Origin of the sequence: Streptomyces sp. NPDC002054 (assembly GCF_040296685.1) — a bacterium.
GTDB lineage: Bacteria > Actinomycetota > Actinomycetes > Streptomycetales > Streptomycetaceae > Streptomyces.
On record NZ_JBEOXT010000003.1, the window covers coordinates 230,686 to 332,071 of the forward strand.

The 101,386-nt window shown below is 71.7% G+C and carries 88 protein-coding genes (1 of these 88 cut by a window edge); 45 read left to right on the forward strand and 43 right to left on the reverse strand.

What is annotated here, in order from left to right; translation table 11 throughout:
• Both ABT123_RS04175 and argF read left to right on the forward strand, forming a co-directional pair.
• A protein-coding gene (locus tag ABT123_RS04175; RefSeq protein WP_351309520.1) for an arginine deiminase crosses the window boundary here: on the forward strand, positions 1-510 show its final stretch. 717 nt of this gene lie to the left of the window's left edge; the window shows 510 of its 1,227 coding nt (coding positions 718-1,227); the start codon falls outside the window, past its left edge; the stop codon is at positions 508-510.
• A gap of 150 nt (positions 511-660) precedes the next feature.
• Positions 661-1,671 (forward strand): ornithine carbamoyltransferase, encoded by a 1,011-nt coding sequence (argF, locus tag ABT123_RS04180; RefSeq protein ID WP_351309523.1) that lies wholly within the window; start codon positions 661-663, stop codon positions 1,669-1,671.
• On the opposite strand, the gene ABT123_RS04185 is transcribed toward argF, so the two are convergent.
• Entirely contained in the window at positions 1,672-2,079 is a 408-nt protein-coding gene (locus ABT123_RS04185; protein WP_351309526.1) for an ATP-binding protein, read from the reverse strand. It abuts the gene before it with no gap.
• Positions 2,080-2,242: 163 nt separating this feature from the next.
• On the opposite strand from ABT123_RS04185, the gene ABT123_RS04190 reads away from it, so the two are divergent.
• The gene (locus ABT123_RS04190) at positions 2,243-3,070 is read left to right on the forward strand and encodes an enoyl-CoA hydratase family protein (protein WP_351309529.1); all 828 of its coding nucleotides are present in this window, start codon (positions 2,243-2,245) and stop codon (positions 3,068-3,070) included.
• Between the two features lie 4 nt (positions 3,071-3,074).
• On the forward strand, positions 3,075-5,378 hold the full coding sequence (locus tag ABT123_RS04195) for a bifunctional salicylyl-CoA 5-hydroxylase/oxidoreductase (RefSeq protein WP_351309532.1): 2,304 nt from the start codon (positions 3,075-3,077) through the stop codon (positions 5,376-5,378).
• 12 nt (positions 5,379-5,390) lie between these two features.
• On the opposite strand, the gene ABT123_RS04200 is transcribed toward ABT123_RS04195, so the two are convergent.
• The 3 genes from ABT123_RS04200 to ABT123_RS04210 are packed head-to-tail and all read right to left on the reverse strand — an operon-like array spanning position 5,391 to position 8,697.
• Positions 5,391-6,233 (reverse strand): GNAT family N-acetyltransferase, encoded by an 843-nt coding sequence (locus ABT123_RS04200; RefSeq protein WP_351309535.1) that lies wholly within the window; start codon positions 6,231-6,233, stop codon positions 5,391-5,393.
• 51 nt (positions 6,234-6,284) lie between these two features.
• The gene (locus tag ABT123_RS04205) at positions 6,285-7,094 is read right to left on the reverse strand and encodes a PaaX family transcriptional regulator (protein ID WP_351309538.1); all 810 of its coding nucleotides are present in this window, start codon (positions 7,092-7,094) and stop codon (positions 6,285-6,287) included.
• Between the two features lie 4 nt (positions 7,095-7,098).
• Complete coding sequence (locus ABT123_RS04210; RefSeq protein WP_351309749.1) at positions 7,099-8,697, reverse strand: AMP-binding protein; 1,599 nt, start codon at positions 8,695-8,697, stop codon at positions 7,099-7,101.
• 128 nt (positions 8,698-8,825) lie between these two features.
• Between ABT123_RS04210 and ABT123_RS04215 the strand changes: the two genes are divergently transcribed.
• The 3 genes from ABT123_RS04215 to ABT123_RS04225 all read left to right on the forward strand — a co-directional run bounded on the left by ABT123_RS04215 (position 8,826) and on the right by ABT123_RS04225 (position 10,887).
• Entirely contained in the window at positions 8,826-9,974 is a 1,149-nt protein-coding gene (locus ABT123_RS04215; protein ID WP_351309541.1) for an acyl-CoA dehydrogenase family protein, read from the forward strand.
• Positions 9,971-10,372 (forward strand): RidA family protein, encoded by a 402-nt coding sequence (locus ABT123_RS04220; protein WP_351309544.1) that lies wholly within the window; start codon positions 9,971-9,973, stop codon positions 10,370-10,372. The genes ABT123_RS04215 and ABT123_RS04220 overlap by 4 nt, the downstream gene beginning before the upstream one ends.
• Before the next feature lie 155 nt (positions 10,373-10,527).
• On the forward strand, positions 10,528-10,887 hold the full coding sequence (locus ABT123_RS04225; protein WP_351309547.1) for a hypothetical protein: 360 nt from the start codon (positions 10,528-10,530) through the stop codon (positions 10,885-10,887).
• Between the two features lie 69 nt (positions 10,888-10,956).
• Here the strand turns inward: ABT123_RS04225 and ABT123_RS04230 are convergent, their stop codons facing one another.
• Positions 10,957-12,324 (reverse strand): aminopeptidase P family protein, encoded by a 1,368-nt coding sequence (locus ABT123_RS04230; protein WP_351309550.1) that lies wholly within the window; start codon positions 12,322-12,324, stop codon positions 10,957-10,959.
• Between the two features lie 178 nt (positions 12,325-12,502).
• Between ABT123_RS04230 and ABT123_RS04235 the strand changes: the two genes are divergently transcribed.
• The 10 genes from ABT123_RS04235 to ABT123_RS04280 all read left to right on the forward strand — a co-directional run bounded on the left by ABT123_RS04235 (position 12,503) and on the right by ABT123_RS04280 (position 23,739).
• Positions 12,503-14,857: a collagenase gene (locus ABT123_RS04235; RefSeq protein ID WP_351309553.1), complete on the forward strand. Its 2,355-nt coding sequence runs from the start codon at positions 12,503-12,505 to the stop codon at positions 14,855-14,857.
• 66 nt (positions 14,858-14,923) lie between these two features.
• Entirely contained in the window at positions 14,924-16,096 is a 1,173-nt protein-coding gene (locus tag ABT123_RS04240) for an NAD(P)/FAD-dependent oxidoreductase (RefSeq protein ID WP_351309556.1), read from the forward strand.
• Positions 16,093-16,407 carry a (2Fe-2S)-binding protein gene (locus ABT123_RS04245; RefSeq protein ID WP_351309559.1) on the forward strand — a complete coding sequence of 105 codons (315 nt, stop codon included), beginning with the start codon at positions 16,093-16,095 and terminating at the stop codon, positions 16,405-16,407. Before ABT123_RS04240 ends, ABT123_RS04245 begins: the two co-directional genes overlap by 4 nt.
• Entirely contained in the window at positions 16,388-18,115 is a 1,728-nt protein-coding gene (locus ABT123_RS04250; protein ID WP_351309561.1) for an FAD/NAD(P)-dependent oxidoreductase, read from the forward strand. The genes ABT123_RS04245 and ABT123_RS04250 overlap by 20 nt, the downstream gene beginning before the upstream one ends.
• Positions 18,116-18,191: 76 nt before the next feature.
• Positions 18,192-19,115 carry a dihydrodipicolinate synthase family protein gene (locus tag ABT123_RS04255; RefSeq protein ID WP_351309564.1) on the forward strand — a complete coding sequence of 308 codons (924 nt, stop codon included), beginning with the start codon at positions 18,192-18,194 and terminating at the stop codon, positions 19,113-19,115.
• A 17-nt stretch (positions 19,116-19,132) separates the two neighbouring features.
• Positions 19,133-20,137, forward strand: coding sequence for a proline racemase family protein (locus ABT123_RS04260; RefSeq protein WP_351309567.1), 1,005 nt, complete (start codon positions 19,133-19,135; stop codon positions 20,135-20,137).
• The gene (locus ABT123_RS04265) at positions 20,134-21,192 is read left to right on the forward strand and encodes a proline racemase family protein (protein WP_351309570.1); all 1,059 of its coding nucleotides are present in this window, start codon (positions 20,134-20,136) and stop codon (positions 21,190-21,192) included. The genes ABT123_RS04260 and ABT123_RS04265 overlap by 4 nt, the downstream gene beginning before the upstream one ends.
• A gap of 10 nt (positions 21,193-21,202) precedes the next feature.
• Positions 21,203-22,171, forward strand: a complete 969-nt coding sequence (locus ABT123_RS04270; RefSeq protein ID WP_351309573.1) for an ornithine cyclodeaminase family protein — start codon at positions 21,203-21,205, stop codon at positions 22,169-22,171.
• Between the two features lie 40 nt (positions 22,172-22,211).
• Positions 22,212-22,880: a GntR family transcriptional regulator gene (locus ABT123_RS04275; protein WP_351309576.1), complete on the forward strand. Its 669-nt coding sequence runs from the start codon at positions 22,212-22,214 to the stop codon at positions 22,878-22,880.
• 478 nt (positions 22,881-23,358) lie between these two features.
• Positions 23,359-23,739 carry a hypothetical protein gene (locus ABT123_RS04280; protein WP_351309579.1) on the forward strand — a complete coding sequence of 127 codons (381 nt, stop codon included), beginning with the start codon at positions 23,359-23,361 and terminating at the stop codon, positions 23,737-23,739.
• 29 nt (positions 23,740-23,768) lie between these two features.
• Here ABT123_RS04280 and ABT123_RS04285 read toward each other — a convergent pair whose 3' ends face one another.
• Positions 23,769-25,823: a S9 family peptidase gene (locus ABT123_RS04285; RefSeq protein WP_351309581.1), complete on the reverse strand. Its 2,055-nt coding sequence runs from the start codon at positions 25,821-25,823 to the stop codon at positions 23,769-23,771.
• Between the two features lie 84 nt (positions 25,824-25,907).
• Between ABT123_RS04285 and ABT123_RS04290 the strand changes: the two genes are divergently transcribed.
• Positions 25,908-27,443, forward strand: coding sequence for an MFS transporter (locus ABT123_RS04290; protein WP_351309584.1), 1,536 nt, complete (start codon positions 25,908-25,910; stop codon positions 27,441-27,443).
• A 2-nt stretch (positions 27,444-27,445) separates the two neighbouring features.
• On the opposite strand, the gene ABT123_RS04295 is transcribed toward ABT123_RS04290, so the two are convergent.
• The 4 genes from ABT123_RS04295 to ABT123_RS04310 form a co-directional block, all read right to left on the reverse strand.
• Positions 27,446-28,846, reverse strand: coding sequence for a cytochrome P450 (locus ABT123_RS04295; protein ID WP_351309751.1), 1,401 nt, complete (start codon positions 28,844-28,846; stop codon positions 27,446-27,448).
• A gap of 90 nt (positions 28,847-28,936) precedes the next feature.
• Positions 28,937-29,554 carry an excalibur calcium-binding domain-containing protein gene (locus ABT123_RS04300; protein WP_351309587.1) on the reverse strand — a complete coding sequence of 206 codons (618 nt, stop codon included), beginning with the start codon at positions 29,552-29,554 and terminating at the stop codon, positions 28,937-28,939.
• Between the two features lie 149 nt (positions 29,555-29,703).
• Complete coding sequence (locus ABT123_RS04305; protein WP_351309590.1) at positions 29,704-30,210, reverse strand: NUDIX domain-containing protein; 507 nt, start codon at positions 30,208-30,210, stop codon at positions 29,704-29,706.
• The gene (locus tag ABT123_RS04310; protein WP_351309593.1) at positions 30,207-30,854 is read right to left on the reverse strand and encodes a class I SAM-dependent methyltransferase; all 648 of its coding nucleotides are present in this window, start codon (positions 30,852-30,854) and stop codon (positions 30,207-30,209) included. The genes ABT123_RS04305 and ABT123_RS04310 overlap by 4 nt, the downstream gene beginning before the upstream one ends.
• A 199-nt stretch (positions 30,855-31,053) precedes the next feature.
• Here ABT123_RS04310 and ABT123_RS04315 point away from each other — a divergent pair, with 199 nt between their 5' ends.
• Entirely contained in the window at positions 31,054-31,266 is a 213-nt protein-coding gene (locus tag ABT123_RS04315) for a cold-shock protein (RefSeq protein WP_351309596.1), read from the forward strand.
• Between the two features lie 47 nt (positions 31,267-31,313).
• Entirely contained in the window at positions 31,314-31,793 is a 480-nt protein-coding gene (locus ABT123_RS04320; RefSeq protein WP_351309599.1) for an HIT family protein, read from the forward strand.
• 12 nt (positions 31,794-31,805) lie between these two features.
• On the opposite strand, the gene ABT123_RS04325 is transcribed toward ABT123_RS04320, so the two are convergent.
• The 4 genes from ABT123_RS04325 to ABT123_RS04340 form a co-directional block, all read right to left on the reverse strand.
• Complete coding sequence (locus ABT123_RS04325) at positions 31,806-33,272, reverse strand: carotenoid oxygenase family protein (RefSeq protein WP_351309601.1); 1,467 nt, start codon at positions 33,270-33,272, stop codon at positions 31,806-31,808.
• Positions 33,273-33,417: 145 nt separating this feature from the next.
• On the reverse strand, positions 33,418-33,834 hold the full coding sequence (locus ABT123_RS04330; RefSeq protein ID WP_351309604.1) for a hypothetical protein: 417 nt from the start codon (positions 33,832-33,834) through the stop codon (positions 33,418-33,420).
• Complete coding sequence (locus ABT123_RS04335) at positions 33,834-35,363, reverse strand: helix-turn-helix domain-containing protein (RefSeq protein WP_351309607.1); 1,530 nt, start codon at positions 35,361-35,363, stop codon at positions 33,834-33,836. Before ABT123_RS04335 ends, ABT123_RS04330 begins: the two co-directional genes overlap by 1 nt.
• A gap of 193 nt (positions 35,364-35,556) precedes the next feature.
• Positions 35,557-37,494, reverse strand: a complete 1,938-nt coding sequence (locus ABT123_RS04340; protein ID WP_351309610.1) for an amidohydrolase — start codon at positions 37,492-37,494, stop codon at positions 35,557-35,559.
• A gap of 105 nt (positions 37,495-37,599) precedes the next feature.
• Here ABT123_RS04340 and ABT123_RS04345 point away from each other — a divergent pair, with 105 nt between their 5' ends.
• The 5 genes from ABT123_RS04345 (at position 37,600) to ABT123_RS04365 (ending at position 45,110) form a co-directional block, all read left to right on the forward strand.
• On the forward strand, positions 37,600-38,622 hold the full coding sequence (locus ABT123_RS04345; RefSeq protein WP_351309613.1) for a LacI family DNA-binding transcriptional regulator: 1,023 nt from the start codon (positions 37,600-37,602) through the stop codon (positions 38,620-38,622).
• A 207-nt stretch (positions 38,623-38,829) separates the two neighbouring features.
• Positions 38,830-41,544, forward strand: a complete 2,715-nt coding sequence (gene acnA / locus ABT123_RS04350) for an aconitate hydratase AcnA (RefSeq protein WP_351309616.1) — start codon at positions 38,830-38,832, stop codon at positions 41,542-41,544.
• Positions 41,545-41,742: 198 nt separating this feature from the next.
• The gene (gene ngcE / locus ABT123_RS04355; RefSeq protein WP_351309619.1) at positions 41,743-43,176 is read left to right on the forward strand and encodes an N-acetylglucosamine/diacetylchitobiose ABC transporter substrate-binding protein; all 1,434 of its coding nucleotides are present in this window, start codon (positions 41,743-41,745) and stop codon (positions 43,174-43,176) included.
• 37 nt (positions 43,177-43,213) lie between these two features.
• Entirely contained in the window at positions 43,214-44,158 is a 945-nt protein-coding gene (locus ABT123_RS04360; protein ID WP_351309622.1) for a carbohydrate ABC transporter permease, read from the forward strand.
• Between the two features lie 19 nt (positions 44,159-44,177).
• Positions 44,178-45,110, forward strand: coding sequence for a carbohydrate ABC transporter permease (locus ABT123_RS04365; protein ID WP_351309624.1), 933 nt, complete (start codon positions 44,178-44,180; stop codon positions 45,108-45,110).
• A gap of 15 nt (positions 45,111-45,125) precedes the next feature.
• On the opposite strand, the gene mgtA is transcribed toward ABT123_RS04365, so the two are convergent.
• Entirely contained in the window at positions 45,126-47,846 is a 2,721-nt protein-coding gene (gene mgtA / locus ABT123_RS04370) for a magnesium-translocating P-type ATPase (RefSeq protein WP_351309627.1), read from the reverse strand.
• 456 nt (positions 47,847-48,302) lie between these two features.
• Here mgtA and ABT123_RS04375 point away from each other — a divergent pair, with 456 nt between their 5' ends.
• From ABT123_RS04375 to dxs, 5 genes are all read left to right on the forward strand, one after another.
• On the forward strand, positions 48,303-49,517 hold the full coding sequence (locus ABT123_RS04375) for an ROK family transcriptional regulator (RefSeq protein ID WP_351309630.1): 1,215 nt from the start codon (positions 48,303-48,305) through the stop codon (positions 49,515-49,517).
• Positions 49,518-49,646: 129 nt separating this feature from the next.
• The gene (locus tag ABT123_RS04380) at positions 49,647-50,747 is read left to right on the forward strand and encodes a sugar ABC transporter substrate-binding protein (protein ID WP_351309753.1); all 1,101 of its coding nucleotides are present in this window, start codon (positions 49,647-49,649) and stop codon (positions 50,745-50,747) included.
• A gap of 133 nt (positions 50,748-50,880) precedes the next feature.
• Positions 50,881-51,678, forward strand: coding sequence for an ATP-binding cassette domain-containing protein (locus tag ABT123_RS04385; RefSeq protein WP_351309633.1), 798 nt, complete (start codon positions 50,881-50,883; stop codon positions 51,676-51,678).
• Positions 51,679-51,682: 4 nt separating this feature from the next.
• Positions 51,683-52,957 (forward strand): sugar ABC transporter permease, encoded by a 1,275-nt coding sequence (locus ABT123_RS04390; RefSeq protein ID WP_351309635.1) that lies wholly within the window; start codon positions 51,683-51,685, stop codon positions 52,955-52,957.
• 153 nt (positions 52,958-53,110) lie between these two features.
• Positions 53,111-55,027 carry a 1-deoxy-D-xylulose-5-phosphate synthase gene (gene dxs, locus ABT123_RS04395; protein ID WP_351309638.1) on the forward strand — a complete coding sequence of 639 codons (1,917 nt, stop codon included), beginning with the start codon at positions 53,111-53,113 and terminating at the stop codon, positions 55,025-55,027.
• A 75-nt stretch (positions 55,028-55,102) separates the two neighbouring features.
• Here the strand turns inward: dxs and ABT123_RS04400 are convergent, their stop codons facing one another.
• A complete protein-coding gene (locus tag ABT123_RS04400; protein WP_351309641.1) occupies positions 55,103-55,465 on the reverse strand; it encodes a hypothetical protein in 363 nt (120 codons plus the stop codon).
• Between the two features lie 220 nt (positions 55,466-55,685).
• Here ABT123_RS04400 and ABT123_RS04405 point away from each other — a divergent pair, with 220 nt between their 5' ends.
• Complete coding sequence (locus ABT123_RS04405; RefSeq protein ID WP_351309644.1) at positions 55,686-57,206, forward strand: amino acid permease; 1,521 nt, start codon at positions 55,686-55,688, stop codon at positions 57,204-57,206.
• Between the two features lie 92 nt (positions 57,207-57,298).
• On the opposite strand, the gene ABT123_RS04410 is transcribed toward ABT123_RS04405, so the two are convergent.
• A complete protein-coding gene (locus tag ABT123_RS04410; RefSeq protein ID WP_351309647.1) occupies positions 57,299-58,396 on the reverse strand; it encodes an LCP family protein in 1,098 nt (365 codons plus the stop codon).
• A gap of 134 nt (positions 58,397-58,530) precedes the next feature.
• Between ABT123_RS04410 and ABT123_RS04415 the strand changes: the two genes are divergently transcribed.
• On the forward strand, positions 58,531-59,652 hold the full coding sequence (locus tag ABT123_RS04415) for a PLL family lectin (protein WP_351309650.1): 1,122 nt from the start codon (positions 58,531-58,533) through the stop codon (positions 59,650-59,652).
• A 26-nt stretch (positions 59,653-59,678) separates the two neighbouring features.
• Here the strand turns inward: ABT123_RS04415 and ABT123_RS04420 are convergent, their stop codons facing one another.
• From ABT123_RS04420 to ABT123_RS04435, 4 genes are read right to left on the reverse strand one after another with little or no spacing between them, the layout of a single operon-like run.
• Complete coding sequence (locus tag ABT123_RS04420; RefSeq protein WP_351309653.1) at positions 59,679-60,809, reverse strand: hypothetical protein; 1,131 nt, start codon at positions 60,807-60,809, stop codon at positions 59,679-59,681.
• Between the two features lie 10 nt (positions 60,810-60,819).
• Positions 60,820-61,722, reverse strand: coding sequence for an N-acetylneuraminate synthase family protein (locus ABT123_RS04425; protein ID WP_351309655.1), 903 nt, complete (start codon positions 61,720-61,722; stop codon positions 60,820-60,822).
• Between the two features lie 3 nt (positions 61,723-61,725).
• Entirely contained in the window at positions 61,726-62,931 is a 1,206-nt protein-coding gene (locus tag ABT123_RS04430; RefSeq protein ID WP_351309658.1) for a cytidylyltransferase domain-containing protein, read from the reverse strand.
• A gap of 60 nt (positions 62,932-62,991) precedes the next feature.
• Positions 62,992-64,266 (reverse strand): DUF6716 putative glycosyltransferase, encoded by a 1,275-nt coding sequence (locus ABT123_RS04435; protein ID WP_351309661.1) that lies wholly within the window; start codon positions 64,264-64,266, stop codon positions 62,992-62,994.
• 340 nt (positions 64,267-64,606) lie between these two features.
• Here ABT123_RS04435 and ABT123_RS04440 point away from each other — a divergent pair, with 340 nt between their 5' ends.
• Together ABT123_RS04440 and ABT123_RS04445 are read left to right on the forward strand one after the other, a co-directional pair.
• Complete coding sequence (locus tag ABT123_RS04440) at positions 64,607-65,581, forward strand: glycosyltransferase family 2 protein (RefSeq protein WP_351309664.1); 975 nt, start codon at positions 64,607-64,609, stop codon at positions 65,579-65,581.
• The gene (locus ABT123_RS04445) at positions 65,581-67,317 is read left to right on the forward strand and encodes a polysialyltransferase family glycosyltransferase (RefSeq protein WP_351309667.1); all 1,737 of its coding nucleotides are present in this window, start codon (positions 65,581-65,583) and stop codon (positions 67,315-67,317) included. Before ABT123_RS04440 ends, ABT123_RS04445 begins: the two co-directional genes overlap by 1 nt.
• A gap of 72 nt (positions 67,318-67,389) precedes the next feature.
• Here ABT123_RS04445 and ABT123_RS04450 read toward each other — a convergent pair whose 3' ends face one another.
• The 5 genes from ABT123_RS04450 to ABT123_RS04470 form a co-directional block, all read right to left on the reverse strand.
• A complete protein-coding gene (locus ABT123_RS04450) occupies positions 67,390-69,528 on the reverse strand; it encodes a 3-hydroxyacyl-CoA dehydrogenase NAD-binding domain-containing protein (protein ID WP_351309670.1) in 2,139 nt (712 codons plus the stop codon).
• Positions 69,525-70,751 (reverse strand): acetyl-CoA C-acyltransferase, encoded by a 1,227-nt coding sequence (locus ABT123_RS04455; protein WP_351309673.1) that lies wholly within the window; start codon positions 70,749-70,751, stop codon positions 69,525-69,527. Before ABT123_RS04455 ends, ABT123_RS04450 begins: the two co-directional genes overlap by 4 nt.
• Positions 70,752-70,967: 216 nt before the next feature.
• Positions 70,968-72,254, reverse strand: a complete 1,287-nt coding sequence (locus ABT123_RS04460; RefSeq protein WP_351309675.1) for an HRDC domain-containing protein — start codon at positions 72,252-72,254, stop codon at positions 70,968-70,970.
• Between the two features lie 196 nt (positions 72,255-72,450).
• The gene (locus ABT123_RS04465; RefSeq protein ID WP_150206749.1) at positions 72,451-73,113 is read right to left on the reverse strand and encodes a response regulator transcription factor; all 663 of its coding nucleotides are present in this window, start codon (positions 73,111-73,113) and stop codon (positions 72,451-72,453) included.
• A gap of 222 nt (positions 73,114-73,335) precedes the next feature.
• Complete coding sequence (locus ABT123_RS04470; RefSeq protein ID WP_351309678.1) at positions 73,336-73,986, reverse strand: DUF3000 domain-containing protein; 651 nt, start codon at positions 73,984-73,986, stop codon at positions 73,336-73,338.
• 91 nt (positions 73,987-74,077) lie between these two features.
• Between ABT123_RS04470 and hemE the strand changes: the two genes are divergently transcribed.
• On the forward strand, positions 74,078-75,142 hold the full coding sequence (gene hemE, locus ABT123_RS04475) for a uroporphyrinogen decarboxylase (protein ID WP_351309681.1): 1,065 nt from the start codon (positions 74,078-74,080) through the stop codon (positions 75,140-75,142).
• A gap of 7 nt (positions 75,143-75,149) precedes the next feature.
• On the forward strand, positions 75,150-76,055 hold the full coding sequence (locus ABT123_RS04480) for an aminoglycoside phosphotransferase family protein (protein ID WP_351309683.1): 906 nt from the start codon (positions 75,150-75,152) through the stop codon (positions 76,053-76,055).
• A gap of 64 nt (positions 76,056-76,119) precedes the next feature.
• On the opposite strand, the gene ABT123_RS04485 is transcribed toward ABT123_RS04480, so the two are convergent.
• The 3 genes from ABT123_RS04485 to ABT123_RS04495 all read right to left on the reverse strand — a co-directional run bounded on the left by ABT123_RS04485 (position 76,120) and on the right by ABT123_RS04495 (position 79,078).
• Complete coding sequence (locus ABT123_RS04485; protein WP_351309685.1) at positions 76,120-76,491, reverse strand: hypothetical protein; 372 nt, start codon at positions 76,489-76,491, stop codon at positions 76,120-76,122.
• A 78-nt stretch (positions 76,492-76,569) separates the two neighbouring features.
• The gene (locus tag ABT123_RS04490; RefSeq protein ID WP_351309687.1) at positions 76,570-77,952 is read right to left on the reverse strand and encodes an FAD-dependent oxidoreductase; all 1,383 of its coding nucleotides are present in this window, start codon (positions 77,950-77,952) and stop codon (positions 76,570-76,572) included.
• 58 nt (positions 77,953-78,010) lie between these two features.
• Positions 78,011-79,078, reverse strand: coding sequence for a DUF4349 domain-containing protein (locus tag ABT123_RS04495; protein ID WP_351309690.1), 1,068 nt, complete (start codon positions 79,076-79,078; stop codon positions 78,011-78,013).
• Between the two features lie 173 nt (positions 79,079-79,251).
• Between ABT123_RS04495 and hemG the strand changes: the two genes are divergently transcribed.
• Both hemG and hemQ read left to right on the forward strand, forming a co-directional pair.
• Positions 79,252-80,745: a protoporphyrinogen oxidase gene (gene hemG, locus ABT123_RS04500; RefSeq protein WP_351309693.1), complete on the forward strand. Its 1,494-nt coding sequence runs from the start codon at positions 79,252-79,254 to the stop codon at positions 80,743-80,745.
• Between the two features lie 22 nt (positions 80,746-80,767).
• Positions 80,768-81,481, forward strand: coding sequence for a hydrogen peroxide-dependent heme synthase (hemQ, locus tag ABT123_RS04505; protein WP_351309695.1), 714 nt, complete (start codon positions 80,768-80,770; stop codon positions 81,479-81,481).
• Between the two features lie 109 nt (positions 81,482-81,590).
• Here the strand turns inward: hemQ and ABT123_RS04510 are convergent, their stop codons facing one another.
• The 6 genes from ABT123_RS04510 to ABT123_RS04535 all read right to left on the reverse strand — a co-directional run bounded on the left by ABT123_RS04510 (position 81,591) and on the right by ABT123_RS04535 (position 88,559).
• Positions 81,591-83,237: an alpha/beta hydrolase gene (locus ABT123_RS04510; RefSeq protein ID WP_351309755.1), complete on the reverse strand. Its 1,647-nt coding sequence runs from the start codon at positions 83,235-83,237 to the stop codon at positions 81,591-81,593.
• Positions 83,238-83,329: 92 nt separating this feature from the next.
• Positions 83,330-84,103: a TIGR04222 domain-containing membrane protein gene (locus tag ABT123_RS04515; RefSeq protein ID WP_351309697.1), complete on the reverse strand. Its 774-nt coding sequence runs from the start codon at positions 84,101-84,103 to the stop codon at positions 83,330-83,332.
• A 90-nt stretch (positions 84,104-84,193) separates the two neighbouring features.
• Entirely contained in the window at positions 84,194-85,114 is a 921-nt protein-coding gene (locus tag ABT123_RS04520) for a TIGR04222 domain-containing membrane protein (protein WP_351309699.1), read from the reverse strand.
• Entirely contained in the window at positions 85,111-86,433 is a 1,323-nt protein-coding gene (locus ABT123_RS04525; RefSeq protein ID WP_351309757.1) for an MbnB/TglH/ChrH family RiPP precursor modification enzyme, read from the reverse strand. Before ABT123_RS04525 ends, ABT123_RS04520 begins: the two co-directional genes overlap by 4 nt.
• Before the next feature lie 85 nt (positions 86,434-86,518).
• Positions 86,519-87,709, reverse strand: a complete 1,191-nt coding sequence (locus tag ABT123_RS04530; protein ID WP_351309701.1) for an MFS transporter — start codon at positions 87,707-87,709, stop codon at positions 86,519-86,521.
• 49 nt (positions 87,710-87,758) lie between these two features.
• A complete protein-coding gene (locus ABT123_RS04535; protein WP_351309703.1) occupies positions 87,759-88,559 on the reverse strand; it encodes an aminoacyl-tRNA hydrolase in 801 nt (266 codons plus the stop codon).
• Positions 88,560-88,642: 83 nt separating this feature from the next.
• Between ABT123_RS04535 and ABT123_RS04540 the strand changes: the two genes are divergently transcribed.
• Entirely contained in the window at positions 88,643-89,314 is a 672-nt protein-coding gene (locus ABT123_RS04540) for an AIM24 family protein (RefSeq protein WP_351309705.1), read from the forward strand.
• Positions 89,315-89,355: 41 nt separating this feature from the next.
• Positions 89,356-89,538, forward strand: a complete 183-nt coding sequence (locus ABT123_RS04545; protein ID WP_351309706.1) for a hypothetical protein — start codon at positions 89,356-89,358, stop codon at positions 89,536-89,538.
• 36 nt (positions 89,539-89,574) lie between these two features.
• Here the strand turns inward: ABT123_RS04545 and ABT123_RS04550 are convergent, their stop codons facing one another.
• The 4 genes from ABT123_RS04550 to zapE all read right to left on the reverse strand — a co-directional run bounded on the left by ABT123_RS04550 (position 89,575) and on the right by zapE (position 93,559).
• Entirely contained in the window at positions 89,575-90,483 is a 909-nt protein-coding gene (locus ABT123_RS04550) for a polysaccharide deacetylase family protein (protein WP_351309708.1), read from the reverse strand.
• Between the two features lie 71 nt (positions 90,484-90,554).
• A complete protein-coding gene (locus ABT123_RS04555) occupies positions 90,555-91,916 on the reverse strand; it encodes an alkaline phosphatase PhoX (RefSeq protein ID WP_351309710.1) in 1,362 nt (453 codons plus the stop codon).
• A gap of 62 nt (positions 91,917-91,978) precedes the next feature.
• Positions 91,979-92,404, reverse strand: coding sequence for an OsmC family protein (locus ABT123_RS04560; RefSeq protein ID WP_351309712.1), 426 nt, complete (start codon positions 92,402-92,404; stop codon positions 91,979-91,981).
• A 69-nt stretch (positions 92,405-92,473) separates the two neighbouring features.
• Complete coding sequence (gene zapE / locus ABT123_RS04565; protein WP_351309758.1) at positions 92,474-93,559, reverse strand: cell division protein ZapE; 1,086 nt, start codon at positions 93,557-93,559, stop codon at positions 92,474-92,476.
• 83 nt (positions 93,560-93,642) lie between these two features.
• Between zapE and ABT123_RS04570 the strand changes: the two genes are divergently transcribed.
• The 5 genes from ABT123_RS04570 (at position 93,643) to ABT123_RS04590 (ending at position 97,914) form a co-directional block, all read left to right on the forward strand.
• Positions 93,643-94,413, forward strand: a complete 771-nt coding sequence (locus ABT123_RS04570) for a pyrimidine reductase family protein (RefSeq protein ID WP_351309713.1) — start codon at positions 93,643-93,645, stop codon at positions 94,411-94,413.
• A 129-nt stretch (positions 94,414-94,542) separates the two neighbouring features.
• Positions 94,543-95,010: an indole-3-glycerol phosphate synthase gene (locus tag ABT123_RS04575; protein WP_351309715.1), complete on the forward strand. Its 468-nt coding sequence runs from the start codon at positions 94,543-94,545 to the stop codon at positions 95,008-95,010.
• Positions 95,011-95,110: 100 nt separating this feature from the next.
• Complete coding sequence (murC, locus tag ABT123_RS04580; protein WP_351309717.1) at positions 95,111-96,508, forward strand: UDP-N-acetylmuramate--L-alanine ligase; 1,398 nt, start codon at positions 95,111-95,113, stop codon at positions 96,506-96,508.
• A 22-nt stretch (positions 96,509-96,530) separates the two neighbouring features.
• On the forward strand, positions 96,531-96,938 hold the full coding sequence (gene msrB, locus ABT123_RS04585; RefSeq protein ID WP_351309719.1) for a peptide-methionine (R)-S-oxide reductase MsrB: 408 nt from the start codon (positions 96,531-96,533) through the stop codon (positions 96,936-96,938).
• Between the two features lie 118 nt (positions 96,939-97,056).
• On the forward strand, positions 97,057-97,914 hold the full coding sequence (locus tag ABT123_RS04590) for a hypothetical protein (RefSeq protein WP_351309721.1): 858 nt from the start codon (positions 97,057-97,059) through the stop codon (positions 97,912-97,914).
• Here ABT123_RS04590 and ABT123_RS04595 read toward each other — a convergent pair.
• Genes ABT123_RS04595 through ABT123_RS04610 form a run of 4 tightly spaced genes read right to left on the reverse strand, consistent with a single transcriptional unit; the run spans position 97,905 to position 101,286 of the window.
• The gene (locus tag ABT123_RS04595) at positions 97,905-98,324 is read right to left on the reverse strand and encodes an aldo-keto reductase family protein (RefSeq protein WP_351309723.1); all 420 of its coding nucleotides are present in this window, start codon (positions 98,322-98,324) and stop codon (positions 97,905-97,907) included. The two genes, ABT123_RS04590 and ABT123_RS04595, sit on opposite strands and share 10 nt — an antisense overlap.
• Positions 98,325-98,373: 49 nt before the next feature.
• Positions 98,374-99,231, reverse strand: a complete 858-nt coding sequence (locus ABT123_RS04600) for a hypothetical protein (RefSeq protein ID WP_351309725.1) — start codon at positions 99,229-99,231, stop codon at positions 98,374-98,376.
• Entirely contained in the window at positions 99,212-100,105 is an 894-nt protein-coding gene (locus ABT123_RS04605; protein ID WP_351309727.1) for an aldo/keto reductase, read from the reverse strand. Before ABT123_RS04605 ends, ABT123_RS04600 begins: the two co-directional genes overlap by 20 nt.
• Complete coding sequence (locus ABT123_RS04610) at positions 100,102-101,286, reverse strand: cupin domain-containing protein (RefSeq protein ID WP_351309729.1); 1,185 nt, start codon at positions 101,284-101,286, stop codon at positions 100,102-100,104. The genes ABT123_RS04605 and ABT123_RS04610 overlap by 4 nt, the downstream gene beginning before the upstream one ends.
• Positions 101,287-101,386 lie beyond the last annotated feature (100 nt).

Here is a 101,386-nt window from a genome sequence, read left to right on the forward strand (position 1 = left end):
CAGGCGGTGGAGATGCTGGCCCGCGGACTGTTCGCGGCCGGTTCGGCGCGCACCATCGTGGCGCTGGACATGCCGAAGAGCCGGGCCTTCATGCACCTCGACACGGTGATGACGATGGTCGACGCCGACACCTTCACCCAGTACGCGGGCCTGGGCATGCTGCGCTCCTACACGATCGAGCCGGGCAGCGCGGACCAGGAGCTGAAGGTCACCGACCATCCGCCGGAGCACATGCACCGGGCCATCGCAGCGGCCCTCGGGCTGGATGCCATCCGGGTGCTGACGGCCACCCAGGACGTGCATTCCGCGGAGCGGGAGCAGTGGGACGACGGGTGCAATGTGCTCGCCGTGGAGCCGGGCGTGGTGATCGCGTACGAGCGGAACGTCACCACCAACACCCATCTGCGCAAGGAGGGGATCGAGGTGATCGAGATCCCGGGGAGCGAGCTGGGGCGGGGCCGGGGCGGGCCGCGGTGCATGAGCTGCCCGGTGGAACGCGATCCGGTCTGAGCCGCAGCCGGGCTGCAGCCGGGGTACAGGGGGGGCAGGCGGGCAGTGGTGCGCGCCGCAGTGTGAGACTGCACACCAGTACTGAATAGCGATGCAGTGGATCGTATAGACTTCCAGCATCCCCTGTTCGTGTGATCCAGGAGCGCCCCCATGGCCATCGACCTCGCCGGCCGCAGTTTCCTCAAGGAGCTCGACTTCACCGCCGCCGAGTTCCGCGGCCTGATCGAGCTGGCCGCGGAACTCAAGGCGGCCAAGCGGGCGGGTGCCGAGGTGCGCCGGCTCCAGGGCCGCAATATCGCGCTGATCTTCGAGAAGACCTCGACCCGCACCCGCTGCGCGTTCGAGGTGGCCGCCGCCGACCAGGGCGCCCACACCACCTATCTGGACCCCTCCGGTTCCCAGATCGGGCACAAGGAGTCGGTCCGGGACACCGCCCGGGTGCTCGGCCGGATGTTCGACGCCATCCAGTACCGGGGCGACAGCCAGGAGGCCGTAGAGGCCCTCGCCGCGTCCGCGGGCGTGCCGGTCTACAACGGGCTGACCGACGACTGGCACCCCACCCAGATGCTGGCCGACGTGCTCACCATGGCCGAGCACACGGCCAAGCCGCTGGAGCGGATCTCCTTCGCCTACCTCGGCGACGCCCGGTTCAACATGGGCAACTCCTACCTGGTGACCGGGGCGCTGCTCGGCATGGACGTACGGATCGTCGCGCCGAAGGCCTACTGGCCCGCCGGGCAGGTGGTGGCCCGGGCCCGGGCCGTCGCCGAGTCCTCCGGGGCCCGGATCACCCTCACCGAGAACGTGGCGGAGGGGGTCGCGCAGGCCGACTTCGTCGCCACCGACGTGTGGGTGTCCATGGGGGAGCCCAAGGAGGTCTGGGACGAGCGGATCCGGGCGCTGGCCGGCTATGCCGTCACCATGGACGTGCTGCGCGCCACCGGAAATCCCGGGGTGAAGTTCCTGCACTGCCTGCCGGCCTTCCACGACCTGGACACCAAGGTCGGGCGGGAGATCTACGACCGGCACGGGCTGGACTCCCTGGAGGTCACCGACGAGGTGTTCGAGTCGGCGCACTCGGTGGTCTTCGACGAGGCCGAGAACCGGCTGCACACCATCAAGGCCGTGCTGGTCGCCACCCTCGACCGCACCCGCGCATAGTCATACGCCGGGCCGCGCGGGCAGGGTGAACCACACCGCCTTGCCCCGCGCGGTCGGCCGGTGGCCGCAGGCGGAGCTGAGCGCGCGGATCAGCAGCAGCCCGCGGCCGTGCTCCTGCCAGGGGTCGGGGCAGGCATCGCCCGGCTGCGCCGCCAGATCGCCGGGCGGGCGCGGATCGCCGTCGTGCACCTCGACCTGACACCCGTTCGGCAGCAGCTCCACCACCAGCTCGACGGGCCCGCCGGCGTGCTCCACCGCGTTCGCGACCAGCTCCGCGGTCAGCAGCTCGGCAGTGCCGCGGTCGGCCGGCGCCTCGACGTCGGCGAGCGCGGTACGCACCAGGGCGCGGGCCATCGGCACGGCCGCGGTGGTGTGCGGCAGGGCGATCCGCCAGGAGGCGTCGGGCAAGGCGGGACCGTCCGTTCCGTTGTTCCGTCGTCGGGGGCCGGCTCGTGAAGAAGCCGTGGAGAAATCCTACTTTCAACGATGCAGTCCGCGCGTGGCTGTCCTTGCGTGCTCCCGTGTCGCGCTTCTGTGACGGCAGTCACCAAACAGTGTTACCGTCGGAGACGTGAGCCCCTTCACTGGTTCTGCAGCCGGCACCGAACGGTGGCGCCACCTCCGGGTCACCCGGCAGGACGGCGTGGCCACCGTCACCCTCGACCGTCCAGAAAAGCTGAACGCGCTCACCTTCGGCGCCTACGCCGACCTGCGCGATCTGCTCGCCGAACTCTCCCGCGAACGCTCCGTCCGGGCCCTCGTCCTCGGCGGCGAAGGCCGCGGCTTCTGCTCCGGCGGAGACGTGGACGAGATCATCGGCGCCACCCTCGCCATGGACACCGCCCAACTCCTCGACTTCAACCGGATGACCGGCCAGGTGGTCCGGGCCGTCCGCGAATGCCCTTTTCCCGTCATCGCCGCCGTGCACGGGGTGGCGGCCGGCGCCGGGGCGGTCCTCGCCCTCGCCGCCGACTTCCGCATCGCCGACCCCACCGCCCGGTTCGCCTTCCTCTTCACCCGGGTCGGCCTCTCCGGCGGCGACATGGGCGCCGCCTACCTGCTGCCCCGCGTGGTGGGACTCGGCCACGCCACCCGGCTGCTGATGCTCGGCGAGCCCGTCCACGCCGCCGAGGCCGAGCGGATCGGGCTGCTCAGCGAGGTCACCGAGGAGGGCAAGGCCGCCACCCGCGCCGCCGAACTCGCCGCCCGGCTGGCCGCCGGACCGGCCCTCGCCTACGCCCAGACCAAGGCCCTGCTCACCGCCGAGCTCGACATGCCGCTCGCCGCCTCGGTGGAACTGGACGCCGCCACCCAGGCCCTGCTGATGAACGGTGAGGACTACGCCGAGTTCCATGCGGCCTTCACCGGGAAACGGCCGCCCGACTGGCGGGGACGGTAGCGCCATGCGCGGCGCTCTGCGGGTCGCGGTAGCCGGCGGCGGGCCCGGCGGCCTCTACGCGGCAGCCCTGCTGGCCCGCCAGGGCCACCGGGTGGACGTATGGGAACGCAACGCTCCTGACGACACCTTCGGTTTCGGCGTCGTCCTCTCCGACGAGACCCTCGGCGGCATCGAAAGCGCCGACCCGGAGGTGTACCGGGCGCTGTGCGCCGAGTTCGTCCGCTGGGACGACGTCGACATCGTGCACCGCGGCCGGCTCCTCACCTCCGGCGGCCACGGCTTCGCGGCACTCGGCCGGCGCCGGCTGCTGGAGATCCTGCACGAGCGCTGCACCGGCCTCGGCGTCACCCTCCGGTTCCGCGCCGAGGCACCGGAGGCAGCAGTACTCAGCTCCTCGTACGACCTGGTGGTGGCCGCGGATGGGGTGCACAGCGCCCTCCGCACCGCCGGGGCCGAACACTTCCGCCCCACCCTCACCCCCGGCCGCTGCCGCTACATCTGGCTGTCCGCCGACTTCGCCTTCGAAGCCTTCCGCTTCGAGATCGCCGAGACCGAACACGGCGTCATGCAACTGCACGCCTACCCCTATGCCCGCCCGTCGCCCGACCACCACCCCTCAACGAGGCCCTCCGGGCCGCAGAACGATTCCGGCGCCTCCACCGTCATCGTCGAGATGCGCGAGGAAGTGTGGCGGGCCGCCGGATTCGACCTCTGCGACGAGACCGAATCGGCCGCCCGCTGCGCCAAGATCTTCAGCGAGGCGCTGCGCGGTCGCGGGCTCACCGGCAACCGCTCGGCCTGGACCGCCTTCCGTACGGTGACCAACGAGCGGTGGTCGCACGGCAACATCACCCTGCTCGGCGATGCCGCCCACACCGCGCACTTCTCCATCGGCTCGGGCACCAAGCTCGCCGTCGAGGACGCCCTGGCCCTCGCCGAGGCGGTGACCGCCGTACCCGACGACGTGCCCGCCGCCCTCGCCGCGTACGAGGAGACCCGGCGCCCCGCGGTGGCCTCCACCCAGCGCGCCGCAGCCGCCAGCATGCGCTGGTTCGAGAACCTCGCCGGATACACCGGCCAGCCCGCCCGGCAGTTCGCCTTCAACCTGCTCACCCGCAGCCGCCGGGTCACCCACGACAACCTGCGGCTGCGCGACGCCCGCTTCACCCGCACCGTCGAACGCGACTTCGGCTGCCCGGACGAGGCCACCCCGCCCATGTTCACCCCGTACCGGCTGCGCGGGCTGACCCTGCGCAACCGGGTGGTGGTCTCCCCGATGGACCTCTACTCCGCCCGCGACGGACTGCCCGGGGACCTGCACCTGGTCCACCTCGGCGCGCGGGCCCTCGGCGGAGCGGGCCTGGTGATGACCGAGATGGTCTGCGTCTCGCCCGAGGGCCGGATCACCCCCGGCTGCGCCGGCCTGTACACGGACGAGCAGGCCGCCGCCTGGAGGCGGATCGCGGAGTTCGTGCACACCTCCGCACCCGGCACCGCCCTCGGCGTCCAGCTCGGCCACTCCGGTCGCAAGGGCTCCACCCGGCTGATGTGGGAGGGCATCGACGAGCCCCTGCCGGCCGGCAACTGGCCGGTGGCAGCCGCCTCCCCACTGCCCTACCGGCCCGGAGTCAACCAGACACCCCGCGCCCTGACGGCGGAGGAACTCTCGGGCATCCGCGAGGAGTTCACCGCAGCCGCGGTCCGGGCCGCCCGCTGCGGCTTCGACCTCCTCGAACTGCACTGCGCCCACGGCTACCTGCTGTCCGGCTTCCTCTCCCCCCTCACCAACCGGCGGACCGACACCTACGGCGGCACCCTGGAGAACCGCCTCCGCTTCCCGCTGGAGGTCTTCGACGCGGTCCGCACGGTCTGGCCGCCGGAGCGGCCGATGACGGTCCGGATCTCGGCCACCGACTGGGCGCCCGGCGGCACCACCGAGGAGGACGCGGTGGCCATCGCCGCCGCCTTCGCCGCCCACGGCGCCGACGCGATCGACGTCTCCACCGGCCAGGTGGTGGCGGACGAAACCCCCGAGTACGGCCGCTCGTACCAGACCCCATACGCCGACCGGATCCGCAACGCCCTCGGGGTCCCGGTGATCGCGGTCGGGGCCATCTCCTCCTGGGACGACGTCAACTCCCTGCTGCTGGCGGGCCGCGCCGACCTCTGCGCACTGGCCCGCCCCCACCTGTACGACCCGCACTGGACCCTGCACGCGGCGGCCGACCAGGACTATCAGGGCCCCGGCGCCCCCTGGCCGGCCCCCTACCGGGCCGGCAGCCGCAAGCCCCCGACGGGCAAGGGGTGAAGCCGGTGAAGCTCAGCCGGCCGACGCGAGGATGACCCGGTCCTCCACCGGCCGGTACCCCAGCCGCCCGTAGATGCCGTTGCTGGTGGGGTTGGCGAGGTCGGTGAAGAGCAGCACCTCCGCGGCCCCCAGGGCCTGGGCCGCCACGGTGGCCGCATGGGTCACCCCGGCGGCGTACCCGCGGCCCCGGAGCTCGGGCGGGGTGTACACCGGGCCCACCCGGGCGGCGCCGCCCAGCACGGGGGAGAAGGAGGCCAGCGACACGGGCACACCGGCGTCCTCCCACAGCCGGATGCCCTGGTAGCCCATCCGGTCGCGCAGGGCGGCCTCGGTGGGAGGGGCCGGCTCCCCGAGTTCGGTGGTGTAGGCGGTCAGCCAGTCCAGCAGCAGCGGCAGATCGGCCTCCACCGCCGGGCGGGCGCGGCCCGCCGGTGCCGGATCCGGCGGCAGCAGCTCCTCCAGCCGGTGCAGCCGGAGCTCCTCCTCGACCTTCGCCGGCCGCCCCCAGGCCGCGGCCAGCAGCTCGGCGTCCGCCCGCCGCGCGTTGAAGCCGCTCAGCCCGGCCAGCAGCGGCTCGGAGTCCAGGGCCGCGCCCAGCTCCCGTACCGCCTGCTCCGGCAGCGCGCCCAGCACCAGCGGGTACGGCGGGGTGCAGACCAGCCCGCCCGCCACCGACCCGTCGGGGCCGGTCCACCAGCCGAAGCGGGGACTGCCGTCGCCGAAGGTGCCGGGGCCGCGCCGCTCCAGGGCGTCCGCCACGGTCAGCAGCAGGGTGTTGACCACGGGCTGCGCGGCCACGGCGGGCCCGGCGGTGGTCAGGTACGCGGTCAGGTCACGTGTAAAGGTCCAGGTCATAGTCCATGGTTGCGGACCCGCCCGTCCCGCCGCACGCAGGTTTTTCAGAGCTCAGAGCTCCGTGAACTTCGCCCCGGTGTCCCGCAGCCGGGTGTGCAGCTCCCGGAACACCGCCGCCGAGCGGTCGCCCGGCCAGCCCGACGGCAGCAGGGTGCGGGGCAGGCCGGGGTCCGCGTACGGCAGCCGCCGCCAGCTGTCCAGGGCCAGGAGATAGTCGCGGTAGGCGGCCTCCGGTTCCGGTGCCGGGCCCGACTGGAGGGCCCGGAGCACCGGTTCGTGCAGGTCCAGGAACTCCTCGTGCTGCTTGGCCAGCGCGGTCAGGTCCCACCAGCGGGCCACCGCCTCCGCCGTCGGGGCGAAACCGAGATGGCCGCCGCGGAACAGTTCCACGTACGAGGTGAGCTGGAGCCGGTCCAGGGTGTGCCGGGTCTCGCCCTCCAGATGGGCCGGGGCGATCCAGACACCCGGAGCGACCGTCCCGAAGCCGAGCCGGGCCAGCCGGGAGCGCAGCAGGTGGCGCTTGTGCCGTTCCTGCTCCGGCACCGAGAAGGTGGCCAGCAGCCAGGCCGGCTCCTGCCCGCCGTCCGGCGGCTGCGCGTAGATCCGCCGGTCCCCGTCCTCCAGCAGCTCGCGGGCCTCGTCCGACAGGGCGTACCCGGCCGAGCCGTCCGCCGCCCGGGCGGGCAGCAGGAATCCGCGCCGCTTGAGCCGGGACACCGAGGAGCGGACCGAGGGGGCGTCCACCCCGGCCGCGCCCAGCAGGCGGATCAGCGCGGACACGGGGACGGGCCCCTCGGCGGACCTTCCGTAGGCGCCGTAGAAGGTGACGATCAGGGAACGCGGGGTGTGCTGCTCGGCCACGGGTTCACTCTAGATCGCGCAGCCGGAACCGTTGCAGTTTGCCGGTGGCGGTCCGGGGCAGGGCGGGCAGGAAGACGAAGGACCGCGGGCACTTGTGCGGGGCGAGTTCGGCCTTCATGAAGGCCCGCAGGATGTCCTCCGAGACGCCCGCCCCCTCCCGGGTCACCGTGTACGCCACCACGATCTGGCCCCGGTCCGGATCCGGGCGGCCCACCACGGCCGCCTCCACCACGTCCGGGTGACGCAGCAGCGCCTCCTCGACCTCCGGTCCGGCGATGTTGTACCCGGACGAGACGATCATGTCGTCGGCGCGGGCGACATAGGTGAAGTAGCCGTCGGGGTCGCGGATGTAGGTGTCACCCGTGAGGTTCCAGCCGTCCCGGACGTATTCGCCCTGCCGGGGGTCGGCCAGATACCGGCAGCCCACCGGACCGCGCACCGCCAGCAGCCCCGGCTGGTTGTCCGCCACCGGCCGGCCCTCCCGGTCCACCACCCGGGCCTGCCAGCCCGGCACCGCCCGGCCGGTGGTGCCGGGGCGGATGTCCTCGTCGGCGGCGGAGATGAAGATGTGCAGCAGCTCGGTGGCGCCGATGCCGTTGATGATCCGCAGACCGGTCCGGCCGTACCAGGCCTCCCAGGTCGCGGCGGGCAGGTTCTCGCCCGCCGAGACACAGCGGCGCAGGGCGGACAGGTCGTGCCCGTCGAGCTCCCCGAGCATGGCCCGGTAGGCGGTGGGGGCGGTGAACAGGACGGTCACCCGGTGCTCGGCCAGGGCCGGCAGCAGCTGCTTGGGGCCGGCCTGCTCCAGCAGCAGCGCCGAGGCCCCGGCCCGCAGCGGGAAGACCACCAGTCCGCCCAGGCCGAAGGTGAAGCCGAGCGGCGGACTGCCCGCGAACACGTCGTCGGGGCGGGGGCGCAGCACCTCGCGGGAGAAGGTGTCGGCGACGGCCAGCACGTCCCGGTGGAAGTGCATGCAGCCCTTGGGGCGCCCGGTGGTCCCGGAGGTGAAGGCGATCAGCGCCACATCGTCGGCGGAGGTGTCCACGGCCGGGAAGGGGCGGCTGCGGTGTTTGTCGGCCAGCCGCAGCAGGTCCTCGGGGCCGTCCCCGCCGTACGGGGTGATCCGCAGGTCCGGCACCCCGGCCCGCTCCAGGTCGTCCAGGGCGGAGGCGTGGCAGAGGGCGTGTTTGACCCGGGCCATCGCGCAGACCGTGGCGAGTTCCTGGGCGCGCTGTCGGTCCAGCACGGTGACGGCCACCGCGCCCGCCTTCATCACCGCCAGCCAGCAGGCGGCCAGCCAGGGGCCGGTCGGCCCGCGCAGCAGCACCCGGTTGCCGGGTACCACCCCCAGGTCGGCGGTGAGTACATGGGCGATGCGGTCCACCCGCTCCCGGAGTTCGCCGTAGTTCCACACCTCCCCGTCGGCGGTACGGAAGGCCGGGCGGTCGGTGCCGAACCGCGCGACCGTGCCGTCCAGCAGCTCGGAGCCGCAGTTCAGCCGGTCCGGATAGGCCAGTCCGGGCAACTGGAAGAGCAGTTCCGGCCATGCGTGGGCGGGTGGCAGGTGGTCGCGCGCGAAAGTGTCGGTGTGGGCGGAAGGCATGAGCTCCAAGGCGGGATCGCCCCCTTGCAACGGTCCGGAATGTGGGGTGGAGCCGGCCGTGCGGTCGCGGAACGAGCGTATCGTGTTGGTTACGACAGTCAACTGAACGCGATAAAACAGGGGACCGGATGCCCGTATTCGCGCTTGAGACCGAACAAGAGGAATGGGCCGGGCGGCTGCGCGCCCTGGCGGTCGACCGGCTGCGGCCCCTCGCCGAGAAGGGTGAGCCCGGCCGCGTCAACCGGCCGCTGCTGGCCGCCCTGGGGGAACTGGGCCTGCTGGAGCGGCTCTTCGGCTCCGGGGCGCTGGAGCTGTGCCTGCTGCGCGAGTCGCTGGCCTACGGGTGCACCGAGGCGGAGACCGCACTGGCCCTGCAGGGCTTGGGCGCACACCCGGTGCTGACCGCCGGCAACGCTGCCCAGCAGGAGCGCTGGCTGCCGGCCGTACGGCAGGGCACGGCGGTGGCCGCGTTCGCGCTGAGCGAGCCGGGTGCCGGGTCCGATGCGGCGGCGCTGGCCCTGCGGGCGGAGCCGGACGGCGGGGGCTGGCGGCTGTCCGGCGAGAAGCGGTGGATCTCCAATGCGCCGGAGGCCGATTTCTACACCGTGTTCGCCCGGACGGGGGAGGCGGCGGGCGCCCGCGGGGTCACCGCCTTCCTGGTGCCGGCCGACCGCCCCGGGCTGACCGGCGAGCCGCTGGACATGCTCTCGCCGCATCCGATCGGCTCGCTGGCCTTCGACCGGGTGCCGGTCGGCCCCGAGGACCTGCTGGGGGAGCCCGGCCGCGGCTTTGCGGTGGCCATGAACACCCTCAACCTGTTCCGGCCGAGCGTGGGCGCCTTCGCCGTCGGCATGGCCCGGGCGGCCCTGGACGCGGCCCTGGCGCACACCGCCCGGCGGGAGGCCTTCGGCGGGGTGCTGGGCGACCTCCAGGCGGTGGCCCACCGGATCGCCGAGATGGCCACCCGCACCGAGGCGGCCCGGCTGCTGGTGTACGCGGCGGCCGGAGCGTACGACCGCGGCTCGCCGGAGGTGCCGCGGCGGGCGGCGATGGCGAAGCTGCTGGCCACCGAGACCGCGCAGTACGTGGTGGACCACGCGGTCCAGCTGCACGGGGCGCACGCCCTGCAGCGCGGCCATCTGCTCGAGCACCTGTACAGGGAGGTGCGGGCGCCGCGCATCTACGAGGGGGCGAGCGAGGTGCAGCGCACGGTCATCGCCCGGGAGCTGTACCGCGACGCGGCGGGCGCGGCCGGGGTGGCGGGGGTGGCCCGGTGAGCCTGGAACGCGTCAATCCGGCCGAACTGTCCCCGCCGGCCGGTTTTTCGCACGCCGTGGTGGCGGCGGCCGGCTCGCGTCTGGTGCTGCTGGCCGGGCAGACCGCGCTGGACGGGGCGGGCGCGGTGGTGGGGTCGACCCTGCCCGAGCAGTTCGAGCGTGCACTGGCCAATCTGCTCGGCGCCCTGGCGGCGGCGGGCGGCACGCCGGACCGGCTCGCCCGGGTCACCGTGTACGCCGTCGACGTCGCCGACTACCGCGCGCACGCGGCCGAACTGGGGCGGATCTGGCGGCGGTTGGCGGGCCGGGACTATCCGGCCATGGCGGTGATCGGTGTGGTCCGGCTGTGGGACGAACAGGCATTGGTGGAGCTCGACGGAATCGCCGTACTCGACTGAATGTTCGACTGCTTTTGACAGTGGGCGGGGACGGGGGGACGGTGGAAATGCCCCCTAGGCACACATCCGTCAACTATGTTCGGAGGTGCATGAACATGCGCCCTAGGATCGGTGCGGCAATCCTGGCAGGGGCCGCCGGGGTCACCCTTGGCCTCATGCCCATGAGCGGCGCTTCCGCCGCCACTGCCCCGCAGACCCTCCCGTTGGTTCAGACCGGCGATGGCTGCGGCGACGGCTACCGAGGCTACGGCGGCGATGGCTGTGGTGACGGCGACCATGGTGGCTGGTACAACGACCGGACCGGGTACGGCGGTTATAACGCGTACTGGAACGGCGACGGCCACGACGACGACTGGGACGACGACGGCTACGGTGGCAACGGCCACTGGAAGGACTGGGGTCGCGGCGGTCACGGCGGCGACAACGATGACGACTGGGGCGGTTATGGCGGCCACGGCGGCTATGACGACGACGATGACTGGGGCGGCGGCTATGGCGGCCACGGCCACCACTAGCCACCACTAGTCACTTAGTCCCCACCAGTCCGCCGGGCCACCGGTCCGGCCAGTTACCGCGGAGGGCGGTCAGCCCTCCAGCAGGTTCCCCATCCACTCCTCGATTCCCGCCACTGTGCGAGGCAGGGCGCCCGACATCAGTCGGGCGCCCTGGGCCGTGATGACCAGGTCGTCCTCGATGCGGACACCGATGCCGCGCAGTTCGGCCGGGAGCGTGAGGTCGTCGGGCTGGAGGTAGAGCCCGGGCTCGACCGTGAGCACCTGGCCCTCCTCCAGCACCCCGTCCAGGTAGGTCTCGGCGCGCGCCTTGGCGCAGTCGTGGACGTCCAGGCCGAGCATGTGCCCGCTGCTGCACAGGGTGTAGCGCCGGTGCAGATCGCCCTCGGCGTCCTTCAGTACGCCCCACTCGGCCAGGCCCTCGGCGATCACCCGCATGCCGGCCTGGTGGAAGTCCCGGAAGCTGGCCCCCGGCCGCAGTGCCGCCATGCCCGCCTCCTGGGCGGCCAGCACCAGTTCGTACACCTGGCGCTGGACGGGGGAGAAGCGCCCGGAGAGTGGCAGGGTGCGGGTGATGTCGGCGGTGTAGAGGGTGTCCGTCTCCACCCCGGCGTCCAGCAGGAGCAGTTCGTCCCGGTCCAGCCGGCCGTCGTTGCGGATCCAGTGCAGTACGCAGGCGTGGGCGCCGGAGGCCGCGATGGTCTCGTACCCGGTGCCGTTGCCCTCGGCGCGGGCGCGCAGGCCGAACACCCCCTCGATCCAGCGCTCGCCGCGCGGGTGTGCGAGGGCGCGCGGCAGGGCCCGTACGACGTCCTCGAACCCGGCGGTGGTGTGGTCCACGGCCAGTTGCAGCTGTGCCACCTCCCAGGCGTCCTTGACCAGCCGCAACTCGGAGAGCACGGTGGCGAGTTCGGTGTCGGTGGCGGCGTTCCGGCCGGTCGGGGCGAGTGTTTCCAGGTCCGCGCAGCGGATGCCGGTGAGGCGTTCGGCCTCGGCGAGGTCGGGGCGGCGGCCGACCCAGAACTCGCCGTAGCGGCGGTCCCGGAAGAACTCTTCACTGCCGTCCGCCCGGGAGGAGCGGGGCCGCAGGTGGAGGACGGCCTCGTGGCCGTGCGGGCCGGCGGGCTCCATCACCAGGACGTGGCCGGCCTGGTCCTCTCCGGTGAGGCCGGTGAGCCAGGCGTAGGCGCTGTGCGGGCGGAACCGGTAGTCGCAGTCGTTGGACCGGACCCTGAGCTCGCCGGCCGGGATGATCAGCCGCTCGCCGGGGAAGCGGGCGGAGAGCCGGGCCCGTCGCGCCGGGGTGACGGCGTGGGCGGCGGCGCGGGCCGAGTCCGGGAGGGGGGAGGCGGCCCACCCTTCGCTCATGAAGCGGGACAACTCGGCTGATACAGGCAGATCGTGGCTGCCGATATTGAGGCGCGCGGAGGCGTCGGACACGGGGGCTCCCCAAGGTGATGCGAACTGGTGGGCGCACAGGTCTTGTCAGTGCAATTTCACATTACTATGTTACAGCTCACACCGCGGAGCGTTAACGGCCGTCAAATGCCGTGCAACGCAAGGCAGTTCAGGCACTACATCCCCCACCTCCCACCCCCACCAGGAGTTCTCGGTGTCCATGAGCAGAGTTGTGCGCTCCTCCCTCCTCGCCACCGCCGTGGCGGTCACCCTCGTCGCCTCCGCCGGGCAGAGCGTGACCCAGGCCGCGGAACAGGCCGCCCCGGTGCCCGCCACCTTCGCCGGTGCCCAGGCCGCGCCGGCCCACGGCGAGAACCCGTTCGACGAGGTCCAGCGCCTGGCCACGGCTCCCGAGGTGACCCCGGCCCCGGCGCCCGCCCCCGGCGGCACCAAGGCCGAGGGCAAGATCCCCGGCCCGGCCGAGGACACCCGGTCCGAGAAGGCCCGGATGCGGGCGCAGCAGGCGGCCCCCGCTGCCCGCGCCGCCGGCGTCCCCTGCACGCTCGAGGGAGTCGCGAACCTCGGCCCCGAGCAGTTCGCCGACTTCCTCGCCGACCCGGCGGTGACCGCCGACGGCTGTCTGAGGAACATCATCTGGACCTGGGACGCCCGTCTCGCGCCCCTGATGTCCGACGCCCACGTCCAGGCCGTCTCCCGCCGGATATCCAGCCTGGCCGCCTCGCACGACGGCAGTAACTCCTCCCATCTGGAGGAGATGTTCACCTACCTGCACGCGGTCGTGTACCACGACTTCTCCCGCGGGGAGATCGACGTCACCGACGCGCCGACCGTCGAGGCCATGCGGAAGGCCGTCGCCGACTTCGGCAGCGCCGCCCGCACCTTCGACGTCACCCCGTCCAACGCCCGCACCCTGCGCGAGGCCCTGTACGCCGCCTCCGGCCCCGGGCTGCGGCAGCACCAGCTCGGCCTGATCAAGAAGGTGCTGGCCACCATGGGCCCGGACCACCCGGCCACCCACCACGACACGGCCTGGGCCGGAGCCGCGCTGGCCGCGCTCTCCGTCAACTACCTGGGCGTGTACCCGGGCAACCAGGACACCGCTTTCCACACCGCGGCGGCCGGCGACGCCTCGTACCGGGCGGCCTTCAAGGCCCTCGCCGGATACACCCACCTCAAGGGCACCTCCAACGCCTGGGTGGTGCGGGACGGGCTCAGCGAGTACGGCCGCTTCGGCCAGATCCAGGGCCTCAAGGAGCCGGTGGCCGCCGACCTCGGCGGGCTGCTCGGCCAGGTGAAGAGCGACTGGGGCGGCGGCAGCCAGCAGTGGGCCGCCCTGGTCTCCTGGCTCAACTTCTACGAGGCCTGCAAGCCGTACGGGGTGTGCAAGGAGGACATCGAGCGCGAGATCTTCCCGTACACCTACACGTACGACAACGGCGCCATCAAGGTCCGCACCGGTCTCCCGCAGGCCACCGTCGACAAGCTGTACTACGCGAGCAAGCAGGTCAAGGCGCAGTACCACCGCGTGCTGGGCACCGAGCAGCCGCTGGCCGGCGACCCCAACACCTCGCTGAACATCGTGCTCTACGCCTCGCGCGCGGACTACGAGAACTACCACCCCATCCTGACCGGGATGGACACCAACAACGGCGGCATCTACATCGAGCGCGGCGCCACCTTCTACACCTACGAGCGGCGCGTCCCGCAGGACTCCTCCCTCACCCTGGAGGAGCTGTTCCGCCACGAGTACACGCACTACCTCAACGGGCGGTACGCGGTCCCGGGCTTCTTCGGCGAGGGCCCCTGGTACGAGGGCGACCGGACGACCGCCATGGACGAGGGCACCGCCGAGTTCTTCGACGGCGCCACCCGCGACAACGGCATCGCCGTCCGCAAGTCCCTGGTGAAGAGCATCATCGCCGACACCTCCGGCGGCGGCCCGCGGATGAACGTCGAGCAGATCCTCAACGCCACCTACGAGGGCGACGGATTCCGCTTCTACAGTTACGCGGGCACGTTCTTCGAGTTCCTGTGGGCCGAGAAGCCCTCGCTGCTCCGCGAGATGTACACCCACCTGCGCAACAACGACGTCGCGCAGTACGACGCGTGGCGCCACCGGCTGGGCGCGGACACCTACCTTCAGCGCGACTACGACCGCTTCCTCGACGCGCAGATCGCCAAGGTCGACCAGCTGTTCGTGCCGGACACCACCTTCACGCCCAACGCGCAGCTCCGCGACGCGGCGCTGGACACGGTGAAGTCCTCCTTCGTCACGGCCACGTACAGCACCCCGGACTGTGTGGAGAACGGGGAGCCGGGCAAGCGCCGGTTCACCTGTACCGGCCGGATCACCGCGAACCTGAAGAACTGGCGCAGTGACGACCAGAACTTCAAGGACATGTCCGAGACGGTGGACTACTTCATCCTGGACCGGGCCGGCGCGGCCTCGAACAACCTGGCCGACATGAACTGCTCCTTCGGCCCGGTGGAGATCTGGACGAACAAGGTGGCCGGCACCTCCTCCTACAGCTGTGAGGGCCCGCTCCGCGGCTGAGGGCGGCGCTCTGTGCTGACGTGGAGTCCTCTAGGAATCGGCCAGGCCATGTGACATATTACTGGTGTGCCCAAGAGACTCCACCAGGACACCGCCGCCTCCCCCGACGTCGTGATCATCGGCGCCGGAGTGGTCGGAGCCGCCTGCGCGTACTACGCGGGCCGCGCCGGCCTCTCCGTCGCCGTGGTCGACCGCGGTCCCGTCGCGGGCGGCACGACCGGCGCCGGGGAGGGGAATCTGCTCGTCTCCGACAAGGAGGCGGGCCCCGAGCTCGATCTCGCGCTGCTGTCCACGAAACTCTGGCGCGAACTGGCCTCCGTCCTACCGCCGGAGACCGAGTACGAGCCCAAGGGTGGTCTCGTCGTGGCGCCCGACGAGACCACCCTGAAGGCCCTGCGGTCCTTCGCCGAGGGCCAGCGGGCGGCCGGCGTGACGGCACTGGAGATCGCCGCCGGCTCCCTCCACGACCTCGAACCCCACCTCGCACCGGGCCTGGCCGGCGGGTTCCACTACCCGCAGGACGCCCAGGTGCAGCCCGCCCAGGCGGCGGCCCGGCTGCTCGCGGCCTCGGGCGCCGCGCGGTACCTGGGCGAGGAGGTCACCGAGATCCTCCGCGCGCCTGACGGGTCCGTCCGGGGCCTCCGCACCCCGCGGCGCGAACTGCTCGCCCCCGCCGTGGTGAACGCGGCCGGCACCTGGGGCGGCGCGGTCGCCGCCCTCGCCGGCACCGAGCTGCCCGTGCTGCCGCGCCGCGGCTTCGTCCTGGTGACCGAACCCCTGCCGAGGGTGGTCCGGCACAAGGTCTACGCCGCCGACTACATCGCCGACGTGGCCAGCGGCTCCGCCGCACTCCAGTCCTCGGCCGTGGTCGAGGGCACTCCGGCCGGCCCGGTCCTGATCGGCGCCACCCGCGAACGGGTCGGCTTCGACCGCAGCCTGTCGGTGGAAGCCCTGCGCCGGCTGGCCGCGCAGGCCGCCGCCCTGTTCCCGGTCCTCGCGGACGTCCGGGTGCTGCGCACCTACCACGGCTTCCGGCCCTACCTGCCGGACCACCTTCCGGCGATCGGCCCCGACCCGCGGGTCCCGGGCCTGCTGCATGCCTGCGGCCACGAGGGCGCCGGGATCGGCCTGGCCCCGGGCACCGGCCTGCTGATCGCCGCCGCCCTGACCGGTGCGGAACCGGCCATGGACCCGGCTCCATTCCGCCCGGACCGCTTCCCGAAGGAGACCGCCCGATGAACGCGAACCCGCGCCGCCTGGTGGGCGGGGCGCCCGAAGCGGCGTACACCATCGAGTTCGACGGCCGCGCCGTCCCGGCCGAGGCCGGGCAGACCATCGCCGCGGCCCTGTGGGGAGCCGGCATTCTGGCCTGGCGCACCACCCGTGAAGGGGGCGCGCCGCGGGGGGCGTTCTGCGGGATCGGCAGCTGCTACGACTGCCTGATCACCGTCAACGGGCGGCCCAACCAGCGGGCCTGCCTGGTCCCGGCCCGGGCCGGGGACACCGTCACCACCCAGGAGGGAACCGGCCATGCCGACCTCGCCGTCTGACCCCTCCGGCTCCCCGGCCGGGCCCGCAGCCGGCCCGACGGCCGTGCCGGGCGGCCCCGGGCCGGTGGCCGACCTCGCGGTTGTCGGGGCCGGGCCGGCCGGGCTCGCCGCCGCCGTCACCGCGGCCGACCTAGGGCTGCGGGTCGTACTGCTCGACGCGGGGGACCGCCCGGGCGGCCAGTACTACCGCCACCCGGCACCCGCCCTCGGCGCGGCCCGCCCGGAAGCCCTGCACCACGGCTGGTCCGCCTTCGCGACCCGCGCGGCCAGGCTGCGCGCGCACGAGGCCGCGGGCCGGGTGACGTACCTGCCGGGCCACCACGTCTGGACCGTGGTCCGGGCGGACCCGGCCCCGGCGCCCGGTGGGGCGGGAACGGCCGACCGGCCTGATGCCGGCCCGGAGCGGCCCGCCTCCGGCGGCGGCCCGGACCGTTCCGGGTCCGTGGGGTCCGGACCCGCGGGGCCCGCGGGCGGCGGCTTGGCCCGTTCCGGGTCCGTGGGGTCCGGACCCGCGGGGCCCGCGGGCGGCGGCTTGGCCCGTTCCGGGTCCGTGGCGGCCGGGCCCGGGCCCGCGGCCGGCCCGGGCCCGGACCGTACCGACGGCGGCGAGCCCGGGGTGGCATGGCGGCTGCATGCCGTTGTCGGGCCCGAGGAGCGGGCCGCCGCCGTTACCGCCGGTGCCGTGCTGCTCGCCACCGGTGCGTACGAGCGGCAACTGCCCTTCCCCGGCTGGACGCTGCCCGGGGTGGTCGGCGCGGGTGGTGCCCAGGCCATGCTCAAGGCCGGGCTCGTGCTGCCCGGGAAGCGGGTGGTGGTGGCCGGCAGTGGGCCGCTGCTGCTCGCCGTCGCCGGATCCCTCGCCGCCGCCGGCGCCCGGGTGCCGGCCGTGGTCGAGGCCGGGTCCTATCTCGGTTACGCCGACCGGCTGCCCGCCCTGCTGCGCAACCCCGGCAAGCTCGCCGAAGGCGCGGTCTTCGGCGGGGCGTTGCTGCGCCACGGGGTGCGGCTGCTCCGTCGGCACGCCGTCGTCGAGGCGCATGGCACCGACCGGGTCGAGGCCGTCACGGTGGCCCGGCTGGACGCCGACTGGCGGCCCGTGCCCGGCACCGGGCGCCGCATCCCCTGCGACGCCCTCGCCGTGGGCCACGGCCTGGTCCCGCAGCTGGAGCTGGCCACCGGGCTCGGCTGTGTCACCCGGCTTGCCGCCGACGGCACCCCCGCCCTGGTCCTGGACGCCGAACAGCGCACGTCGGTGCCCGGCATCTGGTCGGCGGGGGAGACGGGCGGCATCGGAGGCGCCCAGCTCGCCCTCGTCGAGGGCGAACTGGCCGCCCACTCGGTGGCCGGCCGGCCCGCGGCAGCGGCCCTGCACCGCCGCCGCGCCCGGCTGCGTGCCTTCGCCGAGGCCATGGGCGCCGCGCACCGGCCCGGGTCCGGCTGGACCGGCTGGCTGACCGGGGACACCGACGTCTGCCGCTGCGAAGAGGTGCCCGCCGGGCGGATCCGGGAGGCCGTCGAGGAGCTCGGCGCCCGGGACGCCCGTACCGTCAAACTGCTCACCCGGGCCGGCATGGGCTGGTGCCAGGGCCGAATGTGCGGCCCGGCCGTGGCCGCCCTGGCCGGTACCGACCCCGGCCCCGACCGCCGCCCGCTGTCCTGCCCGGTCCCCCTCCGCCACCTGGCCGAACTTCCCCCGGACGGCAGCTGATCCGACCCCGTTCCAGGGGTTGTGGCCGCCACATGGCAACCAATAAAATGTCACACACCACACAAGGGAGTCCCTCATGAGCCTTGCGCCCGCCCCCGCCCCGCTTCCGGACCGCCGGCGCCCCTGGCACGGCATCATGGTCGCCACCACCCTGCCGATGCGCCCCGACCTCACCGTCGACTACGACGCCTACGCCGAGCACGTGGCCTGGCTGATCGCCAACGGCTGCGACGGCGTGGTCCCCAACGGCTCCCTCGGCGAGTACCAGACCCTCACCGACGAAGAGCGCGCCCGGGTGGTCCGTACCGCCGTCGAGGCGGCCGGCGACGGCTCCCGCGTCATGCCCGGCGTCGCCGCCTACGGCAGTGCCGAAGCCCGCCGCTGGGCCGTGCAGGCCGCCGAGGCCGGAGCCGGTTCCGTGCTGCTGCTCCCGCCGAACGCCTACCGCGCCGACGAGCAGGCGGTGCGCGCCCACTACGCCGAGGTCGCCGGAGCCGGGCTGCCCGTGGTCGCGTACAACAACCCCATCGACACCAAGGTCGACCTCACCCCGGCCCTGCTCGCCCGGCTGCACACCGACGGCAGCATCGTCGCCGTCAAGGAGTTCAGCGGGGACGTCCGCCGCGCCTACGAGATCGCCGAGCTCGCCCCCGGCCTCGACCTGCTGATCGGCGCCGACGACGTCCTGCTGGAGCTCGCCCTGGCCGGTGCGGTCGGCTGGATCGCCGGCTACCCCAACGCCCTGCCCGCCTCCTGCGCCACCCTGTACCGGGCCGCCGTCGCCGGCGACCTCGACACCGCCCTCCCGCTCTACAAGGCCCTGCACGGTTTGCTGCGCTGGGACTCCAAGACCGAGTTCGTCCAGGCCATCAAGCTGTCCATGGACCTGGCCGGCCGGCCGGGCGGGGCCGCCCGCCCGCCGCGCTTCCCGCTCACCGGGGAGGTCGAGGCCGCCGTCCGCGCCGCAACCGAGAAGGCCCTCGCCGAGGGCCACCACTAGAACTCAGGGGTACCTCCATGCGCACCCGTCACATCTACCACGCGGTGGATTCGCACACCGAGGGCATGCCGACCCGGGTCGTCACCGGGGGAGTCGGGGTGATCCCCGGCGCCACCATGGCCGAGAAGCGGCTCCACTTCATCGAGCACCTGGACCACGTCCGCACCCTGCTCATGTACGAGCCGCGCGGGCACGCGGCGATGAGCGGCGCCATCCTGCAGCCGCCCACCCGGCCCGACGCCGACTTCGGCGTGCTCTACATCGAGGTGTCCGGGCTGCTGCCGATGTGCGGGCACGGGACCATCGGGGTCGCCACCGTCCTCGTCGAGACGGGCATGGTGCCGGTGGTCGAACCGGTCACCACGGTCCGCCTCGACACCCCCGCCGGACTGGTGAGCGTGGACGTCCACGTCGAGGACGGCGCGGCGAAGGCCGTCACGCTCACCAATGTCCCCGCCTTCAGCGTGGGCCTCGGCCTCAAGGCCGAGGTCCCCGGCTTCGGCACGGTCGGCTACGACCTCGCCTATGGCGGCAACTTCTACGCCTTCGTCGAACTCGACGACCTCGGCCTGCCCTTCGACCGGGCCCGCAAGGAGGACCTGCTCACCGCCGGACTCGCCGTCATGGACGCGATCAACGCCGGCCCGGACCGGCCCGTGCACCCCGAGAACCCGGACATCGCCGGCGTCAAACACGTCTACCTGGCCGCCCCCGGCTCCGACGCCGTCCGCTCCCGGCACGCCATGGCCATCCACCCCGGCTGGTTCGACCGCTCCCCGTGCGGGACCGGCACCAGCGCGCGGATGGCCCAGCTGCACGCCCGCGGCCTGCTGCCGCTGCACACGGACTTCGTCAACGAGTCCTTCATCGGCACCGAGTTCACCGGCCGGCTGGTCGAGGAGACGGAGGTCGGCGGGCGGCCCGCGGTCGTGCCGACCGTCACCGGACGGGCCTGGATCACCGGCACCGCCCAGTACTTCCTCGACCCCACCGACCCCTTCCCCGGAGGGTTCCTGCTGTGAGCCCTGACCCCAACCACGAGGCGGGCGCCGACGCCGCCTTCACGGTGCACACCGTCCGCACCACCGACTACCACACCGCCGGCGAGCCCTTCCGGATCGTCACCGACGGCCTGCCGCCCGTCCCCGGCGACACCGTCGCCGAGCGCTGCACCACCGCCCTCGGCCCCGGCGGCTCCGGCACCGCCCCCCGGCGCAGCGCCCTGGACGACGTACGGCGCCTGCTGGTGCAGGAACCGCGCGGGCACGCCGGCATGTACGGCGGGTTCCTCGTCCCGCCCGACGACAACGGCGCCCACCTCGGCGTGCTGTTCTGGCACAAGGACGGCTACTCCACGGCCTGCGGGCACGGCACGATGGCGCTCGGCGCCTGGGCGGTGGACAGCGGGCTGGTCGCCGCCCCGGCGTACGGGGACGCCGAGGTGCGGATCGACGTACCGTCCGGACGCGTCACCGCAACCGTCCACCGGGACGCCGGCCGCACCACCGGCATCACCTTCCGCAACGTCCCCGCCCGGGTCACGGCCCGCAAGGTGCCGGTGGCCACCACCCTCGGCGTCGCCGAGGTGGACATCGCCCACGCCGGCGCCTGCTACGCGGCCGTCCCCGCCCGCGAGTTCGGCCTCGGCGTCACCCGCGCCGAGCTGCCCGCCCTGGTCCGCGCCGGGCAGGAGATCCGGGCCGCACTCGCCACCCACCCCGCCACCTGGCACCCGGACGGCCCCCTGCTGTCCGGGGTCTACGGAGTGGTCCTCTACGAGGAACTGCCCGACACCCCCTTCGGCCCGCACCAGCGCAACGTCACGGTCTTTGCCGACGGCCAGATCGACCGCTCGCCCTGCGGATCCGGCACCTCCGCCCGGCTGGCGCTGCTCGGCGAGGACGGCCGGCTCGGCGCGGGCGAGGACCTGCTCCACGAGTCCGTGACCGGCACGGTTTTCACCGGCCGGCTCCTCGCGGACGGCGTCACCGAGGTCACCGGCACCGCCTACCGGACCGGCGAGCACCGCTTCCTGCTGGACTCCCGGGACACCCTCGGCACCGGATTCCTGCTGTGAAGGACCTGCTGTGAAGGGGACCGTTGTGAAGGACCTCGTCAGGATCGGGGCCGAGGAGATCGGGGGGCTCCTCGGCCCGGTGGCCGCGGCCGATGCCCTGGCCGCGGAGCTGCGGGCGGGCCTCGACCCCGAGACCTGCCCGCAGCGCAGCCAGATCCACGTCCCCGCCGGTGAGCTGCTGCTGATGCCCGCCGCCGCCGGGTCCTGGGCCGGGGTGAAGATCGCCGGGGTGGCGCCGGCCAACCCGGCCCGCGGACTGCCCCGGATCACCGGCGCCTACCTGCTGCTGGACGGGCCCACCCTGGAGCCCGTCGCCCTGCTGGACGGCGCGGCCCTGACCGCCTTGCGCACCCCCGCGGTGTCCGCGCTGGCCGTACGGCATCTGGCCCCCGCCGGCCGGCCGCTGCGGCTGGTGCTGTTCGGCTCCGGACCGCAGGCGTACGGCCATCTCGACGCCCTGCTCGCGGAGCGGGACCTGGCCGAGGCCGTGGTGGTGGCCCGCAACCCCGCGGGGGCCGGCCGGCTCGCCGAGTACGCCGCGGCCCGCGGGGTCCCCCTCGCCCGTACGGGAACCGCGGCCGATGTGGCCGGCGCCGATCTGGTGGTCTGCTGTACGACGGCCCGCGAACCCCTCTTCGACGGGCGGCTGGTGGCCGACGGGGCCACCGTGGTCGCGGTCGGCTCGCACGAGCCGGAGGCCCGCGAGACCGACACCGCCCTGGTGCGCCGCGCCGCGGTGTGGGTGGAGTCGCGCGCGGCGGCCCTGCGCGAGGCCGGGGACCTGCTCGTGCCGGAGGCGGAAGGGGCCATCGGGCCGGGCCACATCACCGGGACCCTCGCGGACCTGGTGAACGGAAGACACCCCGGTCCCGGAGCGGCGAGCTGTCCACAGCTCTTCAAGAGTGTGGGCATGGCCTGGGAAGATCTGGCCGTGGCGGTGGCCTTGTACCGCGCCACCGGGGCGGACAGCGAAACGTGACATTGTACGCTGTTCCTCTGCGATATCTCGGAGGAATGCGATGGGTGACCTGAAGCAGCACAGTCTCATCAAGGCCCAGGAGCGGCTCCGCGATCAGGTAGGCCATGCCCTCCGAGCGGCGCTGATAGCGGGACAGCTGGAGCCCGGCCGGGTCTACTCGGCGCCCACGCTGGCCGCGGACCTCGGCGTGTCGGCCACCCCGGTCCGCGAAGCCATGCTCGACCTGGCCCGGGAGGGACTGGTCGAGCCGGTCCGCAACAAGGGCTTCCGGGTCACCGAGATGAGCGAGCGCGACCTGGACCAGTACACCGAACTGCGCACCCTGATCGAGGTGCCGACCATCGGCATCGTCACCCAGATCGCGCCCAAGGAGCAGCTGGAGGAACTCCGGCCCATCGCCGAGGAGATCGTCGCCAGCGCCCGCGAGCACGACCTCATCGGATACCTGGAGGCCGACCGGCGGTTCCACCTGACCCTGCTGGGCCTGGCGGGCAACGAGCGGCTGGTGGAGACGGTCGGCGATCTGCGCAAACGCTCCCGGCTGTACGGCCTGACCAGCCTGGACCGGGCCGGCCTGCTGGTGTCCTCGGCCGAGGAGCACCTGGAACTGCTGGACCTGATGCTGTCGGGCGACGCCCCCGCCGCCGAGGCGTGCATGCGCCGCCACCTCGGCCACGTCCGCTCCCTCTGGGCCGACCAGGTCGAGTAGCCGGCGAGGTTGAGCAGCCCCGGCCGACACCGCCTCGGCCGGGGCTGTTTGCTGTGCTTGGTGCAGGGTTCTGACACAGCTGACCTTTGATGAGGCAAGAATGACCACACATTTGTCGTTCGACGGTGGCTGGGGCGCAACGGTGACGGAGGAGCCGCTGCACCTCACTCCCCGCTTCGCAGGCGACTCTGTGAGCGTCATGCGCTATGCAGACGCGACGGAACGTGATCGGCTCCTCTTGGGTACCTTTGGCAGTGAGCATTGGCTGTGGGACACCCCTGACATTCTTCGGTTCGATCAAGACAGCGGGAAGCTGGTCGGGGTTGAATTCCAGATGCCCTACATGTCCGCGTATCACGAGACATCCGCTCGTCTTCCCGCCGGCCCCGAGGTACGCCTGGGGGGGCTTCGCGCCGATGAAGTCCGGGACTTCCGGCATGAGATGTGCACGGTGCTGTGTCGCTCTCCGGGGGACGCCATGCTCGTCTGCCTGCGTGACCTCGACGTCCTGGACGAACCGCTGGAGGCCTGTATCGGCATTGCCCCCGACGTGGCGCTCCTCGTCCAGCGCGGTGCCGTCGTCGGCTGGAGCCTCACAGACCCTGCGCAGTATCTGACCACTGCCTACGCCGACCCTGACCCCAACCCGGCCTCCCCCGCCACCCGCCGCCTGCTCACCGAGTGCCTGGACCTGGTCACCACGCCGGTGGTCGACGACCTGGTCGACGCTGAGCCGGCGGCCCTGGCTCGCCTGCGGGCCGCCGACGAGGCCCTGCGCGCCCAGCGCGAGGACCGGAACCGAGCCGATGCCCTGCTCCAGCTGATCGCCACCTATGTGGAGGACTACGGGAACGGGTGACGACGGGCGGGCGGGGCACCGCCCTTCGGCTAGTGCAAGGCCGCCTTCAGGAAGGCGAGTTCCTGAGCGGCGAGCTTCTCGTACGTGCCGTTCGGGGTCATGTGGGTGACGCCCGGCAGGGCCAGGACCTGGTGCGGGCGGCTCGCGTCGGTCAGGGCCTGGGAGAGGCGCAGGGTGTGTGAGGGGTGCACGTTGTCGTCGGCGAGGCCGTGGATCAGCAGCAGCGGCCGGGTCAGGGCGGGTGCGTCCCCGATGAGCGACTCCCGTTCGTACACCTCCGGGTTTTCCTGGGGCAGGCCCAGGTAGCGCTCGGTGTACGCGGTGTCGTAGTGCCGGAAGTCGGTGGGCGGGGCCCCGGCCACGGCCGCGTGGAATACGTCGGGGCGGCGCAGCACGGCCGCCGCGGCCAGGTAGCCGCCGTAGGACCAGCCCTTCACGCCGACCCGGTCCAGATCGAGGTCCGGGTGCTGTTCGCCGAGCGCGCGCAGGGCCGCCACCTGGTCCTCGAGGGTGACCTCGGAGAAGTTCCGGTACATGGCGTGGGTGAAGGCGGGGGAGACGTACGGGGTGCCGCGGTTGTCGACGGTGACCACGGCGAAGCCCTGGTCGGCCCACCACTGGCGGTGCTGCCAGCGGCGCGGCTCCAGGCTCACGTCCTGGAAGCCGGGCCCGCCGTACACCTGGAGCAGGACCGGCAGCCGGTGGCCGGGCACATGGTTGCGGGGCAGTACCAGCGCGGTGGGCAGGGCGTGTTCGGTGACCCGGGCCAGGACCGGGGTCACCCGGTAGGGCAGCGGCTCGGACAGGTCGGCCGGGGTGAAGCTGCGCCCGTCGGCGGTGGTGACGGTCCGCCGGATGCCGTCCGGGCCGGCCGAGGTCAGCAGCAGGGCGCCGGCGGAGGCCATGGCGCTGTGCACCCCGGGCCCGTCGGCGACGGGGGTGAGCTTGCCGGTGTCCGGGTCGAGCAGCAGCACCTGCTGTTCGGCCGGGTCCCGCAGTCCGGCCTCGATCAGCAGACCCCCTTGGTGCTCGCCGGCCAGCGCGCGCACCTGGACCTCGTCGCCGGTGAGCAGGACCCCGTCCAGGGCGAGGGAGCAGGCGGCGCCACCGGAGGTCTCGGCCGCGGTGACCATCCGCCCGTCGGCGAGCCGGGCGGGGGTGCCGGGGAGCATGGTGTCCACGAACCGGGGGTGGCTGGTGCGGGAGAGTTCGCGGGTGGCGCCGGTGGCCGGATCGGCGGAGAGCAGCAGTACGTTCTGCTGGAGCCGGTCCTGGACGGTCAGCAGGATCTCCCCCTCGCCCTCCCAGCCCGCGTCGGAGACATACGGGTAGGTCTCGGCGTCCCAGTCCAGCCGGACCCGCCGGCCGTCCGGGCCGAGCACCCACAGCTGGACGTCGGCGTTGGGGCCGCCAGCCTCGGGGTAGGCGAAGTCCTCGGCCGGCCGGTCGGGGTGCGCGGGGTCGGCGAAGTATCGGCGCTGCAGCCCGGTTTCATCCACCCGGGCGGCCAGCAGGGTGACCCCGTCGGGGGACCACCAGTGGCCGCGGGAGCGGTCCAGCTCCTCGGCGGCGGCGAACTCGGCGAGGCCCCAGCGGGCGCCGTCGTCCGGGCTGATCCGGCCGCCGGGGGAGACGTACAGGGCGTCGTCGGCGACATAGGCGATCTTGCTGCCGTCCGCGTTGGGGCGGGGGTCCAGGGCGGGTCCGGCGGCCGGTATCTCCCGGGCCCCGGCGCCGTCGAAGGCGACCTGGTGGAGGCGGCCGTAGAGGGCGAACACGGCGTGCCGGCCGTTGCCGGAGAGGGCGTAGGAGCCGATGCCCGCCGCCACCAGGCGGGTCCGCTCCCGGAGCCGGCGTTCGGCGACGGGGAGTTCGCCGGGCTCGGGGGAGAGCACGCGCGGGTCGGCGAGCAGGGTCTCGGTGCCGGTCGCGGTGTCGAGGACGTGGAGGCTGTCGAAGGGGTCGGTGGGGCCCGAGGAGCGGAGGAAGTACAGCAGGCGTCCGCCGTCGCCGAAGGCGAAGGCGCGGGGGGCGCCGTAGGAGAACCGGGCCGTGCGGGCCGAGAGAGCGAGAAAGGCATCCATGAGTCAGAAGTGTGACATGTGAAATGTCACAGCTCTAGGCCATCCGGGTGGTGACGCCTTCGGGGCGGGCATAGCGTCGGAAGGGTGGACCGGACCGCCCGGAACACCCGGAACCCCCTGCACACAAACGGCAGGACCGCACTCTTCGTCATCGCCTCCTGCCAGCTCATGGTGGTCCTCGACATCACCATCGTGAACATCGCCCTGCCGCACATCCAGACCGCACTCGATTTCTCCACCGAGAGCCTTGCCTGGGTGGTCAACGCCTACACCCTCACCTTCGGCGGACTGCTGCTGCTCGGCGGCCGGGCGGGCGACATCCTCGGCCGCAAACGGGTGTTCATCTCCGGCGTCCTGCTCTTCGGCCTGGCCTCACTGCTCGGCGGATTCGCCCAGAGCTCCGGCCAGCTGCTGGCCGCCCGCGCCCTGCAGGGCGTCGGCGCCGCCATCGCCTCACCGACCGCACTGGCCCTGATCACCACCACCTTCCGGGAAGGCCCGGCCCGCAACCGGGCCTTCGGCGTCTTCGCCGCCGTATCGGCGGGCGGCGGCGCGATCGGCCTGCTGGCGGGCGGCATGCTCGTCGAATGGCTCGACTGGCGCTGGGTCCTCTTCGTCAACGTGCCCATCGCCCTGCTGATCGCCCTGCTCGCATCGAGGGTGATCCGCGAATCCGAACGCCATCCCGGACACTTCGACCTGGCCGGCGCACTGACCAGCACCCTCGGCATGGTGTCCCTGGTCTACGGGTTCATCCGCGCGGCCCAGGACGGCTGGCGGGACCCGCTCACCCTGACCTCGTTCGCCGCCGCCATCGTGCTGCTCACCGCATTCGTCCTCATCGAGCGCCGCTCCCGGCAGCCGATCACCCCGCTGCACATGTTCGCCGACCGCAACCGGGCCGGAACGTACGGCATCATGCTCTTCCTGGCCTGCGCGATCTTCGGGATGTTCTTCTTCCTCACCCTGTTCGTGCAGAACGTGCTCGGCTTCAGCCCCATCCAGGCCGGCCTCGCCTTCCTCCCGGTCAGCGTGGTCATCGCGATCGCGGCCGGCATCACCGCACGGCTGCTGCCGAAGTTCGGCCCCAAGCCCTTCATGGTGATCGGCGCCCTGTGCGCCGCCTGCGGGCTGGCCTGGCTCACCCTCACCGACATCCACTCCACCTACCTGGGCAGCATCCTCGGCCCGATGCTGCTCTTCGCCCTCGGCATGGGCATGCAGTTCGTGTCCCTGACCCTGATGGCCCTGTCCAACGTCCCCGAGCGGGAGTCGGGCGCGGCCTCCGGACTGCTGAACACCACCCAGCAGGTGGGCGGTTCGCTGGGCCTGTCCATCCTGGTCACGGTGTACGGCACGGCCAGCCGCCACGAGGCGGTGCAGCAGGTGCCGGAGTTCCTGGCCACGGCCGGCCCGGCGCAGCTCGCCCTGTTCCGGCGGACCGGGCAGCTCCCCGATCCCTGGGGCGACGAGGTGCTCACCGCGGGGGTGTCGGCGGCGTTTGTCGTGGCGGCCCTGTTCGCCCTGGTCGCGGCGGCGATCGCGCTGTTCGTCATCCAGGTCCGGCCCTCGGACCTCGAGCGCCTGCAGGGCAACCATGTACCGGCGGGCAGCCGGTAGCCTCAGCCGTCCGTACGGACGGGCCGGACGGGGCGGAGGCGGCAGCGGGCGGGGCCGTTGGCGCGCAGGGTGATGCCCGTGCTGACCGGGATCTCCCGGTCCACCGGCTCGACCGCGTACTCCCGCAGGATCATCGCCAGCGCGATCACCGACTCCAGCATCGAGAAGTGCTGCCCGATGCAGGCCCGCGGGCCGCCGCCGAACGGGAACCAGGCGTACCGCGGCCGGTCCGCCTCCGCCTCCGGGGTGAACCGCTCCGGATCGAACCGGTCCGGGTCCGGCCAGTAGCGCGGGTTCCGGTGGGTGACCCACGGGGCGAGGATCACGTCCGCCCCCGCCGGGACGGTGTGCCCGTCGATCTCGGCGGCGGCCACCGACCGGCGCCCGATGACCGGAGCAGCCGGATACAGCCGCATGGCCTCCTTCAGGACCTGCGTCAGGTACGGCAGCCGGTCCAGGTCGGCGGCCTCCGGCAGCCGGTCGCCCAGCACCCGGGACACCTCCTCCCGGGCCCGGTCCTGCTGCTCGGGGTGGAGCGCGAGCAGATGCAGGGCGAAGGCCAGCGAGGTCGCCGTGGTCTCGTGTCCGGCGAGCAGGAACACCAGGACCTGGTCACGGAGTTCGGCGGCATCGAAGCCCGCGTCGCCGGCGCTCTCCGCAGCCGCCAGCAGGGTCAGCAGATCCTCGCCGGCCGCGCCGCCCGCCGCGTCCCCCGAGGCTGCGCCCGGCTTTCCGGCCCGCCGACGGGCGATGATCCCGTCGCAGGCCCCGTACAGCTCCTCCATCGCGGCTGCCGCCCGCTGGTTCTGCGGAGTGGGCCAGCTCCGCGGGATGTTCACGGGGGAGTAGCCGCGCCGCAGCACGTACTCGGTGATGACCGGAAAGCATCGGTCCACGACCTCGACGGTGGCATCGACGTCCGTTCCGAACAGGATCCGGGCCACCGCGCGCAGCGCCAGCGCCATCATCTCCTCGGCCACGTCCACCACACCGCCGGGTGCGGTCCGCCAGGCGTCGATGCTCGTCTGCGTCTCGGCGGCGACCGCGCCCGCGTACGTGTCCACCCGGCGGCGGGTGAACAGCGGCTGGACCAGCCGGCGCTGGCGCAGATAGTCCTCGTCCTGGCTGGTCAGCAGGCCGTTGCCGAAGGAGTCCCGTACCTCCTGGTAGAAGGCGTTGTCCTTGCGGAAGTTGGCCGACTCCGAGGCGAGCACCTGCTGGGCGCCCTCGGCGGAGAACACGCAGTGCAGTTCGACCCGCAGCCCGGGCGGGCCGGCGGTGATCCGTACCACGTCACCGTGCCGGTGCCGGGCCCGGAGATAGGTGCCCAGCGAATCGCTCTTGAGGTCGAAGAGCGAGCCGAGCAACGGCACCCCGGCGAGCTCCGGAATCCCCGTACCCATGTTTTCCGCGACTGCCACAGCTGCCCCTTCGCCCGGAACGGTCGCCCCCGATTCTGCCGCCCCGTCCCCGCCGGGGGCGAGCGGAATCACCTAACTGTCGCAACCGATACCGTCGTTGTCCCGGTCCAGGTGCTTGCCGTAGCCGGGCTCACCGCGCCGGATCGGGGCGGCGCCGGCGGCGCGGGCGGCGGCGCAGTTCTTGTAGTACACGCTGCCGGAGCCCGGCGGTTTCGTGCTCGCCTTGGGCGTCACCCGCACCGTCGGCTTCGCGCTCGGCAGCGCACCCGGCTTGGCCGTCACCGTCGGCTTCGTAGTGGGCTTCGTGGTGGGCTTCGGGCCGAGCTTGGCACCGGCCTGCTCCGGGCAGGCGGTGCCGGGGGCCACCAGGGAGAGCTCCGCGGCGGACCCCGCCGTGACGGCCGTTCCGGCGGCCGGGGTCTGGAAGCACACCTGCCACTCCGCGTGGTCCTGCGGCAGCACCACATTCGCGTATGCGCTGCGCGCCTCGACGGCCCCGCCCCCGGTCACCTCCCGGACGGCGGCCTCCGCCTCCGTGAACTTCCGCCCGACGACGTCCGGCATCCGCGCCGCCGCCCGGGACGCGGTGGCGGCGGCCGACGGCTTGCCGGACGCGGGCTTCGGCTTCGGCTTCGCTTCCTCGCATCCGGTGAGCAGCAGAACGACGGCGCTGGCGGCGGCAACCGCCATGGCGCGTCTCCGGCGGTCAAACATGGTGGACCCCCCACGATCAAGACTTCATGAAATCCGCCGAAGCCTATGGGGCCGCCCGGCCGCCCGGTGACGCTGTTTCACGCCATGTCCGGCGGTGGCCCGCGGGGTCCCGCCATGTCCCGTGGTCAGTCGTCGCCCCAGTCCCACGCGTCGAAGTACGCCGTGGTCGCCGTCCGCCGCGCCCGCATCACCGCCTCCAGCCGGGCGAAGTCCCGCGGGGGCATCAGGGGCCGCCAGTCCTCCAGGGGCAGGGCGCGGACGTCGTCGTGTTCGGCCGGGTCCAGGGTGATGGCCCCGACCTGTTCGGGGGTGAGCCGGCCGCCGTCGAAGACGAACCCGACGGTGGCGAGGGGCCATTTCTTCCCCGGCAGGCCGAACACGGTGGCCAGCAGCCGCTGCGGGCCGTCGTACTCGAGACCGGTCTCCTCCCGGCACTCCCGCAACGCCGTCTCCCAGGGCCGCTCCCCGGCGTCCATGCAGCCGCCCGGCCACTGCCACGGATGACTCTGCGAGTACACCGCCCGCAGCTGGACCGGCCGGTCCAGCTCGTCGGTGAAGAACAGGCTGCCGAAGGCGGCAGCCTTCGGCAGCAGCTCGGCAAACTGCTCGGGCGGCAGCCAGGCCCCACTCACGCGACCCCTCCCCCCACCCAGGCCCGCACCATCAGCGTCCCCAGATCCAGCGGATCGGGCGCCGGATACACCTGCGCCTCCACCCGCCCGAAGCCGGCCTCCAGCAGCATCTCCTCGTACATCCCAGGTGTGTAGCACCACCGCCGGACCGCGACCGGCCGCCCGCGCAGGGCGCCGGGGTACATGCCCTGCGGGCCGTAGCAGCCGTCCACCGCCGGTCCGTGGGTGAAGAGCAGCAGGCCGTCCGGGTTGAGCCGGGCGCGGATCAGGGGGAGGAGGGTGCGGGGGTCGTTGAACCACACCGCGCCGAAGCGGGAGAGCACCGCGTCATAGGTCTCCTCGCTGCTCGTCAGGAACTCGATCGCGTCCTGCCGTACGAAGCGGACCGGCAGGCCGGCGCACCGCTTGCGGGCCCGCTCCAGGTGTGCGGGGGCCAGGTCGATGCCGGTGGCCCGGACGCCCCGCCGGGCGAGCAGCACCAGTTCCGTCGCGTCCCCGCAGCCCAGCTCCAGTACGGCCTCGGGGGCGCCGAGGAACTCGAGGCCGGGCCCGTGTTCCTCGTACTGCGTCCAGCCGCGGAACCTCGTGTCGTCCCATTCGACGACCCCCCAGCCTTCGGCATAGGTGTCCCAGTACTTGCTCACCGCGCACGCTCCTCTCCGCCCAGCTCCTGCGGCCCTAACGCGGAGGTTCTGCCCGGGGTCACACCCCTTCCGACGCTGGTCGGGCGACGAATACCGGCCAGATGTCCTGGACTCCGTAACCTGCGTCCCGCCGACAGCGATGATCAGCTCATCGGGCGCCCTGCCCGCCCGACCGAAGCGCGTGATCCGAAGGAGTGGCATGTCCGAGCGCCAGAACGGCACCGTGAAGTGGTTCAACGACGAGAAGGGCTACGGCTTCATCACCCCCGAGAGCGGAGCCGACCTGTTCGTCCACTTCAGGGCGATCCAGGGCAACGGCTTCAAGAGCCTGAAGGAGGGCCAGAAGGTGACCTTCGTCGCGGTGCAGGGCCAGAAGGGCCTGCAGGCGGACGAGGTCGTCCCGCAGGGCTGACCTCACCACCGGAAGGCGGGGCGTTGCCGTCGCGGTAGGTTCCGGCCATGGGTGAAATGTGGCGGACGGACCGGATCGGCAGCGCTCTGCGCGGCGAAAACCCCACTGTGCTGCGGCGCTTGACCGCGGGGTTCGCTGTGATCGGCGATGTGCAGTTCCTCCCGGGCTACTCGGTGCTCCTGGCGGACGATCCCGCGGTGGAGAGACTCTCGGACCTGCCGAGGGACAGGCGGCTGGCCTTCCTGTCCGACATGGACCACCTCGGAGAAGCAGTCGAGCGGGCATCCCGTCGCCTGGACGCGGCCTTCCGCCGGGTCAATCTGGAGATCCTCGGCAACACCGACGGGTTCCTGCACGCACACGTATGGCCACGGTTCGAGTGGGAGCCGATGGACCTGGTGGGCAGGCCGGTGTGGCTCTATCCCCGCGACAACTGGACCGACGAGCGGTTCGCCCTCGGTCCGCAGCACGCCCCGCTGCGCAAGGCGATCGAGGACGAGCTGGACTGCGACTGCCACCGGCAGTGAATGCCGAAAGCTTCACGGCTCGGTGGGCAGCCAGCAGCCGTGGAGGCCGAGGGGGACCCGGACGGGGATGCGGGCGCGGGCCACTGGCCCGGAGGCGGGGTCTTCTGCGGGGATGACCAGGAACCAGCTCGATCCGTCGGTGCGGTCGGTGGCGAAGGTCAGCCAGTAGCCCTGCTCCTCGGAGTCCCGGCCGGGCTCGGGGGCGAACACGGGCTCGCCGACGGAGAGGTTCCCGGCCGGCCAGACGCTGGCGCTGCCGGTCTCGGTGTCGTACCAGCGCACCGCGTCGTACTCGCCCGGCAGCAGGTCCGTCCGCCCGGTCCCGGTGGCCAGCGCCGTATGGCGGTGGCGCCGGCCGATGCGCCGGTCGTCGACCCGCGGAAACTCCACCCGGGAGTCGTCCAGCACGGTACGGGTCATGCTGCCCGCGGCCGGATCGATGCGCGCGCGTACCAGGCCGCCGCCCACCGGGCCCGCCGCGCCATCGGGGCCCCCGCCGACGGTCAGCCTGCTCCACTGCACGTAGTCGAGGACCACCGGGGCATCGGCATCGGCATCCCCGCCCGCGCCGTCGTCCCCGCCCGCGCCGTCGTCGTCGTACGCGTTCACGGTGTGCCACAGCCAGAACGCCTCGTCGGCCGCCCAGCGCAGCCGCCCGCCGTCGCGCGGGATCAGCGCCACGCGGGTGCCGCGCTCGGGCCGCCAGGCCAGGAACGAGCCGCCCGCCATCGCCGCGTCCAGGTCGAAGAAGGCCGGGGCGAGGACGAGGACCGCGTAGCGGTCGGTCAGGGCCATGTCGTGGATCATCATCGGCTCGTCCACCCCGTCGACGGGCGTGGGCCCGCGGGTGACGGCGCCGTCGCGGCCGATGACCGACCAGGTCAGGTAGGGCGGTTCGAAGGCGTAGCAGAACACGACCATCTCGCCCGTGACCGGGTCGGTCTTGGGATGGGCGGTGATGCCCGCGGGCAGGGACCCGCCGAAGTCCTCGCGGCCCACGGTCCCCAGGCCAGCGTCGATCCGGAAGGGGCAGGCCGACTCGGCGAGAGCCAGCATGCGCCCGGCGTGCCGGACGACATTGACGTCGGGAAGGTCCCGGAAGGTGCCGGCGAGATCCGGGCCGACCTGCGCGGCGTCCGGCACGAGCAGTGATTCGAGGCCGCCCCACAGGGCGTGTCCGACCTGTTCCTCGGCCTCCAGCGCCGGGGTGCGGACGAAGCGGTTGCGGTAGCGGGCACGGCCCCCGTCGAGCCAGACCCCGTGCAGCATGCCGTCGCCGTCGATGGGGTACAGGTACGAGCCGATCGGGGTGAAACGGGGATTGGGGCCGTTGCGCAGGTACAGGCCCTCCAGGGCGGCCGGGAGCTCACCCGTCACCTCCAGATCGGCGACGTCGACCTCTTCGGTCACCGGTGCGAACGATCCCAGCAGGTGGGGGACCCGGGTGGGGTCGAAGCGGGCTGGCGTGTGCGTGTTCACGGGACCTCCCGGCCCGCGCCCGGCGGGGTCCGCCCCGGAGGGAGCGGTCCCCGCGCGGGCGCGCGGTTGCGGCACTCTTTCCAGTGAAGCGCGGCAGCCGGGTGGCTGCCAGATGTTGCTGTCACCAGGAGCGCGGCACGGGAGGTCAGACGGAGGTGAAGACGTCCTCGGGTGTGCCGTCGAGGACGAATCCGTTGTCGAGGCGGACGCGGACCGTCACGCGGGGCTTCTGCTCCCGGTGGGCGATCCAGTCCGGTTCCAGGGTGGCGATCTGCTCTTCGAGCTGCTTCCGGCTCGCCGGGGGCATCTGGTGGCCGAAGTCCTCGAGGAGCGACGTGAGCCGCACGTACTCGCGGACCTCGTGGCTCGGCTGCTGCGGCTGCGGCTCGTCCACCCGCTCGACGGTGCCCTCGGTACCCGATGCCAGGAGGAGGGAGCCGAGGGAGCCGACGATGGCATCCGCGGCTGCCGGGTCCTCCGCGGCCGGAACGGCCGGAACAACCGACCCGGCCAGCCTGAGGTCGGCCGCCAGCTTCACCCGCAGGCCTGCTGTGAGCGCCATCAGATGTCGCGGAAGATTTCGATCTGGGCGCCCACCGAGTTGAGGCGTTCCGCCAGTTCCTCGTAGCCCCGGTTGATGACATACACGTTGCGCAGCACCGAAGTGCCCTCCGCCGCCATCATCGCGAGCAGGACCACCACGGCCGGCCGCAGCGCCGGCGGGCACATCATCTCGGCGGCGCGCCAGCGGACCGGGCCCTCCACCAGGACGCGGTGGGGGTCCAGGAGCTGGAGGCGACCGCCGAGGCGGTTGAGGTCCGTGAGGTAGATCGCGCGGTTGTCGTACACCCAGTCGTGGATCAGGGTCTGGCCCTGGGCCACCGCCGCGATGGCCGCGAAGAACGGGACGTTGTCGATGTTCAGCCCGGGGAACGGCATGGGGTGGATCTTGTCGATCGGGGCTTCGAGTTTGGAGGGGCGCACCGTGAGGTCGACCAGGCGGGTGCGGCCGTTGTCGGCCGTGTACTCCGCCGAGCGGTCGTGGTCCAGGCCCATCTCCTCCAGGACCGCGAGCTCGATCTCCATGAACTCGATCGGGACCCGGCGGATGGTCAGTTCGGACTCGGTGACCACGGCCGCGGCCAGCAGGCTCATCGCCTCGACCGGGTCCTCGGAGGGGGAGTAGTCCACATCCACGTCGATGGTCGGGACACCGTGGACGGTGAGGGTGGTGCTGCCGATGCCCTCCACCTTCACGCCGAGGGCCTCCAGGAAGAAGCACAGGTCCTGGACCATGTAGTTGGAGGAGGCGTTGCGGATGACGGTGACACCGTCGTGCCGGGCCGCGGCGAGCAGCGCGTTCTCGGTGACCGTGTCCCCGCGTTCGGTCAGGACGATCGGCCGGTCGGGGGAGACGCCGGCGGCGACCTTGGCGTGGTAGATGCCCTCGGTGGCGGTGATGTCCAGGCCGAACCGGCGCAGCGCGATCATATGCGGCTCGATGGTGCGGGTCCCGAGGTCGCAGCCGCCCGCGTAGGGCAGCCGGAACTGGTCCGTCCGGTGCAGCAGCGGGCCCAGGAACATGATGATGCTCCGGGTGCGGCGGGCGGCGTCGGCGTCCATGGCGTCCATGTCGAGCCGGGCCGGCGGGACCAGTTCCAGGTCCACGCCGCCGTTGATCCAGCGGGTGCGTACGCCGATGGAGTTCAGGACCTCCAGCAGCCGGTAGACCTCTTCGATCCGGGCGACCCGGCGCAGGACCGTGCGGCCCTTGTTGAGGAGCGAGGCGCAGAGCAGGGCCACGCAGGCGTTCTTGCTCGTCTTGACGTCGATGGCGCCGGACAGGCGACGGCCGCCGACGACGCGCAGGTGCATGGGGCCGGCGTAACCCAGCGAGACGATTTCGCTGTCGAGCGCTTCACCGATTCGGGCGATCATCTCAAGGCTGATGTTCTGGTTGCCGCGTTCGATCCGGTTCACTGCGCTCTGGCTGGTGCCGAGCGCATCCGCAAGCTGACTCTGTGTCCAGCCCCGGTGCTGCCGGGCGTCACGGATGAGCTTGCCGATGCGTACGAGGTAGTCGTCTGCCATGGATGCACCGTATCTCAGATATGAGATGGTGCTCGCGGTGGGTGTGGCAGACGGGTGTTACACCCCGTCAGTTCCCCTGTCGGCTCCCCTGGCTGCTCCGCGTGTCACTTGTTTCTATTTGCGGGCATCTGCCCGGTTCGGCACCTTGCACCGGCCCCCAGGGACTGCTCGGTCTCCCGGGGGCCGGTGGTCGTCAGTGGCCGCAGGCGTGGTGGCGGTCCCGGTGGACCGCGGCGTACGAGGCCGGGCGCGGGCCGGCTGCCGTGCCGGCCGCCGGGCCGCCCGCCGCGCGGGCGAGCCGGGCCGCGGCTGCCCGGCCGGTGGCCGAGTGCACGTCGTGCACCGCCCGCCCGTCCACCAGCGTCAGCTCCACCTTCGTCTCGCTGATGTCCGCCACCGGGCAGCGCGTCACATCCCGGTCCAGCAGCACCAGGTCCGCCGCCTTCCCCTGCTCCACCGTTCCGGTCAGCGCGTCCTGGCGGAGCTGCCAGGCCGTGCCCAGCGTGTGCATCCGCAGCACCGAGGAGCGGCCCAGCCCCTCCAGTTCGCGGTAGAGCTCGCCCTGCCCGTGCGCGCCCTGCCGGTCGATGGCCGTACGCAGCTGGTTCCACACCTGGAGCGCGTCCACCGGCCAGTCGGAACCGCCGCTCAGCCGGGCCCCGGCCCGCTCCAGGCTGCGTGCCGGGTACATCCAGCGGTGCCGCTTCGGCCCGATGTACGGCAGCAGCGCCTCCATGGTCCAGGTGTCCTTCGCCGCCCACTGCAACTGCATACAGGCCGCGACGTTCAGCTCGGCGAACCGCCGCAGGTCCGCCGGGTCCACGATCTGCAGGTGGGCGATCGCGTTCCGCGGGTCGCGCAGGCCGGTGGCCCGGCGGGCGTACGCGTACCCGTCCAGGGCCGTCCGGACCGCCCGGTCGCCCAGCCCGTGGGCGTGCATCTGCCAGCCGGCCCGGTTGAACGCGGCGGTCAGCCGGCCGTACTCGGCGGCCGAGGTGTACAGCTCGCCCCGGTTGTCCGTCGGCTTCCCGGTGGTCCCGTCCAGATACGGCTCCAGCAGCGCCGCCGTCTGGGCCGGGTACTCGATGACCCCGTCCAGGAAGACCTTGATCATCCCGAGCCGGAGCCCCTGCACCCCGCTGAACTCCCGGCGCAGGCCCTGCGCGTACGCAAGGGAGCCCGCCGGGTCCTTGGTCTGCTCCACCTCCAGCCGCAGCGCGGGCACGATCCGCTGCGGCAGCTTCCCGGCCGCCGACAGCGCCCGGTACAACTCGAGCTCGTGCCGGCCGACCAGCGCGTCCATCATCGTGGTGATCCCGGCGGCGGCGGCCTGCTCCAGCACCTTCGCGCAGGCCGCGACCAGCTGCTCCTGGGTGGGCGCCGGGATGTGGCGCCGCACCAGCTCCTGGGCGTCATCCTTCAGCACGCCCGTCGGCTGCCCGTCCGCCCCCTTGACGATCTTCCCGCCCGCCGGGTCCGGGGTGGCGGCCGTAATGCCCGCGATGTCCAGAGCGCGGCGGTTCGCCCACAGATTGTGGCCGTCGCCGCCGACCAGCGCGATCGGTCGGCGGGTGGGCAGGGCGTCCAGCATGGAGTGGTGCGGTGCCGTGCCGATGGGCAGCAGGCCGACCGGGTTCCAGTCCTCCACCACCAGCCAGCCGTCCGGTTCGGCACCCGCGCCGCCGGTGTCGGCGAGGAAGCCGCGCAGGATCTCCTGGAGTTCGGCGAGGGTGGTCTCGGCGCCCTCCAGCGAGGGCCGCAGCGAGCGGTCGCCCGCCCCCAGCGGATGGACGTGTCCGTCGTGGATCCCGCTCATCACCGTGTTGCCGCGGGCGTTGACCACCTCGGTGTCCCGGCCGATCAGCCGCCGCAGGGCCGAACCGGAGCCGGTGGCGAGGATCTTCCCGTCCCGGCCGACCGCCACCGCCTCCACCGGCGCCCGGCCGGAGACCCCGGTGAACACCCGGGCGTTGTGGATCACCAGCGAGGCGGAGCCGCGGCCACCGGACCCGTTCGCCGCGGCGGGTGCGGCATGGGCCGTACCGGCCGCCGCCGAACCGAGCAGGCCGGCCGCGCCCGCGGCCCCGGCCGCGGTGAGAAGTCCCCGCCGGGACAGTGAAGAAGACGTCATGACCACTCCCAACGTTGGCTGTGGCCAGGACACTGTTTGATTAACCTCTTAACCAGAACCCGTCCAAGACGACGGAATCCGCACCCGCGTCCGTACGATGACCGCGTGCCCGGACCCGGACCGACCATCGCCGACATCGCGCGCGCCGCCGAGGTGTCCACCGCGACGGTCTCGCACGCGCTCAACGGCACCGGCCGGCTCGCCGAGGCCACCCGCCGCCGGGTCCGCGAGGTCGCGACCGGTCTCGGCTACGGCGCCCCGCGCGCCCCGCACACCCGCACCCTCGGCCTGGCCGTCACCACCTTCGCCGGCTCCGCCTGGAACTATGTGGCGGTCACCTACTTCTCCCGCTGGCTCACCGCCGCCACCTCCGCCGCCCACGCCCGCGGTTACGCGCTGACCACCCTGCCCGCGGACCGCGGCGCCGAGGCGCTCTGGCACACCCTCGCGGTGGACGGGATGCTGCTGCTGGACAGCCCGGAAGGCGATCCGGTGCTGTCCGCGCTGCGGGCCCGCGACATCCCGGTGGTCTTCGACGGCCGGCCCGCCGTCCCGCGCCCCGGGGACATCTGGGTGGACAACGACCATGCGGCGACCACCCGCGAGGTCCTCGACCACCTTGCCGCAGCCGGTGCCCGGCGGATCGCGCTGCACGGCGGGTTCGGCCGGGACCACTACACCCGGGCGGTGGCCGAGGCGTACGAACGGTGGTGCGCGGAGCGGAACCAGCCCGTCCTGCCGGTCCGGTTCGACCCTCACGACGCCGCCGGCCATGCCTTCGACCCGCTATTCCATGAGGGCGCAGGCGCGGTGGACGCCGTGTACTCCCTCTACGATCCCGGCGGCCGGCAGGCGCTGGCCGCAGCGGCCCGGCACGGCCTGGCGGTTCCGCGGGACCTGCTGGTGGTGTGCGCCAGCGAGGACCCCGGGTACGCGGCCACCGAGGTGCCGGTGACCACGGTGACCCTGCATCCCGAACTGACGGCCGAGGCGGCGGTCGCCGCGCTGGTCGGGCGCATCGAGTCCGGCGACGGCCCGGCTCCGGCGGGCGCTTCGGCGGGCTCTTTGGCGGGCGAGGTGACGGTCCCGGCGGGTCTGACCGTGCGCGCGTCCTCCCGCCGGGTGTGATCTGACCCATGCCGGACCACGCCGTGCATGACCTCGGCGCGCCCATGCACTAGAGTTATCTCGACATCGAGATATCTGCCGAAGGCGAACCGCAGCCGCCCCGCTGGTAAGGGTTACCTAACTTAGCCCTACCTTAGCGGATTGGCCAGAGTGCCACGCGGCAGGATTGCGGTAGAACGCGCGAATTCATGCATGAAGGAGACTGTCGTGTCGGCGAACAGCTTCGACGCCCGCAGCACGCTGCAGGTGGGCGACGAGTCGTACGAGATCTTCCGGCTGGACAAGGTGGAGGGCTCCGCCCGGCTGCCGTACAGCCTGAAGGTCCTTCTGGAGAACCTGCTCCGCACCGAGGACGGCGCGAACATCACCGCCGACCACATCCGGTCGCTCGGCAACTGGGACTCGCAGGCCCAGCCCAGCGAGGAGATCCAGTTCACGCCGGCCCGCGTGATCATGCAGGACTTCACCGGTGTGCCCTGTGTCGTGGACCTCGCCACCATGCGTGAGGCCGTGAAGGCCCTCGGTGGCGACCCGGCGAAGATCAACCCGCTCTCGCCCGCCGAGATGGTCATCGACCACTCGGTCATCGCCGACAAGTTCGGCACGAAGGACGCCTTCGCGCAGAACGTCGAGCTGGAGTACGGCCGCAACAAGGAGCGCTACCAGTTCCTGCGCTGGGGCCAGACCGCCTTCGACGACTTCAAGGTCGTCCCCCCGGGCACCGGCATCGTCCACCAGGTCAACATCGAGCACCTGGCCCGCACGGTCATGGTCCGTAACGGCCAGGCGTACCCCGACACCCTCGTCGGCACCGACTCGCACACCACCATGGTCAATGGCCTCGGCGTGCTGGGCTGGGGCGTCGGCGGCATCGAGGCCGAGGCCGCGATGCTCGGCCAGCCGGTCTCCATGCTGATCCCGCGGGTCGTCGGCTTCAAGCTGACCGGCGAGCTGCCCACCGGCACCACCGCCACCGACCTGGTGCTGACCATCACCGAGATGCTGCGCAAGCACGGTGTCGTCGGCAAGTTCGTCGAGTTCTACGGTGAGGGCGTCGCCGCCACCTCCCTCGCGAACCGCGCCACCATCGGCAACATGTCGCCGGAGTTCGGCTCCACCGCTGCGATCTTCCCGATCGACGGCGAGACGCTGAAGTACCTCAAGCTCACCGGCCGCTCCGAGCAGCAGGTCGCGCTCGTCGAGGCGTACGCCAAGGAGCAGGGCCTCTGGCTGGACCCGGCCGCCGAGCCGGACTTCTCCGAGAAGCTGGAGCTCGACCTCTCCACGGTCGTCCCCTCCATCGCCGGCCCGAAGCGCCCGCAGGACCGCATCGTCCTGGCCAACGCCGCCGAGCAGTTCGCCCAGGACGTGCGCAACTACGTCGAGGACGACGACGAGGCGGGCAAGGAGTCCTTCCCGGCCTCCGACGCCCCGGCCGCCGTCAACGGCGTGCCGACCCGTCCGACCCTGGTCACCCTGGCCGACGGCACCTCCTTCGAGATCGACCACGGCGCCGTCACCGTCGCCGCGATCACCTCCTGCACCAACACCTCGAACCCCTACGTCATGGTGGCCGCGGCCCTCGTGGCCAAGAAGGCGGTCGAGAAGGGCCTGTCCCGCAAGCCGTGGGTCAAGACCACCCTGGCCCCGGGCTCGAAGGTCGTCACCGACTACTTCGACAAGGCCGGCCTGACCCCGTACCTCGACAAGATGGGCTTCAACCTCGTCGGGTACGGCTGCACCACCTGCATCGGCAACTCCGGTCCGCTGGACGAGGAGATCTCGAAGGCGATCAACGAGCACGACCTCGCGGTCACCTCGGTGCTCTCCGGCAACCGCAACTTCGAGGGCCGGATCAACCCCGACGTCAAGATGAACTACCTGGCCTCCCCGCCGCTGGTCGTCGCGTACGCCATCGCGGGCTCCATGAAGGTGGACATCACCACCGAGGCCATCGGCATCGACACCGAGGGCAACCCGGTCTTCCTCAAGGACATCTGGCCCTCCGAGGCCGAGGTCAACGACGTCGTCGCCAACGCCATCGGCGAGGACATGTTCAGCAAGTCCTACCAGGACGTCTTCGCGGGCGACGCCCAGTGGCAGGCGCTGTCGATCCCGACCGGCAACACCTTCGAGTGGGACCCGCAGTCCACCTACGTGCGCAAGCCCCCTTACTTCGAGGGCATGACGATGGAGACCACCCCGGTCTCCGACATCGCCGGCGCCCGCGTGCTGGCGAAGCTGGGCGACTCGGTCACCACCGACCACATCTCCCCGGCCGGTGCGATCAAGGCCGACACCCCGGCCGGCAAGTACCTCACGGAGCACGGCGTCGAGCGCCGCGACTTCAACTCGTACGGTTCCCGCCGCGGCAACCACGAGGTCATGATCCGCGGTACGTTCGCCAACATCCGCCTGCGCAACCAGATCGCGCCGGGCACCGAGGGCGGCTTCACCCGCGACTTCACCGTCGAGGGCGCGCCGGTCTCCTTCATTTACGATGCCTCCCAGAACTACCAGGCCGCCGGCATTCCGCTGGTCATCCTGGCGGGCAAGGAGTACGGCTCCGGCTCCTCCCGCGACTGGGCGGCCAAGGGCACCGCGCTGCTCGGCGTCAAGGCCGTCATCGCCGAGTCCTACGAGCGCATCCACCGCTCGAACCTGATCGGCATGGGTGTCCTCCCGCTCCAGTTCCCGGAGGGCGCCACGGCTGCCTCCCTGGGCCTGACCGGCGAGGAGACCTTCGCCTTCACCGGTGTGGAGGAGCTGAACAACGGCACCACCCCGCGCACGGTCAAGGTGACCACCGACACCGGTGTCTCCTTCGACGCGGTCGTCCGCATCGACACCCCCGGTGAGGCGGACTACTACCGCAACGGCGGCATCATGCAGTACGTGCTCCGGAACCTCATCCGTGGATAAGCACAGCCGCGGCTAAGCACACCCGCCGCCGGTCGCACATCGGCACCAAAGGGCCGTATCCCCGTTATGGGGGTACGGCCCTTCCGCATTGTGCGACGGTGGTCTTCTCAGCCGGGCGGAAGTGGACTATACCTGTGCGCGTCCGGGCCACCGCGGTACCAGCGGCACGGACCGCGGACTTCCGACGAAGGCGAGGACATGAGCATGGCATCCACTGGTGAGGGCCTCGGCCGCCGTGACCTGATCAAGCGCTCCGCGGCACTCGGACTGATCACCGTGCCGACGATGAGCTTCCTGTCCGCCTGCGCCTCCGGCGGTGAGGAGGGCACCACGAAGGGGCCGGACCAGGCGCCGGTCACCAAGGACAACCCGTTCGGCGTCGCCAAGGGCGGCAAGCTGGACGTGGTGATCTTCAAGGGCGGATTCGGTGACGACTACGCCAAGGCCTGGGAAGCCGCGTTCGACAAGAAGTGGGGCACCACCAGCACCCACCTCGGCACCCAGGAGATCACCTCCAAACTCCAGCCCCGCTTCAACAACAACACCCCGCCGGATGTGGTCGACGACTCCGGCGCCCAGAAGATCAAGCTGGACGTGCTGTTCAAGGCCAATCAGCTCGCCGACCTCACCCCGGTGCTGGACGCCCCCAGCCTGGACGACCCGACCAAGAAGGTCCGCGATGTCCTGATCGCCGGAACTGTCGAACAGGGCACCCAGGGCGGCAAGTTCGTCGCGCTCAACTACGTCTACACCGTCTTCGGCTTCTGGTACTCGGGCAAGCTCTTCAAGGAGAAGGGCTGGACCGCGCCGAAGACCTGGGAGGAGTTCCTCGCGGTCTGTACCAAGGCCAAGGAAGCGGGCATCGGCGGCCTGGCCCACCAGGGCAAGCACCCGTACTACATCAATGTCGTCATCATGGACCTGATCGCCAAGAAGGGCGGTCTGGAGGCCATGAAGGCCATCGACAACCTGGAGCCGAACGCCTTCGACGGCAGCCCCGCCGCCCTCGAAGCGGTGGAGGCGGTCTACGAGGTGGTCGAGAAGGGCCTGCTCATGCCGGGCACCAACGGCCTGAGCCACACGGAGTCGCAGACCGCCTGGAACCAGTACAAGGCGGCCTTCATCCCCTCCGGCTCCTGGCTGGAGAACGAGCAGCTCAAGCAGACCCCGGACGACTTCGACATGCAGTTCCTCCCGGTGCCCGTGCTGGCCGGCAGCAAGCTGCCCTTCGAGGCCATCCGGGCCGGCGCCGGCGAGCCCTTCATCGTCCCGGAGAAGGCCGCCAACAAGTCCGGCGGCCTGGAATTCATCCGTTCGATGCTGTCCCGCGAATGGTCGACCCTCTTTGCCCAGCAGGCGAACTCGCTCACCGTGGTCAAGGACGGCGTGGACCCGAACGTGAAGCTGCGGCCGGGCACCCAGTCGGCGGTCGCCGCCCTGAAGTCGGCCGGCGACAACACCTTCAACTACCTGTACCCCGACTGGTACAGCGAAATGGACACCGCCATCCAGGACGCGTCCAATGAACTGATGGCCAAGCGGATCCAGCCAAAGGAGTGGATCAAGCGGGCCCAGGCTGCGGTAAACAAGGCGGCGCAGGACCCGAACGCCAAGAACAACCGCCGCAGCTGACCCGCCCGCATCGCAGGGACTCGCAGGGACGGACACCATGAGCCATGTAGCCCAGGGCAAGGGGCGGGCCGGCTTCATCGTCGGCTTCCTCTTCGCGCCCATCGCGCTGTATCTGACCTTCGTGATCTGGCCGTACGTACAGACGTTCGGCTACTCCTTCACCAACTGGAGCGGCCAGTCCCCGGTCTTCGACTTCGTCGGCCTGGACAACTATCTGGAACTGGCGAAGGACGAGGTCTTCCGGGGCGCGCTCTGGAACAACCTGCTGCTCCTGGTGTTCGTCCCGGTGATCACCATCCTGCTCGCCCTCTTCTTCGCCTTCATGCTGAACGCCGGCGGGCGCAGCGGAGCCGGCGGGGTCCAGGGCGTGCGGGGCTCCGGCTTCTACAAGATCGTCTACTTCTTCCCCCAGGTCCTCTCCCTCGCCATCCTCGCGGTCCTCTTCGGCGCCGTGTACCGCAGCGACGAGGGCGGCCTGCTGAACGGGTTCCTCGTCAAACTGGGCCTGGTCGACCGGATGCAGCCGATCGAATGGCTCAACGAGCCCGACCTGGTCCTGTGGTGCCTGCTGCTGGTGGTCGTCTGGCACGGGGTGGGCTTCTACCTCGTCCTCTTCTCGGCCGCCATGCAGTCGGTGCCCAAGGACATCTACGAGGCCGCGCTCCTCGACGGAGCCGGACGCGCGCAGACCTTCTTCAAGGTCACCCTGCCCCTGCTGTGGGACTCTGTGCAGACCTCCGCGGTCTACCTCGGCATCGCCGCGATGGACATGTTCGTCCTGGTGTCGACCATGACCTCGGGCCAGTTCGGCGGCGGACCCGACCACCACAGCGAGGTCATGGCAACGGTGCTGATGCGCAACTTCCTGTACTTCGGCAAGAGCGGCTACGCCTGCGCCATGGGCGTGGTGCTGCTCGTCCTCACCCTGGTCCTGTCCGTCATCACGCTGCGCGCCACCCGCCGCGAGCGCATCGAGTTCTAGAGCGGACGGGAGTTCCACGATGACTACACAGTCCACAGTGATCAAGGCCCCCGGTGAGTCGGCGGCCGAACGGTCCGGCGCCGGCCGCGCCGGCGGGCGGGGGAGCAGCCGCTCCGAGGGGCTGGCCCTCAACGTCTTCTCGCACGGCTTCCTCGCCCTCTGGGCGGTACTGATCGTCCTGCCGCTGATCTGGCTGGCGCTCGGCTCCTTCAAGACCGATGTCCAGATCGGCGGATCGGCCCTCAGCTGGCCCTCCAACTGGCACTTCGACGCCTTCGGCCGGGCCTGGAGCAAGGGCATCGGCAGCTACTTCGCCAACACCCTGATCGTGATGGTCTTCTCGGTCCCGCTGACCATGCTGTTCGGGTCGATGGCCGCGTACGTGCTGGCCCGCTACCCCTTCCCGGGGAACCGGTTCATCTACTACTTCTTCGTCAGCGGGGCGATGTTCCCGGTGTTCCTGGCGCTGGTCCCGCTGTTCTTCATGGTGCGGCGACTGGACATGCTGAACACCTACCAGGGACTGATCCTGGTCTATGTCGCCTACTCGATGCCCTTCACCGTCTTTTTCATGCACTCCTTCTTCCGCACCCTGCCGACGGCGGTGCACGAGGCGGCGGTGATCGACGGGGCCTCGCACACCCGGATCTTCTTCCAGGTGATGCTGCCGATGGCCCGGCCCGGCCTGATCAGCGTCGGGATATTCAACATCCTGGGCCAGTGGAACCAGTACATCCTGCCCTCGGTGCTGATGCAGCCGCAGACCGGAGGAGACCCCGAGCGCTTCATGCTCACCCAGGGTCTCATCCAGTTGCAGTACCAGATGGGCTACGAGACCGACCTGCCGGTGCTGTTCGCGGGCGTGACCATCGCGATGATCCCGATGCTGGTGGTCTACCTCTCCTTCCAGCGCCAGATCCAGGCCGGCCTCACCTCGGCCACCCTCAAGTAGCGCGGCCGGGCACCCCTACAGCCAGGTGTTGAACCGGCGGATGTACCAGGTCTTCACCAGCTGCGTGAGGGTGCAGTAGGCCAGCAGGACGCCGATCAGCCAGGGGAAGTACGACGCCGGGAGGGCGACGAAGCCCAGCGAGGGGGCCAGCGGGGAGAACGGCAGCCACAGGCCGGTCAGCACCGCGAGGACGGTCATCACCATCACCGGCCAGGAGGCGCGGGACTGGATGAAGGGGATCTTCCGGGTCCGGATCATATGGACGACCAGGGTCTGCGACAGCAGGCCCTCGATGAACCAGCCGGACTGGAAGAGGGACTGGGCGCTCTCGTTGTTGGCGCCGAAGACGTTCCACATGATCAGGAACATCGCGATGTCGAAGATCGAGCTGACGGGGCCGATGGTGACCATGAAGCGGAAGATGCCCTTGGCGTCCCAGTTGCGGGGCTTGCGCAGGTACTCCTCGTCCATCCGGTCCCACGGGGTCGCCAGCTGCGCGATGTCGTAGACCAGGTTCTGCAGCAGCAGCATGATCGCCAGCATCGGCTGGAAGGGGATGAACGCGCTCGCCACCAGCACAGAGAAGACATTGCCGAAGTTCGACGACGCGGTCATCTTGATGTACTTGATGGTGTTGCCGAAGGTGGTCCGGCCCTGGACGACGCCCTGCTCCAGGACGGTCAGGTCCTTCTCCAGCAGGATGATGTCCGCCGACTCCTTGGCGATGTCCACGGCGGTGTCCACCGAGATGCCGACATCGGCGTCGCGCAGCGCGGCAGCGTCGTTGATGCCGTCCCCGAGGAACCCGACCGTGTGCCCGTCGGCCTGCAGGGCCCGGACGATCCTGGCCTTCTGGACAGGGTTGACCTTGGCGAAGACCGTCGTACGGGCGGCCAGCGCGCGCAGCTCCGTGTCGTCGAGGGTGTCGATCTCGGCGCCGAGCGCCACATGCCCGACCTGGATGCCGACGTCGGCGCAGACCCGGGCGGCCACCAGGTCGTTGTCACCGGTGACCACCTTCACCGCGATGCCCTTGTCGGCCAGGCCTTGGAGGGCCCGGGCGGCGTCGGCCTTCGGCGGGTCGAGGAAGGCGAGGAAGCCGACCAGGGTCAGCCGGTCCTCGTCGGCGACCGTGTAGGTGTCGCGCGGGGTGCGGATCGTGCGGGTGGCGACGGCGAGGACCCGCAGGCCCTGCCGGTTGTTGTCCTCGGCGATCCGGGTGACGTGCCAGCGCAGCTGCTCGGTCAGCTGGACCGTCTCGCCGCGGTCCACCATGTGCGTGCAGAGGTCCAGGACCTCCTCGACCGCACCCTTGGTGATCATGACGTGTTCGGAGCGGCCGACGTCGCCCAGGACGGAGTTGCGGTTCAGGACCACGGACATGCGGCGCCGGGCGAAGTCGAAGGGGATCTCGTCGACCATCGAGAACCGTGCGTCGACGACAACCTCCTCGGCCTCGTTGACGCGGTCGATGACCGCCTGGTCCATCAGGTTCTTCAGACCGGTCTGGAAGTGCGAGTTGAGGTAGCCGTACTCCAGGACCTCGTTGTCCTCGTTGCCGTGCACGTCCAGATAGCGGTCCAGGACGATCCGGTCCTCGGTGAGGGTGCCGGTCTTGTCCGTGCACAGGACGTCCATCGCGCCCAGGTTCTGGATCGCGTTGAGCCGCTTGACGACCACCTTGCGCTTGGACATGGCCACCGCGCCGCGCGCCAGGTTGGCGGAGACGACCATCGGCAGCATCTCGGGGGTCAGACCGACGGCGACGGCGATGCCGAAGAGGAAGGCCTCGTCCCAGTCGCCCTTGGTGATGCCGTTGATCATGAAGACCACCGGGACCATGACCAGCATGAAGCGGATCAGCAGGAAGCTGACCTTGCGCACGCCGGTGTCGAAGTTGGTCTGCGGGCGCTCGCCGACCAGCGAGCCGGCCATCGAGCCGAAGTAGGTGTCGGCGCCGGTGGCGACCACCAGACCGGTGGCGGTGCCGGAGGTGACCGAGGTCCCCATCAGGCAGAGGTTGTCGGCCTCGACCGGGTCGTCGGTCACCCGCTGGCCCAGGTCCTCGGAGCGAGTATCGGCCTTGGCGACGGGCAGGGACTCCCCGGACAGCGCGGCCTGGCTGACCATCAGGTCCTTGGAGGTGATGAGCCGCAGATCGGCCGGGATCAGGTCGCCGGCGGCCAGCTTCACCACATCACCCGGGACCACCTGGTCCATGGGTATTTCGACGGTGGTGGGCACGGATCCGGTGCCGGCCCGGCGCTGCACCGCGCAGGTGGTGGTCACCAGCTTCTTCAGCGCGTCCGCGGCACGGCCCGAGCGGTACTCCTGCCAGAACCGCAGCAGTCCGCTGACCGCCACCATCACGGAGAGGATGATGACGCCTTCGTCCGCGGGGTCCTGCCAGAACATGATCGCGGCCAGGAAGACCAGCACGCCGATGAAGGGGTTCCAGAAGGCCTTCCCCAGCTGGACGAACCAGCGGGGCGTGCGCTCCTGGGCGACGACGTTGCGGCCGTGGCGCTCCAGGCGCAGCGCGGCCTCGGCCCGGGTGAGGCCGTTGTGCGAGGCGTCGACGGACTGCAAGGCCTGGACGCCCGAGCGGCGGCTGGTCTCGACGAGGTGCTCGCCGACGAGCCGGGTACGGGCCTCCAGCTCGGCGGCCTTGCGTTCGCGGCGGGTCCGGCCCGGCGGTGCAAGCTTGGTGGGGGTACGGGGGGTGAGCATGGTCATGACGGAACCTCCCTCTGCACGCAAGCGGGCAGCACGGAGCCGCACCGTTACGCAGAGTGGTCATGGATGAGTGCCGCAGGCCCGCTGGGCGCGTCGGAGCGCATCAGGGCACGCGGAAGGCAAGGGGTGGAACTGAATGAAACCTGTGAACGGACGGCCGGCCGGATCGGAAGGGGATCAGGCGGCGAGCGCGCGGCAGGAACTTCGGTCGGGACTCATCCCGAACACCTCCTTGCCTCGTGCGGTCACCGAAGGGCGGGCGATCCGGCCGGAAAAGGCCGCAGACGATCGGCGCCTCAGCGACCGTAACACGATCTCTGCCGTCCTTCTCTCGTACTTATGGCCCACACTGTCCTCTAGTGGCCGATTCGTGCTCTCGCGACCTCTTGACCTTTGGATGGCCAAAGGCTCGACTTAGGGTTCACAAGTTGGAGAGATGGCAGGAGTGGATCAGTCGTGGAGACTCCGGGTTCGCAGTCGTCCTTGCACCGCGCGAATCTCGAACGGGTGGTGCGGGCGGTCCGGCTCGCCGGTTCGCTGACCCAGGCGGAGATCGCCCGTACCACCGGACTGTCGGCGGCCACGGTCTCCAACATCGTCCGGGAGCTGAAGGACGGCGGGACCGTGGAGGTCACCCCGACCTCGGCCGGCGGCCGGCGGGCGCGCAGCGTCTCGCTCAGCGGCGACGCGGGCATCGTGATCGGCGTCGACTTCGGCCACACCCATCTGCGGGTGGCCGTCGGCAACCTCGCGCACCAGGTGCTGGCCGAGGAGGCCGAGCCGCTGGACGTGGACGCCTCCTGGGTGGACGGGTTCGACCGGGCGGAGCACCTGGTCGGACGGCTGATCGAGAGCGTCGGCACGGTCCGGGAGAAGGTGATCGGGGTCGGCCTCGGCGTGCCCGGCCCGATCGACGTGGAATCCGGCACCCTCGGCTCCACCGCGATCCTGCCGGGCTGGGCCGGCATCAACCCCCGGGAGGAGCTCTCCCGGCGCCTGGGCGTGCCGGTGTACGTGGACAACGACGCCAACCTCGGAGCGCTCGGCGAGCTGGTCTGGGGGAGCGGCCGGGGGGTCAAGGACCTCGCGTACATCAAGGTGGCCAGCGGTGTCGGTGCCGGCCTGGTGATCAACGGGCAGATCTACCGGGGGGTCGGCGGCACCGCGGGCGAGATCGGGCACATCACCCTGGACGAATCGGGCCCGGTCTGCCGCTGCGGCAACCGGGGTTGCCTGGAGACCTTCGCCGCCGCCCGCTACGTTCTGCCGCTGCTCCAGGGCACTCACGGGCCCGAACTCACCATGGAGCGGGTGGTCGAGCTGGCCCGGGAGGGCGACCCCGGCTGCCGCCGGGTGATCACGGACGTGGGCCGCCATGTGGGCAGCGGGGTGGCCAGTCTGTGCAACCTGCTCAACCCCAGCCGGGTGGTCCTCGGCGGTTCCCTCGCCGATGCCGGTGAACTGGTCCTGGCTCCCATACGTGAATCGGTCGGGAGGTACGCGATCCCCAGCGCCGCCCGGCAGTTGTCGGTACTGACGGGGTCGTTGGGCGGACGGGCCGAGGTGCTGGGCGCGCTGGCCCTGGTACTGAGCGAGATGGGCGATTCGACGCTTTTGCTGGGCAAGGGCGGCGGTACCCAGGCTCCTCAGGTGTTGTCTTCAGTTAGATAACGGATGGCACCGTTGTCATCTCGTTAAGGATTCACTCCTTGACGGCAAAACGCGGCCGGGGTTGACTCACATCCACCTCGGCCGCGGTGTTGCGGCCTCGTCAGGGAGGTTCAGGAAATGAACACGCGTATGCGTAGAGCCGCCGTTGCCGTCGCCGCCACCGCAATGGCTGCCTCGCTCGCCGCCTGTGGGAGTGCCAAGGAGGCCGGCGAGAAGTCCAAGGACTCCGCAGCGCCCGTGGGTGACGAGATCAAGGTCGGTCTGCTCCTGCCGGAGAACCAGACCGCGCGCTACGAGAAGTTCGACAAGCCGCTGATCGAGAAGACGGTCACCGAACTCACCCGCGGCAAGGGCAAGGTGGTCTACGCCAACGCCAAGCAGGACGCGACCACGCAGAGCTCGCAGGTCGACACGATGATCGCCAACAAGGTGAACGTCCTGATCATCGACGCGGTGGACTCCAAGGCCATCGCCGGCTCGGTCAAGAAGGCCAAGGACGCCGGCATCCCGGTCGTCGCCTACGACCGCCTCGCCGAGGGCCCGATCGACGCCTACACCTCCTTCGACAACGAAGAGGTCGGCAAGGTCCAGGGCAAGGCCCTGCTGGAGGCCCTGGGCGACAAGGCCAAGGCCGGCCAGATCATCATGATGAACGGCTCGGTCACCGACCCGAACGCCAAGCTCTTCAAGCAGGGTGCGCACTCCGTCCTCGACGGCAACGTGACCGTCGGCAAGGAGTACGACACCGTCGAGTGGAAGCCGGAGAACGCCAACACCAACATGGCGGCGGCGGTTTCGGCCCTCGGCAAGGACAAGATCGTCGGCGTCTACTCGGCCAACGACGGCATGGCCGGCGGCATCATCACCGCCCTCAAGGCGGCCGGCGTCAACCCGCTGCCCCCGGTCACGGGCCAGGACGCGGAACTCGCCGGTGTCCAGCGGATCGTGGCGGGCGAGCAGTTCATGAGCGTGTACAAGCCGTACGCGCCGGAGGCCGAGGCCGCCGCGAAGATGGCCGTCGCCCTCGCCAAGCACGAGGAGATCGAGACGATCGCCAAGTCCAAGGTGGACAGCCCCACCACCAAGGGCGTTCCCTCCGTGCTGATCCCGGTGGTCTCGCTGACCAAGGCCAACATCGCCGACACCGTGGTGCGGGACAACGTCTACACGGTCGCCGAGATCTGCACCGACAAGTACAAGGCCGCCTGCGACGCCGCCGGCCTCAAGTAGCCGCCCCCGCCCTCCCCTTCGGGAGGAGGGCCCGCACACCTGCCCGGCGCCCCGCCTCATTCCCCCGCCACCCGCGGGGCGCCGGACAGAAACGTAAATGCAAGGCATCCCCGCCGGTCAGGCGGCGAAGGAGATGATTCACGTGTCCGCTGCGCCCGTGCTGGCGTTGCGAGGGGTCTCGAAGCGATTCGGTGCCGTCCAGGCCCTCACCGACGTAGAACTCGAGGTCCATTCCGGTGAGGTGGTCGCCCTGGTCGGCGACAACGGCGCCGGCAAGTCGACGCTCGTCAAGACGATCGCCGGCGTCCACCCCATCGATGACGGCGTCATCGAGTGGGAAGGCCGCCCGGTCTCGATCAACAAGCCCCACGACGCCCAGAACCTGGGCATCGCGACGGTCTACCAGGACCTCGCGCTCTGCGACAACATCGACGTGGTCGGCAACCTCTTCCTGGGCCGCGAGCTCAAGCGCCGCGGCATCCTCGACGAGGTGGAGATGGAGCGGCGCGCCCGCGAGCTGCTCTCCACCCTCTCCATCCGCATCCCGAGCGTCCGCATCCCCATCGCCTCGCTCTCCGGCGGCCAGCGCCAGACCGTGGCGATCGCCCGCTCCATGCTCGGTGAGCCCCAGCTCGTCATCCTCGACGAGCCCACCGCCGCCCTCGGCGTCGAGCAGACCGCCCAGGTGCTCGACCTGGTCGAGCGGCTGCGCGAACGCGGCCACGCCGTCATCCTCATCAGCCACAACATGGCCGATGTGAAGGCCGTCGCCGACAAGGTGGCGGTCCTGCGGCTGGGCCGCAACAACGGTGTCTTCAACGTCGCCGACACCTCGCAGGAAGAGATCATCTCCGCCATCACGGGTGCCACGGACAACGCCGTGACCCGCCGGGCGGCCCGCACCGGGGAGATTCGCAAGAATGGGCACTGACAACATGGCGAAGCACAAAGCCGGCCCGGTGGTCAATCCGGGCGCGGCCGGGGACGCCATCCCCGCGGTCGACCCCCGCCTGCTGGTGCGCGAAGAGGGCCTGTCCGGCTACGTCGGCGAGTTCAAGCGGAAGCTGCGGGCCGGCGACCTGGGTTCGCTCCCGGTCATCATCGGCCTGGTGGTCATCTGCGCCATCTTCCAGAGCCTGAACGCGAACTTCCTCTCCGCCGAGAACATCAACAACATCGCGGTCACGATGGTCGCCACCGGCATGATGGCCGTCGGCATCATCTTCGTGCTGCTGCTCGGCGAGATCGACCTCTCGGTCGGCTCGGTCAGCGGAGTCTCCGGCGCGATCGTCGCCGTCCTCGCCGTCACCCACGGCGTGAACGAATGGCTCGCGGTGCTCGCCGCCATCGCGGGCGGCGCGCTGATCGGCTCGATCCACGGCTTCTTCTTCGCCAAGATCGGCGCCCCGGCCTTCGCCGTCACCCTTTCGGGCCTGCTGTTCTGGTCCGGCTTCATGCTCCAGCTGCTCGGCAGCAACGGCACCATCAACCTCGACTCCGAGGGCGTGGTCGGCAAGCTCACCACGTACTACTTCTCCGATGTCGCCGCCGCCTACGGGCTGGCCGCGGTGGCCGTCGCGGTGTACTTTCTGAGCGCCTTCCTGGACGCCAGGCGCCGGTCCGCGGCCGGGGTCCCCTCCCGCCCGCTGAGCGAGGTCCTGCTCCGCACCGGACTGCTCGCCGTGGTGGCCTTCACCGCCGCGTCCGTGTTCAACCAGTACAAGGGCATGCCGCTCGCGGTGCTGCTCTTCCTGCTGGTCCTGGTCGGCACCGACTTCCTGCTCCGCCGCACCGGCTTCGGGCGCAAGATCTTCGCCCTGGGCGGCAGCGTCGAGGCCTCCCGGCGGGCCGGCATCAACGTGGACATGATCCGCATAGCGGTCTTCGCCATCGCGGGCACCTTCGCGGCGGTCGGCGGCCTCTTCTGGGCCTCCAAGATCGCGGCGGCCAACCAGAGCGCCGGCGCCGGCGACCTGCTGATGAACGTGATCGCGGCGGCCGTGATCGGCGGCACCAGCCTCTTCGGCGGCCGTGGCCGGACCTGGAACGCCCTCCTCGGTGTCATGGTCATCACCTCGATCCAGTACGGTCTGGCCCTGCAGGGCATCGCCACACCGATCCAGTACATGATCACCGGTGCGGTGCTGCTGGCCACCGTGGTGATCGACTCGGTCACCCGTAAGACGCAGAAGACCGCGGGCCGCGCCTGAGGCACCCCTTTACGCGGCCCTGTGCCCGGCGCCACCCTCAGGTGGTGCCGGGCACATCCGTGCGTCCGGCCACCAGAAGGTGCGCCCGATGACGCACCGCGCGGGCGGAACATTAGACTCGACAGACCAGCAAGCAACTGCAAGGAGGCACGGGTGCTGCTGACCCGCATCAAGGGACCGCGCGATCTGGACCGGCTCAGCCCGGAGCAGCTGAACCAGCTGGCCGCAGAGATCAGGTCCTTCCTCGTCGACGCGGTCTCCAAGACCGGCGGGCACCTGGGCCCCAACCTCGGCGTCGTCGAACTGACGATCGCCCTGCACCGGGTCTTCGAGTCCCCCAAGGACAAGGTCCTCTTCGACACCGGGCACCAGGCCTACGTGCACAAGCTGCTCACCGGCCGCCAGGACTTCACCGGCCTGCGCACCAAGGGCGGCCTCTCCGGCTACCCCTCGCGCGCCGAGTCCGAGCACGACGTGATCGAGAACTCGCACGCCTCCACCGTGCTCGGCTGGGCCGACGGCCTCGCCAAGGCCAACCAGGTGCTCGGCCGCGAGGACCACCACGTCGCCGCCGTGATCGGCGACGGCGCCCTCACCGGCGGCATGGCCTGGGAGGCGCTGAACAACATCGCCGCCGCCAAGGACCGCCCGCTGGTCATCGTCGTCAACGACAACGAGCGCAGCTACGGCCCCACCATCGGCGGCCTCGCCGACCACCTGGCCACCCTGCGCACCACCGACGGCTACGAGCGCTTCCTGGCCCGCGGCAAGGACCTCCTGGAGCGCACCCCGGTCGTCGGGAAGCCGCTCTACGAGACCCTGCACGGAGCCAAGAAGGGCCTCAAGGACTTCATCGCCCCGCAGGGCATGTTCGAGGACCTCGGCCTGAAGTACATCGGCCCCATCGACGGGCACGACCTCGAGGCCCTGGAGTCCGCGCTCACCCGCGCCAAGCGGTTCAGCGGCCCGGTCATCGTCCACTGCCTCACCCAGAAGGGCCGCGGCTACACCCCGGCCCTGGAGCACGAGGCGGACCGCTTCCACGCGGTCGGCGTCATCCACCCGGACACCGGTCTGCCCGTCAAGACCGCCGCCGCCAGCTGGACCTCGGTCTTCGCCGACGAGATGGTCAAGATCGGCCACGACCGGCCGGACGTGGTCGGCATCACCGCCGCCATGCTCCACCCGGTCGGCCTCAACAAGTTTGCCGAGGCCTTCCCGGACCGGATCTACGACGTCGGCATCGCCGAGCAGCACGGCGCCACCTCCGCCGCGGGCCTCGCCACCGGCGGGGTCCACCCGGTCTTCGCCGTCTACGCCACCTTCCTCAACCGCGCCTTCGACCAGGTCCTGATGGACGTGGCCCTGCACAAGTGCGGGGTCACCTTCGTCCTGGACCGGGCCGGGGTCACCGGCGACGACGGCGCCTCCCACAACGGCATGTGGGACATGTCCATCCTCCAGGTCGTCCCCGGCCTGCGGCTGGCCGCCCCGCGCGACGCCGAGCAGCTGCGCGCCCAGCTCCGCGAGGCCGTCGAGGTCGAGGACGCGCCGACCGTGGTCCGCTTCTCCAAGGGCGTGGTCGGCCCGGCCGTGCCCGCCATCGGCCGGATCGGCGGCATGGACCTGCTCCGCGCCCCGGCCCCCGAGGTCCGGCAGCCGGACGTGCTGATCGTCTCGGTCGGCGCGCTCGCCCCGATGTGCCTGGAGATCGCCGACCTGCTCGACAAGCAGGGCATCTCCGCCACCGTGGTCGACCCGCGCTGGGTCAAGCCGGTGGACGAGGCGCTCGCCCCGCTGGCCGACCGCCACCGGGTGGTCGTCACCGTCGAGGACAACGGTCGTACCGGCGGCGTGGGCGCGGCCGTCTCGCAGGCCCTGCGGGACGCGGGGGTCGACGTACCGCTGCGCGACTTCGGCATTCCGCAGCGCTTCCTCGACCACGCCCTCCGCAAGGAGATCCTGGCCGAGATCGGGCTGACCGCCCCGGACATCGCCCGTCAGGTCACCGGCCTGGTCGCCAAGCTGGACGGCCGCTACGACACCGAGCCGGCCGCCGCCGTCGACTAGTCGGCCTAAGCGTACGAACAGGCGCGGCCGGGACCCGTTCCGACGGGTCCCGGCCGCGCCTTCGTTTTGCGCCGGTCAGCTGCCGACGACGGTGAAGCTGCGCCAGGGCAGGCTGTGGGGGGCCGTCACGTTCGACAGGCTGGTGGCGACGTAGATCCCGTCGGCCTTGTCGGTCTTCCGGCAGTTCTCCGTCCGGTACAGCACGATGTCGACCAGGGTGTTGTTGTGCACGTGGGCGGCGCCGCGGGGGAGGGCGATCCGGTGGCAGCCCTGGACCAGGGTGTTCGAGTAGACCAGCTCGACGGGCGAGTCGTGGGCGCGGAAGGCGAGGGTGCCGACGGTGGTCCTGCCCAGGCCCGAGCAGGCCGTGGCGGTCAGCAGCAGCAGTGCCGACCCGGTGATGACGCCGATGCGCCGGTGGCGCCGGTGGTGGGACATGGCTCGGTCCTCGTCTGTGCGGAGATGGCGGCCTTGCCCGCAGCCTGGCCCCCCGGGCGCCCCGCGGCATGCGGTGCGCGGCCGTGCGGATGACGGCCGATGGAGGTCCTTCCTGTTGCAGGTCTCCGGCCGGGAGGATCATCCTTGAATGGGTGATTTGTCCGGCCCGTTCGCGCGCCGGCCCCCCTCACGCTGTGGGGGCCCGTTCGGAGGTGTGCCCGTGAGTGCGAATCTGAACAGTCCCTTCCGTACGAAATCGGTGGAACAGTCCATCCGCGACACGGAAGAGCCCGAGCACCAGTTGCGGAAGTCCCTCTCCGCCTGGGACCTCACGATCTTCGGTGTCGGCGTCATCATCGGCACCGGCATCTTCGTGCTGACGGGCATCGCGGCCCGGAACAACGCCGGACCCGCCACCGCCCTGTCCTTCGTGGCCGCGGGTGTCGTCTGCGCCCTCGCGGCCCTCTGCTACGCCGAGTTCGCCTCGACGGTGCCGGTGGCCGGATCGGCGTACACCTTCAGCTACGCCTCGATCGGCGAGCTGCCCGCCTGGATCATCGGCTGGGACCTGGTATTGGAGTTCGCGCTCGGCACCGCGGTGGTCGCGGTCGGCTGGTCCGGGTACGTACGCCACCTGATGGACACCAACCTCGGCTGGCAGCTGCCCACCGCCATCTCCGGACCCGATGCGGGCGGATCCTTCGACCTGCTGGCCTTCCTCCTGGTCCTGGCGCTGACCGCAATCCTGGTCGTCGGGACGAAGCTCTCGGCCCGGATCACCGCGATCGTGGTCGCCATCAAGGTCACCGTGGTGCTGCTGGTCATCGTCGCCGGCCTGTTCTTCATCAAGGCCGACAACTACTCGCCGTTCATCCCGCCGGCCCAGCCGCAGCCCGAGGGCACCAGCGGCTGGCACGCGCCACTGGTCCAGCTCCTCTTCGGCTACGAACCCACCAACTTCGGCATCATGGGCATCTTCACCGCGGCCTCGCTGGTGTTCTTCGCCTTCATCGGCTTCGACGTCGTGGCCACCGCCGCCGAGGAGACCAAGAACCCTCAGCGGGACATGCCGCGCGGCATCCTGGGCTCGCTGCTCATCTGCACCGTGCTCTACGTGGTGGTGACCCTGGTCGTCACCGGCATGCAGCACTACACGCAGATGTCGCCGACCGCCCCGCTCGCCGAGGCCTTCAAGTCCGTGAATCAGCCGTTCTTCGCCGGTGCCATCAGTCTCGGCGCCGCCGTCGGCCTGATCACGGTCAGCATGATCCTGCTGCTCGGCCAGACCCGGGTGTTCTTCGCGATGAGCCGCGACGGCCTGCTGCCGCGCTTCTTCTCCGTCACCCACCCGAAGTTCCGCACTCCCTACCGGGCGACCGTCGTGCTCGGCGTGGCCATCGCCTTCCTCGCCGGCTTCACCAGCCTGGAGAAGCTCGCGGAGCTGGTGAACATCGGCACCCTGTTCGCCTTCGTGGTCGTCGCACTCGGCGTGATCATCCTGCGCCGGTCCCGCCCGGACCTGCACCGCTCCTTCCGCACCCCGTGGGTGCCGGTGCTCCCGATCATCTCGATTGCGGCCTCCCTGTGGCTGATGCTCAACCTGCCGGCCGACACCTGGCTGCGGTTCGCGATCTGGATGGTCATCGGCATCGTCGTCTACTACGCGTACGGCCGCCGGCACAGCCGGCTGGGCCTGGGGCTCGAAGGGCCCCGCGGGGACGTCCCCAAGGTCCCGTCGTAGTACTCCCCGGTCATACGGCCATACGGTCATACGACAACGGCCGGGCCCCCAGGAGCGGGGCCCGGCCGTCCGGTGCGCGCGGCGGCGGGAGGTCAGCCGGCCTTGGCCGGGGACTTCTTCGCGGAGGCGGGGATCTTCTCGTCCTTGCGCAGGGCCTCCCACAGCTGGGTGGCGTTCGGCTCGGCCGCGATCACCCGGTTCGGGTCGATCTTGTCGTACGCCACCGGGAGCATGATGGTCTCCATCGTCTCCGGGTCGACGCCCTTCATGCTCTTGGCGAAGTCGGAGAGCTTGGTGAGCGAGGCCAGTTCGGAGTCGGTGGTCAGCGACTTGGTGCCGGCGTCGGCCAGCTTGTAGAGCCGGGCCGGGTTGCCCAGGGCGTCCTGCTTCTTGATCTCCGACAGCATCGCGGTCATGAACTTCTGCTGCAGACCGATGCGGCCGAGGTCGCTGCCGTCGGCGTAGCCCTTGCGGGTGCGGACGAACTTCAGCGAGTCGGTGCCGTTGAGCTTGTGCTCGCCGGCGTCCAGCTTGATGCCGCCCTTGGAGCCGTTGATGGGCTTGTCCAGCTTGACGGTGACCCCGCCGAGGGCGTCGACCAGGTTCTTGAAGCCGGCGAAGTCCACCTCGACGAAGTGGTCCACGCGGACCCCGGACATCTGCTCCACCGTGTTCACCACACAGGCGGGACCGGCCAGGGCGTAGACGCTGTTCATCATGGCCCGCTTCTGGCCCGGGATGGTCTTGCCCTTCTCGTCCTTGCAGTCGGGCCGGGTGATCAGGGTGTCGCGCGGAATGCTGACCGCGGTGGCCTTGGACCGGCCCGCGGGTATGTGGATCAGCAGCGTGGTGTCCGAGCGGGCGCCCGCCACCGTGCTTCCGCCGTCGAGGTCGGAGTTCTCCCCGGCGCGCGAATCGGAGCCGATGACCAGGACGTTCTGGGCGCCCTCCACGACCTTCTGCGGGCGGTTGTCGCCGATCGCCTGGTCCAGGTCCACGCTCTGGATGTTGCCGTTGAGGTGGCTGTACGTCCACCAGGCGCCGCCGCCGAGCGCGACCACCACGGCCAGCAGGCTCCACAGCAGGACCCGGCGGATCTTCTGGCCCCGGGTACGCGTGCGGGTGGCGCTCCGGCGCCGCGCGGCGCGTCCCGCCGGCGGAGTCGTCGAACCTGAAGTGTCTGCAGTCATTCCCGGGGACCGGTCCTTCCGCACTGATGAGAGAAGTCACGCGGCCTATAACATAAGCGCACTCTTGAGCGAGTAAGGCGCCGGGGTATGCTCAACTCCGTTCGAATCATGATGTGGGAAGGCTGCTTCGGTTCATGGCTACGCGATCCGCGCGCAGGTCCCACAAGCAGGTGGCCGGCGCGTCCCAGGCGGACGCGGTGCACGACCGGGGCGCTGCCGCGCTGGGCCCGGCCTCCGGATCCTGGGTCCTCGCGGGCAAGGACGGCCGGTTGAGCGCATACGCGATGGCCGAGGGCGGGCTGGTGCGCTGGACCGAGAGCGAGCCCGGCGGCCCCGAATGGACCGGCCCCGACTTCTTCCCGGCCCCCGACCTGACCCACCTCTGCCTGGCCCAAGGCCAGGACGGCTATGTGCACTTCGTCGGTCGGCGCAGCCGGGTCGTGGACGGCCGGGAGCAGATCACCTTCCATCACGCCATGCAGTACCAGACGGGCCGGCCGCTGGGCCCCTGGGCCTCGCTGGGCAGCCTCTACCAGAACGAGGACATGGCCCGCACTGCGGGCGCCCCGAGCGCGGCCGTCGATGTGCACGGCGGACTCCACGTCTTCGTACGGAACTTCGGCAAGGGCGTCCACTCCCGCCGGCAGGACAACAAGGGCAAGTGGAACAAGTGGGCCGACATCAAGGGCAGTGGAACCCTTGACGGCTCCACCGGGTTCGCCACGTTCGGCGGCCGGGTCTCCCTCATCGCCCCGGCCGAGAAGCGGGTGAGCCTGTGGACCCAGTCCGAGCCGGGCGGCTCCGTCGACAAGGCCGAGGACCTGCCCTTCCTCGCCCAACCGGCCTCCGGCTGCGGTGTGGAGACGGCCCCTGACCGGGTCACGTACTACTGGCACGCCGCCGACGGCCGCGGCGTCTGCGCCTACCGCGCCGGAGTCGGCGTGATGGCGCTCGGCGGCGGACCCGCACACGGCGCGGTCGCCGGCACCCGGGCCTTCGTCGACGGCTACGACTGCACGATCCTCGCCTACCGGGGTCTGAACGGCCGTACGGCGCTGGCCGCCTATCCGACCGAGAACGAGGCGGCCGGCCTGTGGTGGACCGAGACCGGCGAGGAGGCGGTGGGCTCGCCCGGCCTGACCGTCGATGCGCGCGGCAGGATCGTGATCGCCGCGGTCAGCGTGGCGGGCGAGCTGCTGGTGACCCGGCAGAAGGACAACATGGGCCTGTCGCTGGGCCGTTGGATGCGGTTCTGACACCCCCGTCCCGCGGCCCGGCGGGCTCAGTACGGCTCGGGTGACCCGTACGGACCGTGCTGGCCGGGCACCCCGGGCAGCCCGTACCGCTGCGGCGGGGGCAGTTGCCGGGGCTGCGCCTGCCGGCCCCGCGACTGCGGCGGGACCTTCGCCAGGCCGTGCCGGTCCACGGCGAGGGTGGAGATCTTCCGGAGGAAGTCCACCGAACGGGCCGCGGTGCCCTCGGTGATCCACGCGTCGTCGATCTCGCAGAGCTCCACCCGGACCGGGGAGTTCTGCAGGACGATCGGCAGCGTGTAGGCGATGGTGGAGGCGAAGGTCAGGACGGTGTGCCCGATGGGCTCCACCCGCGCCATGACCTCCATGGGAAGTTCGGGGTGGAGGATCTCCATACCGGTGGCATCGGCGATCTCCCGTAGTTTCTCCGGGCTTTCGCGGCGGTGCGCCAGATAGCGCCAGGCGCCGCGGGACCGGGCGATCCAGCCGATCGCCTCCAGATAGCGCTGCTGGTCGATGATGCCCGTCTCCACCAGTGAGGTGCCGGCCAGATCGGCGCCGCCGCGGACCCGGACCGGGCCGAAGGTCTCCCGGATCCAGCGGTACTCGTTGGGCACCACCACGGCGCCGGGTGGCGGGCTCACCGGCATGCAGGTGAAGAACGCGAACAGCTCCAGAGTGTCCCGGGACAGCCAGCGGCCGACCGAACTGCCCTTGCCGTCGGACTTCTTGGGCGCATCGCCCTGGTGCCAGCGGCTCAGGTTCTGGCCCTGCGTCAGCAGGGCCACCAGCTCGGTGGTGGCGGTGCCGTCGTCGACGACCACCACCTCGCGCGCCTTGGAGAAGGGCAGCAGGGCCTGCACGGTACGGGAGAACAGGTCGCCGATCACCAGGCGCTCGGCAGCGGAGACGGAACGGCCGAGCCGGAGCAGGGTGTGGGCCCGGCTCACCGAGCCGGACCGCACCTCATAGCGCCGCCAGACCAGCCTGGCCTGGGACGCGAACTTGCACAGCCGCCGCACCTGCTCACGGGAGTGGCGGTCGGTGGGCTGCAGGATGGCGATGCTGAGGGAAGACGCCTCGCCCGGGTGGACATGGGCCCACTCGAGAACGTTGAGCAGTTGAGCAGGGCTCTCCACCAGGGCGAGGGTCTCAGTCATCGACGGTTCGTCACTTACCCGCCACGACGCCCTGAACGCGGCGGAGCTTCTTCATCGGGCCGAGCTCCGACTCGTAGACCTTCTTGATGCCGTCGCCCTTGGCCTCCTCGATGACACGGATGTCACGGACGAGGCGCTGCAGGCCGCCCGGCTCCACGGAGGCGGCCTGGTCGGAGCCCCACATGGCGCGGTCGAGGGTGATGTGGCGCTCGACCACGGTGGCGCCCATGGCGACGGCGGCGACGGTGGTCTGCAGGCCGATCTCGTGGCCGGAGTAGCCGATCGGGATGTTCGGGTACGCGGCCTCCAGCGCGTGGATGACGCGCAGGTTGAGCTCCTCGGTCACCGCCGGGTAGGTGGAGGTGGCGTGCAGCAGGATGGTGTTCTCGCTGCCCAGGACCTCGACCGCGTGGCGGATCTGCTCCGGGGTGGACATGCCGGTGGAGAGGATGACCGGCTTGCCGGTGGCGCGCAGGGCGCGCAGCAGCTCGTCGTCCGTGAGGGAGGCCGAGGCCACCTTGTGGCACGGGACGTCGAACTTCTCGAGGAAGGTGACGGCCTCGGTGTCCCACGGGGAGGCGAACCAACTGATGCCGCGCTTCTTGCAGTGCTCGTCTATGGCGCGGTACTCGTCCTCGCCGAACTCCACGCGGTGGCGGTAGTCGATGTAGGTCATCCGGCCCCAGGGGGTGTCGCGCTCGATGTCCCACTGGTCGCGCGGAGTGCAGATCTCCGGGGTGCGCTTCTGGAACTTCACGGCGTCGCAGCCGGCCTCGGCGGCGGCGTCTATGAGGGCGATGGCGTTGGCCAGGTCGCCGTTGTGGTTGATGCCGATCTCACCGATCACGTAGGTGGGCAGCCCCGGGCCCACCTGCTTGTTGCCGACCTGGCGGATGCGGTTGCTGTGCACCACTGTTCAGAGTTCCTTTCCAAGGATCCATTCGGCGATTTCTCGCACGGCGCCGTGCCCTCCATGGGCCGACGTGACGATACGAGCGCGTTCGCGGACCGCGCGGTGGGCGTCGCCCACCGCCACCGGCCAGCCGACGAGCTCGAAGCAGGGGAGGTCGTTCACGTCGTTGCCGACGTAGACGATGCGGTCGGGGTCGATCCCGGCCCCGCGGAACCACTTGGCCAGCTCGACGTCCTTGGTCTCCACCCCGTGGACGACCTCGACCTTGAGCTTGTTCGCCCGGGCGGCGACGACCGGGTTGGTTTCGCTGGACAGGATGAACACCGGGATGCCGGCCTTGCGGAGCCGGGCGATGCCCATGCCGTCGCCGCGGTGGGCGGCGACCATCTCGCGGCCGGTCTCGTCGACCCAGACGCGGTCGTCGGTCTGGGTGCCGTCGAAGTCGAGGACCACGGCGTCGACATCGGCGCGGCCCGGCAGCTCCGCCGCGTCCAGCAGCGGGGCCAGGGCGCGGGCCCGGTCGAGGTCGCCGGGCTCGTCGATCTCGATGGCCCGCTCGGGGGCGGTGGGGACCAGCTGGGTCCGGCCGAAGAAGCGGTGGCCGTGCTCGCGGAAGCCCTCGGCGCGCATCGCGTAGACGGTGCCGGTCTCCAGGTACTCCGGGTGCCGGTCCTGGCGGCGCTGGCGGACGGCCTTGTCGTGGTTGACCCCGTCGGCGCTGTGGCCCGCCGGAGCCCCGTCCGGCTCGGTGCGCCAGACGAAACCGTGGAACGGCACCGCGGTGAAGGCCGAGTCGGCGCCGTCGCGGGTGATGGCCAGGACCGTCTCGTCCACCTCTTCGGTGGTGATGAACGGGCTGGTGCACTGGACGAAGACCAGCACCCCGACGGGCTCGCCGTGCCGTTCCTCCAGGGTGTCCAGCGCGTGCAGCAGAGCCGATTCGCTGGAGGACCGGTCGGCGGCGAGCTCGGCCGGGCGGTCGACCACCTCGGCACCGGCCGCGCGGGCGGCCTCGGCGATGACCGGGTCGTCCGTGGTCACCACGGTGCGGGTGACGTGCTCGGCGGCCAGGCAGGCGCGGACGGCCCGGGTGATCAGCGGGACGCCGCCGATCGGCGTGACGTTCTTTCCGGGTATGCCCTTGGACCCGCCGCGGGCGGGGATGACAGCGGTGACGGCGGACGAGGCCTGCCGGACGGCCGTGTTCACAAAGGTCTCCAAGGAAGGGTGAGGACGAAGCGGGTGACTGGACTGGCACTGGGGCACGGGCTACACGCCGCCCCATTGCTGGATCTTCGGTGCCACCCGCTGGACGCCGAACTGGTAGGCGCCCTTCATGACACGGCGCGAGGTGCGGCGCATCGCACTGCTGGACCGGGCTCCCGGCATCTGCCCCGGAGACCCGTCGAGGTTCAGGCCGCGCCGGCCGAGCAGCGTGCCGACGTAGTCCGGCGCACTGCCGGCGGTGTAGTACGGGGTGATGGGCGGGAGCGGCGCACTGCCCAGCTCCGCGACCCGGGCCCGGAGTTCCCCGAACGGATCGGTGGCGCGGATGCCCTGGTCGTGGGTCCAGGATTCGTGGGCCATCGGCGCGGCACCCTGGTCGATTGCCTCCCAGTCGGTGACACAGCCGGAGCCCACGAAATAGTGGTTGCCGTGGATTTCCCGGACCCCGAGATCGGCCAGAATGGCGGTCGGCATTCCGCGGTGCATCGATTCCAGAGCAGCCGTCGAACTCACCGTCACCAGGAGGTCGGTCCGGTCGAGGGTGTCGGACATGTTGCCGTACACGAAATGCAGATTGGGCGGCAGGGATTCTTCCATCTCTTCCGCCAGCACCTGGTAATGGTGCGCTTCCACATGCGTGGTCGCTTCGCCCGGCTTGCTGCGGAGTTTGATGAGCACATCACGCCCCGGACGGAGCCGCGCATGTTCGATTGCGCGGCGCAGCATATAGGTGCGGCCCTTTCGGTCTCCGGGGACCGAGGGCTGTACCGCGAAACACAGGGTGTAAGGGTGCTGGGCATTGGTCCGGTTCATATCGTACGGCCGGTGGTCGAGGAAGGGCAGAGCGGTCTGCACGATGCTCGATCCGGGAATTCCCAGCGGTACGTATGTCTCACGGAATCGGCGGGCGTCGAAGGGGCTGTTGGCCAGCACGATGTCGGCGCCGGCGCGCAGCAGCAGGCCGTCCGTCACCTTCTCGTAGACGACACCGACATAACCGGTCATCAGAATGGGGCGATGCCATTGCCCTTGGAAACGATAGGCCAGCGCGTGCAAAGCGGCGTGGGTCGCTCCGCCCACCGTGCCGAGGATGATCACGTCCGCGTCGTCCAGCTCCGGCGCCGCGGCGAACTCGGGGAGCGTGGACTCGGAGATGGAGGCGGGTGTGATGCCGACCTCGGCGAGCTGACGGGCCGTGGGGGTGCTGCGCCCGCGCAGCATGTGTGCGTGGACCTGCCCGTGCGGAGCCATGCCGATGGCGAGGCCCGCCCCCCATTTCCAACGGGTGTCGGAGTCAGCGAGTACGTGGATGCGCACTGTGACTCCCGGCTCGTTGTGGAAAGCGGACGTGGCTCCTCAGCTGAATCTGTGTGCGAAAACTTCCGATTCGCCCCCAACTGCCCCCGGCCCTCGCGCCCCCAGCACAGAGGTTCTGGTCCGGATAGCCCCGCAGTCCGGATCACTGTACATCCTGACCGAACCTTTACAAGTCGGTGGAGTGGTGTGTCACACGCCCCGGAATCGGAAGGGGATCCGAGTGGTTCTGTCATGATGTTCGGCGGGCTTACTGGTGCGTGGGCCCGACGTGTGCTCGGCGACTGCGCCGGCGCAGTCCCGCGGGGGTGCATCTGTGAATGGAAGAAGGTGAGTGTTACTGATGGTCACGTTGTCGGTGATTGTTCCAATGTGCAATGTCCGCGACTACTGTCGGACGACACTTAAGTCTCTGGCGCTGAATGCGAGAGAAGACTTCGAGTTCATCATCGTGGACGACTGCTCCACGGATGGGACCTTGGAGATCATCCAGCAGATGCTGCCGGCCATTCCGGGTGCGGTCCTGATACCGAATCCGCAGAACATGGGGATATCGGCCACCCGTAACCGGGGACTCGCCGCTGCGCGCGGGCGCTATGTCACGTTCCTCGACGGGGACGACTGGTACGGCCCCGGATATCTCGCGCAACTGGTGAGCTGGATGGGCCAGTCGGGCGTCGACTTCATACGCACCGGACACGTCAAGGTCTTCGGCAAGAAGCGCGAGATCGCCAAATGTCCGGTCTCTCCGCGGGCCATGCAGCTGGACCCTGCGGACTATATCCTTCCGGTCGATGCCTCGTCCATCGTCGACTACCCGCTCGTGTGGGCCGGAATCTACGACCGCGAGCGCCTGCTCTCCTTCGACGGCCTGTTCTTCGATGAGACCCTCCGCACGGCCGAGGACCGCCACTGGATGTGGCGCCTGCATCTGCGGGCCCGTTCTTTCGGTGTCGTCGATCTGCACGGCATCTTCTACCGCCGTGATGTCGCCGGCTCGCTCACCAAGATTCCCGACGAGCGCCAGCTCGATTTCATCGTGTGTTACCAGAAGGTGTTCCAGGAGATCGCCGGGCATCCGCGCGGATATGAACTGTCGTTCAAGGCGATGCGCACGCTCTGCGCGATGATCTGCATCCACCTCGACCGCGCCGACACCTACGACGAGTACACCCGCTCGCTGCTCATGGAGCGCAGCGCCCGGGCCCTGATGGAGTGCCCCCAGGACGTGCTCGAGGGGACCCTGGCCGGCATGGATGCGCGCCGGGTGAAGATGCTGCGATCGCTCCTGTCGACCGTGCTGGGTGTTGCCGCGTAATGACACAGATATTTGCTGCTTCGACCCTCTACGGTGCGATGACGGTGGCCGCCGCCATCGACGCCGGCCAGTTCGGGCCGCCGGGCGGGCGCGAGCGCATCCTGCTCGTGTGCAACAACGTGGACATCCCGGAAGTATCGACTCCGCTCCACCGGATGCACGGAGCCAACTCCGTGGTGTCCCGCTTCACCCGGATCGTGTACTGGAACGAGCTCATCGCCCCGTACCACCCGTCGATGTGGGGCCCCCGGGGCGAGGACCTCCTGCTCTGGCGCACCATGCTCGGGGAGAAGATCCGCCTCGCCCCCGGCCCGCTCGAGCTCATCGTCGAGTCCATCCAGGTCAAGCCGGCCCAGACGCTCTGCCAGATCTTCTCCGACGCCACGGTCACCGTCTACGCGGACGGGGTGATGAGCTACGGCCCCACCCGCAACGACCTGCACCGCGACATCCACGCCCGGATCTCCCGGGTGCTCTACCTGGACCTCATCCCGCAGCTGGTCCCGATGCTCCTGACGGAGTACCGGATCCCCTCGCAGCCCGTGGACACCCGCGCCGTGCTCGGACTCATGTCGGAGCTCACCCGGGAGTGCCGCCCGCTGCTCGACGCCGCGATCCCCCCGCACATGCTGCAACGCGGTCAGGAAACCGCCGTCCTGCTGGGCCAGTACCTCTCCGCCCTCAACATCCTCTCGGAGGAAGAAGAGGAGCAGCTCCACCTGCGGATGTTCGAGTCCGCCGTGGGCATGGGCTTCCGCTCGGTCATCTTCAAACCGCACCCCAGCGCCCCGTCCAACCTGGCCGACACCCTCGCCCTGGCGGCACAACAGGCCGGCGTGGACTTCCTGGTGGTCGACGCCCCCGTCCTGGCCGAGACCATCTTCGAGTACCTGAAGCCCCGTTCCGTCATCGGCTGCTTCTCCACCGGCCTGTTCACCGCCCGTGCGCTGTACGGGATCCCGGTCGGCCAGATCGGCGCGCTGGAGGTCATCCGGCGGATGCGGCCGTACGAGAACAGCAACCGCATCCCCGTCACCATCACCCACGCCCTGCTGCCCGACCTCGAGGCCCCGGGCAACGGGATGGGCGACCGCATCATGGACGCCGCCTATGTGACGGGCGAACTGGCCGCGTACGTCTCCACCGTCGGGTTCTGTATGCAGCCCAAGCGGTATTCCTTCCTCCGCCCGGTCGCCGAGCAGTACATCGCCGCAGCCGTACCGGTGTGGGAGCAGCGCCCCGAGCTGGGCATGCACTTCAACGACAAGACCCGGGACAAGCTGGAACTGCCGGGTCCGCCGACGAAGAAGACCCTGCGCGGGCGCCGGATGCGGTCCGTCCCCTCCCAGGGCATGCAGTTCGAGGTTCCGGTCACCGAGATCTCCCTCGCCGGGTTCACCTCCCTCCTGGAAGACGGCGACGACGAGGGCGCCCTGCAGGTCGGTACGAAACTGCTCGCCGAGCGCGAGCACTTCGACGTCCTGATCGGCATGGCCCAACTGCGCATCCGCAGCGGCGAGCTGGACCTGGCCGAGGGGCACCTTCGGAAGGCGGTCAAGAGCGCCGAGGGCAGCGAACGGGCCCTGACCTGGCTGCGGATCGGCGAAACCGCCGTCCGGATGGGCAAGCGGGGCACCGAGCTGCGGCAGCTGGCCGGCCGGGAGGCGCTGCGGATCAACCCGAACTCGCCCGCCGCCGAGCGGCTGGTCAAGGGCAAGCGCTTCCTCCGCCGCTGACCGGCCCCACAACACGGCGAAGCCCCTCCGCACCGGGTGCGGAGGGGCTTCGCCGTATCTGTCCTGCGTACGTTACGCCGGGACGCTCGCGACGCCCGGGGCGAGGAACTTCTTGCCGTTCACGCGCTCCGAAACGCCCTCGCGGTCCAGGTACGGCGTGACGCCGCCCAGGTGGAAGGGCCAGCCGGCGCCCGTGATCAGGCAGAGGTCGATGTCCTGGGCCTCGGCCACGACACCCTCCTCCAGCATCAGGCCGATCTCCTGCGCCACCGCGTCCAGGACGCGGTCCCGCACCTGCTCCTCGGTCAGGACGGAGTCGCCCTGGACCAGGAGCGCGGCGACCTCGGGGTCGAGCTCCGGCTTGAAGCCGTTCTCGGCGGTGTAGACGTAGAAGCCGCGCTTGCCGGCCTCGACGACGCGCTTGAGGTTGGGGGAGACGGTGAAGCGCTCCGGGAAGGCGCGGTTCAGGGTCTCGGACACATGCAGACCGATCGCCGGGCCGACCAGCTCCAGCAGCACCAGCGGGGACATCGGCAGGCCGAGCGGCTCGATGGCCTTCTCCGCCGTGACCACCGGGGTGCCCTCGTCGATGACGTTCTGGATCTCGCCCATGAAGCGGGTCAGGATGCGGTTCACGACGAACGCCGGGGCGTCCTTGGTGAGGACCGCGGTCTTCTTCAGCTTCTTGGCGACACCGAAGGCCGTGGCCAGCGAGGCGTCGTCGGTCTGCTCACCGCGGACGATCTCCAGCAGCGGGAGGATCGCGACCGGGTTGAAGAAGTGGAAGCCGACCACGCGCTCCGGGTGCTGGAGCTTGGAGGCCATCTCCGACACCGACAGCGAGGAGGTGTTGGTGGCGAGGATCGCGTGCGCCGGGGCGACCGCCTCGACCTCCGCGAACACCTTCTGCTTGACGGACATCTCCTCGAACACGGCTTCGATGATGAAGTCCGCGTCCGCGAAGCCCTCGGCCTTGTCCAGGACACCGGTCACCAGGGCCTTGAGGCGGTTGGCCTTGTCCTGGTTGATGCGGCCCTTGCCGAGCAGCTTCTCGATCTCGGCGTGGACGTAGCCCACACCCTTGTCCACGCGCTCCTGGTCGATGTCGGTGAGGACCACCGGCACCTCCAGGCGGCGCAGGAAGAGCAGCGCCAGCTGCGAGGCCATCAGGCCCGCGCCGACCACGCCGACCTTGGTGACCGGACGGGCCAGGGACTTGTCCGGGGCACCGGCCGGGCGCTTGCCGCGCTTCTGGACCAGGTTGAAGGCGTAGATGCCCGAGCGCAGTTCGCCGCCCATGATGAGGTCCGCGAGCGCGGTGTCCTCGGCGTCGAAGCCGGCCTGGAGGTCGCCGTCCTTGGAGGCGGCGATGATGTCCAGGGCGCGGTAGGCGGCCGGAGCGGCGCCGTGCACCTTGGAGTCCGCGATGGCGCGGCCCTTGGCGACGGCCGCGTCCCAGCCCTCGGCGCGGTCGATCTCGGCGCGGACGACCTCGGTGGTGCCGTTCAGGACGTTCGCGGTCCACAGGAGCGACTGCTCCAGGAAGTCCGCGCCCTCGAACAGCGCGTCGGCGATGCCCAGGTCGAAGACCTGCTTGCCGCGCAGCTGCTTGTTCTGGTTGAGCGAGTTCTCGATGATCACCGAGACCGCGCGCTCGGCGCCGATCAGGTTCGGCAGGATGGTGCAGCCGCCCCAGCCGGGGACCAGACCGAGGAAGACCTCGGGCAGGGAGAAGGCCGGGATGGCCTTGGAGACGGTGCGGTAGGTGCAGTGCAGGCCGACCTCGACACCGCCGCCCATCGCCGCGCCGTTGTAGTACGCGAAGGTGGGGACGGCGAGCGCGGCGAGACGCTTGAAGACGTCGTGGCCGCCCTTGCCGATGGCCAGGGCCTCCTCGTGCTTCTTCAGCAGCTCGACGCCCTTGAGGTCGGCGCCGACCGCGAAGATGAACGGCTTGCCGGTGATGCCCGCGCCCACGATGGAGCCCGCGAGGGCCTCCTGCTCGACCTGGTCGATCGCCGCGTTCAGGTTGGCGAGGGACTGCGGACCGAAGGTGGTCGGCTTGGTGTGGTCGAAGCCGTTGTCCAGCGTGATGAGCGCGAAGCGCCCGGCGCCGTACGGCAGGTCCAGGTGGCGGACGTGCGCGGAGGTCACGACCTCATCCGGGAACAGCTCGGCCGCGCCCTTCAGGAGCTCAGCGGTGGTGCTCACTTGGAGTCTCCCTCGGTGTTGAAGTGCGGGTTCTCCCAGATGACCGTCGCGCCCATGCCGAAGCCGACGCACATGGTGGTCAGGCCGTAGCGGACGTGCGGCTGCTCCTCGAACTGGCGGGCCAGCTGGGTCATCAGGCGGACGCCGGAGGAGGCGAGCGGGTGGCCGAACGCGATGGCGCCGCCGTACTGGTTGACGCGGGCGTCGTCGTCGGCGATGCCGTAGTGCTCCAGGAACGCGAGGACCTGGACCGCGAAGGCCTCGTTGATCTCGAACAGGCCGATGTCGTCGATCGTCAGACCGGCCTGGGCGAGGGCCTTCTCGGTGGCCGGGATCGGGCCGTAGCCCATCACCTCGGGCTCGACACCCGCGAAGGAGTACGAGACCAGGCGCATCTTGACCGGGAGGTTGTTCTCGCGGGCGAAGTCCTCGGAGGCGATGAGCGAGGCGGTGGCACCGTCGTTGAGACCGGCGGCGTTGCCCGCGGTGACCCGGCCGTGGACGCGGAACGGCGTCTTGAGGCCGGCCAGGTTCTCCAGGGTGGTGCCCGGGCGCATCGGCTCGTCGGAGGTGACCAGGCCCCAGCCCGTCTCACCGGCCGCCTCGTTGGTGTTGCGCACCGAGATCGGGACCAGGTCCTGCTGGATCTTGCCGTCGGCGTACGCCTTGGCGGCCTTCTCCTGCGAGCGCACGGCGTACTCGTCGGCGCGGAGCTTGGTGATCGCCGGGTAGCGGTCGTGGAGGTTCTCCGCGGTCATGCCCATGAACAGGGCGGACTCGTCGACCAGCTTCTCGGAGACGAAGCGCGGGTTCGGGTCCACGCCCTCGCCCATGGGGTGGCGGCCCATGTGCTCGACACCGCCGGCGATGGCGACGTCGTACGCACCGAAGGCCACACCGCCCGCGACGGCGGTCACGGCGGTCAGCGCGCCGGCGCACATGCGGTCGATGGAGTAGCCCGGGACGGACTGCGGGAGGCCCGCGAGGATGCCGGCCGTGCGGCCCAGCGTCAGACCCTGGTCACCGATCTGCGTGGTGGCCGCGATGGCAACCTCGTCGATCTTCTTCGGGTCGAGGTCCGGGTTGCGGCGCAGCAGCTCCCGGATCGCCTTCACGACGAGGTCGTCGGCGCGGGTCTCGTGGTAGATGCCCTTCGGGCCCGCCTTGCCGAACGGGGTGCGGACGCCGTCGACGAAGACGACGTCCCTGACGGTACGAGGCACGATGGCTCTCCTCCAGGGTGCGGGGTGGCACTGCTGCGCGGCGTCGCGCCCGGATCTTCCTGAGCGCGCGCTCACCCCGTCATGCTACTTGCGGGTAACCGAACTGGACACCCCCTGCCCCGGGAGCGGCGAAGGTCACACCGGCCGCGGGCGGCCCGACGGGGATACGGCGAAGCCCCCGGCCGGGGGCCGGGGGCTTCGTACGGGTGCAGCCGGTCAGACCGCCGCGGCCGTCAGGGCCGTGACCAGGGGGACCGTGACCTGTTCGATCTGCCAGGGCCGGGCCCCGAACTCGGTCAGGGCCTCCGCCACCGAGGCGGCCGTGACCTGCATCGGCGGCTCCCAGCAGAGCCGGCGCACGGTGTCCGGGGTGACCAGGTTCTCCTGGGGCAGGTTCAGCTGCTCGGCCAGGGCCGAGACGGCGGTCCGGGCCGCCGAGAGGCGGGCCGCGGCGGCCGGGTCCTTGTCCGCCCAGGAGCGCGGCGGCGGCGGGCCCGAGGGCGTCGCCCCCGGCTGCGGCAGCTCGGCCTCGGGCAGGGCCCTGGCGCGGTCCACGGCGGCCATCCACTGGTCCAGCTGGCGCCGGCCCATCCGCTGTCCGTACCCGGGCAGGGCGGACAGGGCGTGGACGGTGGCCGGAACGGCGAGGGCGGCCTCGATGATCGCCGCGTCGCCCAGCACCTTGCCCGGGGACACGTCACGCCGCTGGGCGATCCGGTCCCGGGTCTCCCACAGCTCGCGCACCACGGCCATCTGCCGGCGCCGGCGCACCTTGTGCATGCCGGAGGTGCGCCGCCAGGGGTCCTTGCGGGGCGGGGCGGGCGGGGCCGAGGCGATGGCGTCGAACTCCTGCCGGGCCCAGTCCAGCTTGCCCTGCCGGTCCAGTTCCTTCTCCAGGGCGTCCCGCAGGTCGACCAGGAGCTCCACGTCCAGCGCGGCGTACCGCAGCCAGGGCTCGGGCAGCGGGCGGGTCGACCAGTCGACCGCCGAGTGCCCCTTCTCCAGCGCGTAGCCGAGCACGCTCTCGACCATCGCGCCGAGGCCCACCCGGGGGAACCCGGCCAGCCGGCCGGCCAGCTCGGTGTCGAACAGGGTGGTCGGAACCATGCCTATTTCGCGGAGGCAGGGCAGGTCCTGAGTGGCGGCGTGCAGGATCCATTCGGTACCGGCCAGCACCTCGCCGAGGCCGGACAGGTCGGGGCAGCCCACCGGATCGATCAGCGCGGAGCCCGCGCCCTCGCGGCGCAGCTGCACCAGGTAGGCGCGCTGCCCGTAGCGGTATCCGGAGGCACGTTCGGCGTCGACGGCGACGGGGCCGGTGCCCGCGGCGAAGGCCGCGATCACCCGGGCGAGGGAGTCCTGGTCGGCGACCACCGGAGGAATCCCCTCGCGGGGTTCGAGCAGCGGAATCGGCAGCCCATCGGACGGAACATCGACGTCGTCCGGGGGGCCGCCCCCGGTGGTGGTGCGCAGGTCTGCTGCGGTCTCTTGGGCGTCGGTCACCGCTCAAGGGTATCCGTGGATACGACGCGCCCGTCGCCGGAACGTTCCGGCGACGGGCGCGATGTAGAGGTACGGCAGTTTGGCGGGGGGTTCCCGGGGATACCCCGGGCGTTTGTCCGTGCGTTTATGCGGGTGACTATCCGGGCGGATATGCGGGCGGATATGTGGGCGGCTATCCGGGGGCCGCGGGCCGGGCTCAGTGGATGATCCCGGTCCGGAGGGCCACGGCGACCATTCCGGCACGGTCCCCGGTGCCCAGCTTGCGGGCGATCCGGGCCAGGTGGGACTTGACGGTCAGGGCGGACAGGCCCATCGAGACGCCGATGGCCTTGTTGGACTGGCCCTCCGCGACGAGGCGCAGGACCTCGACCTCGCGGCCGGAGAGCTCGCGGTAGCCGCCCGGGTGGCTCGGGGCACCCGGGGGGCGGCGGTGCATCCGGGCGGCGGCCGAGCCGATGGGCGCGGCGCCCGGCCGGGTGGGCAGCCCGATGTTGGTACGCGTACCGGTGACGACGTAGCCCTTGACTCCGCCCGCGAGGGCGTTGCGGACCGCGCCGATGTCGTCGGCGGCGGACAGGGCCAGGCCGTTGGGCCAGCCGGCGGCCCGGGTCTCGGAGAGCAGGGTGAGACCGGAACCGTCGGGCAGGTGGACGTCGGCCACGCAGATGTCGCGCGGGTTGCCGACGCGGGGACGGGCCTCCGCGATGGACGATGCCTCGATCACGTCACGGACTCCGAGGGCCCACAGGTGGCGGGTCACGGTGGAACGGACGCGCGGGTCGGCGACGACGACCATGGCCGTCGGCTTGTTCGGGCGGTAGGCGACCAGGCTTGCGGGCTGCTCGAGAAGAACGGACACCAGGCCTCCTGGGGGAGTGGCGGGACGGCACCGGCTCGGGGAAGAAGCCGGTGCGCTCCGTGCGGATGGTCACTGACTCCTTCGGCACGTCACCCGCCCGGCTTTAGGGAATGATCACGATTTGGTGAGTAACAATTCGGGCAATTCGGACGCGCGATCGATCGGTGATCGATCAGGGGCGATCAGAAGCCCGCAACGGACCCCCCTTGGCGCCGCAGACCGCTACGGGTGCTGCGGACCGCGCCGCTGCGGCAGCGACACCACACCCGGATCCGCCGGAGGCAGCGGCTCCAGCCCGGCGATCTGACACAGCAACTCACACCACGCGGACAGGTGGGCGGCCGTGTCCGGCACCCCTCCCACCCCTTCCCGGGGCGTCCACGAGGCTCTGATCTCGATCTGCGTCGCCGGACGCCGCGCCCCGAGCCCGCCGAAGTAGTGCGAGCTCGCCCGGGTCACGGTGCCGCTCGCCTCCCCGTAGGTCAGCCCGCGGGCCTCCAGGGCCCCCGTCAGCCAGGACCAGCACACCTCGGGAAGGAGCGGGTCCGCGGCCATTTCCGGCTCCAGTTCCGCCCGTACGAGCGTCACCAGCCGAAACGTTCCGTGCCATGCCTCGTGCCCGGCCGGGTCGTGGAGCAGGATCAGCCGGCCGTCGGCCAGGTCCTCCTCCCCCTCCACCACCGCCGCCTCCAGCGCGTACGCATGGGGCGCGAGGCGTTGCGGCGGTCTGGTCGGGTCGATCTCGATCCCCGGCCGCAGGCGCGCCTTCTTCAAGCCGTCGACCGCCCGTCGGAACGGGAGCGGGACGGAGGTCTCCTTCGCGCTGTCCATACCGTCAGCGCCATCTGAAAATCGTCCCTGAGCCGCAGCCATGCGGGGAACGATAGGCGGAAGAAGGCCCCCTTCAGCGCAGGGACACCCGTGCCGCGGCGGGCACTTCGACATACGTGCGAAGATTTGGGTCGTGAGTGCCAACGACCGCCCGCAGGGCCAGCCGAGTCAGACGTACGATTCCGCCTTCCTGAAGGCGTGCCGGCGCGAGCCGGTGCCGCACACCCCGGTGTGGTTCATGCGGCAGGCCGGGCGCTCCCTCCCCGAGTACCGCAAGGTCCGCGAGGGCACCGCGATGCTGGAATCCTGCATGCGGCCCGACCTGGTCACCGAGATCACCCTGCAGCCGGTGCGCCGCCACAAGGTGGACGCGGCGATCTTCTTCTCCGACATCGTGGTCCCGCTCAAGGCCATCGGCATCGACCTGGACATCAAGCCGGGCATCGGCCCGGTCGTCGCCCAGCCGATCCGGCGCCGCGAGGACCTCGCACAGCTGCGCGACCTGACACCCGAGGACGTGGCCTACGTCACCGAGGCCATCGGCATGCTCACGGGTGAACTCGGCAGCACGCCGTTGATCGGCTTCGCCGGTGCGCCTTTCACCCTCGCGAGCTACCTCGTCGAGGGCGGTCCCTCGCGCAACCACGAGCACACCAAGGCCCTGATGTACGGCGACCCGCAGCTGTGGGCCGACCTGCTGGACCGCCTCGCGGAGATCACCTCCGCCTTCCTGAAGGTCCAGATCGAGGCCGGCGTGTCCGCGGTCCAGCTCTTCGACTCCTGGGTCGGCGCCCTCGCCCCGGCGGACTACCGCCGCTCGGTGATGCCGGCCTCGGCGAAGGTCCTGCAGTCCGTTGCCTCGTACGGAGTCCCGCGCATCCACTTCGGCGTGGGCACGGGCGAGCTGCTCGGCCTGATGGGCGAGGCCGGCGCGGACGTCATGGGCGTCGACTACCGGGTCCCGCTGGACGAGGCCGTCCGCCGGGTCGGCCCCGGCAAGGCGCTCCAGGGCAACCTGGACCCGGCCGTGCTGTTCTCCACCCCGGAGGCGGTCGAGGCCAAGACGGACGAGGTGCTCGCCGCCGCGGCCGGCCTGGAGGGCCACGTCTTCAACCTGGGCCACGGGGTCCTGCCGACCACCGACCCGGACGCGCTGACCCGCCTGGTGGACTACGTCCACACCAAGACGGCCCGCTAGCCGCGGCATGGCGGCGCAGCGGCTGCACGCGGACGAGCCCGAGATCGACGAGGACCTGGTCCGGCGCCTGGTCCGGACCCGGTTCCCGCAGTGGTCCGGGCTGCCCGTCACGGGCGTCCCCTCGGGCGGCACGTCCAATGTGATGTACCGGCTCGGCACCGACATGGTGGTCCGGCTGCCGCGCACCGCCGGGGCCGCGGTGGACGTGGACACCGAGCACCACTGGCTGCCCCGGCTCGCGCCGCAGCTGCCGACGGCGGTCCCGGTCCCGCTCGGCCGGGGCGAGCCGGCCGAGGGCTACCCCTGGCCGTGGTCGGTGTACCGCTGGCTGGAGGGGGAGACCCCGTTGAGTACGGCCGCTGACGCCGAGCCGGCCGCCGACGCCGGGCCGCTCGCCGCCGACCTGGCCGGCTTCATCACCGCCCTGCGGGCGGTCGACCCGGCCGGCGGGCCCGCCGCCTACCGCAGCGAGCCCCTGGCGGCACGCGACGCGGCAACCCGGAACGCACTCGCGGAGCTGTACGAGGAGCTCGACACCGCCGGGGCGACCGCCGTGTGGGAGGCGGCCCTGGAGGCACCCGGCTGGACCCGGCCGCCGGCGTGGATCCATGCCGACCTGCAGCCCGGGAACGTACTGACCGTGCGGGGGCGGCTGAGCGCCGTCCTCGACTTCGGCTGCCTGGGACTGGGCGACCCCGCCGTGGACACCATCGCCGCCTGGTACATCCTCCCGGCCTCCGCCCGGGACGGATTCCGGGCGGCGGTCGGCGCCGACGAGGCGATGTGGGCGCGCGGCCGGGGCTGGGCGCTGTCGATCGCGCTGATGGAGCTCCGCTACTACCGCGAGTCGAAGCCGGAGATGGCGGCGACCGCCCGCCGGGTGATCACCGAGCTGCTGTCGTCCGCCGCCTGACCGCCGTTCCGGCGGGTGCCGCCCGGTTCAGCCCTGGGCGCACCGGTGTCGGCGTGCTCCGGCGTCACCCGGCTGCCTGCCCGGGCGGCGCGGTGCACCGGATGATCCGCGGGTCCGCCCCGGGTTCCCGGAAGCCGACGCGGTACGGGCCGTACACGACGCTGTCCTCCTCGAACGCGCCCTTGGCGTCCACCCTGGCCCGGAAGTCCGTCGGCCCGTCGACCACGACCTCCTGGCCCGGCGGGAATCCGGTCAGCCGGAGCGCGAACCGGGTGTCCTCGTCCTGCATGCCGGGCTCGGTGCGCACCAGTGCGCAGGACGCGCCGGTGGGTGCCGCCGCTACTGCCGTGGCGCCCGGCGCCCAGACGGCGGGGGCGAGGGCCACGGAGGCGGCGAGGGCCGGGGCGAGCAGGGCCAGACGGCGGTGCCGGTTCATCGTGCTGCCCTCCACAGGTGGAAAGCCCCCGACGGTCGCTCCCAGGATATCGGCGCGCCCGGCCCGGGGCAGGGCGGGCTACAGCGCGGTGACGCGGACCGCTGCCACCGCCTTGCGGGCCGCGACCAGGATCGGGTCCCAGACCGGGGAGAACGGCGGTGCGTACCCCAGGTCGAGGCCGACCACCTGGTCCACGGTCATGCCGGCGGTCAGCGCGACCGCCGCGATGTCCACCCGCTTCGCCGAGCCCGAGCCGCCCACGATCTGGACCCCCAGCAGGCGGCCGGTGCGCTGCTCGGCCAGCATCTTCACCGTCATCTCCGCCGCCCCCGGGTAGTACCCGGCCGTGTTCGTCGACCGGATGGTGGCGGTCACGAAGCGCAGGCCCACTGCCCGCGCGTCCTTCTCCCGCAGTCCGGTACGGGCGATCTCCAGCGCGCAGACCTTGCTCACCGCGGTGCCGACCACCCCCGGGAAGGTGGCGTAGCCGCCGCCCACCCCCGAGCCGATCACCTGGCCGTGCTTGTTGGCGTGCGTGCCCAGCGGGATGTGCCGGGTGCGGCCCGAGACCAGGTCCAGCACCTCCACGCAGTCCCCGCCCGCCCAGATGTCCTCGTGGCCGCGGACCCGCATCGACAGGTCGGTCAGCAGGCCGCCCGAGTCACCGAGCGGCAGGCCGGCCGCCCGGGCCAGCGCGGTGCGCGGCTCCACGCCGATGCCGAGGACCACCACGTCCGCCGGGTACTCCTCGCCGGAGGCCGTGGCCACCGCCCGGGCCCGGCCGTCGCCGTCCGTCAGGATCGCGGTGGCCTCGGCCCCGGCGACCGTACGGATCCCCATGGCGTTCATCGCGCGGTGCACCAGGCCGCCCATGTCCGGGTCGAGGGTGGCCATCGGCTGTGCGCCGCGGTGCAGGACCGTCACCTCGAAGCCCCGGCCCACCAGGGCCTCGGCCATCTCCACCCCGATGTACCCGGCGCCGACCACCACCGCCCGGCGGCCCTGCGTACGCTCCAGGAACTCCAGCAGCCGCTGCCCGTCGTCCAGGGTCTGCACCCCGTACACCCCGGCCGCCCCGATCCCCGGCAGCCGGGGGCGGACCGGCCGGGCCCCGGTGGCCAGGACGAGGCGGTCGTAGCCGGTCCAGGACTCGGAGCCGGTCTCCAGGTCCCGGGCGCGGACCCGCCGCCCGGGCAGGTCCAGCTCCACCACCTCGGTCCGCATCCGCAGGTCGATGCCCCGCGCCCGGTGCTCCTTGGGTGTCCGGGCGACCAGTGCGTCCCGCTCCGCCACCTGGCCGCCGATCCAGTACGGGATCCCGCACGCCGAGTAGGAGCTGAAGTGCGACCGCTCGAAGGCCACGATCTCCAGCTCCTCCGGGCCCTTCAGCCGGCGGGCCTGCGATGCGGCGGACATGCCCGCCGCATCGCCCCCGACCACGACCAGTCGTTCCGCTGCCATCGCCCGTACCGCCCTCCGCCGTCGACGTCCGCGGAACACGCTATGCGCGAACGGGCGTTCAGTCCTGCACGTCCGCCGGGGTGTCCGTCCCGCCGGCCGGCGCTGACGGCGCGGCCGGTGCTGCGGGCCGCTGCGGCCACACCTGCGGGGCGCCGGTGCTGCGCCGCATCGGAACCGGGGCCGCCGCCGGGCGGAACCGCCGGTACGCCTTCCACAGCGCCAGCAGGACCAGTCCCGCCACGGCGAACGGCAGCACCGCGCCCAGCACCAGGGTGAGCCACTTCAGCCCGGTGAGGAACACGTCCCAGCCGCCCTTCAGGGCGTCCATGAAGACCGGGTCCTCCTCTTTCTTCTGCTCGGCCGGCTCCGCGGGCTTTCCGGACACCTCCAGGGTGATCGTGCCCAGCGAGGTCCGGTCCTTCAGCGCCGCCTGCTGGGCCAGCAGCGCCTCCAGCTCGGACTGACGCTTGCTCAGCTCCCCCTCCAGCATGACCACATCGCCCAGCGCCGAGGCCTTTTCCATCATGTCCCGCACCCGGGCCACGCTGGCCTGCTGCGACCGGACCCGGCTGTCGACGTCGACCACCTTCTCGGTCACGTCCTCCGCCTCCACCTTGCGGTGCAGCAGCTTCCCGCTGCCCTCCAGCGCGCTCAGCACCGAGTCGAACTTCTCCCCGGGTACCCGCAGGGTCACCGTCGAGGTCATCGCCCCGGCTTCGTTCCGCCGGGTGGACTCGTTGCCCACATAGCCGCCCGCGCCCTCGGCCGCCGACCGGGCCGCCGCCAGGGTCTGCTGGGCGTCCTCGGACTCGATGCCCAGGGTCGCGGTGCGGATGATGTGCTGCCGCACCTGCACCGGCTTGCCGGCGGCGCCCGCGGCCGGTGCGGGTGCCGCCGACGGGGCGGTGGCGCCCGCACCCGCCGCCTGCTCCCCGGCCTTGGCGTCGGCGGCTCCCTGCGGGGCGGCCACCCCGCGGTCGGCCTTGGCGCCGGAGCTCTCGCCGTCCGCCGCGCTGCAGCCGGTCAGCGCCAGCATCCCGATGGCCGCCGCGGCCACCAGCACCCGGGCCGAACGCCCGTCGGCAGACCGGCTTCTGCTGCTGTTGTGTCCGTACGTACGCGTCATGGAACAGCCCCCCAGGCTCGATCGGATCTTGACGTTTCGACGTACGGACTCCCGCCACCGGTTTCGCATCCACGGTCCCGAGCCGGTCCCGAACCGGTTACGGTCCGGCCTCGGAGCAGGCCCGACGGCCCGTCTGAGACGATGTGACCCATGGACGAATGGAGGAAGCGGACATGAGCACGGACGGTACGAGCAGGCCGGACACGGGCCCGGCGGACGTGCGGCAGCCCGGCGGCCCGGGCCCCGGCCCCCGCCATGTCCTCGTGATCGGCGGCGGTATCGCCGGCCTTGCCGCCGCCCACCGGCTGCTCGCCGCCGGCGCCCGGGTGACCCTCCTGGAAGCCGGCCCGCGGCTCGGCGGCAAGCTGTACACCGGTGAACTCGCGGGCGCCCCCGTCGACCTCGGCGCCGAGTCCCTCCTCGCCCGCCGCCCCGAGGCCCTGGACCTCGCCCGGGCCGTCGGCCTCGGCGACGCTCTCCAGCCGCCCGCCACCGCCGCCGCCCGGCTGTGGACCCGCGGGGTGCTGCGCCCGCTGCCCGGCGGCCATGTCATGGGCGTACCCGGCGACCTCGGCCCGCTCGCCGCCTCCGGAGTCCTCTCCGCCGAAGGCCTGGCCCGCGCCGAGGCCGAGCAGCCCCGCCCGGCCGCCGAGGAGGTCGAGGACGTCGCCGTCGGCGCGTACGTCGCCGCCCGCCTCGGCCGCGAGGTCGTGGACCGGCTGGTCGAACCGCTGCTCGGCGGGGTGTACGCCGGGGACGCCTACCGCATCTCGATGCGCGCCGCGATCCCCGCCCTGCACCAGGCCATCCGCACCCACCCCTCCCTCACCGAGGCCGTCCGCTCCGTCCAGCGCGAGGCCGCCGAACGCACCCACGCCATCGGCGCCGCCGCCACCGGCCCCGTCTTCACCGGCATCGAGGGCGGCATCGGCCGGCTCCCGCTCGCCGTCGCCGAGGCCTGCCGGGCCGCCGGCGCCCACCTCCTGACCGGAACCCCCGCCCGCGAGCTGCTCCGTACCCCCCGGGGCTGGCGCGTGGTGACGGAAGACGGCCGCGACTTTGAAGCGGACGCGGTGATCCTCGCCACCCCGGCCGGGCCCGCCGCCCGGCTGCTGGCCGGCCCCGCCCCCACCGCCGCCGCCGAACTGCGCGCCGTCGAGTACGCGTCCATGGCCCTGGTCACCCTGGCCTTCCGGCGCTCCGAACTGCCCGAAGCGATCACCTCGGGTGCCTCCAGCGGCTTCCTCGTCCCGCCCGTGGACGGCCGGACGATCAAGGCCTCCACCTTCTCCAGCAACAAGTGGGCCTGGAACGGCGCCGATCCCGGTCTCTTCCTGCTGCGCGCCTCGGTGGGCCGCCACGGGGACGAGAAGGACCTGGAGCGGGAGGACGCCGAACTCGTCGACATCTCCCTCGCCGACCTCGGCGAGGCCGTGGGCCTGGCCGCCCGGCCGGTCGCCGCCGCCGTCACCCGCTGGGACGGCGGACTGCCCCAGTACCCGGTCGGTCACCTGGACCGGGTGGACCGGATCCGGGCCGCCGTCGCCGCCCTCCCCGGCCTCGCGGTCTGCGGTGCGCCGTACGACGGCGTGGGCGTCCCCGCCTGCATCGCGAGCGCCGCCGCCGCGGTGTCCGCCGTAGTGGGCACCCCTGGCACGGACCACTGATCAGGGCAGGGACAATAGGAACATGACTGCACCGGAGAAGATCCCCAACGCGGGGAAGAAGGCCAAGGATCTCAACGAGGTCATTCGCTACACCCTGTGGTCCGTCTTCAAGCTGAAAGACGTGCTCCCTGAGGACCGCGCCGGTTACGCCGACGAGGTGCAGGAGCTGTTCGACCAGCTCGCGGCCAAGGACATCACCGTCCGCGGCACCTATGACCTGTCCGGCCTGCGCGCCGACGCCGACGTCATGATCTGGTGGCACGCCGAGACCTCGGACGAGCTGCAGACCGCCTACAACCTGTTCCGCCGCACCCGGCTGGGCCGCGCGCTGGAGCCGGTGTGGTCGAACATGGCGCTGCACCGCCCCGCCGAGTTCAACAAGTCGCACATCCCGGCCTTCCTGGCCGACGAGGTCGCCCGCGACTACGTCAGCGTCTACCCCTTCGTGCGCAGCTACGACTGGTACCTGCTGCCCGACGAGGACCGCCGCCGGATGCTCGCCGACCACGGCAAGATGGCCCGCGGCTACCCGGACGTCCGCGCCAACACCGTGGCCTCCTTCTCGCTCGGCGACTACGAGTGGCTGCTCGCCTTCGAGGCCGACGAGCTGCACCGCATCGTCGACCTGATGCGTCACCTGCGCGCCTCCGAGGCCCGGATGCACGTCCGCGAAGAGGTGCCGTTCTACACCGGACGCCGCAAGTCCGTCGCCGATCTGGTGGCCGGACTCGCCTGATACCTCCCCTGGGGGGAAGGGCCGGGGGAGCACGCCGTCACGTGGCTCCTCCGGTGGATCGGGAGGCCCTGCCCCCGAAACGACGCAGCCGGAGATCCCGCCCGGAAGTTCAGACGGCAGGAGGCAGCGCCGACCCCCGGGTCGCCGCTGCCCGGCCGTCCAACGACACCGGTGCGGGCTCCGGATGCGGCGCACATCCGGCCCGCCGGCCCGCGGTCTCGCCGGTCAGCAGGTACCGCTCCACATGCCGGTCCACACAGGCATTGCGGCCCCCCGCCACCCCGTGGGTGCCCGCGCCCCACTCCGTGACCAGTGCGGCGCCGCCGCCCAGCCGCCGCTGGAGCTCCAGCGCCCCCCGGTAGGGGGTGGCCGCGTCCCGCTCCGCCGCCACGATCAGCGTCCGGGGCAGCCGGGCCGCCGCCGGCCCGCCCACCGCCACCGGCTGCTGCCGCGGGGACACCGGCCAGAAGGCACACGGCAGGTTCAGCCAGGCCTGGCCCCAGGCCGCGAAGGGCGCCCGGCCCGCCAGCGCCAGGTGGTCGCGGTCCCAGACGGCCGCATCGGCCGGCCAGGGCGCGTCGTTGCACAACACCGCGGTGTAGACCGCGCTCGCGTTCTCCTGTTCCGCTGTCGCTGCCGTCGCTGGATCCGGTGCGGCCTGCTCGACCAGCGGTTCCGAGTCCCCGGCGAGAAAGGCGGACAGCGCCGCCGCCCGCACCGGCCAGAGCGCATCGTCGTAGGTCACCCGGAGATAGGCGTCCGTCAGCTCCCCGGTGCCGACCAGCCCGCCGGCCGGCCTGCGCGCCACCGCCTCGCGCACCTTCTCGTAGCTCGCCCGCACCGCCGCCGGGGTGGCGCCCAGCCCGTAGGTGGCGTGGTGCCGGGCCGCCCAGGCCCGGAAGTCGTACCAGCGGCGTTCGAAGGCCGGCGGCCGGTCGAGCAGGCCGCGGTACCAGATCCGCCGCGGGTCGGGGTCCACCGGCGAGTCGAACACCATCCGGCGGACGTGCCCCGGGTAGAGGGTCGCGTACACCGCTCCGAAATAGGTGCCGTATGAGGTGCCGAAGAAGCTCAGCCCGGATTCGCCGAGGGCGGCTCGCAGGACATGCAGGTCCCGGGCGTTGTTCAGGGTCGAGTAGTACGGCAGGGCCGCGCCCGCCCGCTCGGCGCAGCCCCGCGCACGGCCTTGGGCCTCCGCCACGCGCTGGTGCCGGTACGCCGCCGAGGGCGCGGCCGGGACCTGGCGGGGGGCCCGGGCGGACCCGGCGGGGGGTTGGCAGGACAGCGGTGCGGACCCGCCCACTCCGCGCGGGGCGTAGCCGACCAGGTCGTAGGCGGCGGAGATCCGCTGCCACTCCGGGAGTCCGGCGACCGCCGGGAAGAACATGCCCGAGGCGCCCGGCCCGCCGGGGTTGTAGACCAGCGCGCCCTGGCGGCGGGCGGTCTTGTGGCCGGTGGCGGGCAGCCGGCTGACGGTGAGGGAGATCTGCGGGCCGTCGGGGCGGGCGTAGTCGAGGGGCACCTGCAGCAGGGCGCAGCCCACGGGGGCGGGCAGTCCCTCGGCCGCGGGGCAGGGGGTGAAGGAGAGCGGCCGGGCGGCGGCGCGGCGGGCGGCGCGCTCGGTGCCGGCGGCCTCGGCGATGTGTGTGGGCGCGGGCGCGGGAGCGGCGGCGTGGGCCGGGGTGGGGGCGGGGGCGCACAGGGTCAGGCAGAGCACCGCGGCTGCGGCTCCGAAACGGGCGGGCGGAGTCCGCATCACGGGCATCAGGGGTCTCCCTTCGATCTTCCGTCGATCGGATGATCACCCTGGGTCTCGGCCGAGTACAGCAGCCCCGCCGGGTGCCGCCGTCATCGACCCCGTTGCCGCGGCAGGATCCCCCGGCCGCCGGAGGACAGCGCCGCACGCAGCCCCGGATCGGCGACCGCGGCCACTCCGCGCAGGGCGACGGCGGCGAGCGGGCCGCCGTCGCCGGCGCGCAGCCCGGACAGCAGCCGCTGTCCGGCCGGGGAGGCCCAGGGGGAGTGGTGGGAGGCGTCGAGGCGGGCCATGGCCAGGAGGGCCAGGGCCGGCAGGAGCGGCAGCCCGAACCAGCAGAGGACCAGCGCGGTATCGGTGGCCCCGCCTGGCAGCGTGAGGGCCGCCGTGGCCATCGCGGCCACCAGCAGGACGGCGCCGCGCACCTCCCGGAGCCCGTGGCCCAACCCGGCGCGGGCCCCCTCGGGGAGGGCCAGCCCGGCCGCGCGGAGCCGCTCGGCGAGCCGGCGTACGGCCTCGCCCGCGGCGGTGGCGGTACGGACGGCCGCGACCGGGGACTGGCCCTCCGGGCCGAACGCGCCGAGGACCGACCGCTCCAACGGGTCCCGGCCGACCGGGTCGACCACGGTCGCCCAGCCGGTGTGGGCCAGCAGCAGCCGGCGCTCGCGCTCCATGGAGACCAGGGTCAGGTTGGCGACCCGGTGCGGGCCGCCGGCCAGATAGGCCGCCTCGTAGAGGGTCAGCTCCCCGTGGTCGGAGGCAGAGGTCTCGGAGACCTCGACGGCTTTGGCGGATGCGCGGAGGAGGCGGGCGCCGGCGGCGAGGACACCGGCCCAGGCCACGAGCAGGAACAGGACCCAGAACATGGGCGCATGTCTACAAGATGACAAGCGCCCTGGTCAGGGGTGGTGTAGAGGTCGTGATGGCTTTGTGACGCGGCATCAGGAACGGTCGGTTCAACAGGAACTGGACGAACCGCCGCAACTCGACCCGCCGGAGCTGCTGGCGCAACTCGAGCCGGTGGAGCAGGCCGATCCGGAGGAGCAGGCCGATCCGCCACCGCCACCGCCACCGTCGCCGCTTCCGCACCACACCGCCGCCATCCCGGCGCTCCCGTCACCGTGCGCGGCGCGGGGGCCGGAGGGCCCGCGCCGGGGACCCGCCGAGCCCCGGATCAGCTGCGTCCGCAGCAGCGGATCGGGCACCGCGAGCGGCCCCTTCAGCGCCACCGCCACCCGCGGGTCCGCACTGGAGCCGTACGCCCTGCGGTAGGCCTCCAGCGCCTGCCGGCCTGCCTTCGTGGCCCGGCCGCCGGCCTGTACGGCCAGCACCACGGCGGCCACGACCCCCAGCAGCAGCGCCGGCAGCGCGGCCACGGCCGGGCCGGGCGCGATGGCCGCCAGGACCCCGAGCACGGGCAGGCCCAGGATGCAGAGCATGGCCTGGACCGCCGTCCAGGTCCGCCAGCGGGACAGCGCCCCCGGGGTGATCAGCATCCCGCGGGCGGCGAGCCCCTCGCCGGTCTCCCGGACCGCCGGGTGGGTCTGGGCCGCCGACCGCAGCGGGTGCAGGGCTCCGCTCACCGCGCTGCCGAACACCTCCAGCACGGCCCGCTCGCCCGGGTCGTTCCCCCGGGCTCCGGTCCGCACCTGCACGATGCCCGGCCCGCCGATCATCATCCGGCCGTCGTAGCAGAGGGAGACCAGCGCCGCGTCGGCCACCCGGCGGGGGCCGCCGGTCAGGAACGCGGCCTCGGAGAGGTCGAGCGGGGCCGGTCCGGGCAGGGCCGCGCCCCGGGCCCGCCGGATGCCGAGCGCCGCCCAGCCGGTCGAGCCGAGCACGGCGAGCCACAGCAGCAGCACACAGGCCACGATCATGCGACGGCCCTCCGCGGACGCGGACGCGGCCCGAGCCCGAGCCGACCGGCCCAGCGGCTCAGCCGGTTCGGTGGCCGGCTGCCGACCCGGTCCTGCCACCAGCGGGTGAGCCGGCGCCGGGCGGCCGGGTCCGCGGGCAGCCCGTGGACCAGCAGGTGCTCGGCGAAGTCCAGGGCGTCCCGCCGGTAGCCGCCGGTCATCGGCCGGTGCCGGGCGTAGCCGAAGAACTCCTTCCGGAACGCCTCGGGGCCCAGGAAGCCGACGAGTTCGGGGGCGATCCGGCGCACCACATCGGCCCGCTTGGCCACCAGCGCCCGGGCCTGTACGGCGACCCGCTGCCGGTCGAACCCCTCCGGCACCGGGGTCCCGGCAACCAACGCGGAAAGCAACGCAGTCTGCGCAACCCCCACCCGCCCCCGCGCACCCCCGACCTCCGACACCGCCGCCGCACCGCGGTCCGCACCCCGGTCGGAAGCCGCGCCAGCGGCCGGGGCTGTGGTCCGGGCTGGGGCCGCGGAGGCCAGCGTGGCGCGGATTGCGGTGAGTTCGGCTGCGAGTTCCGGCTCCGGTGGGAAGTCGTCGTCGCGCTCCAGCAGGACGCCCGGTGGGTCCACCCGCTCCCGGAGTTCGGCCAGCAGGTCCAGGACCTGCGCCGGCACCGGGTGTGCGTGCGTGTCGTGCCACACCCCGTCCCGTTCCACGCCGCCGGCCACATGGACGTACGCCAGGGCTTCCGCGGGCAGCGCATCGAGCACGGCGCGCGGGTCCTCGCCGCGGTTCACCCGGTTCGTGTGCAGGTTGGCCACGTCGATCAGCAGTCGGACGCCGGTCCGCTCCACCAGCTCGGCCAGGAACCGGCCCTCGGTCAGCTCCTCCCCGGGCCAGTTCACCAGCGCGGCGATGTTCTCCAGGGCCAGCGGCACCGGCAGGGCGTCCTGGGCGATCCGCACGTTCTCGCAGAGCACGTCCAGCGCGTCCCGGGTCCGCGGCACCGGCAGCAGGTGCCCGGCCTCCAGCGCCGGCGACGAGCTGCGGACGAAGGCGATGTGCTCGGTGACCAGCGGGGCCCCCAGGGCCACCGCCCGCTCGCCGAGATCGGCCAGCCGGCGGCCGTCCGGCCGGTCCGCACCGCCGAGACCCAGCGAGACCCCGTGCGGGACCACCGTCACCCCGCGCTCCCGCAACCGCAGCAGGGACTCCGGCAGATGGCCGGGACACAGGTTCTCGGCCACCACCTCCACCCAGTCGAGTCCCGGCAGCCGCTCGACCGCCTCCGCGATCTCCGGCCGCCAGCCGATCCCCACCCCCAGGCGTGCCATGGGCTTCATGCCCCTCGCCCCCCTTCCGTTGCTTCTGCCGATGTCATGGCCCCGGCTCCGTGCAGCCAACCGCGAAGGGCCGGGTTCAGAGCAACATTTGAGCTTCGGCGCGGGCCGTGAACGGCCGGCCGGCAAGGGTGACGGCCACGGAGACCGCGGCGACGGCGGTGATCGCGGTGCCGGGGTCCAGCACCTGGGCGAGACCGCCGGCGAGCGCGGCGCCGAGGCCCTGCCAGGTCATCCGGCCGGCCGACTCGACGCCCTGGACCTGGCCGCGGACCGGGCCGGGCGTCAGCTCCAGCAGCTGCTCCTGCAGGGGCAGGGTGGCGGCGAACCCGGCACCGGCGAGGAACACCGCCACGGCCAGGACCGGGACGGGCGGGTGGAGCACGAACAGCAGGTAGGGGACGGCGAGCAGCAGCCGCAGGGCGAAGGCGCAGCGGCGCCGCCGTTCGGCGGTCAGCAGCCGGCCGACGATCAGGTCCCCGAGCAGCATGCCCGCCGCTCCGGCGGCCAGCAGGGTGCCGGCCCGGTCCGGGTCGTACGCGATGAACAGCGCCTCGCAGCCGACGATCAGACCGTTGGGAACCCACAGCTTCACCAGCAGGGCCCGCCGGCTGGGGTGGGCGAAGAGCTCGGCGTTGGTCGCCCAGGTCTGGCGCAGTCCGGGGCGGGAGACGAGCCGGATCGAGTGTTCCCGGACGGTGGCCGCCGTCACCAGCAGCCCGAGGCCGGTGAGGGCCGCGGCGAGGACGAAGAGCCCCTGCGGGCCCAGCTCCCGCAGCAGGACCGCGCCGAGGGCGAAGCCGAGGATCGCGGTGCCGCCCGAGGTGATGTTCATCAGCGACCGGGCCGGGGCGTAGGCGGCGGCCGGTATCACCTCGGCGAGCAGGCCCATCCGGGTGCCGGTCCCCAGGGACTGGAAGAACCCGAGCACCAGCAGCAGGGCGAACCGGGCGGCCAGCGGCAGCCCCGGCAGGCCTTGCGCAGCCACGCCCGCCAGTGAGACCGACTGGAGGGCGAGCAGGGTCCGGCGCGGCCGGTTCGCGTCGGCGACCGACATCAGCGTCAGCGCGCCGAGCACCGTCGCGAACGTGGCGCCGTACATGCTCACGGCCGTCAGGAACGGGGAGCGGGTCTGCTGGTGGACGAGGGTGCCGAGCGCGAAGCCCGACAGGGTGGCGGCGGCGACCGTCAGTGTGAAGCCGGCGTACAGCCCGGCGAACTCACGATTGCGGAGCAGCTCGCGGTAACCGGTGAGAGTGGTGGAGGACATGAAAAAAGCCTCCGGACGCGTGCGCGGAGCACTCCGAAGGCCAACGCGCTCATTCTAGCAGGGTGTTCAGCCGCGACCGCAGGGCTGGGTGGTCGGCCACCACCGTGCACGAGCCCGGAGCGATCTCGGTGAAGCCGGCGTCCCGGACCACCGGCAGCCCGCTCCCGGTCAGCTCCGCCCACCGCTCCGGCCCTGCGGTGCGTACGGCCAGCCGGAAACCGGAGTCCCGCCACCGGGCGCGCTCCGCCCCGGTCAGCTCCCACCAGGCCAGCTGCGCCGCGTGGCCGGCCTGGGCCATGGCCTTGCCGGCCGACATGTCCAGGTCCGGGTTGAGCCACAGCACCGGCACCCCCGGATCCGCCGGGCCGGCCGGCTCCGGGTCGTCCAGGTCGGTGCCCGACACCTGGAGCTTCACGAGCTCCTTGGGCCAGCCGTCCAGCGGCACCGGCGGAAACACCCGCACCTCTGCGCCGACCGTGCCGGCCGCGCCCTCGGCCCCGGCCGCGCCCGCCGTGCCGGTTCCTTCGACGGTGATGCCTGGCAGGGTCGCCGCCTTCCGCCATTCCGCGCCGCGCGCCCGCCGCACCACCTTCCGGATCCGGGCGTCCTGCCAGTCGCGGACCGCGCCGGCCCATTCGCCCTCGCCGAGCGAGCGCTCGTCGGACAGCAGGACGAGCACCGCCCGGGCGGCGGTCTCCAGGGCGTCCGTCCGGGCGGGCGGCCCGGTCTTCTCGATCCGCACCACCAGGGGGAGGACGTACTGGGGCGCCTGGTCGCGGGTGATGTGCTCCTGCCGGAAGGGGCTGTCCGCCCCGACGGCCGGCCGGTCTTCGGTGTCGTTGCTGCTCATCCGGTCAAGGATGCCAGGGGTGGAGCCGGGTTCCGACTTCAGGAGGATGCCGGAGTTGTCCGCTCCGGGTGAGGATCGGGCCCATGAAGAGCGATCTTTTCTCCAACGAGTACCTGGCCCAGCCCGCGACCGCCCCCGGTATGACCCTGCAGAACCCCAAGTCCGTCAAGTACGCCGTCAATGGAGAGATGCTCGCCCGGCAGGGCTCGATGATCGCCTTCCGCGGGAACCTCCAGTTCGAACGCAAGGGCCAGGGCATCGGCGGCATGCTCAAGCGGGCCGTCACCGGCGAGGGCCTGCCGCTGATGGCCGTGCGCGGTCAGGGCGAGGCCTGGTTCGCGCACCAGGCCGGCAACTGCTTCCTCGTCGACATCGAGCCGGGCGACGCGTTCACCGTCAACGGCCGCAACGTGCTCTGTTTCGACTCGACCCTCTCCTACGAGATCAAGACGGTGAAGGGCGCCGGCATGACCGGCGGCGGCCTCTTCAACAGCCTCTTCACCGGCCACGGCAAGCTGGCCCTGGTCTGCGAGGGCAACCCGATCGTCATACCGGTCACCGCCCAGGCGCCGGTGTACGTGGACACCGACGCGGTGGTCGGCTGGAGCGCGCACCTGGAGACCGGGCTGCACCGCTCCCAGTCGGTGGGCTCGATGATCCGGGGCGGTTCGGGCGAGGCCGTGCAGCTGATGCTGCGCGGCGAGGGTTTTGTGATCGTCCGCCCGAGCGAGCAGGTGGAGTCGACGGCTTCCTGAGCCGCGGGGGGCGGGCGGCCGGCGCGAGTAGGCTCGTACGCATGGACGAGAACGAGCCGTACTGCGCCGCCCCGGCCCGCCCCGAGGGCGCGGTGGCCGGCCCGCCGTACGCGGACTGCGTGGAGTGCGGCCGGCCCACCGAGTACGGCGTGGCCACCCCGGGGCGGGTGCTCTGCCCGGTCTGCGAGTGGCAGGACGCGCAGCGCACCGCCTGCTCGGGCTGACGGCTTGGAGGCTTGGCGGCCCGACAGCGGCTACGGCTAGGTTCCGATCAGCTCGGACACCTTTACGAACCGGTAGCCGCGCTTGCGCAGCTCCGGGACGATCGTCCGGATCGCCTCCTCGGTCACCGGGGCCGCGCTGCGAGTGCAGTGCATGACCACCACCGAGCCGGGCTTCACCCCCGCCAGCACCTGCTCGGCCACCGCGGCCGGGTCCTGTGCGAAGGCGTCCCCGCTGACCACGTCCCACTGCACGGCGGTCACCTTGGCGGTGGACAGGGCGCGCAGGGCCTTGTCGTCGTAGCAGCCGCCGGGGAACCGGAAGTAGGGGACCGTGTTGACCGCGCCGGCCGTGCGGAAGGCCTCGAAGGCGCGGTCCACGTCGGCGCGGGCGGCGGCGCCGTCGAGCGCGGGCAGCCCGTAGCAGGGGGTGGTGAAGGCGTGGTGGCTGTAGGAGTGGTTCGCGATCTCGAAGGTCGGATCGGTTCCGATGGCCTTCGCCTGGTCCGGGTACTCCTCCGCCCAGCGCCCGGTCATGAACACGGTCGAGGGCACCCGGAGCCGGCGGAGGGTCTCGATGAGCCGGGGGTTGTCGAAACGTTCCCCCTGGGCGGCGCGCGGTCCCTGATCGGCGGTCATATCGGCGTCGAAGGTGAGCGCGACGGTCTTGTCGGTCTGCTGCCGGGCCCGCGCGAAGACGGGGGTCAGGCCGTTCGGGCCGGGGGCCAGGGTGGGGGGCTTGGCCTGCGGCGCGGCAGGCTTCGCCGGTCCGGCGGCGGGAGCGCCGGGGGCCGGGGCCGATGCCGAGGCCGACGGGCTCGTACGGGGGGCCTCGTGGCCGAGGTCGGACTTCGACGCGGTGCCGGCGTCTCCCGCGCATCCTGCGAGGGCGGCGCCGAGGGCGGCAAGGACTGCCGCGTTGCGCACGGAACGTACGGAAAAGGTCACCTAATCAAAATATATGACTATCTGCCAGGCGGCCTGCCACCGCGCTTGCGTCGCCGTCGTCAAGCCCGCCCCTACCGCCAGGGGCCGGTGATCGCGAAGGTGCGGCCCGGGGTGTAGGCGTTGACGAACATCGTGCCGCCGTCCGGGGAGAAGGAGACCCCCGCGAACTCCGACCACTCCGGGGCCTGCGCCGTGCCGAGGTTGTCGGCGTTGCGGGCCACCGGGTAGACCGTGCCGGCCCGGGTCACCCCGAACACGTACTGCTCGCCACCGCCGTCCTCGCACACCATCAGCCGGCCGCCCGGGGCCAGGCAGATGTTGTCGGGGGAGTCCCCCGGCAGGCGGATGTCCGTCGACGGCCCGAAGAGCACCTCCAGGGTGACCCGGGCGCGCTCCGGGTCGTAGTGCCAGACCTGGCCGAAGTGGTCGGCCGCCGCGCCCTCGCGGGTGCGGGCGTAGCTGGACACGAAGGACACCCCGCCCCGGCTCCAGTAGCAGCCCTCCAGCTTCTGCGCGTGGGTGATCCCGGCCCGGCCGAAGTCCTGGAGGCGGATCGGGGTCCGGGCCGCCGACGGGTCCGGCACCGGGACCCATTCCACCGGGAAGGCCGTGCCCGGCTCGGTGACCTGGGCCAGGTCCGGCACCCCCGGCACCCGCATCGCCTCCAGCCGGCCGCCGGCCCGCAGCGAGCCGGTCCCGCCGAGCGGCCGGTCCGGGAGGAAGCGGTAGAAGAGGCCGAACGGCTGCACGAAGGCGTCCTCGGTCTCGTAGACGACCCCCCGGTACGGGTCCACCGCGACCGCCTCGTGGGCGAACCGGCCCAGCGCGGTCAGCGGGACGGCGCCGGTGCGGAGCGGCTCGGCGGGGTCGACCTCGAAGACATAGCCGTGGTCCTTGGCGTAGCCGTTCGCCCCGGCCCGGTCCTCGGTCTCCTCGCAGGTCAGCCAGGTGTGCCAGGGGGTGGTGCCGCCCGCGCAGTTGACCGCCGTACCGGCGATGCCGACCCGTTCGTCCGCGACCGCGCCCCGCTCGTCCAGGGTGAGTACGGTGCAGCCGCCGCGCGCGTACGGGTCGTAGGTCAGGCCGACGACGGGCGGGACGCGCAGCTCGGCCGTGGCCCGGTTCTCGTGGTTGCGGACCAGCCGGATCCGGCCGCCGTCGCCCGCGGCGAAGGCCCCCATGCCGTCGCAGTTGCCGGGGACCGCGCCCTGGCCGGAGCGCAGCGGACTCCCGGCGACCGACAGGACGCGGTAGCGGAACCCCGCCGGGAGGTCCAGCAGGCCCTTCGGGTCGGGCAGCAGCGGCCCGTATCCGTGGAAGTCCCGGGGCGAGGCGGCCGGGGCGCCGGCGAAGAGCGTGCCCAGCGCACCCGTGAAGACGATGCCGGCCAGGATCTGACGACGGGTCGCGGAGGAGGGTGCCGTGCGTGACATGCGCCCTGTGGTACCACGCGGCGGTGCGGGCTCCCCGTACCGCCGCGCGTGCGGACGGACCGTCAGGCGAGCTTGGCGCTCAGGGTGATGGTCGTACCGGTCAGGGCCTGGCTGACCGGGCAGTTCTTCTTGGCGTCCTCGGCAGCGGCGACGAACGCGTCGTTGTCGATGCCGGGAACCTCGCCCTCCACCGTCAGGTGGATGCCGGTGATGCCCTCACCGGGCTGGAAGGTGACATCGGCCTTGGTCTCCAGGCGGGTGGGCGGGGTGCCCTTGCCGGCCAGGCCGTGGGACAGCGCCATCGAGAAGCAGCTGGAGTGGGCCGCCGCGATCAGCTCCTCCGGGCTGGTCTTCCCGTTCGCCTTTTCCGACCGGGCGGGCCAGGAGACGTCGTACGAGCCGATGCCCGAGGAGTCGAGGGTGACGACACCCTTGCCCTCCAGCAGGTTGCCCTCCCAGACCGTGTGGGCGTGGCGCGTGGTGGCCATGGTGGATCCCTTCGCATAGGTGGAATCGACCGGGCGACGGCCGAACGGCCGAGCCCGGAGCTCCCCAACCTACTGCGCCACCAGCCCCTTTGCGTCCCGCGCCAGTGCGGTGAGCCGCGAGATGGCGCGGAAGTACTTCTTTCGATAACCGCCGTTCAGCATGTCTTCGCCGAACAGCCGGTCGAAGGGGACTCCGGAGGCGAGGACCGGTATCTCGCGGTCGTAGAGCCGGTCGGCCAGGACCACCAGGCGCAGCGCGGTCGACTGGTCCGGCACCGGGCCGACGTCGGTCAGGCAGACCGCGGATATGCCGTCGGTCAGCGCGCCGTACCGGCTGGGGTGGACCCGGGCCAGGTGCTCCAGCAGGCCGGGGAAGTCGTCGAGGCTGGCGCCCGGGGTCGCGTACGCGGTCTTGGCGACCTGCTCGTCGGAGAACGGCGGCGGGGCCTCGGGCAGCCCGCGGTGCCGGTAGTCCTGGCCGTCGATGCGCAGGGGGCGGAAGTGGGCAGAGAGGCCTTGTATCTCGCGCAGGAAGTCGGCGGCGGCGAACCGGCCCTCGCCGAGCTTGCCCGGCAGGGTGTTGGAGGTGGCGGCGAGCGCCACGCCCTCCTCGACCAGCCGGCCGAGGAGGGAGGAGACCAGGACGGTGTCGCCCGGGTCGTCCAGTTCGAACTCGTCGATGCACAGCAGCCGGTGCCCGGACAGGGTCTGCACGGTCTGCTGGAAGCCGAGGGCGCCGACCAGGTTGGTCAGCTCCACGAAGGTGCCGAAGGCCTTGAGGGCGGGCTCGGCCGGGGTGGCGTGCCAGAGCGAGGCCAGCAGGTGGGTCTTGCCGACGCCGTAGCCGCCGTCGAGGTAGACCCCGCGCGGGCCGGTGGGCGCGGCCTTCTTGGGGGCCCGGGCGAACCAGCGGCGCTTCCCGGCGCCGGAGGCGTGCGCTCCGCCGAGCCCGGCGGCAAAGCCGCTCAGCACGGTGACGGCCTCGGCCTGGCTGGGCTGTCCGGGGTCCGGGTTGTACGTGTCGAAGCGCACCGAGTCGAAGCGCGGTGGCGGCACCATCTCGGCGACCAGCCGCTCGGCGGGCACCCGGGGCTCGCGGGCGCAGAGGGCATGCGGGCCCGCGTCGGCGGTGTGGCTCGCTGTGTGGCTCGCTATGTGGCTCCGTCCGGCTGCGGCGCCGGACTCGGTGAGAGATGTTGACACAGCATTCAACTGTACGGCGTGTCACACTGCACCCCATGCGCCACCTGTTCCCTGTGACCGATCAGACACCGGCCGAGACCGATCGGGAGTGGTCGCTCGACGAACTCGCGGAGGCGTATGCCTACCCGCCGCTGACCGGGGACGCCCACTGGCTGCGCGGGAACATGGTGTCCACGCTCGACGGGGCGGCCCAGCACGACGGGCGCTCGCAGCCCATCTCCAACGACACCGACATGCGGATCTTCGGCACCCTGCGGGCCCTGGCCGATGTGGTGGTGGTCGGCGCCGAAACGGTTCGGCAGGAGGGCTACCGGCCGGCCCGGGCTCGGGAGGCCTTCGCCGCCCGGCGGGCTGCTGCCGGTCAGGGCCCGGCCCCCGCCATCGCGGTGGTCTCGGCCGGCCTGGACCTGGACTTCTCGCTGCCGCTGTTCACCGCCCCGCTGGTGCCCACCCTGGTGCTGACCGGCGCGACCGCGCCCGCGGACCGGGTGGCGGCGGCGACCAAGGCGGGAGCCCAGGTCCTGGTGGCCGGGGAGGGGGCCGGGGTGGACCCGGCGCGCGCGGTCCGGGAGCTGGCCGTACGGGGCCACGTACGGCAGCTCACCGAGGGCGGGCCGCGGCTGCTGGGCCAGTTCGTCGCGGCCGGGGTGCTGGACGAGCTGTGCCTGACCGTGTCCCCGATGCTCACGGCGGGTGACGCCCAGCGGATCGCGGGGGGACCGGGGATGGCGGTGCCGCGGCGGCTGGAGCTGGCATCCCTGCTGGAAGAGGCCGGGTTCCTGTTCACCCGCTACCGTCGGATCTGAGAGGCAGCTGCGGAATTAGTCGTTCCGCTTAGCTCCCGCTGGGCACAATTACCAGCGTGAGCCCCGTGCCACAGCGGGGCAGGATGGTTTCCGCAGGGGCCGCCGCGGCCCATGAAGGAGAGGGCGTCCGTGTTCACGAGCGTATTGATGATCGAGAAGCCTCTGACATCCGTAGACGTGGACTTCGTCACCACCCTGCACGGAGACGACCCGGTCTCCTTCTTCGTCCTCATGCAGCCCCGGGGCGACCAGGACCGGCTGCTGCGCGCCATCGACGATGTGGCCCTCGGTGAGCTCCCCGAGGCGATCCGGGAGGGCGACGTGCCCGAGGGGGACGCCGCCCGGGGGCCGGCCGAGCAGGCGCTCGACTACTCCCTGGAGGCCCTGCGCAAGAAGGGGGCGAAGGCCGTCGGGGAGATCATCGAGGACCATCCGCTCGACAAGCTGAAGGCGGTCGTGGAGGCTTCCGCGGCGGACGAGGTGATCGTGCTGACCGCCCCGCACTTCGTCGAGGAGTTCTTCCACCGCGACTGGGCCTCCCGGGCCCGCCACAAGGTGGGCGTCCCGGTGCTGAAGCTGTTCGCGCACAACGAGTGACCGGTTGCTCCCCCGGCCGTGGGGGAGCCCCCGCGGCCGGGGGAGGAATTAGGCTGGGGCCCGTCACACCCGCACCGACGACGACCCTGGAGCACCACGGATGATGCCCGGCCTGCCCACCGCCATGGACCGACCCCACTTCATCGGCATCGGCGGGGCCGGAATGTCCGGGATCGCGAAGATCCTCGCCCAGCGCGGCGCGAAGGTCGCCGGCAGCGACGCCAAGGACTCCGCCACCGCCGAGGCGCTCCGCGCCCACGGGGCCACCGTCCACATCGGCCACGCCGCCTCCCACCTCGCCGACGACGCCACCTGCGTGGTCGTCTCCAGCGCCATCCGCGCCGACAACCCGGAGCTGGCCCGGGCCGCCGAGCTCGGCATCCCGGTCGTGCACCGGTCCGATGCGCTCGCCTCGCTGATGGACGGCCTCCGCCCGATCGCCGTCGCCGGCACCCACGGCAAGACCACCACCACCTCCATGCTGGCGGTCTCCCTGTCGGCGCTCGGCCTGGACCCCTCCTACGCCATCGGCGGCGACCTGGACGCCCCGGGCTCCAACGCGCACCACGGGGAGGGCGACATCTTCGTCGCCGAGGCGGATGAAAGCGACCGCAGCTTCCACAAGTACGCCCCGCAGGTCGCGATCGTGCTCAACGCCGAGCTCGACCACCACGCCAACTACGCGTCGATGGAGGAGATCCACGAGTCCTTCGTGACCTTCGCCGGCCGCATCACGGCCGGCGGCACCCTGGTCGTCTCCGCCGACCAGGAGGGCGCGGTCGAGCTGACCCGCCGGGTCCGTGCCGCCCAGCCCGGGCTGACCGTGGTCACGTACGGCGAGTCCGAGTCGGCCGACATCCGCATCACCAAGATCACCCCGCGTGGCCTGAGCAGCGAGGTCACCGTGCTGCTGGACGGCCGGATGCTCACCTTCACGGTCTCGGTGCCCGGCAGCCACTACGCCCACAACGCGGTCGCCGCCCTCGCCGCGGGCGTGGCCCTCGGCATCCCGGCGCACAACCTGGCCTCCGCGCTCGGCAAGTACACCGGCGTCAAGCGCCGCCTCCAGCTCAAGGGCGAGGCCCGCGGCGTCCAGGTCATCGACTCGTACGCGCACCACCCGACCGAGATGACCGCCGACCTGGAGGCCATCCGCGGCGCCGCCGGCGACTCCCGCATCCTGGTCCTCTTCCAGCCGCACCTGTTCTCCCGCACCCAGGAACTCGGCACCGAGATGGGCCGGGCGCTCGCGCTCGCCGACGCCTCCGTGGTCCTGGACATCTACCCGGCCCGCGAGGACCCGGTCCCCGGCGTCACCAGCGAGATCATCATCGCCGCCGCCCGGGCCGCCGGCGCCGACGTCACCGCCGAACACGACAAGGCCGCCGCTCCCGACGTGATCGCGGGAATGACCAAGCCGGGCGACCTGGTTCTCACCATGGGTGCGGGCGACGTCACCGATCTCGGACCCGAGATCCTCGCCCGCCTGAGCGACTGAGCGACTCAAGGGAGCGAGCGCAATGGCGTACGAGATCGAGAAGCCCGACGAGCAGTGGCAGGCCGAACTCACCCCGAGTGAGTACCAGGTGCTGCGCCTGGCGGGCACCGAGCCCGCCTTCCGCGGCGAGTACACGGACACCAAGACGGCCGGCACGTACTCCTGCCGTGCCTGCGGCGCCGAACTGTTCCGCTCCGAGGCCAAGTTCGAATCCCACTGCGGCTGGCCGTCCTTCTTCGACCCGAAGGACACCGACGCGGTCGAACTCATCGCGGACACCTCCCACGGCATGGTCCGCACCGAGGTCCGCTGCGCGAAGTGCGGCTCCCACCTGGGCCACGTCTTCGAGGGCGAGGGCTACCCCACGCCCACGGACCAGCGCTACTGCATCAACAGCATCTCCCTGCGCCTGGCCGCAGACGAGGGCTGACCGGCGCACACGCCGCACGAGAAGCCTTGAGCCCCGGATGCCGCTGGTTTCCGGGGCTCTGGCCGTGCTCGTGTCACAGGATCCAGTTATCAGGAGTTCGCTCGCCGAGGAGGTCGTGATGACTGTTTCCCTGCCTGTCGCTGCCCGAGTGGATCTACGCCGTCAGTCGGTCGACGGCGTAGTGGGGCGCGTGGAGGAGGCCCTGCATGTGCGATTGGACCGGCAGGAGCTGGTACGCAAACGGCGCTCCTTGGGTGGCCGTACGGACCGGGGGACGTGGGTGCGTATCGAGCGGCGGGGATTCGAGCGGATCGGCCCGCAGGGCTGGAACGGGACGGAGGCCGCCGCCGTGCTGCAAGGGGTCGCGATGCCCGAGTGGTATCAGGGCGTGGCGTGGCGCGAGCCGGGCGAGCCGGTGATGTGGCGTGCGGATGAGCTGGAGCTGCTTGCGTCGCCATCTGTAGCCAAGGGCGCCCTCGTGCTCGAAGACCCGGGACTGTCGAATGCGTGGTGGCAGGCGCTGAACGCCTCTCTGGACGCCCTCGCCGAACAGCAGACGCCGCGAATCGCGACGCCGGACACGGTGACGATCACCCAGGAGCAGGTGACGCAGACACTCGGCGAGGTCTTCCCCGCCATTACCGATACGCGGATCGAGCGGTGGGCGCCGGCTCATGCGGATCTGACCTGGGCCAACGTGATGGGACCGGAGTTCTCCATCATCGACTGGGAGGACTGGGGCATGGCGCCCCGGGGCCTGGACGCCGCAACGCTGTGGGGCAATGCGCTGGCCGTCCCGGCGCTTGCGGACCGCGTCCAGCAGGAGCGGCGTGCGGACCTGGAGGGCCGGGACGGCAAGCTGATGTCGCTGTTCTTCCTGTCGAAGATTGTCGGACCCCACGCGTACGAGGAGGATCCGCTGCTGGTGCCGGCCCGGAAGGAGGCCGAGCGCCTGGTGGCCGAGCTTCAGCTCTGACGGTGCCCATGGAGGGCGCGCAGGTACTGACTGACAGCGGTGGTGTTCACCTCCGCGCCCAGGGCCTGGACCAGCTGGGCCAGGTGGCCGGGGTCGTCGGTGCCGACCGCCACCGCGGAGGCGCTCGGCAGGTGGAACGCCGTACGGAATGCTGCCTGCACGCGGGACAGGCCATCGTGGGGCGGTCGGAGGAACGGGCGAGGGTCGAAGTCCTCCCAGACCTTCCCGTTGCCGCCCCCGAAGGGGCTCATGCCCCAGGTCTCGCCCGGTTGCCAGACGTTGCGCAGGACGGCCGTGGTGTCGAGGAGGTCGATGCCCACGAGGAACCCGGCCCGGACCATGAGGACGTCCGGAGACGGCAGGTCGTCCACCCCGACCATGCCGAGCGGCCGGGTGTCCCAGGAAGACACACCCCATGTGCGGCACAGGCCGTCGCGGGCCGCGTATGGGAGGTGCCGATCAGGCGGTCGGATGGGCGACGGCCGGGGCCGGAGGACGGACCCCCGTCAGCTCTTCCGCGCGGTGGCGCAGGAGCGGGGCCAGCTCGACGTACCAGCCTCGGCCGACGGCCTGGAGCATCTCGGCGAGGGCGATCTGTTCGCCGATTCGGCCGGCTGGGGTGTCGAGGACGTGGGTGAACTCGGCACGGATGCGGTCGGCGACGGCGGGGACGCGGAGGCTGTTCACGTAGAGCATCGCGGGGTCGTAGCCGACGGGGACGGCGCCCCAGCGCTCCCAGTCCAGGATGACGAGCGGGTCGTGGGTGAGGTTGGCCCACTGGAGGTCTGCGTGCCCAGTGACGCGTTCGGTGATGGCCGGGGCGGGGATGCCCAGGAACTCGGGGAAGACCCGGTCGGCCCAGGACTGGCGGATGGTCTCGCGGGGCGGTTCCGCGGCGCTGAGAGCGTCCAGGCTCTCCCGCAGGGTCGTCCACCAGGAGTCCGGCAGGTCCGGATCCTCGGTGAGGTCGGGCGTTTCCGGGGAGATGACGGGCTGGGCGATGTAGTCGATCAGCTCTGCTTCGAAGACGTACTCGCCGCCGTCCCAGCGGTACAGGTCGTGGAGGTGAGGGCGGGACACCTTGTCGGACACCCGTTCCTCGGCGAGGGCGATCCCCTCGTTCCGGGTGGCGGGGGTCTTGGCTGCCTCGCCGCAGTGGACGCGGAGCCAGTGACCGCCTGCGGTGCGACTGCCGATGGTGCGGCCGAGCCATCCCCATGCTGGCGCGCCCACCGTCGTGGTGGAGAGGCGGGCGGCGGCGTGGGCCAGGGCGTCCGCCATGCGTGCCCTGGTGGTCTCATCCTTGGGCGAGTACATCGGTGACCTTCCTGAGGTGGCCCGGATCGAGCGGGGCGGCAGTGGTGGCCTTCGCGGCGGCCCAATGGTGGGCGGAGCCCGCAGACAGCAGTACCACGTCCAGGCTCGGGCAGGAGGCCGCAGCGAGGAGACAGGCGGTGCCCGGCGAGGCCCCCGGACGGATGAACTCTGCGAGTTCGGGCGTGACGAGGCCGGGTAGCTCGCCGCCGTGCAGGGGCGAGGAGCCGAAGGTGATCAGGCCCGCCGCGCGGGCCAGGACGAGAGGGCCTCTGCCGTCGAGGGCCAGGGCGATGGGCCTTGCCATGACGAGGCTGACCGGCTGTTGGACGGCCCTCAGGTGATGTTCACCCGAACCAGCGGCCTCGATGGCCAGGCCGAGGAGTTCGGACACGGCGAAGGCGTTGTGCTGGAACCCTGACCAGGTGGCCACGCCGTACCCGCCGATCCTGCCCGCAGCAGCGAACTCCTCCAGGACCGCGAACACATCACGCACTGCCGGATGCAGCTCCGTGGGACTGAGGCCGGCGTGCTCCGGGTTGTGGACGAACACGAGGTCGATCCGACCGAGAGCGGCCAGGGACCTTTCCGTCTGCCAGCGGACGAAGCCGGGGTCGAGGCTGTGTCCGGCCCGGACCTGGGCGGCAGTGAGGAGCCCGGCCCGAAGAGCAGCCGCGCCCTCATCCGGGGTGAAGAAGCCCGTCTTCGTCGCCACCATGGCGCGTGGGTGGTCGGCGATGACGGGGCCGAGCGCCTGGTGGGCACTGCCGTAGTTGGGGGCGGTGTCGATCCACACGAGCCCGTCGGCGCACGCGGTGCGGGCCGCCTGTTCGACGGCGCGCACCCGGTACGTCCCCAGTCCCAGGGAAGCAGTCACGAGGAGCCCCCGACCACGGCGACGGCTTGACCGGCGACCAGCGCGGAGACGACTTCCGCCACCTGTACGAGGGTGAGATCCGACTCGACGGAGAGGTTCGCCAGGGTGGCCGGCGGCCCACCAGCGAGGAGGCGGAGGAGTGGGGCGACGGGGAGGGCGAAGGTCCACTCGTTCCCTGCCCCGGCGAAGGTCACGGCCTGGTCGTCCTGGTCGATCCGGGCACGGGGCACCGTGGTCTGCACCGTGATGCCCGGTTCGGCAGGAACGCCGGTCAGGTGTGGCAGTGACAGGCGCGGGCGCCCGGGGTGCGTCGCGTCCAGAGACCTTTCCCAGCGATCGAGAACCGCAGGGTCGTCCAGGGCGGCCAGTACATCCTTGCGTACGGAAGCCAGGTAGTTCGCCCGCTCCTCCGGAGTGCCGAAACGCGGTACGTCTGCCCGGACGGTCACGCTCGCCCGGAGGTCGTCGCACAGCCAACCCAGGAACTCGGCGCCGGTCTGTGTGGCGAGTCCGAAGGTGAGGTGGAGGGATGCGGTGCCCTGGTCGGCGCTCACGGCGTGCCACCAACCGCGCGGCAGATAGAGCACGTCGCCGGGCGTCAGGACGACGTCCGCGATCGGATCGCCAGTCGGGGCCTCCGGAGCTTCCACGTCGCGCCAGGCGGGGGCCTGCCGGGTGGGGCCGAAGATCTTCCACCGCTTGGAGCCTTCGAGCTGGAGCACCACCACGTCGTGGTCGTCCCAGTGGGTGCCGAAGCCTTCCTCGGCAGTCCACGAGGCGTACGCGTTGACCTGCACGGGGGTCCGGAAGAACCGTTCGAGGCCGGCCGAGGCTTCCCGGACGGGCGGGTGGATCTGGTCGATCGCGTCGATGACCAGGGACGCGCCCTCGGCGAGCCGGGCGTGGAACTCGGCAGGCTGCGGCTGGTACCAGGACACCCCGCGACGGTTCGTCCGGAGGACCGAGTACGCCGTGACCGGGACAGCTTCCCCGGCACGCGAGAGCCGCATCCGAGGCGGTTCGAGTCGGTGAGCGGCCACGATCTCGTTGAGGTCGCCCCAGGTCAGTGGCGAGGGGGACGTGGTGCCGTTGGAGCGGATCACTTTGTGGGCCCGGAAGCACGTCTGGGCGAGGAACGTGTCCCCGCCCAGACGCTCGGCCCACGATGCGGAATCAATCACCGTGGGTCCTACCTTTCTTGATGTGGGCCTGAACTGGTCATTCGTAAGATCGGTGGGGCCCAGGGGTCCCGGGTATGGCTGTCACTGTGACGCCGTTGGA

Coding starts and splice junctions, on each gene's coding strand:
- argF (WP_351309523.1), top strand. CDS start 661: ATGGCCATCGACCTCGCCGGCCGCAGTTTCCTCAAGGAGCTCGACTTC.
- ABT123_RS04195 (WP_351309532.1), top strand. CDS start 3,075: ATGCGCGGCGCTCTGCGGGTCGCGGTAGCCGGCGGCGGGCCCGGCGGC.
- ABT123_RS04200 (WP_351309535.1), bottom strand. CDS start 6,233: ATGACCTGGACCTTTACACGTGACCTGACCGCGTACCTGACCACCGCC.
- ABT123_RS04210 (WP_351309749.1), bottom strand. CDS start 8,697: ATGCCTTCCGCCCACACCGACACTTTCGCGCGCGACCACCTGCCACCC.
- ABT123_RS04215 (WP_351309541.1), top strand. CDS start 8,826: ATGCCCGTATTCGCGCTTGAGACCGAACAAGAGGAATGGGCCGGGCGG.
- ABT123_RS04225 (WP_351309547.1), top strand. CDS start 10,528: ATGCCCATGAGCGGCGCTTCCGCCGCCACTGCCCCGCAGACCCTCCCG.
- ABT123_RS04235 (WP_351309553.1), top strand. CDS start 12,503: ATGAGCAGAGTTGTGCGCTCCTCCCTCCTCGCCACCGCCGTGGCGGTC.
- ABT123_RS04245 (WP_351309559.1), top strand. CDS start 16,093: ATGAACGCGAACCCGCGCCGCCTGGTGGGCGGGGCGCCCGAAGCGGCG.
- ABT123_RS04250 (WP_351309561.1), top strand. CDS start 16,388: ATGCCGACCTCGCCGTCTGACCCCTCCGGCTCCCCGGCCGGGCCCGCA.
- ABT123_RS04255 (WP_351309564.1), top strand. CDS start 18,192: ATGAGCCTTGCGCCCGCCCCCGCCCCGCTTCCGGACCGCCGGCGCCCC.
- ABT123_RS04260 (WP_351309567.1), top strand. CDS start 19,133: ATGCGCACCCGTCACATCTACCACGCGGTGGATTCGCACACCGAGGGC.
- ABT123_RS04275 (WP_351309576.1), top strand. CDS start 22,212: ATGGGTGACCTGAAGCAGCACAGTCTCATCAAGGCCCAGGAGCGGCTC.
- ABT123_RS04280 (WP_351309579.1), top strand. CDS start 23,359: ATGCTCGTCTGCCTGCGTGACCTCGACGTCCTGGACGAACCGCTGGAG.
- ABT123_RS04285 (WP_351309581.1), bottom strand. CDS start 25,823: ATGGATGCCTTTCTCGCTCTCTCGGCCCGCACGGCCCGGTTCTCCTAC.
- ABT123_RS04295 (WP_351309751.1), bottom strand. CDS start 28,846: ATGGGTACGGGGATTCCGGAGCTCGCCGGGGTGCCGTTGCTCGGCTCG.
- ABT123_RS04300 (WP_351309587.1), bottom strand. CDS start 29,554: ATGGCGGTTGCCGCCGCCAGCGCCGTCGTTCTGCTGCTCACCGGATGC.
- ABT123_RS04315 (WP_351309596.1), top strand. CDS start 31,054: ATGTCCGAGCGCCAGAACGGCACCGTGAAGTGGTTCAACGACGAGAAG.
- ABT123_RS04320 (WP_351309599.1), top strand. CDS start 31,314: ATGGGTGAAATGTGGCGGACGGACCGGATCGGCAGCGCTCTGCGCGGC.
- ABT123_RS04330 (WP_351309604.1), bottom strand. CDS start 33,834: ATGGCGCTCACAGCAGGCCTGCGGGTGAAGCTGGCGGCCGACCTCAGG.
- ABT123_RS04335 (WP_351309607.1), bottom strand. CDS start 35,363: ATGGCAGACGACTACCTCGTACGCATCGGCAAGCTCATCCGTGACGCC.
- ABT123_RS04340 (WP_351309610.1), bottom strand. CDS start 37,494: ATGACGTCTTCTTCACTGTCCCGGCGGGGACTTCTCACCGCGGCCGGG.
- ngcE (WP_351309619.1), top strand. CDS start 41,743: ATGAGCATGGCATCCACTGGTGAGGGCCTCGGCCGCCGTGACCTGATC.
- ABT123_RS04360 (WP_351309622.1), top strand. CDS start 43,214: ATGAGCCATGTAGCCCAGGGCAAGGGGCGGGCCGGCTTCATCGTCGGC.
- ABT123_RS04365 (WP_351309624.1), top strand. CDS start 44,178: ATGACTACACAGTCCACAGTGATCAAGGCCCCCGGTGAGTCGGCGGCC.
- mgtA (WP_351309627.1), bottom strand. CDS start 47,846: ATGACCATGCTCACCCCCCGTACCCCCACCAAGCTTGCACCGCCGGGC.
- ABT123_RS04380 (WP_351309753.1), top strand. CDS start 49,647: ATGCGTAGAGCCGCCGTTGCCGTCGCCGCCACCGCAATGGCTGCCTCG.
- ABT123_RS04385 (WP_351309633.1), top strand. CDS start 50,881: ATGATTCACGTGTCCGCTGCGCCCGTGCTGGCGTTGCGAGGGGTCTCG.
- ABT123_RS04390 (WP_351309635.1), top strand. CDS start 51,683: ATGGCGAAGCACAAAGCCGGCCCGGTGGTCAATCCGGGCGCGGCCGGG.
- ABT123_RS04400 (WP_351309641.1), bottom strand. CDS start 55,465: ATGTCCCACCACCGGCGCCACCGGCGCATCGGCGTCATCACCGGGTCG.
- ABT123_RS04410 (WP_351309647.1), bottom strand. CDS start 58,396: ATGACTGCAGACACTTCAGGTTCGACGACTCCGCCGGCGGGACGCGCC.
- ABT123_RS04415 (WP_351309650.1), top strand. CDS start 58,531: ATGGCTACGCGATCCGCGCGCAGGTCCCACAAGCAGGTGGCCGGCGCG.
- ABT123_RS04420 (WP_351309653.1), bottom strand. CDS start 60,809: ATGACTGAGACCCTCGCCCTGGTGGAGAGCCCTGCTCAACTGCTCAAC.
- ABT123_RS04440 (WP_351309664.1), top strand. CDS start 64,607: ATGGTCACGTTGTCGGTGATTGTTCCAATGTGCAATGTCCGCGACTAC.
- ABT123_RS04445 (WP_351309667.1), top strand. CDS start 65,581: ATGACACAGATATTTGCTGCTTCGACCCTCTACGGTGCGATGACGGTG.
- ABT123_RS04470 (WP_351309678.1), bottom strand. CDS start 73,986: ATGGCTGCGGCTCAGGGACGATTTTCAGATGGCGCTGACGGTATGGAC.
- ABT123_RS04480 (WP_351309683.1), top strand. CDS start 75,150: ATGGCGGCGCAGCGGCTGCACGCGGACGAGCCCGAGATCGACGAGGAC.
- ABT123_RS04485 (WP_351309685.1), bottom strand. CDS start 76,491: ATGAACCGGCACCGCCGTCTGGCCCTGCTCGCCCCGGCCCTCGCCGCC.
- ABT123_RS04490 (WP_351309687.1), bottom strand. CDS start 77,952: ATGGCAGCGGAACGACTGGTCGTGGTCGGGGGCGATGCGGCGGGCATG.
- ABT123_RS04495 (WP_351309690.1), bottom strand. CDS start 79,078: ATGACGCGTACGTACGGACACAACAGCAGCAGAAGCCGGTCTGCCGAC.
- hemG (WP_351309693.1), top strand. CDS start 79,252: ATGAGCACGGACGGTACGAGCAGGCCGGACACGGGCCCGGCGGACGTG.
- hemQ (WP_351309695.1), top strand. CDS start 80,768: ATGACTGCACCGGAGAAGATCCCCAACGCGGGGAAGAAGGCCAAGGAT.
- ABT123_RS04510 (WP_351309755.1), bottom strand. CDS start 83,237: ATGCGGACTCCGCCCGCCCGTTTCGGAGCCGCAGCCGCGGTGCTCTGC.
- ABT123_RS04515 (WP_351309697.1), bottom strand. CDS start 84,103: ATGTTCTGGGTCCTGTTCCTGCTCGTGGCCTGGGCCGGTGTCCTCGCC.
- ABT123_RS04520 (WP_351309699.1), bottom strand. CDS start 85,114: ATGATCGTGGCCTGTGTGCTGCTGCTGTGGCTCGCCGTGCTCGGCTCG.
- ABT123_RS04525 (WP_351309757.1), bottom strand. CDS start 86,433: ATGGCACGCCTGGGGGTGGGGATCGGCTGGCGGCCGGAGATCGCGGAG.
- ABT123_RS04530 (WP_351309701.1), bottom strand. CDS start 87,709: ATGTCCTCCACCACTCTCACCGGTTACCGCGAGCTGCTCCGCAATCGT.
- ABT123_RS04535 (WP_351309703.1), bottom strand. CDS start 88,559: ATGAGCAGCAACGACACCGAAGACCGGCCGGCCGTCGGGGCGGACAGC.
- ABT123_RS04540 (WP_351309705.1), top strand. CDS start 88,643: ATGAAGAGCGATCTTTTCTCCAACGAGTACCTGGCCCAGCCCGCGACC.
- ABT123_RS04545 (WP_351309706.1), top strand. CDS start 89,356: ATGGACGAGAACGAGCCGTACTGCGCCGCCCCGGCCCGCCCCGAGGGC.
- ABT123_RS04555 (WP_351309710.1), bottom strand. CDS start 91,916: ATGTCACGCACGGCACCCTCCTCCGCGACCCGTCGTCAGATCCTGGCC.
- ABT123_RS04560 (WP_351309712.1), bottom strand. CDS start 92,404: ATGGCCACCACGCGCCACGCCCACACGGTCTGGGAGGGCAACCTGCTG.
- ABT123_RS04570 (WP_351309713.1), top strand. CDS start 93,643: ATGCGCCACCTGTTCCCTGTGACCGATCAGACACCGGCCGAGACCGAT.
- murC (WP_351309717.1), top strand. CDS start 95,111: ATGATGCCCGGCCTGCCCACCGCCATGGACCGACCCCACTTCATCGGC.
- msrB (WP_351309719.1), top strand. CDS start 96,531: ATGGCGTACGAGATCGAGAAGCCCGACGAGCAGTGGCAGGCCGAACTC.
- ABT123_RS04590 (WP_351309721.1), top strand. CDS start 97,057: ATGACTGTTTCCCTGCCTGTCGCTGCCCGAGTGGATCTACGCCGTCAG.
- ABT123_RS04600 (WP_351309725.1), bottom strand. CDS start 99,231: ATGTACTCGCCCAAGGATGAGACCACCAGGGCACGCATGGCGGACGCC.